Below are 102,874 nucleotides of genomic sequence, written 5' to 3'. Positions count from 1 at the left end.
CCCGCGATAGCGAATATTCAGACGTTACAGATCACGCACTCACCCCCGCATCCGCCTGCAAGCCCTGCGCCTCGATGGCGCTGATCGCGCATTGCTCGTCGATATCCGAGGTATCGCCGCTGATGCCGATCGCCCCCACCACCGCCCCCTGCTGATCACGAATCAACACCCCACCCGGTGCCGGCACCACGCTGCCCTGCCCCAGGCTGTTGAGCGCGGCAATGAAGGCCGGCCGCTGCTGCGCATCCAGCGCCAGCAGGCGCGAGCCCTTGCCCAGGGCGATCGCGCCCCAGGCCTTGCCGATGGCGATCTGTGGCCGCAGCAGGCTGGCCCCGTCTTCGCGCTGCAAGGTCACCAGGTGCCCGCCAGCATCGAGCACCGCAATGGTCAAGGGTGCCGCGCTGATCTGGCGGCCGAAGGCCAGGGCCTTGCCGGCCAGGCTGACTGCAACGTTCAAGGTTAAAGCGCTCATGGGTGCCGTCCTTATTTTGTTATTGGGAAAAATTGGGGTGTTCCGATAAGAAGATCGATACAACAAATAGAACACAACAAAATTTGTTTTTGTATACAATAATTTTCGCAAACCTCTGCTTCCGACGAAAAGCCGCCTGTTTATCGGCACCGGACGAACGCATCCAAGCGCGAGAGAAAATGGATTGACCTGCGACACTCGCCGTGAATACACTCTGCGCAAAGCCACTTGTATACAATTACAAAACGTAAGAGGCACAAAACCATGAGCAAAATGAGAGCAATCGAAGCCGCCGTTCTGGTGATGCGCCGTGAAGGGGTCGATACCGCTTTCGGCATCCCGGGTGCCGCCATCAACCCGCTGTACTCCGCCCTGCAAAAGGTCGGCGGCATCGATCACGTCCTCGCTCGCCACGTTGAAGGCGCCTCGCACATGGCCGAGGGTTACACCCGCACCAAAGCCGGCAACATCGGCGTGTGCATCGGTACCTCCGGCCCTGCCGGCACCGACATGGTCACCGGCCTGTACAGCGCCTCGGCCGACTCCATCCCGATTCTCTGCATCACCGGCCAGGCCCCGCGTGCCCGTCTGCACAAGGAAGACTTCCAGGCCGTCGACATCACCAGCATCGTCAAGCCGGTGACCAAGTGGGCGACCACCGTCCTCGAGCCGGGCCAGGTGCCCTACGCCTTCCAGAAAGCCTTCTATGAAATGCGCTCCGGCCGCCCCGGCCCGGTGCTGATCGACCTGCCGTTCGACGTGCAGATGGCCGAGATCGAATTCGACATCGACGCCTACCAACCGCTGCCGCTGGCCAAGCCTTCGGCAACCCGGGTCCAGGTCGAAAAGGCCCTGGCCCTGCTGGATCAGGCCGAGCGTCCGTTGCTGGTCGCCGGCGGTGGCATCATCAACGCCGATGCCAGCGAGCTGCTGGTGGAATTCGCCGAACTGACCGGCATCCCGGTCATCCCCACCCTGATGGGTTGGGGCAGCATTCCCGACGATCACCCGCAGATGGTCGGCATGGTCGGCCTGCAAACCTCCCACCGCTACGGCAACGCCACCCTGCTCAAGTCGGACCTGGTCCTGGGTATCGGCAACCGTTGGGCCAACCGCCACACCGGTTCGGTGGACGTCTACACTGAGGGCCGCAAATTCATCCACGTGGACATCGAGCCGACCCAGATCGGCCGGGTGTTCACCCCGGACCTGGGCATCGTCTCCGACGCCAGCTCGGCATTGACCGTGTTCCTCGAAGTCGCTCGCGAATGGCAGGCCGCCGGCAAGCTGAAGAACCGCAGCGCCTGGCTGCAGGATTGCCAGCAGCGCAAGGCGAGCCTGCAACGCAAGACCCACTTCGACAACGTGCCGGTCAAGCCGCAGCGGGTGTATGAAGAGATGAACCAGGTGTTCGGCAAGGACACCTGCTATGTCAGCACCATCGGCCTGTCGCAGATTGCCGGCGCGCAGTTCCTGCACGTGTACAAGCCCCGCCACTGGATCAACTGCGGCCAGGCCGGCCCGCTGGGCTGGACCATTCCGGCAGCGCTGGGGGTGGTCAAGGCCGACCCGAGTCGCAAGGTGGTGGCGCTGTCCGGCGACTATGACTTCCAGTTCATGATCGAAGAGCTGGCCGTGGGCGCGCAGTTCAAGCTGCCGTACATCCACGTGGTGGTGAACAACTCCTACCTGGGCCTGATCCGCCAGGCGCAGCGCGGTTTCGACATGGACTACTGCGTGCAGCTGTCCTTCGACAACCTCAATGCACCGGAACTCAACGGCTATGGCGTGGACCACGTCGCGGTCGCCGAGGGCCTGGGCTGCAAGGCGCTGCGGGTATTCGAGCCGTCGGGCATCCAGCCGGCCCTGCGCCAGGCCCAGGAAATGCTCGAGCAGTTCAAGGTGCCGGTGATCGTCGAGATCATCCTGGAGCGTGTCACCAACATTTCCATGGGCACCGAGATCAACGCGGTCAACGAATTCGAAGACCTGGCGCTGGTCGGCAACGACGCCCCCACCGCGATTTCCCTGCTCGACTGACACCACTGTGTAGCCGCTGCCGAAGGCTGCGATCGCATCCGCAGGATGCGCAAGATCTCAGGATCGTCGAAGGCCTTCAGCCTTATCGCAGCCTGCGGCAGCGGCTACAGGATTGAACCTCTACAGGAGACCACCATGCCGCGTTTTGCCGCCAACCTGTCCATGCTGTTCACCGAACAGGACTTCCTCGCCCGCTTCAAGGCCGCCGCCGAGGCTGGCTTCAGTGGTGTCGAATACCTGTTCCCCTACGAATTCAGCTCCGCCGAGATCAAGGCGCAACTCGACGCCCACGGCCTGACCCAGGTGCTGTTCAACCTTCCTGCGGGCGATTGGGCCAAGGGCGAGCGCGGTATCGCCTGCCTGCCAGACCGGGTCGAAGAGTTCCGTGCCGGGGTCGACCTGGCCATCGCCTACGCCCAGGTGCTGGGCAATACCCAGATCAACTGCCTGGCCGGCATCCGCCCGCAGGGCGTCGACGATGCGACGGTGGAAAAGACCTTTATCGCCAACCTCAAGTACGCCGCCGAAAAACTCCAGGCCGCGGGCATCAAGCTGGTGATGGAAGCGATCAACACCCGCGACATCCCGGGCTTCTACCTGAACAACACGGCCCAGGCCCTGTCGGTTCGCGAGCAGGTCGGCAGTAGCAACCTGTACCTGCAATACGACATCTACCACATGCAAATCATGGAGGGCGACCTGGCCCGGACCCTGTCCGGCCACCTGGACGCGATCAACCATGTCCAACTGGCGGACAACCCGGGGCGTAACGAACCAGGCACCGGCGAGATCAACTACCGCTTCCTGTTCGGACACCTGGACAAGATCGGCTACCAGGGCTGGGTCGGCTGCGAATACAAGCCGCTGACCACCACCGAGGCCGGCCTGGGCTGGCTCAAGAGCCACAACGCAATCTGATCGGCAACCGCGTCATCGTTCATCGCTGTAGGAGCGAGCTTGCTCGCGAAGGTCGTCAACGATGACGCAGGCATCCTGAATGAACACGGCGCCCTGCCATTTTTCGCGAGCAAGCTCGCTCCTACAGAGGGCGTGCTACCTAACAAAAAGAGGATTTTCTCATGGCTAAAATCGGATTCATCGGCACCGGCATCATGGGTCACCCAATGGCCTCCAACCTGCAAAAAGCCGGTCACAGCCTGTTCCTGTCCCAGCACCACGACGCGGCACCGGCCGACCTGGTCGCCGCCGGCGCGGTCGCCCTGGCCAGCCCCAAGGAAGTGGCCCAGGAAGCCGAATTCATCATCGTCATGGTCCCGGATACCCCCCAGGTCGACGACGTACTGTTCCGCGCCGACGGCGTGGCCGCGGGCGTCGGCCCGGGCAAGGTGGTGATCGACATGAGTTCGATCTCACCAACCGCAACCAAGGCCTTCGCCGCCAAAATCAACGAGAAAGGCGCGCAATACCTGGACGCCCCGGTGTCCGGCGGTGAAGTCGGCGCCAAGGCGGCGACCCTGAGCATCATGGTCGGCGGCGACAGCCAGGCCTTCGAGCGCGCCCTGCCGCTGTTCCAGGCCATGGGCAAGAACATCACCCTGGTCGGCGGCAACGGCGACGGCCAGACCGCCAAGGTGGCGAACCAGATCATCGTCGCCCTGAACATCCAGGCGGTGGCCGAGGCCCTGCTGTTCGCCGCGAAAAACGGCGCCGATCCGGCCAAGGTGCGCGAGGCGCTGATGGGCGGCTTCGCCTCCTCGAAGATCCTCGAAGTGCACGGCGAACGCATGATCAAGGGCACCTTCGACCCGGGCTTCCGCATCAGCCTGCACCAGAAGGACCTGAACCTGGCCCTGCAAGGCGCCAAGGAGCTGAACATCAACCTGCCCAACACCGCCAACGCCCAGCAAGTGTTCAGCACCTGCGCGGCCATCGGCGGTAGTAACTGGGACCACTCGGCGCTGATCAAGGGCCTGGAACACATGGCGAACTTCTCGATCCGCGACAAGTAAGAGAGCGCCAGGCAATCCCCTGTAGCCGCTGCCGCAGGCTGCGATAAGGCCGAAGGCCTTCAGCGATCTTGAGATCGTGCGCCCGCTTCGCGGCCGATCGCAGCCTTCGGCAGCGGCTACAGGTTGCGTTACAGCCACACCTCGAACAACAAGAAATCCGGGAGCCCGCCATGCCGGTCGATCCGCAACAATTCCTCCGTGAGCTGTTCGCCACAGCCATCGACGCCGCCCACCCGCAGCACGTCCTCGAAGCCCATTTGCCCAGCGACCGCAGCGGTCGGGTGATCGTCATCGGTGCCGGCAAGGCCGCCGCGGCCATGGCCCAGGTGGTCGAACGCTGCTGGTTGGGTGAAGTCAGCGGGCTGGTGGTCACCCGCTACGGCCACGGCGCCCCCTGCGAAAAAATCGAAGTGGTCGAAGCCGCTCATCCGGTACCCGATGCCGCCGGCCTGGCCGTGGCCAAGCGCGTGCTGGAGCTGGTCAGCGACCTGTCGGAACAGGACCGGGTGATCTTCCTCCTGTCCGGCGGCGGTTCCGCCCTGCTGGCCCTGCCCGCCGCGGGCATCAGCCTGGCGGACAAGCAATCGATCAACAAGGCCCTGCTCAAGTCCGGCGCCAGCATCGGCGAGATGAACTGCGTGCGCAAACACCTCTCGGCGATCAAGGGCGGCCGCCTGGCCAAGGCCTGCTGGCCGGCCACCCTCTACACCTACGCGATTTCCGATGTACCGGGCGACCTGGCCACGGTCATCGCCTCCGGCCCCACCGTGGCCGACCCCAGCACCTCGGCCGAGGCCCTGGCGATCCTCAAGCGTTACGCCATCGAGGTACCGGCGGCGGTACGCAGCTGGCTGCAAAGCCCGGAGTCGGAAACCGTCAAGCCCGGCGACCCGAGCCTGGCCCGCAGTCACTTCCAACTGATCGCCCGGCCGCAGCAGTCGCTGGAGGCCGCCGCGGTGAAAGCCCGCCAGGCCGGTTTCAGCCCGCTGATCCTCGGCGACCTGGAAGGCGAGTCCCGCGAGGTGGCCAAGGTCCATGCCGGCATCGCCCGCCAGGTGGTGCTGCATGGCCAGCCGCTGGCGGCGCCCTGCGTGATCCTGTCCGGTGGTGAAACCACGGTCACCGTGCGCGGCAATGGCCGCGGCGGGCGCAATGCCGAGTTCCTCCTGAGCCTCACCGAAAGCCTCAAGGGCCTGCCCGGCGTCTACGCCCTGGCCGGCGACACCGACGGCATCGACGGCTCCGAAGACAACGCCGGCGCCATCATGACCCCGGACAGCTACGCCCGCGCCGCCGCCCTGGGCCTGAATGCCAGCGACGAGCTGGACAACAACAACGGCTATGGCTACTTCGCGGCCCTGGATGGGTTGATCGTCACCGAACCGACCCGCACCAACGTCAACGACTTCCGCGCCATCCTGATCCTCGAGAGCCCCAAACATGACGCCTGACAAAAAGGTCAAAATCCTCGCCACCCTCGGCCCGGCCATCGACAGCATCGACGATATCCGCGAGCTGGTGCAGGCCGGGGTGAACATCTTTCGCCTCAACTTCAGCCATGGCGACCACGCCGATCACGCCCAGCGTTACCAGTGGATCCGCGAAGTCGAAAAGCAGCTGAACTACCCGCTGGGCATCCTGATGGACCTGCAGGGCCCGAAACTGCGGGTCGGCAAGTTCGCCGAAGGCAAGGTCCAGCTGCACCGCGGCCAGGCCCTGCGCCTGGACCTGGACAGCACCCCGGGCGACCAGCGCCGGGTCAACCTGCCCCACCCGGAAATCCTCAAAGCCCTGGAGCCGGGCATGGACCTGCTGCTGGACGATGGCAAGCTGCGCCTGCGGGTCACCGCCAAGCACGCCGATGCCATCGACACCACAGTGCTCAACGGTGGCGAGCTGTCGGACCGCAAGGGCGTCAACGTCCCGCAGGCGGTGCTCGACCTCAGCCCGCTGACCGCCAAGGACCGCCGCGACCTGGAGTTCGGCCTGGAACTGGGGGTGGACTGGGTCGCCCTGTCGTTCGTGCAGCGCCCCGAGGACATTCGCGAAGCCCGCGCGCTGATCGGCGACAAGGCGTTCCTGATGGCCAAGATCGAAAAACCCTCGGCAGTCACTCAACTGCGCGAGATCGCCGAATTGAGCGACGCGATCATGGTGGCCCGTGGCGACCTGGGGGTGGAAGTGCCCGCCGAAAGCGTGCCGCAGATCCAGAAGGACATCATCGGCACCTGCCGCCAGTTGGGTAAGCCGGTGGTGGTGGCCACGCAGATGCTCGAATCCATGCGCTTCTCCCCCGCCCCGACCCGGGCCGAGGTCACGGACGTGGCCAACGCGGTGGCCGAAGGCGCCGACGCGGTGATGCTCTCGGCGGAAACCGCCTCCGGCGAATACCCGCTGGAGGCGGTGCAGATGATGAGCAAGATCATCCGCCAGGTGGAAAGCGGCCCCGACTACCAGACCCAGCTCGACGTCAGCCGGCCCCAGGCCGAAGCCACGGTGTCCGATGCCATCAGCTGCGCGATCCGGCGCATCAGCAGCATCCTGCCGGTGGCGGTGCTGGTGAACTACAGCGAGTCCGGCAGCTCCAGCCTGCGCGCGGCCCGGGAACGGCCGAGGGTGCCGATCCTCAACCTGACGCCGAACCTGTCCACCGCGCGCCGCCTCACCGTGGCCTGGGGCGTGCATTCGGTGGTCAACGACCGCCTGCGCCAGGTCGACGAGGTCTGCTCCACCGCCCTGGAAATCGCCCAGGCGCAAGGCATGGCCAAACGCGGCGACACCCTGTTGATCACCGCTGGCGTGCCGTTCGGCCAGCCGGGCTCGACCAACTCGCTGCGCATCGAAACCCTGATCTGAGCCTGATCTTAACCCTGCCTGTAGCCGCTGCCGAAGGCTGCGATCGACCGCAAAGCGGGCGTGCACTTCGATATCGCGGAAGGTTCTTCGAACCTTTTCGCAGCCTGCGGCAGCGGCTACAGGAATCGACCTTCCATGCCTTCAGAACACTTCAACGCCCACTGCCCCGACTGGGCCACCGCCCTGCTCAACGGCTTCAGTCAGATCTTCCTCCAGCGCCATCCGTTGTGCGGCCTGCTGTGCATGCTGGCCATCCTGCTGACCGCTCCGGCACTGCTCGGCGGCGCGCTGCTGGGCGGCGTGGCCGGGCTGCTTACCGCGCAGCGCCGGGGCTATGCCAAGGCCGACCGGCAAGCCGGGCTGTTCAGCTACAACGGGGTCTTGCTCGGCCTGCTCCTGAGCCTGCGCTTCGACTGGTCGGTGCTGCTGCCACCGCTGATCATCGCCTGCGGCGGCGTCAGTGCGATCCTCACCCAGCAATGGCTCAAACGCGCCCGCACCCCATATTGCCTACCGGCCTACACCGCGCCCTTCGTCGGCCTCGGCTGGTTGCTGCTGGGCCTGGCCACACCGCTGCCCGCCAGTGTCGAAGCGCCCTGGGCCGAACCCGATGCGCCGGCGCTGCTGCTGGCACTGATCCAGGGGCTCGGCCAGGTGATGTTCCTCGAGCGTCCGCTGGCCGGGGCATTGATCGCCCTCGGGTTGTTACTGGCCGATCGCCGGGCGGCCGCCTGGGCGCTGTTCGGTTCGGCGGCGGGCCTGGGCTTCGCCCTGCTGCAACAGGAACAGGCCGGCGCCCTGCTGGGCCTTGGCGGCTACAACAGCGCCCTGGTGGCCCTGGCCCTGAGCCAGGACCGCCGCCGATCCTGGCTGGCGCTACCGGGAATGGCCATGGCGCTGCTGCTCGCCCCGGGCTTCGCCGCGTTGGGCCTGCCCGCCCTCACCGCGCCCTTTATCCTCGCCTGCTGGCTGGTCCGCGCGGCAACCCGAGTGCTGCGCCAGGCCGCCGTGGACAGCACGCCTTGCGTTACCAAGGCCAATCCCCCTAGGCTTCGCTGACCTCAGATTCAGGCGAACAACATGGACAGCACCACGGACACCGACAAGCACTGGCGCGAGCGCCTCTACGTCATGATTTTCCAGACCGACACCGTGGCCGGTCGGCGCTTCGACAGCATCCTGTTGCTGATCATCCTCGCCAGCCTGGTGATCGTGATCCTCGACAGCATCGACGAGGTGCATCAGAACTACGCCAATGTGCTGGCCTATATCGAATGGGGTTTTACCCTGATCTTCGCCATCGAATACGGCCTGCGCCTGTATTGCTCGCCCAAGCCGCTGCGTTACGCCTTCAGTTTCTACGGGCTGGTGGACCTGCTGGCCATAGTGCCGGGGATCCTCGCCCTGTATTACAGCGACGCCCAGTACCTGCTGATCATCCGGGTGATCCGCATGCTGCGCATCTTCCGCGTGCTCAAGCTCAGCCCCTACCTCAAGCAGGCCCACTACCTGCTCGACGCCTTGCGCGGCAGCAAGCAGAAAATCCTGGTGTTCCTGCTCAGCGTCTGCACCCTGGTGACGGTGTTCGGCACCCTGATGTATGTGGTCGAAGGCCCGGAACACGGCTTCACCAGCATTCCCAAGGGTATCTATTGGGCCATCGTCACCCTGACCACCGTCGGCTACGGCGACATAGTGCCCAAGACCGTGATCGGCCAGATCATTTCGTCGATGGTGATGATCACCGGTTACTCGATCATCGCCGTGCCCACCGGGATCTTCACCGCGGAACTGGCCAACGCCCTGCGCGGCGAACAGCTCAAGCACGACTGCCCGGTGTGCCGTAAAGACAACCATGAACACGGCGCCGCGTTCTGCTCGCGGTGCGGCAATGCGCTGTTCCTGAAAGTGGTCCAGGGAAACTGAATAAGCAAAGCACTTTTTAATCTTTAAAGAGATATACCGCCCCGGCTATAGTCGGCGGCAAATTGCCTTCACTCTCTAATAAAAGGAATGTGCAGTGAAAAAACTCGTTAGCGCCTCTCTCCTGGCCGCCGGCCTGGCACTGGGCAGCGTCGCCCAGGCCGCCCCGACCCTGCTCAACGTTTCCTACGACGTGATGCGAGACTTCTACAAGGACTACAACAGCGCCTTCCAGAAGCACTGGCAGGCCGAGCACAACGAGAACATCACCCTGCAGATGTCCTTCGGCGGCTCCAGCAAACAGGCGCGCTCGGTGATCGACGGCCTGCCGGCCGACGTCATCACCATGAACATGGCCACCGACATCAACGCCCTGGCGGACAACGGCAAGCTGGTGCCGGACAACTGGGTGACCCGCCTGCCGAACAACAGCGCGCCCTTCACCTCGGCCACTGTGTTCATCGTGCGCAAGGGCAACCCCAAGGCCCTGAAAGACTGGCCGGACCTGCTCAAGGATGGCGTGCAAGTGATTGTGCCGAACCCCAAGACTTCGGGTAACGGCCGCTACACCTACCTGTCGGCCTGGGGTTATGTGCTGAAGAACGGTGGCGACGAGAACAAGGCCAAGGACTTCGTCGGCAAGCTGTTCAAGCAGGCACCTGTGCTCGACACCGGCGGCCGCGCCGCGACCACCACCTTCATGACCAACCAGATCGGCGACGTACTGGTGACCTTCGAGAACGAAGCGGAAATGATCGCCCGCGAATTCGGCCGCGATCAGTTCGAAGTCATCTACCCGAGCGTTTCCGCCGAAGCCGAGCCGCCGGTGTCGGTGGTGGACAAGGTGGTCGACAAGAAAGGCTCGCGCGCCGCGGCCGAGGAATACCTGAAGTACCTGTGGTCGCCGGAAGGCCAGGAAATCGCCGCCAACAACTACCTGCGCCCACGGGACCCGAAAGTCCTGGCCAAGTACACCGATCGCTTCCCGAAAGTCGACTTCCTGTCGGTGGAAAAAACCTTCGGCGACTGGCGCACCGTGCAGAAGACCCACTTCAACGATGGCGGGATCTTCGACCAGATCTACGGCGGGAAATAATTACCCGGATATAAAAAACGACCTTCGGGTTAATGCCCGTCAATCGAGAAGCAGAAAATTGTAGGAGCGAGGCTTGCCCGCGATGGACTTGAGAGCACTGCGCTTACCCAGTAAGTGCGCGTTATCGTTAACCACCATCGCGAGCAAGCTTCGCTCCTACAGAACATCACCCTCGCTCGACTGAGGGGTATTGACTCTCGGGTCGCCTGGGATCTAAAGCCCGGCGGCGGCTTCGAACAGCACCGCCTTCCCCGCCTGCCGCAGCTCCGGCAACATCGCCTCCGCCTCGACCTCGATCAGCCACTCGGGCAGGGACAGGCCGCTGACGATGATCCACGAGGACGCTGGCGGCTGCTGGGGGAAACGCTGCAACAGCACCTGGCTGATCTGTTCCTGCTGCTCGCGAGCCGCTTCGGCGATGTAGATCCGCAGCATGACCACGTGGCTCAGGTCGCCGCCCGCCGCCGCCAGGACCCGGGTGATATTGTCGAAGCTCTGCTCGGTCTGCTCCCGCAACCCCGGGCCGACGCAGACCTCGCGCTCATCGACACCCACCTGGCCGGACAGCAGCAGGCGCCGCCCACCGCGCACCTCCACGGCCTGGCTGAAACCGTATTGCAGGGAATTGAAGACACTGGGCGGATTGAAGACTGATTTATGCATGGGAACTCCGCTGCGATAGACGACCGCAAACCCTAAACCAAGCCCCTGCCCAAGGCCATCCGAAACCAGGCCGTTGAAACACCTGGCAACGTAACAGCCGGCCAGCTACATCGGCGGCGTCACCCCATCCTTGCCGGCGGAAATCGACTGCGCGGTGAGGGTGCCATCCGCGCTCTGGGACACGAACATCACCACCTTGACCCCAGCCTTGAGCAGGCTGCGGTCGCCCGGCACCAGATTGACGATGGGCACGTCGTCCGGCACCAGGATCTTCTGCTGGCCGCCCTTGTAGTTGACGGTCAGGGTCCGGCCGTTGCTCACCACCAAGTCGCCGACGCTGCCGTTGGTCATGCTGCTGCCCTTGACCAGGTCGAAGGGCCGATGACCGTCGCCGGTGCCGGCCATCTGCGGTGGAAACACATGGACCTCCAGCGCCTTGAGGCTGCCATCGGCCTGGGGTACGGCGGCCGAACCTATGTAGCTGCCGGGCTTGATGTCCTCGATATTGGCCAGGGTCACGGCGCGGACCTGGGTCTGTGGCGTGAGGTTGATGGTGACGTTCTCGCCGCTGTTGACGTGCACTCGCACCGCGTCGCCGGCGATGCTGGTGATTTCCCCGCGCACGCCGATACGCATGCCCGGCGCGTCCTGGGCCTGGGCCGGGCCGGCCAGCAGCAGTGCGCCGAGGGTGATCGCTTGAGCGCCGCCGAGCAGGCGGCGAAGACACAGATTCATGGGACGGGCTTCCTGTGATGAAGGGTGGCACAGACGTCGAAACGAAAGCACTCCAGCGTCCGCGGAACAATAAGCGAGCTATCGAACTGAATGTAAGTAAATGTATCATCGCAGCGCGATGCCGGTCGTCATCTGCCGCTCTGCGCCGGTCTCGCCAGGCATTTATTCCTGCACGGCATGAATGCTATCGCTCGTCAGCTTCTACCGCGTCACGGGCCAGCCCCTTAGCCTCGCCCGCATCCCTTTCGCTGCCACGAGAATCGCCATGACTTCCACCCCCCAGGGGCTGCCTGCCGCCACCACGACCATGACCCGCGGCATGGTGCTGCTGTTCGCCTTCTGCTGCGGCGCCATAGTCGCCAACATCTACTACGCCCAGCCGATCATCGAGCTGATCGCCCCGGACATCGGCCTGAGCAGCACCATGGCCAGCCTGATCGTGTCCCTGACCCAGATCGGCTACGCCCTGGGCCTGTTCTTCCTGGTGCCCCTGGGCGACCTGCTGGAAAACCGCCGGCTGATGATTCTCACCAGCCTGGTGGCCATCGCCAGCCTGCTGGGCGCCGCGTTCACCGAGCAGCCCAACGCCTTTCTGCTGGTCTCGCTGCTGATCGGCTTCAGCTCGGTGTCGGTACAGATCCTGATTCCCCTGGCCGCGCACCTGACGCCGGAGGAGTCCCGTGGCCGGGTGGTCGGCGGCATCATGGGCGGCCTGCTGCTGGGCATCCTGCTGGCGCGTCCGGTGTCCAGCGTAGTAGCCGACCTCTTCGGCTGGCGCGCCATGTTCATTGCCGCCGCCGTGCTGATGGCCGCCATCAGTGTGGTCCTGCTGCTGACCGTGCCCAAGCGCCAGCCCGCCCACAGTGCTACCTACGGCCAGTTGCTGGGTTCGCTGGGCAGCCTGCTGCGCCAGCAACCGGTGCTGCGGCAGCGGGCGTTTTACCAGGCCTGCATGTTCGCCACCTTCAGCCTGTTCTGGACCGCGGTGCCACTGGAGCTGGCGCGCAACCACGGCCTGTCGCAAAGCCAGATCGCCCTGTTCGCCCTGGTCGGGGCCATCGGCGCCATCGCCGCGCCCATCAGCGGGCGCCTGGCGGATGCCGGCCACACACGCGTCGCCTCGTTGCTGGCCATGCTGTTCGCCGCCCTGAGCTTTCTGCCCGCCTTTATCCACCCGGCCTACAGCGTCATCGGCCTGGCGGTGACCGGCGTGGTCCTGGATTTCTGCGTGCAGATGAACATGGTTCTCGGCCAACGCGCGGTCTACGCCCTCGATGCCCATAGCCGCGGCCGCCTCAACGCGCTGTACATGACCAGCATCTTCATCGGCGGCGCCGTCGGCTCGTCGATCGCCAGCGCGGTGTACGAACACGCCGGCTGGCTGGGTATAGTCGGCGTCGGCAGCGCTTTGCCGCTGCTGGCCCTGCTGCGTTTCCTGAGCACCTCGCAGAAGGCCCTGCCCGTTACGGCCTGATGCATCCTGGTCCCCTCGGGTCGCAAAACCGGGGGCCATGCTCGATCGTTCACACACAAGGAGTCTCGATGGACCGACTGGCAGCCATGCAAACCTTCGTTCATGTGGTGGAAAGCGGCTCGTTCTCGGCCGCCGCCCGGCTTCTGGATATCGGCCAGCCGGCCGTATCGAAAACCATCGCCCAGCTGGAGGCGCGGCTGGCGGTACGGCTGTTGCTGCGCTCGACCCGCGGCCTGACGCCCACCGAAGCCGGCATGGCCTTTTTCGAGCGCGCCAGGCGGGCCCTCGAAGAGGCCGACGAAGCCGATCTCGCGGCGCGCGGGGCTGGTTCTGGGCTCAGCGGCACCTTGCGGATCTGCGCCGCGGTGACCTTCGCCCGCCTGCATATCGTGCCGCACCTGGGGACCTTTCTCGATCGCCATCCCGACCTCGATATCGACGTGGTGCTGGATGACCGCAATATCAATCTGGTGGAAGCCGGCATCGACGTCGCCCTGCGCATGGGGCCCTTGAGCGACTCCGGGCTGACCGCACGGCGGATCGGCGAATGCCGGCGCGTGGTGCTGGCCACCCCGGACTACTTCGCCCGCCACGGCGAACCCGCCTGCCCCACCGACCTGGGCAAGCACCAGGCGATCATCTACAGCCTCGGCGGCGGTGCCCACTGGCGCTTCGAACGGGGTGACGAACAGCAGTCGGTGACGGTCCGCGGGCGGATTCGCGTCAGTGCCGCGGAGGGGCTGCGCGAATCGGTGCTGGCCCACCAGGGACTGACCATGGCCTCGCAATGGATGTTCGCTCCCGAGCTGGCCAGCGGCGCGGTGCGCGAGGCGATGCCGGACTGGAGGCTGCCCCGGCAGGAGCTATGGGCGGTGTTTCCCACCGGGCGGCTGAGCAGCGCCAAGGCCCGGGCCTTCGTCGAGTTTGTCCAGCAGCAACTGGCCAGCCCCGGACCAGACGCCCGAGGCTGAGCCGGGGTCCGCAGCGGACTCAGATACGCTCGCGCACCAGCACTTCGACCTTGGCCGTCTCGCCCCACTGGCGCACCCGCTCGATCAGCGCCAGGTCGGTCTCGCCTACCAGGTAGAGGGTTTCGATCGACTGCCTGGCCGCCCACTCGACGAAGCCGCACTGCTCGAAGGTGCTGACAGACGCCAGCTGGAACTCGTTTTCATAGAACCCCGGCGCCACCGCGACCCGGGTGTCCTGGGCGCTGACCTCGGGCAGGAACGGACAGGCCAGGTGCACCACGTCCCACTTCGCCACGCGCCAGTTGCGCAGTGCTTCGTCGAAGCGGCTGCGGGCACCGCGGACAAACCCCAGGCCGTCGATCACCATGCGCCGGTTGACGATCATCCACACCTTGCGTTTGCGCGGGGCCTTGAGCAGCACTTCGCCGGTAACCTTCGAGGCCCGCAGCGCCAGGGCGAACACCAGCAATACCGGAACGAAGTAGCGATAGACCGTCTCGGCGTTGGTGGCGCGGGTCAGCTTGTACAACCTGCGGACCTCAGTGTCGGCCTGCTCAAGGTCGGCAAAACTTGCGTTGAGCCGGTCCTGCCACGCCACCACCGGTTTGCCCGAATAGCCGGAGCGAATCTCCTCCAGGGCCAGGCTCAGCTTGGCCACCGAGAGATCCGTCAGCCCACCCTCAGCGGTTCTACCGAGCGCGGCAAAACGCTGACAGAGCTCATTCACCTGCACCGCGTCAGCAACGCTGTAGAGCGTCGAGGCGGCGCGACAATGCTCCGGCCCCACCAGATCGTCGATCTCGGCCTTGATGCGCTGGCGGATCGAAGCCTCATGCCACTTGGCCAATCGATAGTCGCTCTGGAACCATTCGGTCCTGACGCTCTGGGTCTCGCTGATCAGCGCCAGCGACGCCAGCAGCAGCCAGCCGTAGTCCACCCGCTTCCAGCCGATCTCGCCCAGGGGAAAGACCGAGATGAAGCTCCAGCAGAAGAAGTAGTAGAGAAAGATAAACAGCACCAGCAGGTACACCGGCGCCAGGGACAGGTAGATCAGCTGCGGTACTTCGACGTTGGCGAAGCCATACAGGGCGAGCAGGACAGCGACAACACAGAGCCAGAAGGCCATGGGCGCGAAATAGGGTTTGTTCAGGCTTTTCTTCATCGGGCGCTCGGATGGCGATACTCAGGAACACCCCGGGGTATCGGCCATCCAACCGGCTGCTTGAACCGGACCTGCCCGCAGTCCGCTCAGTGGTAACCGTTTACTGGAACTGGCGCCCCAGCCCCGACGGCACGCCGTGGATATCGGTCTCTTCCCATGGCCCGTCGGGGCTGACGGAGCGGCTCCAGCCGTTGTTCCAGCGGTAGTAGGTGCGCTGGCGGTAGAAGGTGTTGGTCTGGTTATCCAGCACATAGACGCCCAGGCGCGGATCCCAGTGGCTGTTGCCACCCGGTGGCGGCGCGAAGCTCGCGGAAGTGCGCGGCAGCGGCTTGGCCGGCTTGATCGGCGTGGCAGGCTTGCTCGGAGTGCTTGGCGGCGTCGGCTTGGTGCTGGGCTGCGCAGGCGGAATCGGCGGCAGAGTCTCGGGCGGCGCCGGCTCCTGGACCGCACAGGCGCTCAACCCCAGGACCAGTGTTAACAGGGTGATGCGGGCAATGGCGGTCATGGCGGCGTCTCTTATTTATCCGGGCTGTCGATGGTCAGTTGTTGCGGCGCGGTGGTGCTGCTGGCCAAAGGCTTGCTGCGACCGACCCACTCGCCGGCCGTCGGTTGGCCGGCGCGGGAAATGCGCGCAACCAGTTGGACTTCCGGGAAGTTCGACAGTTTCAACTGCGGCATCATCGCGTCGGCATCCCCCAGCTCCACCGTCACCGGCAGGTCGGCCACGGTCAGGCGCTTGGCCGCCAGCGGCGCCGGCGGCCCGGAAGTGGCGCGGGCGAAGATGAACACGCTGTCGCCCGGCTGCACCTTGGCTTTCAGATCGGCGGCCAGGTCGACCCGCACCTTGAGCAGCGCGGCAGCCTTGGGCGCGGGCGCCTGGGCCACTTTGCCGCCGCTGGCCAGCAGCTTCTCGGTCGCCCGGTCGATGCCGCCCTGCAGCGCGGCGCGCGAGTTGTCGTCCGCCGGCAGTTGCGCCAGCAGGCGGTTCCAGTAATCGATGGCCTCTTGATAACGCTCGCCTTCGAAGGCGGCGATCCCCAGCAGGCCAAGGCTGGTGACTTCCTTCGGATCGGCCTTCAGCGCTTCGTCGGTCAGGGCCTGGACCTTGTCCGACCATTGCTTGCCGTCGGCGAAGTACTGCGCCTGCGCCCACTGGCCGAGCAGTTCCGGCTGGCGGCCGGCCAGGGCCACGGTGCGCTCGAAGATCTTCGCCGCGTCCGCCGGGCGGTCCTGGGCCATGTAGGTACGGCCGAGGAAGTACAGGCCCTCGGCGGAATCCGGCTGGGCGGCGACCGCGCGCTCGAGGCGGCGGGTCATCTCTTCCATGGATTGCGGGGCCTGGGCGAATTCACGGGTCAGCTCGACCTTGTCGCTGGCGCCGAAATGCAGGTACAGGCCCAGGCCCAATAGCGGCACCAGCAGCGCCGCCAGCAACGGCAGCGGCTTGCCCAGGCCGGACACCCGGGCCGGTTCCACGCCCTCGGTGTCGGCCAGCAATTCGCGCGCGGCTTCGGCGCGGCCGCTGTCCATCTGCTCGGCGCTGAGCACGCCTTCGGCCTGCTGGCCTTGCAGCTCGGCCACGCGTTCTTGATAAAGCGCCACGTTCAGCGCGGTACGATCCTCTTCACGCTGGGCGCGACGGCCGCGTAGAACCGGGATCAGCAGAAAACTCAGGGCTACCAGGAGCAGCAGGCCTGCGGCGAGCCAGAAATCAATCATTCGCGGTCTTTATCCAACAGTTGGTCGAGGCGCTGACGCTCCTCGGCGGAAAGTGTGCTCGGGCTGTCGCTGCGCTCTACGCGCCGACGCCGGACGATCACGGCGATGATCACCACACCACCCAGCAGCAGGCCGGCGGGGCCGAACCAGAGCAAGGCGGTCTTGCCGGTCAGGGCCGGCTTGTAGCGCACGAAGTCGCCATAGCGGTCGACCATGAAGTCGATGATCTGCTGGTTGTCCTTGCCTTCGCCGAGCATGCGGAAGATCTCCTTGCGCAAGTCCGCGGCGATCGGCGCATTGGAGTCGGCAATGTCCTGGTTCTGGCACTTGGGGCAACGCAGCTCTTTGGTCAGTTCGCGAAAGCGCTCGCGCTCGGCGTCGTTGGCGAACTCATAGGTATCGATCGCCGCGTGGGCCACGCCGGCGATGCAGAGGCCCAGGACGGCCGCGGCCAGCCAGCGCTTCATGGCTTGGCCTCATCGGCCAGGGCCTGATACTTGGCGGCCAGCTTCTCGCGCCACACCGTTTCGTCGATTACCCCGACGTATTTGTCGCGGATGATGCCCTTGGCGTCGATGAAGAAGGTTTCCGGCGCGCCGTACACTCCGAGGTTCAGGCCCAGGGTGCCCTCCTCGTCGCGGATATCCAGTTGGTAAGGGTTGTGGAACTCGGCCAGCCACTTCAGGGCGTCGGCGTTGACGTCCTTGTAGTTGACGCCATAGATGTTCACGCCCTGCTGCGCCAGCTTGTTCAGCACCGGGTGCTCGACCCGGCAGGAAATGCACCAGGTGCCCCAGACGTTGACCAGCGCCGGCTTGCCCAGCAGGTCGGCGCGGGTCAGGGTCTTGTCGCCCTGCACCGACGGCAGGGAGAACTCCGGGAACGGCTTGTCGATCATCGCCGACGGCAGCTCGGCCGGGTCCAGGTACAGCCCGCGGTACAGGAACACCGCCACCAGCAGGAACAGCGCCAGCGGCAACAACATTATCCAGCGTCTCATGCAGTGGCTCCTGTCATGCCCAGGGCTTCGCGCACCCGGGCCTTCACCTTGACCCGATAACGCCGGTCGAGGGCCGCCAGCAGGCCACCGAAACCGGTGAGCAGGCCGCCGAACCAGATCCAGCGCACGAAGGGTTTCACGTGCACCCGCACGGCCCAGGCGCCATTGCCCAGCGGCTCGCCGAGGGCGACGTAGAGGTCACGGGTGAAACCGGCGTCGATCCCGGCCTCGGTCATCACCGAGTTCTGTACCGTGTAGAGGCGTTTTTCCGGGTGCAGCACGGCAACTTCCTTGCCGTCGCGGACCACCCGCACCGTGCCCTTGTCGGAGGTGAAGTTGGGGCCTTCGAAATGCTTGGCGCCCTCGAACACGAAGTGATAACCGGCCAGGTCCATGGACTCGCCCGGCTCCAGGCGCAGGTCGCGCTCGGCGCTGTTCTGGCTCGACAGCACCACGCCCAGGGCGCAGACCGCGATGCCCAGGTGCGCCAGCTGCATCCCCCAGTAGCTGCGGGTCAGGCCCGGCAGGCCCTTGACCAGGCCTTTGTGGCGGGTCTTGTCGAAGATGTCGCGGACCCCGGCGAGCAATACCCAGGCGGCCAGCATGAAGGTCGCCAGCACCGCCCAGTTGAAATCGCCGTAGGCGATACCGGCCACCACCGCCAGTGCGGCGCTGCCCAGCAGCACCGGGGTCAGCATGCTCACCAGCCATTTGACCGGGGTGTCTTTCCAGCGCACCACCACGCCGATCGCCATCACTACCATCAGCAGCGCCATCAGCGGAATGAACAGCGCGTTGAAGTACGGCGGGCCGACCGACAGCTTGGCCCCGGTCAGGGCGTCCAGCACCAGCGGGTACAGGGTGCCCAGCAGGATCATCGAGGCCGCCACCACCAGCACCAGGTTGTTGCCCAGCAGCAGGGTTTCCCGCGACCACAGGTTGAAGCCGACCTGGCTCTTGACCACAGGCGCGCGCAAGGCGAACAGGGTCAGCGAACCGCCGACCACGAACAGCAGGAAAATCAGGATGAACACACCGCGCTCGGGGTCCGAGGCGAAGGCATGGACCGAGGTCAGCACCCCGGAACGCACCAGGAAGGTCCCCAGCAGGCTCAGGGAGAACGCGGCGATGGCCAGCAACACGGTCCAGCTCTTGAACACGCCACGCTTTTCGGTGACCGCCAGCGAGTGGATCAATGCGGTGCCCACCAGCCAGGGCATGAACGAGGCGTTTTCCACCGGATCCCAGAACCACCAGCCACCCCAGCCGAGTTCGTAGTAGGCCCACCAGGAGCCGAGGGTGATACCGATGCCGAGGAATGCCCAGGCGACTATGGTCCAGGGCCGCGACCAGCGCGCCCAGGCCGCGTCCAGGCGCCCACCGAGCAAGGCTGCGATGGCGAAGGCGAAGGCCACGGAGAAACCGACATAGCCCATGTAGAGCATCGGCGGGTGCACGATCAAGCCGATGTCCTGCAGCAGCGGGTTGAGGTCGCGGCCGTCACCAGGCACCTGCGGCAGAATCCGCGCGAAGGGGTTGGAGGTGACGATCAGGAACAGCAGGAAGCCGGTGCTGATCATGCCCATCACCGCCAGCACCCGCGCCAGCATCACTTGCGGCAACTGCCGGGAGAACACCGACACGGCGAAGGTCCAGCCACCGAGAATCAGCGCCCAGAGCAGCAACGAACCCTCGTGGGCGCCCCACACTGCGCTGAACTTGTAGTACCAGGGCAAGGCGCTGTTGGAGTTGCTGGCGACATAGGCCACCGAGAAATCATCGACCATGAAGGCGTAGGTCAGGCAGCCGAAGGCGAAGGTCAGAAAGGCGAACTGGCCCCAGGCCGCGGGCTGCGCCAGGCCCATCCACAGGCGGTCGCCGCGCCAGGCGCCGAGCAGCGGCACCACGGCCTGGACCAGGGCGAAACACAGGGCCAGGATCATCGCCAGATGACCCAGCTCGGGAATGAAGATTGCGGATGTCATCGATCAGCCCTCCTTGGCCGGAGCCGGCGCCATTTGCCCACTGTCTTTGAGGGCCTTGGTCACTTCCGGCGGCATGTACTTCTCGTCGTGCTTGGCCAGCACTTCGTCGGCCACCACCACGCCATCGGCGTTGAGCTTGCCCAGGGCGACGATGCCCTGCCCTTCGCGGAACAGGTCCGGGAGGATGCCGCGGTAGGTGATGGTCACGGCCTTGTTGAAGTCGGTGACCACGAAGCGCACGTCCAGCGAGTCCGCCGAGCGTTGCAGCGAGCCCATCTGCACCATGCCGCCGGCACGGATCCGGGTGTCATGGGGGGCTTCGCCGTTGGCGATCTGGGTCGGGGTGTAGAACAGGTTGATGTTCTGTTGCAGGGCGCTCAGCGCCAGGCCGACGGCAACGCCCACGCCCCCCAGCACGCCAAGGATGATCAACAGACGCTTTTTACGCAGCGGATTCACTGATTGTTCTCCCGGCGCAGACGACGCGCCTCTTGTTCCAGGTAACGCTTGCGGGCCAGCAACGGCACCGCCACGTTGAGGACCAGCACCACCAGGCAGATGCCGTAGGCTGACCAGACATACAGGCCGTGATGGCCCATGGCGAGAAAGTCGGCGAAGGAAGAAAAGCTCATGATGCCGCCTCCAGGCTGTTCTGCACTTCGGCCCTGACCCAGCTGGCGCGGGCTTCGCGCTTGAGCACTTCAAGACGCATGCGCAGCAACAGCACCGCGCCGAAGAAACAATAGAAGCCCAATACCGTCAGCAACAGCGGCAGCCACATCTCGACGGGCATCGCCGGTTTTTCGGTGAGGGTGAAGGTCGCGCCCTGGTGCAGGGTGTTCCACCACTCCACCGAGTATTTGATGATCGGGATGTTGATCACCCCGACGATGGCCAGCACCGCGCAGGCCTTGGCCGCGCTGTCGCGATTGCTGATGGCGTTGCCCAGGGCGATCAGGCCGAAATACAGGAACAGCAGGATCAGCATGGAGGTCAGGCGTGCGTCCCAGACCCACCACGAGCCCCAGGTCGGCTTGCCCCAGATGGCCCCGGTGACCAGCGCCACGGCGGTCATCCAGGCACCGATGGGCGCCGCGCATTGCAGGGCGACGTCGGCCAGTTTCATCTTCCACACCAGGCCCACCACCCCGCACACCGCCAGCATCACGTAGATGGACTGGGCCAGCATGGCGGCGGGAACGTGGATGTAGATGATGCGGAAGCTGTCGCCTTGCTGATAGTCCGGCGGCGCGAAGGCCAGGCCCCAAATGACGCCGAGGGTGATCAGCAGCAAGGCTGCGATGCTCAACCAGGGCAACAACCTGCTGCTGATGCCGTAAAACCACTTGGGTGAGCCGAGCTTATGAAACCAGGTCCAGTTCATACTGTTTCCATCACGGGTGCCGCGCGTTGTCACGCACGGCCAGGGTCTTTACTGATCAAAATTTGATCAGACCTCATTATTCGCCGACGCTGATCTTCAGGCCAGCTGCTATTGCAAAAGGTGTCAGAGTTACTGCCAGGGCGGTCAGGCTCCCAAGCCACAGCAGATAACCGGTCGCCGGCATACCCTGCAAGGCCGCCTGCAAGGCGCCGCTGCCGAGAATCAATACCGGGATGTACAGGGGCAGGATCAGTAGCGCCAGCAACAGGCCGCCACGCTTGAGTCCTACCGTCAACGCCGCGCCCACCGCTCCCAGCAGGCTGAGCACCGGAGTACCCAGCAACAGGGACAGCAACAGCACCGGCAGACAGGCTGTGGGCAGACCGAGCATCAGTGCCAACAGGGGCGCAAGCAATACCAGTGCCAGGCCGGAAAAGGCCCAGTGTGCCAGTACCTTGGCCAGAACCAGAAGAGGCAGGGGGTGCGACGAAAGGACCCACTGTTCCAAGGATCCGTCCTCGAAATCACTGCGAAAAAGCCCGTCCAGCGAGAGCAAAACCGATAATAAGGCCGCTACCCAGACTAGCCCTGGAGACAAGGTTTGCAACAATTGTGTCTCAGGTCCCACCGCCAATGGGAACAGTGAGACGACAATGGCGAAAAATACCAGCGGGTTGGCCAGTTCGGCGGGACGGCGGAACAGCAGCCGGGATTCGCGGGCAACCAGCAGTCCGAAAACACTCATACGGCCCAATGCCCCAGATCGATGTCGCGATAGCCGGTCGGCATGCGGCTCAGTGTGTGGTGGGTGGTGAGGATCACCATGCCGCCGCGTTCGCAATGGCCGGCCAGGTGCTCTTCCAGTTGTGCCACGCCCTGCTTGTCCAGGGCGGTGAAGGGTTCGTCGAGGATCCACAGCGGCGGGCTGTCCAGGTACAGCCGGGCCAGCGCCACCCGGCGCTGCTGGCCAGCGGACAGGGTGTGACAGGGCACATCCTCGAAGCCGCGCAGGCCGACCGCCGCCAGGGCCTGCCAGATCGCCTCGCGTTCGGCAGGCTGATGCAGGGCGCAGAGCCAACTGAGGTTTTCCTCGGGGGTCAGCAGGTCCTTGATCCCTGCCGCATGGCCGATCCACAACAGGTTGCGCGCCAGCTCCGCACGTTGGGCGTTGAGCGGCTGGCCATTGAGCAGCACCTGACCGCTGGTCGGCTGCATCAGCCCCGCCAGCAGGCGCAACAGGCTAGTCTTGCCGCTGCCGTTGGGACCGCTGATCTGCAACATGTCGCCGCTGGCCAGACGCAGTTCGAGCTTTTCGAAGAGCAGCCGCAGGTCGCGCTCACAGGCTAGTGCTACGGCTTCTAGAAGAGGACTGGTCAAATGATCGCGGGCCTTTAGGGTTCAAGTCGGCGGTGGAGCAGCCGTTAAAGAGATGCAGAATAAACGCATCGGCGGCCTGTTCCAGAGAGCTGCGTCAAACTTTTGCGATGTTTTCGCCATGCCCCCCGAAGACGGGCGGCATTATACATGCGATGCCCTACTCTCAAGAGGGCTTATTTCTCCACAGGTTGTGTCCAGATGACAGGCGAAATCACCCTTCCCCCGCTGCCGCAGCTGATGCCGGGAACCGCGCGCACGCTGCCGGTCAGTGGCGAGTTGCTCAAGCTGCTGCAACCGCTGGAAGGCCTGATCGCCGCAGGCCAGTCGGCCAAGGCCGAAGTGCTGTCGCTCAAGCAGGCGGACCAGACGTTTCAGCTGTTGCTCAAGCTGACCCTCGACAGCGGCCGGCAGACCACCGTCCAGGCCACCAGCAACCAGCCGCTGCCCCTGGGCACCAGTCTGGCGGTGACCCAGCCCTCGGCCGGCAACCTGGCCATTACCCTGCAGCAGGCGATTGCCGCCAGCGTCGCCACCCTGACCCGTATCGACACCGCACAGCTTCCCGTGGGCACCCTGCTGCAAGGCAAGGTGCTGACCAGCCAGCTGCAACCCCAGGCAGCCGGACAACCGGCGGTCTACCGCTCGCTGGTGAGCCTGCTCAACACCGCCCTGAGCGGCAGCACCCTGAGCATCGACAGCCCACAGCCCTTGCGTATTGGCAGCCTGCTGAGCGCCCTGGTGCAGGGCTCGCAGAGCTTGAGCTTCGTTCCGCTGAGCGGGCGCCAGGAGCAACTGGCGATCGCCCAGCAACTGGCCACCCAGCAAAGCCGCCAGGCCTCGCTGACCGGCCTGATCAATGCGCTGCAGAATCTGCCGCCTTCCGACAGCACGTCCAGCGAACTGCGCGTCGCGGTGGACAAGCTGCTCGCCGGCCTGCCCGACCTCCAGCAATTGAGCAACCCCAAGGCGCTGGCCCAGGCCCTGGGCAACAGCGGCGCCTTTCTCGAATCGCGACTGCTGGCCGGCGACAATCCCGCCCTGGCCGGCGACCTGAAAGGTAACCTGCTGCGCCTGATTGCCCAGATGACGCCGGGCCTGCCGGCCAGCACCAGTTTCAACGCGATCATTGCCGCCAACACCCTGGCCCAGGTGCTGCCGAGCTTTGTCCGCAGCGCCCTGGGCACCCTCGGCCAGGTCAGCGCCAAACCCCAACCGGGGGGCTTCCCCCTGCCCTCGCGGCTGCTGCAAAGCCTTGAGGAGGAAGGCGACCTAGAACATCTGCTGCGCCTGGCCGCGGCTGCTGTTTCACGCTTGCAGAGCCATCAGCTGGCGAGCCTGGAACAGAGCGGCCTGACCGATGACGGCCGGCTGCTGACCACCTGGCAGCTGGAAATCCCGATGCGCACGATGCAGGACGTGGTGCCCTTGCAGGTCAAGTTCCAGCGCGAGGACCCGGCGGAAAAACCGCCCGAGGAAAAACGTCAGGAACGCGAACCGAAACAGCAGCTGTGGCGCGTCGAACTGGCGTTCGACCTCGAACCCCTGGGCCCGCTGCAGGTGCAGGCGCAATTGCTCAAGGGCCGCCTGTCCAGCCAGCTCTGGGCCGAACGGCCATTTACCGCGAGCCTGATCGAAAGCCATCTGGGCAGCCTGCGTGAACGGCTGCTGGCGTCCGGCCTGGATGTCGGCGACCTGGACTGCCATCTCGGCACGCCACCGCAGGGCCAGAAAACCCGACTGGAACAACGCTGGGTCGATGAAACCGCATGAATAATCCCAACCCGCCACGCCAGGCCATCGCCCTCAAGTACGACGGCCAGCACGCCCCCACGCTGACCGCCAAGGGCGACGACGAACTGGCCGAAGCCATCCTGAAAATCGCCCGCGACTATGAAGTGCCGATCTATGAGAACGCCGAGCTGGTGAAGCTGCTGGCGCGCATGGAACTGGGCGACAGCATTCCCGAGGAGTTGTATCGGACCATCGCCGAAATCATCGCCTTCGCCTGGAACCTCAAGGGCAAGTTCCCGGCCGGGCATGAGCCGCAGGAAGCGGCACTGGAGAAGGATGTCACCGACTGCGGCTACGGGATTTCAGCTTTTGTGCAGCTTGCTCATCAACTCGGCCTCGGCCTGGGTCAAGCCGCAGGACTGAGTGAGTTCGTCGACGCTGGCGCCCATGCCCACCAGGCGCGCGGCCTGGGCGAAGGACAGGCTCGACGGATCGCGCTGTTCCAGCTGGGCCAGCTTGTCCGGCAACGGGCCGACCACCGCGCGCAGCTCATGCAGGTCCTCGCCCATGCGCACCGTACCGTTCTGGTAGTCGTCGACACGCTTGGCCAGGTCCTTGATGCGCTGATCGCGCAGCGCATCGCCCTGGGCCTGCTGGGCGGCGATCTGCCGCTGAGCGCGGATATAGGCCAGGAACATCGCCAGCGTGCCTGCCCAAAAGAGGAACAGGACAATTACCGCAACCTCGAGAATCAATCAGATACTCTCCAGTTCCGACCACTCTTCTTCGCTCATCATCTTGTCCAGCTCAACCAGAATCAGCAGCTCGCCGTTCTTGTTGCACACGCCCTGGATGAACTTGGCCGACTCTTCGTTACCGACGTTCGGTGCGGTCTCGACTTCCGACTGACGCAGGTAAACCACTTCCGCCACGCTGTCGACCATGATCCCGACCACTTGCTTGTCGGCTTCGATGATCACGATGCGGGTGTTGTCGTTGACCTCGGTCGGCACCAGACCGAAACGCTGGCGGGTATCGATCACGGTCACCACGTTGCCGCGCAGGTTGATGATGCCCAGCACATAGCTCGGGGCACCCGGTACCGGTGCGATCTCGGTGTAGCGCAGGACTTCCTGCACGCGCATCACGTTGATGCCGTAGGACTCGTTATCCAGCTTGAAAGTTACCCATTGCAGGATCGGATCTTCAGAACCCTGTGCAGACGACGACTTATTCATACCCCTGACCCCTCAAAAAACCGTTGGAAACGGTGTGTGTTCTGTGTGGCTGCACCGTCGGCGCAGCCTGTTGTTGGTCTATATCGGCTTCGGCGCCGGTTTGCTGATAGCCATGTGTTTCGCCCCGCCGCTGGCGATCAGCTCGGCCAGTTCGGAAACGTCCAGCAGCGCGCACATATGCTCGATGACCGTACCCGCCAGCCATGGCCGCTGGCCACGGTGGCTGCGCCATTTGATTTCGTTCGGGTCCAGGCGCAACGAGCGACTGACCTGATGCACCGCCAGCCCCCACTCGTAGCCCTGGACCGAGATCACGTATTGCAGGCCCTGGCGGAAGTCGTCGCGGTAGCGATCGGGCATCACCCAGCGCGCGGTATCCAGCACCTTCAGGTTGCCGGCCTGGCTCGGCAGGATCCCGAGAAACCATTCCGGCTGGCCGAACAACGGCGTCAGTTCGTGCCCCGCCAGGGAGTAGATCGACCCCAGGCAGACCAGCGGCACCGCCAGGGTCAACCCGGCGACATCGAACAGCAGGCACTCGAAGGGCTCCGCCGCCCAGCTCGGCCGGTCGTCGCCCGCCACCGGTGGTGGCGTACTGCTGGGCGGCCGATGCACTTCGACCACCGGCTCGACCAGGCCTTGCAGCAAGGGCGCAACGGTCGACAGGGTGGCCGGCAGTGGCGCGGGCGCCTCCAGTACCGGGGCGATCACAGGCTCCTCGACCCGGGCCAGCGGCGCGACTACAGCCGCGGCTGGCGGCGCACGCTGGACCAGGGCATCGCGAGCCTGTTCTTCGAGCACCGCGGCCTGGAACTCATCCAGGACCTCGCTCGAAACCGCCACTTCTTCTACGGCTGCCTGAACCTGCGGCAGTGCTTCGGGAACTGCGAACTCTTCTTCGGTGGCGTCCTGCAGCAATGCGTCCAGGTAGGACTGCAGCGCCAGCTGCGGCCGGGACGTAACGTCGACAGGACGGTTCATGAGGATGCCCACGGATAAAACCCAGCACAGTGACCTGTAGGCTTTATCGGCCAGACCGGCAGCAGACTTGAATGATCCGGCACGTCAGGCCACCTGCGGGACAAGTTGCTGGGCCAGCAGGTGCTTGAGCAAGGCGCGGTAGGCCAGTACACCGCGGCTCTTGCCGTCGAATTGCGAAGGCGTCAGCCCGGCCCGGCTGGCATCGCGCAGGCGCGTGTCGACCGGGATATAGCCCTGCCAGATCTCATCCGGGAACTTGTCGCGCAACACCCGCAGGGTGCCCAGGGACGCCTGGGTCCGACGGTCGAACAGGGTCGGCACGATGCTGAACGGCAACGCCTGTTTGCGCGAGCGGTTGATCATCGCCAAGGTATTGACCATGCGCTCCAGGCCTTTGACCGCCAGGTGCTCGGTCTGCACCGGGATCACCAGTTGCTGGCTCGCCGCCAAGGCGTTGACCATCAGCACGCCGAGCAACGGCGGGCTGTCGATCACTGCGTAGTCGAAATCCTGCCACAGCTGCGCCAGGCTCTTGGCGATCACCAGGCCCAGGCCGCTCTGCCCCGGCGACTGGCGCTCCAGGGTAGCCAGTGCGGTGCTCGATGGCAGCAGGGAAATACGTTCGTCGCTGGTCGACAGCAACAACTGCCCGGGCAAGCCCTCAGGCACGCTGCCCTTGTGCAGGAACAGGTCGTAGTTACTGTGTTCCAGGCTGTCGGGGTCATAGCCGAAATAGCTGGTCATGGAGCCGTGGGGGTCGAGATCGACCACGACCACGCGCTTGCCCGCCTCGGCCAGCAACCCGGCTAAAGCGATGGAACTGGTGGTCTTACCGACACCACCCTTTTGGTTGGCAACTGCCCAGACTCTCATTCAGATCGTTCCTCCCGGCAGGCACGGGCCGACCGAGAAATAGCACCCAGTTATAAAGCCGGTGACGGAGAATTGACGGCACTCTCGCGTCCCGGCGTCTTGACTGGCGTAGGTGCAGTTTGTGTGCCAGCCCGCTTCAATGCCGCATCCGGTGTTGCATGGGCGGTGCCGGTGCCTGTCAGGCTGCGGCGTACATCGAGATTGCGCGACACCACCAGCACCACCCGACGGTTGCGGGCACGGCCATCGGCCGTCGCGTTATTGGCTACCGGCTGGAACTCGCCGTAGCCGACCGACGCCAGGCGCTGCGGATTGACCCCCTGCATCGACAGCATCCGCACGATGCTCGCCGAACGGGCCGACGACAGCTCCCAGTTGGTCGGGTACTGCGCGGTCTGGATCGGCTGGTTGTCGGTAAAGCCCTCGACGTGAATCGGGTTGTCGAAGGGTTTGAGGATTGCCGCCACCTTGTCGATGATGTTGAACGCCAAGTCGCTGGGCATGGCATCGCCGCTGCCGAACAACAGGCTGGAGTTGAGTTCGATCTCGACCCACAGCTCGTTGCCGCGCACGGTCATCTGGTTGGAACTGATCAGGTCGCCAAAGGCCGCGCTGATATCGTCGGCGATGCTTTTCAGCGGGTCGCTGGCGCCGGCGATACCGGCATCGGTCTGCTCGCTGTCCTTGACCAGCGGCTTGGCCGGGGTCACGGTCTGGGGCCGCTCCTCACCGATGGGAATCGGCTTGAGGGCGCGATCCGAGTCGGTGAACACGCCGATCAGCGCTTCGGAAATGACCTTGTACTTGCCCTCGTTGATCGAGGAGATCGAGTACATGACCACGAAAAAAGCGAACAGCAAGGTGATGAAGTCCGCGTAGGACACCAGCCAACGCTCATGGTTGACATGCTCTTCATGCCGGCGACGACGGGACATAGTCCATTACCCCCATCAATCCATGAAGCCTTGCAGCTTCAACTCAATGGAACGAGGGTTTTCACCTTCGGCAATCGACAGGATTCCTTCAAGCAACATTTCGCGATAACGCGACTGCCGCAAGGCTATGGACTTGAGCTTGGCGGCGATCGGCAGCAACACCAGGTTGGCGCTGGCCACACCGTAGATGGTCGCGACGAAGGCCACGGCGATACCGCTGCCCAGCTGCGTCGGGTCGGCCAGGTTGCCCATGACATGGATCAGGCCCATGACCGCACCGATGATACCGATGGTCGGCGCGTAGCCGCCCATGCTTTCAAAGACTTTGGCCGCTTCGATGTCACGGCTTTCCTGGGTGTAGAAATCCACTTCCAGGATGCTGCGGATGGATTCCGGCTCGGCGCCGTCCACCAGCAGTTGCAGGCCCTTGCGCGAATAGGTGTCAGGCTCGGCATCCGCCACGCCTTCCAGGCCCAGCAGGCCTTCCTTGCGGGCGGTCAGGCTCCAGTTGACGACACGATCGATGCCACCGGCCAGGTCGACCCGCGGTGGAAACAGGATCCAGCCGAGGATCTGCATGGCCCGCTTGAAAGCGCTCAGCGGCGACTGCAGCAATGCCGCACCGATGGTCCCGCCGAGCACGATCAGCGCCGCCGGACCATTGGCCAGGGCCGACAGATGACCGCCTTCCAGGTAGTTGCCACCGATGATGGCGACGAACGCCATGATGATCCCGATGAGGCTTAGAACATCCATCAGAGACAAGCCTCGACCAGATGCTTGCCGATGTCGTCCAGGCCGTACACCGCATCCGCCAGCTCCGCCTTGACGATCGCCATCGGCATCCCGTAGATCACGCAGCTCGCCTCATCCTGGGCCCAGACCGCGCTGCCGCCCTGCTTGAGCAGGCGCGCGCCTTCGCGACCGTCGGCGCCCATGCCGGTGAGGACCACCGCCAGAACTTTGTCGCCGTAGGACTTGGCCGCCGAACCGAAGGTGATGTCCACGCACGGCTTGTAGTTCAGACGCTCGTCGCCCGGGAGGATTTTCACCGCGCCACGGCCGTCGACCATCATCTGCTTGCCACCCGGTGCCAGCAGCGCCAGGCCCGGACGCAGGATGTCGCCATCCTCGGCTTCCTTGACGCTGATCCGGCAGAGCTTGTCCAGGCGCTCGGCGAACGCCTTGGTGAAGGCCGCCGGCATGTGCTGGATCAGCACGATCGGCGCCGGGAAGTTGGCCGGCAGTTGGGTCAACACCCGCTGCAGCGCCACCGGACCACCGGTGGAGGTACCGATGGCCACCAGTTTGTAGGCCTTGCGCTTGGGTGCCGCCGACGAACCAGTGGCCGTCGTGCGGGCAGGAACCGGCGCCGGTGCCGGACGTGCCGGGACCGTGCTGCTGAAGCTGCTGGTGCTCGATGGCGCAGGCGTCGGTGCCGGTTGTGGCGCCGGGGCACTGTAGCTGCTGAAACGACGGTTACTGCGCGAGATGCTGTGGACCTTCTCGCACAGCAGTTGCTTGACCTTCTCGGGATTGCGCGAGATGTCTTCGAAATTCTTCGGCAGGAAATCCACCGCGCCGGCATCCAGCGCATCCAGGGTCACCCGGGCGCCTTCATGGGTCAGCGAGGAGAACATCAATACCGGCGTCGGGCAGCGCTGCATGATGTGCCGCACCGCCGTGATGCCATCCATCATCGGCATCTCGTAGTCCATGGTGATCACGTCCGGCTTGAGCGCCAGAGCCTGATCGATCGCCTCTTTACCGTTGGTCGCGGTACCGACGACCTGGATATTGATATCCGCTGAAAGAATTTCCGAGACGCGGCGGCGGAAGAACCCCGAATCGTCCACCACCAGGACCTTGACTGCCATAAACACTCCGTTAGGCGGGGCAAGGCAAATGGCCCCGCCCCTCCGGTATTCAAATACGCCGTGCGGCGTAACGCTTGAGCATGCTCGGAACATCGAGAATCAGGGCGATGCGGCCGTCACCGGTGATGGTGGCGCCGGACATCCCCGGAGTTCCCTGGAGCATCTTGCCCAATGGCTTGATGACGACTTCTTCCTGGCCGACCAGTTGATCGACGACGAAGCCGATGCGCTGGGTGCCAACCGAAAGGATCACCACGTGGCCTTCGCGCTGCTCTTCGTGAGCGGCGGAACTGACCAGCCAGCGCTTGAGGTAGAACAGTGGCAGCGCCTTGTCGCGAACGATCACCACCTCCTGGCCGTCGACCACGTTGGTGCGCGACAGGTCCAGGTGGAAGATCTCGTTGACGTTGACCAGCGGGAAGGCGAACGCCTGGTTGCCCAGCATCACCATCAGGGTCGGCATGATCGCCAGGGTCAACGGCACCTTGATGACGATCTTCGAACCCTGGCCCTTGGTCGAGTAGATGTTGATCGAACCGTTGAGCTGGGAAATCTTGGTCTTCACCACGTCCATGCCCACACCGCGGCCGGACACGTCGGAGATCTCGGTCTTGGTCGAGAAACCCGGGGCGAAGATCAGGTTGTAGCACTCGGTGTCGCTCAGGCGATCGGCGGCATCCTTGTCCATCACCCCACGCTTGACCGCAATGGCGCGCAGGACGTTCGGGTCCATGCCCTTGCCGTCATCGGAGATCGACAGCAGGATGTGGTCGCCTTCCTGCTCGGCCGCCAGCACCACCTTGCCGCCACGGGACTTGCCCGCTTCCTCGCGCTCTTCCGGCGACTCGATACCGTGGTCGACGGCGTTGCGCACCAAGTGCACCAGCGGGTCGGCCAGGGCCTCGACGAGGTTCTTGTCGAGGTCGGTCTCTTCGCCGACCAGCTCCAGGTTGATCTCTTTCTTGAGCTGGCGGGCCAGGTCGCGAACCAGGCGCGGGAAGCGTCCGAAGACCTTCTTGATCGGCTGCATCCGGGTCTTCATCACCGCGGTCTGCAAGTCGGCCGTGACCACGTCGAGGTTCGACACGGCCTTGGACATGGCTTCGTCGCCGCTGTTGAGCCCCAGGCGCACCAGGCGGTTACGCACCAGCACCAGCTCGCCGACCATGTTCATGATTTCGTCCAGCCGCGCGGTATCGACCCGCACGGTGGTTTCGGCTTCGCTGACCGGCTTTTCCGCCGGGGCGGCAGCCGGGGCACGAGCAGGTGCCGGAGCAGCCGCTGCAGCCGGTTTCGGCGCTTCGACCTTGGCTTCGGCTTTCTTCACCGCCGGCTTGGCGACGGCGGCAGGCGCCGAGGCCGTGACAGCCGTTGCGCTACCCACGGTCGCTGCGGCAGCGGGTACTTCAGAGAACTTGCCCTTGCCATGCAGCTCGTCGAGCAGGGATTCGAACTCCTGGTCGGTGATCAGGTCGCTACCGGCAGCGGCCGCGCTTGGCGCAGCCGGCGGCACCGCCGCGGCCACCGCGGAATCCAGTGCTTCTACCGCAAAGTTGCCTTTGCCGTGCAGCTGGTCCAGCAGTGCTTCGAATTCGTCATCGGTGATTTCGTCGCTGGCCGCGGCTTTTTCCGCAGCGGGCGCCGTGGCCGAAGGTGCCACCGCATCCGGTGCGAACTGGCCCTTGCCATGCAATTGATCGAGCAGCGACTCGAACTCGGCGTCGGTAATTTCGTCGCTGGCCGCTTCACCACCGGCCAAAGGCGCAGCAGGTGCAACAGCAGCCGGGGCTTCGGCCTCGGCCTTGGCGGCATTGAGCGAATCGAGCAGCTGCTCGAACTCGCTGTCGGTGATATCACCGGACTCGCTTTCGGTCGATTCGGCGACCGGCTCGGCAACGGCTTCAACCTCGGCCACCGGTGCGGCGACCTCCTCGGCCCCCGCAGACTCGGCCAGGCGGGCCAGGGCCGCCAGCAGTTCCGGAGTGGCGGCGGTGATCTCGGTACGCTCGCGAACCTGGCCGAACATGCCGTTCACCGCGTCCAGCGCTTCGAGCACGACGTCCATCAGTTCCGCGTCGACGCGGCGCTCACCCTTGCGCAGGATGTCGAACACGTTTTCGGCGATGTGGCAGCACTCCACCAGCTCGTTGAGCTGGAGGAAGCCGGCGCCCCCTTTTACAGTGTGAAAACCGCGAAAAATTGCGTTGAGCAGATCCGCATCGTCCGGTCGGCTTTCCAGCTCGACCAGTTGTTCGGACAGTTGCTCTAGAATCTCGCCGGCCTCAACCAGAAAATCCTGAAGGATTTCTTCATCGGCGCCGAAGCTCATGTATGGGTGCTCCTAGAATCCAAGGCTGGAAAGCAAATCGTCGACATCGTCCTGACCGGATACAACGTCTTCACGTTTATCGGCATGAATCTGCGGACCTTCACCCTTGGCCAGATGTTTTTGCGGATCTTTTTCAGCGAGGATCGATTCACGGTCATGTTCGATGCCGGCAAAACGATCGACCTGGCTGGCCATCAGGACCAGTTTGAGCAGGTTGCTCTCGACTTCGGTGACCAACTGGGTCACGCGCTTGATCACCTGACCGGTCAGGTCCTGGTAGTCCTGCGCCAGCAGAATGTCGTTGAGGTTGCTCGATACCGCGCGCGTCTCTTGCTCGCTGCGGGTCAGGAACCCGTCCACCCGGCGGGCCAGGTCGCGGAATTCTTCGGCGCCCAGTTCGCGACGCATGAAACGTCCCCAGTCGGCGCTCAGGGCCTGGGCTTCGCTGCTCAGGCCATTGACCAACGGGGTGGCGCTCTCGACCAGGTCCATGGTGCGGTTGGCCGCGGCCTCGGTCAGCCTGACCACATAGGACAGGCGCTCGGTGGCATCCGTGATCTGTGAAACTTCCTCGGCTTGCGGCATATGCGGGTCAATCTGGAAATTGACGATGGCGCTATGCAGCTCGCGGGTGAGCTTGCCGACTTCCTGGTACAGGCCGCGGTCACGGGTCTGGTTGAGCTCATGGATCAGTTGCACGGCTTCGCCGAACTTGCCTTTTTCAAGGCTGTCGACCAGTTCGAGTGCGTGTTTTTTCAGGGTCGATTCGAAATCGCCCAATGAAGATTCGTTGTGCTCCATAGCTCCCCCGTGGCGGAATGGTTCCACATCTCAACCGATGCGTTCGAAGATCTTCTCGATCTTCTCTTTCAACGCCTGGGCCGTGAAGGGCTTGACCACATAGCCGTTTACGCCGGCCTGGGCAGCTTCGATGATCTGTTCGCGCTTGGCTTCAGCGGTCACCATGAGTACCGGCAGGTGCTTGAGTTTTTCATCGGCGCGCACATGGCGCAGCAGATCGATACCGGTCATGCCAGGCATGTTCCAGTCCGTTACCAGAAAGTCGATGCTCCCGCTGTTGAGGACCGGAATGGCGGTGGTGCCATCGTCAGCCTCGACCGTGTTGGTGAACCCCAGGTCACGCAACAGGTTTTTTATGATCCGCCGCATCGTTGAGAAGTCATCAACGATGAGGATTTTCATGTTCTTGTCCAATTCGACCTCCAAGCAGTCTTAAACGCGTCCAGCACCTGAACGCGCCATTCAATCAATCAGGCAGAGCACTCAACGACTGCATGGAATACACACCGCAAGACCGGCAACGTCGTGCCAGTCTCGTCCGCAGTGTCCCCCACACTGCCTGTCAGCGCGCTCGCCACTCCCCCAAACGCCCCCGCAAACGGGCCGCGCACTGGCTGTGTAACTGGCTGACCCGCGATTCGCTGACCCCCAGGACCTCACCGATTTCCTTGAGGTTCAGCTCTTCGTCGTAGTACAGCGCCAAGACCAGTCGCTCACGCTCCGGCAAATTGGCAATCGCGTCCGCCAGCGCAGCCTGGAAACGTTCGTCCTCCAGGTCGCGCGACGGCTCGAGATGAGCACTCGCGCCATCCTCATGCAGCCCTTCATGCTCGCCGTCCTGCAACAGGTCGTCGAAGCTGAACAGGCGACTGCCCAAGGTGTCGTTCAAAATCCCGTAATAATCGTCGAGACTCAATTGAAGTTCGGCCGCAACTTCATGATCTTTAGCGTCACGACCGGTTTTAGCTTCAATTGCGCGAATGGCATCGCTCACCATCCGGGTATTGCGATGTACCGAACGCGGCGCCCAGTCACCTTTACGAACCTCATCGAGCATCGCGCCACGGATACGGATACCCGCGTACGTCTCGAAACTCGCGCCCTTGCTCGCGTCGTACTTGGTCGACACTTCGAGCAGACCGATCATCCCGGCCTGGATCAGGTCTTCGACCTGGACACTGGCCGGCAGGCGCGCCAGCAAGTGATAGGCAATACGCTTGACCAGTGGCGCATAACGCTCGATCAATTCGTACTGGCTGTCACGTGCCGACTTTTTGTAAAGGTTGTAGCCGCTGGCGCTCATAGCACCGGTCCCGCTGTCTGATGCACTAGCCGCTCGACGAAAAATTCCAGATGTCCACGTGGGTTGGCCGGCAACGGCCAGGTATCGACTTTCTGCGCAATGGCCTTGAACGCCAGCGCGCACTTCGAACGCGGAAACGCCTCATAGACCGCACGCTGCTTTTGCACGGCCTTGCGCACGCATTCGTCGTAAGGCACGGCGCCGACGTATTGTAGGGCTACGTCCAGGAAGCGGTCCGTGACCTTGGTCAACTTGGCGAACAGGTTGCGGCCTTCCTGCGGGCTCTGCGCCATGTTGGCGAGCACGCGGAAGCGGTTCATGCCGTAGTCGCGGTTGAGCAGCTTGATCAGCGCGTAGGCGTCGGTGATCGAGGTCGGTTCGTCGCAGACCACCAGCAAGACTTCCTGGGCGGCGCGGACGAAGCTGACCACCGAGTCGCCGATACCGGCAGCGGTGTCGATCACCAGTACATCGAGGTTGTCGCCGATGTCGCTGAATGCCTGGATCAGGCCGGCATGCTGCGCCGGGCTCAGATGAACCATGCTCTGGGTGCCGGACGCGGCCGGCACGATACGGATTCCACCCGGCCCCTGCAGCAGCACATCGCGCAGCTCGCAGCGGCCTTCGATCACGTCGGCGAGGGTCCGTTTGGGGGTCAGCCCCAACAGCACGTCAACGTTAGCCAGACCCAGGTCGGCGTCCAGCAGCATGACGCGCCGGCCGAGCTCCGCTAGGGCCAGGGACAAGTTCACTGACACGTTAGTCTTGCCGACGCCACCTTTGCCGCCGGTCACCGCGATCACCTGTACGGGATGCATGCTGCCCATGTTCTTTCTTTACCTTGTCTTACTTAGACGGGGCCACATAACTGGCTGCGCGTTCACCAACGGAACAATGCCTGGCAGACCATCGATGTAGGTACATTGCAATTTTTTCATGATTCCCTCAGCCAACCCGCTTGGTCGGGTTGTGGTAGAGGTCAGCGAACATGTCAGCCATGGCTTCTTCGCTGGGTTCTTCCTGCATCTGCACGCTCACCGCACGACTGACCAGCTGGTGACGGCGCGGCAAGTGCAGATCGTCCGGAATCCGCGGGCCATCGGTCAGATAGGCAACGGGGAGTTCGTGACTGATCGCCAGGCTCAGCACCTCACCAAGGCTGGCGGTTTCATCCAGTTTAGTCAGGATGCAGCCGGCCAGCCCGCAACGCTTGTAGCTGTGGTACGCGGCGGTTAGAACCTGTTTCTGGCTGGTGGTTGCCAAGACCAGATAATTTTTTGCCCGGATCCCACGTCCGGCCAGGCTTTCCAGCTGCATGCGCAGGGCCGGGTCGCTGGCTTGCAGGCCGGCGGTGTCGATCAGCACCACGCGCTTGCGCAGCAGCGGATCGAGGGCTTGCGCCAGGGACTGGCCCGGGTCGACATGAGTCACCGAGACGTTGAGGATCCGCCCCAGAGTCTTGAGCTGTTCCTGGGCGCCGATGCGGTAGCTGTCCATGCTCACCAGCGCGATGTTCTGCGCGCCGTACTTGAGTACGTAACGGGCAGCCAGCTTGGCCAGGGTGGTGGTCTTGCCCATGCCGGCGGGGCCGACCATGGCGATCACACCGCCCTCCTCCAATGGCTCGACTTCCGGGGTCACGATCATCCGCGCCAGGTGGGCCAGGAGCATGCGCCAGGCCTGGCGGGGTTCGTCGATTTCAGTGATCAGCGCCAGCAGGTCGCGGGCCAGCGGACCGGACAGGCCGATACGCTGCAGGCGCCGCCAGAGGTTGGCCTGCTCGGGCCGGCTGCCTTGCAACTGGCTCCAGGCCAGGGAGCCGAGCTGGACTTCCAGCAGCTCGCGCAGGCCGTTGAGTTCAAAACGCATCGAGTCGAATGCCCGCTGATCGACCGCTGGCGCGGCGGCCACCGGAGCCGGGCGCTGGGGCTCGCTGAACGTAGGTTCGATCAGCGGCTCGGCGGCGGTCAGCGGCAGGCCGGCGAACAGCTGGCGACTGGTGCTGGCATCGCCGTCGCCACGCAGGCTCAGTTCGGCCTGGGCGGTAACGATGCGCGACTGAGTCTTGCGCAGTTCGTCCTCAAGCTCCATGTTCGGCACCCGGGGCGCCAGCGCCGACAGCTTGTAATCCAGGGCAGCCGTCAGCTCGACACCGCCGGCGATGCGGCGATTGCCAATGATGGCGGCGTCGGCGCCCAGCTCATCACGAACCAGCTTCATGGCCTGACGCATATCGGCGGCGAAAAAACGCTTAACTTGCATAACCCACTACCTCAGCCGTTGGGCCCTACTGTCGCAACGATGGTCACTTGCTTGTTGTCAGGGATTTCCTGGTAAGCCAACACGTGCAAGCCCGGGACCGCCAGGCGCCCGAACCGCGAGAGCATCGCGCGGACCGGACCGGCTACCAGCAGAATCACCGGTTGACCTTGCATTTCCTGGCGCTGCGCGGCTTCGATCAACGAACGCTGCAGCTTCTCAGCCATGCTTGGCTCCAACAGAACACCCTCTTCCGAGCCTTGTCCTGCCTTTTGCAGACTATTGAGCAAAATCTGTTCCAACCTGGGCTCCAAGGTGATCACAGGCAGCTCAGACTCAGTCCCTACAATGCTTTGCACGATGGCGCGCGACAATCCGACGCGCACCGCGGCCACCAAAGCGGCAGTATCTTGACTCTTGGCGGCATTGTTCGCGATGGCTTCGGCAATGCTGCGGATATCGCGCACCGGCACCTGTTCGGCCAGCAGCGCCTGCAGCACCTTGAGCAACTGGGACAACGAGAGCACGCCCGGCACCAGTTCTTCCGCCAGCTTCGGCGAGCCCTTGGCCAGCAGTTGCAGGAGCTGCTGGACTTCTTCGTGACCGATCAGCTCGCTGGAGTGCTTGTACAGAATCTGGTTGAGGTGGGTGGCGACCACGGTGCTGGCATCGACCACGGTGTAGCCCAGCGATTGCGCCTGGGCGCGCTGGCTGATCTCGATCCACACCGCCTCCAGGCCGAAGGCCGGATCTTTGGCGGTGATACCGTTGAGACTGCCGTAGACCTGCCCCGGGTTGATCGCCAGCTCGCGGTCCGGATAGATCTCGGCCTCGGCCAGGATCACCCCCATCAGCGTCAGCCGGTAAGCGCTGGGCGCCAGGTCGAGGTTGTCGCGAATATGCACGGTGGGCATGAGGAAGCCCAGGTCCTGGGACAGCTTCTTGCGCACGCCCTTGATCCGCGCCAGCAGTTGCCCACCCTGGTTGCGGTCCACCAGGGGAATCAGGCGATAGCCGACCTCCAGGCCGATCATGTCGATCTGGGTCACGTCATCCCAGCCCAGTTCCTTGGTTTCCATGGCGCGGGCCGGCGAAGGCAGCAGCTCCTGCTGGCGCTTGACCTCTTCCAGCGCCTGGACCTTGACCACGTTCTGGCGCTTCCAGAACAGGTAGGCAGCGCCAGCCGCCAGGGCCGCCATGCTCAGGAAGGAAAAGTGCGGCATGCCCGGCACCAGCCCCATCACCGCCATCAGGCCGGCGGCGACGGCCAGGGCCCGGGGCGAGGCGAACATCTGCCGGTTGATCTGCTTGCCCATGTCTTCGGAACCGGAAGCACGGGTCACCATGATCGCGGCCGCGGTGGACAGCAGCAGCGATGGCAGTTGCGCCACCAAACCGTCACCGATGGTCAGCAAGGCGTAGACCCGGCCGGCATCGCCGAAGGACATGTTGTGCTGGAAGATACCGACCGCCATGCCGCCGATCAGGTTGATGAACAGGATCAGCAGGCCGGCGATGGCGTCACCGCGGACGAACTTGCTGGCACCGTCCATGGAGCCATAGAACTCGGCTTCCTGGGCCACTTCCTGGCGCCGCGCCTTGGCCTGGGACTGATCGATCAGGCCGGCGTTGAGGTCGGCGTCGATGGCCATCTGCTTGCCCGGCATCGCATCGAGGGTGAAGCGCGCGCTCACCTCGGAAATCCGCCCGGCACCCTTGGTCACCACCACGAAGTTGATGATCATCAGGATCGCGAACACCACGATACCGACCACGTAGTTACCGCCGATCACCACCTCGCCGAAGGCCTGGATCACTTTACCGGCGGCGGCGTGACCGTCCTGACCGTGAAGCATCACCACCCGCGTGGAGGCCACGTTCAGCGCCAGGCGCAACAGGGTCGCCACCAGCAGGATGGTCGGGAATACCGCGAAATCCAGCGGCCGCAGGGCATACACGCAGACCAGCAGGACGACGATCGACAGGGCGATGTTGAAGGTGAAGAACACGTCCAGCAGGAACGGCGGCACCGGCAGCATCATCATGGCCAGCATGACCAGCAGCAACAGCGGCACACCCAGATTCCCCCGACTGAGGTCAGTCAGGTTAGTGCGAGCCGTGCTGATTAACTGAGAGCGATCCACCGGTATTCCCCGTTCCCTAAAGCAAACTTTTGACGCCTGGAGGCGGCGCAGGGCGGGTATTGCAAGAAGCCTTCCAACTTTGGCCTGGAAGCCAAACTGATTTATGGCGTTGCGCCATCATCCACTATAAATGGCACTTTCGGCGCCATCGCGAGCAAGCTCGCTCCTACAGAATCCGCACTCAATCTATAGGAGCGAGCTAGCTCGCGATAACCTCGGCACAGCCAAGGCCGACCTCAGGAATCGCGCCGCAAATCCGGCGGAATCGGCAGGTCCTTGAGCGGATCGGGACGCTTGCCCTTGCCAGCCTGGTGCTGGCGAATCTGATAGACATACGCCAGCACCTGGGCCACCGCCAGATAGAGCCCGGCCGGGATCTCCTGCTCCAGCTCGGTGGAGTAGTAGATCGAACGCGCCAGCGCCGGCGACTCCAGCAACAGCACTTCGTTGGCCACGGCGATCTCGCGGATCTTCAGCGCCAGGAAATCGCTGCCCTTGGCCAGCAACACCGGCGCCCCGCCCTTCTCCGCGTCGTACTTGAGCGCCACGGCGTAGTGGGTCGGGTTGGTGATGACCACGTCCGCCTCGGGAATCGCCGCCATCATCCGCCGCTGCGACATCTCGCGCTGGGCCTGGCGAATCCGCTGCTTGACCTCCGGGCGCCCTTCCTGGTCCTTGTGCTCGTCCCGCACTTCCTGCTTGGTCATCAGCAGCTTCTTGTAGCTCTGGTACAGCTGCACCGGCACGTCCACCGCAGCGATCAGGATCAGCCCGCAGGCCATCCACAAGGTGCTCCAGGCCACCACCTGCACACTGTGGATAATCGCCTGCTCCAGCGGCTCGTGGGCGATCCGCAGCAGGTCGTCGATATCCGAGCGCAGCACCGACAAAGCCACGACCAGGATCACCACAAACTTGGCGAAGGCCTTGAGCAGCTCGATCAGCGAGGTCGGCGACACCATGCGCTTCATGCCGCTGAGCGGGTTCATGCGACTGAACTTGGGCGCCAGGCTCTTGGTTGAAAACAGCCAGCCGCCCAAGGAGATAGGACCGATGAGTGCCGCCAGCACCAGGGGCAGCAGGATCGGCATCGCGGCGATAATCGCGATCTTGCCCGAATGCAGCAGGTACAGGCCCATGGCGCCGGGGCTGAGCAGCACCTCGCGCGGCAGGGAGAAATTCAGGCGCATGATTTCCAGCAGGTCTTGCGCCACCCCCGCGCCATAGATCAGCAGGCCAGCGGCTCCGATCATGGTGATCGCCAGGGTGTTGAGCTCTTTGGAGCGGGCAATCTCGCCCTTTTCCCGGGAGTCCTTTTTACGTTTCTCCGTGGGGTCTTCTGTCTTGTCCTGACCGCTCTCGCTCTCAGCCATGGTTCAACGCGCCTGTGCCAGGTTGCGCAGCAACTGCAGGGCCTCGACGGCCAGCGGTTGGTACTGGTTGAGAATGTCGCCCAGGCTGATCCAGAAAATCACCAGGCCCAACACCAGGGTCAGCGGGAAACCGATGGAGAAAATGTTCAGTTGCGGCGCCGCGCGGGTCATCACGCCAAAAGCGATGTTCACCACCAGCAACGCGGTGATCGCCGGCAGTACCAGCAACAGTGCGGCGCCCAGCACCCAGCCAAGCTTGCCGGCGATGTCCCAGAAGTGGTTGACCAGCAGCGCACTACCCACCGGCAAGGTGGTGAAGCTTTCGGTCAGCACCTCGAAGACCACCAGATGACCGTTCATGCCGAGAAACAGCAAGGTCACCAGCATGGTCAGGAACTGCCCGATCACCGCCGCCGAAACGCCGTTGGTGGGGTCGACCATGGACGCGAAGCCCATGCCCATCTGCGTCGAAATGATCTGCCCGGCAATCACGAAAGCCTGGAAGAACAGCTGCAAGGAGAAGCCGAACAAGGCGCCGATGATGATCTGCTCGGCAATCAGCAGCAGCCCGCTGAGGTCCAGCGCATTGACCGCCGGCATGGGCGGCAGGCCCGGCACCACCACGACAGTGATGGCCAGGGTGAAATACAGGCGGATACGGGTCGGCACCAGGGTCGTACCGAAGACCGGCATGGTCATCAACACGGCGCCGATACGGAACAGCGGCAGCATGAAGGTCGCGACCCAGGTGCTGATCTGCGTATCGGTAAGCGCCAGCAGAGACATGGCTTAGCCGATCAACTGCGGAATACTGCCGTACAGCTGCAGGATGTATTCCATGAAGGTTTGTACCAGCCAGGGGCCGGCGACAATCAGCGTCACCAGCATCACCAGCAGGCGCGGCAGGAAGCTCAGGGTCTGTTCGTTGATCTGGGTGGCGGCCTGGAACATCGCCACCAGCAAGCCCACCAGCAGGCTGGGGATCACCAGGATGGCGACCATCATGGTGGTCAGCCAGAGCGCTTCGCGAAACAGGTCTACTGCGACTTCAGGCGTCATAGCGCGTCACCCGCCAACAAGGTTCTAAACACCACCGAAACTGCCCGCCAGGGTGCCGATGATCAGGGCCCAGCCATCCACCAGCACGAACAGCATGATCTTGAACGGCAAGGAAATGATCAGCGGCGACAGCATCATCATGCCCATGGCCATCAGCACACTGGCGACCACCAGGTCGATGATCAGGAACGGAATGAAGATCATGAAGCCGATCTGGAACGCGGTCTTCAGCTCCGAAGTGACAAAGGCCGGCACCAGGATCGTCAGCGGCGCCTGGTCCGGCGTCGCGATGTCGGTGCGCTTGGACAGGCGCATGAACAGCTCCAGATCGCTGCTGCGGGTCTGGGCCAGCATGAAGTCCTTGATCGGCACCTGGGCCTTGGCCACCGCGTCCTGGGCGTTGAGTTTCTCCGCCAGGTACGGCTGCAGGGCATCCTGGTTCACCCGGTCGAACACCGGGGCCATGATGAACATCGTCAGGAACAGCGCCATGCCGGTGAGGATCTGGTTCGACGGCGTCTGCTGCAGGCCCAGGGCCTGGCGCAGGATCGAGAACACAATGATGATCCGGGTGAAGCTGGTCATCAGAATGACGAACGCCGGAATGAAGCTCAGCGCGGTCATGATCAGCAGGATCTGCAGGCTGACCGAGTATTCCTGCTGGCCCTCGGCATTGGTGCCGAGGGTGATCGCCGGGATCGACAACGGGTCGGCCGCCAGCGCCAGCGGCGCCGCCAGCATCAGGGCCAACATCAAGAGGAGGCGCAACGGCATTACTTCTTATCCTTCTGATCCTTGCCCAGCAGCTCCATCAGACGCTGGGCAAACTCCGGAGTCGCCTGCTCGGTGCTCGGCACCTGCACCGGCTCCTTGAGCACATGCAACGCAGTGATGGTGCCCGGCGTCAGGCCGAGCAGAATCTGTTCGTTGCCGACCTGCACCAGCATCAGCCGGTCCCGCGGACCAAGCGCCCGCGAGCCGACCAGCTCGATGACCTGCCCCTTGCCGGCCGGTCCGGCCTGCTGCACCCGGCGCAACAGCCAGGCGAGGAAGAAGATCAGCCCCACCACCAGCAACAGGCCCAGCACCAGCTGGGCCAGCTGCCCGGCCACGCCGCTGCTGCCAACCACTGGCGCGGCGGTACTGGCCACCGGCTCGGCGGCCAGGGCCCAGAGCGGCCAGGCCAGGAACAGCGCGAGTAGCTTTCTCACTTAGCGCAGCTTCTTGATGCGTTCGCTCGGGCTGATCACGTCGGTCAGGCGGATGCCGAACTTCTCGTTGACCACCACCACTTCGCCATGGGCGATCAGCGTGCCGTTGACCAGCACGTCCAGTGGCTCGCCAGCCAGGCGATCGAGTTCGATCACCGAACCCTGGTTGAGCTGCAGCAGGTTGCGGATGTTGATGTCGGTGCTGCCGACCTCCATGGAGATCGATACCGGGATGTCCAGGATCACGTCCAGGTTCGGCCCGTCGAGGGTCACCGGCTCGTTGTTCTTCGGCACACTGCCGAACTCTTCCATCGGCAGGCGATTGGACGCCGGCGCGCTGGCCGCGTCGGCTGCCAGCAAGGCGTCGATATCGTTTTGTCCGGCATCGCCGGTTTCCTGCAGGGCGGCCGCCCACTCATCAGCCAGGGCCTGGTCTTCTGCGGAAGTCATTTCGTGTTCGTCAGCCATGTTGTCCTCGGCGGGCAAAAAATCATTAACAAAGCGAATTCATAACAGCGCCGCTCAACGGCGCTCGATCGGCTCGATCACTTGCAGGGCCAGGTTGCCCTTGTGCGAACCGAGCTTGACCTTGAACGCCGGTACGCCGTTGGCGCGCATGATCATGTCTTCAGGCAGCTCCACCGGGATCACATCCCCTGGCTGCATGTGCAGGATGTCGCGCAGGCGCAACTGCCGGCGGGCCACCGTGGCGCTCAAGGGCACATCCACGTCCAGCACGTCTTCGCGCAGGGCCTTGCTCCAGCGCTCGTCCTGGTCGTCCAGGTCCGACTGGAAGCCGGCGTCGAGCATTTCCCGCACCGGCTCGATCATCGAGTACGGCATGGTCACGTGCAGGTCGCCGCCACCGCCATCGAGTTCGATATGGAAGGTCGAGACCACGATCGCTTCGCTCGGGCCAACGATGTTGGCCATGGCCGGGTTCACTTCGGAGTTGATGTACTCGAAGTTGACTTCCATGATCGCCTGCCAGGCTTCCTTCAGGTCGACGAAGGCCTGCTCCAGCACCATGCGCACCACGCGCAATTCGGTCGGGGTGAACTCACGGCCTTCGATCTTGGCGTGACGACCGTCGCCGCCGAAGAAGTTGTCCACCAGCTTGAACACCAGCTTGGCGTCGAGGATGAACAGCGCGGTACCGCGCAGCGGCTTGATCTTCACCAGGTTGAGGCTGGTCGGCACGTACAGCGAGTGCACGTATTCGCCGAACTTCATCACCTGCACGCCGCCCACCGCCACGTCCGCCGAACGGCGCAGCATGTTGAACATGCTGATACGGGTGTAGCGGGCAAAACGCTCGTTGATCATCTCCAGGGTCGGCATGCGTCCGCGGACGATGCGATCCTGGCTGGTCAGGTCGTAGCTTTTGACGCTGCCGGGCTCGGCGGCGTGTTCGGTCTGTACCAGACCGTCATCGACGCCATGCAGCAGCGCGTCGATCTCATCCTGGGACAGCAGGTCCTGCACGGCCATGTCGTGTTCCTACTGCAGTACGAAGTTAGTAAAGAGCAACTGCTCGACCACCACTTTGCCGACCTCTTTCTGGGCCACTTCCTGCACGCTGGCGGTGGCCTTCTGGCGCAGCATTTCCTGGCCGACCGGAGTCGCCAGGGTGTCGAAGCTCTGGCCGGAGAACAGCATGACCAGGTTGTTGCGGATCACCGGCATATGCACTTTCAGCGCGTCCAGATCGGCCTGGTTGCGCGCCAGCAGGGTGATGCTCACCTGCATGTAGCGCTGGCGGCCGTTCTGCGTGTAGTTGGCCACGAAGGCCGGCGCCATGGGCTCATAGATGGCCGCCGGCTTGACGCTGCTGGTCGCCTCGGTCGTCTCGGCAGGCTTGCTCTGGGCACTGCTGTGCATGAAGTACCAGGTAGCCCCGACGGACAAACCGATCGCCAGCAACAAGGCCAGAACAATCAAGAGGATAAGCTTGAGTTTGCCTTTCCCGGCGGGGGTTTTCTCTGCTGCTTCGCTCTTCGCCATGCCAATAATCCGTCACTAATCGGGTTTTCACAGTCGCACGGCAAGGCAAGAGCAAGTGTTATGCCAGATTTGTCTGAACCGAAGGGATAGGGAAGCGCAAAGCAAAAGATCGCCAGCCGCGGTGTCACGCGACTGGCGATCTTCTGTTCAATGACGCCTGGAGCGGGTCAGGCGTAATAGTCGACGGCGCTGGTGCCGATGACCGTGCTGGTGCTGGCGGCGACTTCGGCGACGCTCGGCGGCAACTCCTCATCCCCGCCATCCAGGCGCCCGCCACTGGCGCTGGTGCCGTTGCTGCGGTGCTGCCCCTGCTGGGCCTGCTCCTGGCCACCCTGCCAGTTGCGCGACTGGTCGGAGACGTTGACGTCCACCTGCCCCATGCCTTGCTGGTGGAACATGTCGCGCAGGCGATGCATCTGCCCTTCGAGGGCCTCGCGCACGCCGACATGGGCACTCATGAAGGTCACCTGGGTCTGCTGGTCCGGCACCATGTTCACGCGAATGTCCAGGCGTCCCAGCTCGGCCGGTTGCAACTGGATCTCGGCCGACTTCAGATTGACGCTGGACAGGTACATGACCCGGTTGACCACTTCCTCGGTCCAGCCGCTCTGATGCATGGCCAGCGGCTGGTTCACCGGGACGGCGTTGGCGGTCTTGGGCGTGGCCGCCTGGGTCAGGGCCGCCAGGCGGTTGGCGAAATCATCGACGCGGGTGTCGCTGGCAGCGCCCTTGAGGTCCTTGAGACCGTCATCGAGCAGACCGCTGAAGGCCTTTTCGCCGCCCTGCTCGGTGCTGTCCTTGTCCACCTGCAGGTCCAGCATGTTGGCCATGCCGCTGGCGAAGGTCTGGGCCGAAGTCGGCCCGTCATCGGTCGTCACAGTCGGCGCCGCCTTGCTCGGCGCCTGGCTGGAAGCCGAGACATGGCCGCCCTGCTCCATGGCCAGACGCACTGCCGGCAGCGCATCCAGCGGATCGGCTTCGGGATCGAATTCGGGGTCGACCGGCACCGGCGCCACGGTACTGGCCACCAGCGGCGCAACCGGCTGCGTTTGCGGCTGCACTTGCGGCTGTGCCGGAACAGGCGTTGCCGCCACTTCCGGCTCGGGCGCCGGCAATGGCACCGGCTGGGCCGCCTGCATCAGCGCCGGATCCAGGGTGGGGTCGACCGGCGTGCCATCGGCCAGCGGCTGATCGCTGCTCGCGGCCTGGTCATCGGCGACATTGTCGTCACTGGCAGCGGCCTTGTCGGCAGGCAAGGTTTTGCCGCTATCGGCAACCGCCGGCTCGGGGACGGCAGTCTTGCCCTTGCCCGGATCCACCTTGGCAGCGGCTTCGACACCCTTGTCGCGAGCCGGTTTGATGGGGCCGTCGGCGGCCGCTACCGGCTTGCCGAGCGCTTCCTTGGCGAACACCCGGGCAAAGCTTGCGCCTTTATCCCCGGGCTCGGCGGCACTTGCCTGGGGGGTGGCGGAAGCCGCTTGAGTCTTGGCCTGGGAGGCAGCCTGAAGCAGCATGTTCGGGGTAAGGGGCATGAAAACGGTCTCCGCTGCACTGGGATCGTAGGTACAGTTGGGAGACTTGATTGCAAAGGTCGAGCCAGCTTTGCTGGCTCGAGGGGAAAAGCCTGGGTTGCGGCGGTTTTTCAGCAGTGAAAACGCTGGCGCTCCTGCTCGCACAACTGCCGGACAATGGCGAATTCGCCATCGATCTCGCCCACCAGCTGCTCGATACCGCGCAACGACGAGTCCTGGGCACGCTGCTCCAACTGATGACAGAGCTCGGCCAGGCGAATCGCTCCCATATTGCTGCTGCTGCCCTTGAAGCTGTGGGCAGTGGCGACAAGTTGACGGGGGTCGTCGACCTTGTGCAACTGGCGCAAACGCTCTTCGGAGTCGCAGAGGAAGGTGTCGAGCAACAACGGATACTCATCCTCCATGACTTCCTGCAATGCGTTCAGCACCTCGTGATCCAGATGAATTTCAGCCACTTGTTCACTCCTTGATCAAGAATCGGCGAATTATGCCAGAGGCTCCCAAGAAAACTCCACGCAGGCACTACGACCATCGTCAGACCAGCTGGCACGCTGGCTGAGCTGACGGATCAGGCTGACGCCGCGCCCGGACAGGCGGTCGCCATCGACGGGTCGCGCCATCACCCGCCCGACATCGAAACCACCGCCACTGTCCTCGACCCGGATCAGCAAACGACCGCCGGCGCCCTGGGGCTCCACCTGCAGGTGCACCCGTACAAAACCCTCCTGCAACGCTTCCAGGCGTACCGCGCGCTCCCGGTAATAACGGGAAAACCCCTGGGCATCGCGCTTGAGACTTGAGTCCAGGCGCAATACGCCGTGCTCCAGGGCATTGGAATACAACTCGGCCAGCACACTGTAGAGCGCCCCGCTCTGCGCCCGCAGGCCATGCACTTCGAGCAGCAGTTGCAGCAGGTAAGGCAGAGGGTTGAAGCGCTTGAGGGTGGCGGCGCGATACTCGAAACTCACCGACCAGTCCAGCGGACAGGACTGACCGCTGTCGGAGTACACCAGCGCCGGCGGCGTCAGCTGCCGGGCCTCGAACAGGCTGACCTCGACCATGCTCACATCGTCCCGCGCATCGCCACCAAACTCGCTCAGGGCCCGCTGGATCTCCTCGAACAACAGGTCCGGCTCACGGTTGGCAGCAAATACCTGCTGCAGGCGCTCGACACCGAACAACTGCTCGTTGACGTCGCAGGTGTCGATCACCCCATCGGACAACAGGAACACCCGGTCGCCCAGGGCCATGGGAAAGACTTCGGTGCGGTCGTCGAATGCCTCGGCACCCAGCACTCCCAGCGGCAAATGGTGGGCCACCAGCGGCACCCGCTCTCCGCTTGCCAGGCGATGCAGGTAGCCATCCGGCATGCCGCCGTTCCACACCTCCACCGCCCGCCGCTGGAAACTCAGGCACAGCAGCGTCGCACAACAGAACATGCCCACCGGCAGGATGCGCTTGAGCTTGGCATTCATCTCGCGCAGGGTTTCCGGCAGCCCGTAACCCTTGGCCGTCATGCCGTAAAACACCTCGGCCAGGGGCATCGCGCCCACGGCCGCCGGCAAGCCGTGGCCGGTGAAATCCCCCAACAGCACATGCATATCGCCCGTCGGGGTAAAGGCAGCCAGCAGCAAATCGCCGTTGAACAGCGCGTACGGCGACTGCAGGTAGCGGATATTCGGCGCGTTCAGACATCCGGAATGCGCCACCTTGTCGAACACCGCCTTGGCCACCCGCTGCTCGTTGAGCAGGTAGTCATGGTGCTGGGTGATCTGGTCGCGCTGCTGCAGCACGGTTTCCTGCAGGCGCCGCAAGCGATCCATGGCCTTGATCTTGGCGGCCAGGATCACCGGGCTGTAGGGTTTTGCCAGAAAATCGTCGCCGCCGGCTTCCAGACAGCGCGCCAGCGCCTCGCTCTGGGTGAGCGAGGTCAGGAAAATGATCGGCACCAGCGCCTCGCCAGCCAGGCGCTTGATCTGCCGGGCGGCCTCGAAACCGTCCATCACCGGCATCATCGCGTCCATCAACACCAGGTGCGGGCGCTGCTGGACGAACAGCTCCACCGCCTCGGCGCCGTTACTCGCCGTCAGCACCTCGTGCCCCTGGCGCCGGACGATGCTCGACAGCAACATGCGGTCGCTCGTGCCGTCCTCGGCGATCAGCACGCACAGAGGTGCCTCGATCGACTGCATGTCGATCAACTGATGTCGAACAGCTTGTCGAAATTGGAAATGGCGAGAATCTTGCGCACGTCCGAGTTGCTGTTGATCACTCGCACGTCGGATTCGTCGCCGCCGGCGTGATCGCGCAGCAACAGCAGCATGCCCAGGGCGGAACTGTCGAGGTAGGTGGCGTCTTTCAGGTCCACCACTATGGAGTCGGGTCTTCTGTTGAGGTGCTCGTAGGACTCGCGAAACTCTTGATGCCGGCCAAAATCGAAACGTCCCTTGATCGAAATCGTCAGTTTTTGCCCGTCCGGTGAAACTTCAGTAACGACTGACATGATACCGCTTCCTTGTGATTGGCAATCTGTACAAGGTTTAGCACCCCGTACAGACATGGGCAACCCGAACCGCCGAAGCGTCGCTGACGAGCGCCTGGCGGCGACGAACGGGATGGCGATTCAGTACGGATCCTGGCGCGGCAGGCGCTGGGACAGCTCATCGAGCAGCTTCTGCTCGCGCTTGTCTTCCAGTTGGCGGGCTTCATCGATGTAGCGCTGCACCAGTTTGCGCAAGCCCTCGACCCGGGCATAGGCCTGCTGCCAGGTTTCCCGGGCGCGGTTGAGGTTGTTCTGGTGCCAGGCCAGGCTTTGCCGCTGCTGCCCCACGGCGGTTTCCAGCTGATTGAGGAAGTGCTGGTAGTTCATCAGCCATTGGCCGGAAACCCCGCCGCTGCCCCGCTCGATCCACTGTTGCTGGTATTCGCCACGAAAGCGTTCCAGGTCGCCCAGCTTGCTTTCCGCCAGGCGCACCTGGCCCTGGAAATGCCCCAGGCGCTGGGCGGCGGTGCGCTCGGCGCTTTCGGCCATTTCGACCACGGGCGCCAGACGCGCGGCACGGCTGTTGGCCATGGCGAATTAACCGCCCGGCGCCGGAGCGAAAACCATCTCCAGATGGGCTTCGCTTTCACCCAGGCTGATGCTGTCGTTGAGCCCCTGGCGCAGGTAGGCGACCATCGACGGCTGCAGCGAGATGGCGGCGTCGGTTTCGCGATCGCCGCCCGGTACATAGGCACCGACGCTGATCAGGTCGCGCGCCTGCTGGTAACGCGACCACAGCTGCTTGAAATACTGGGCGCGGGTCATGTGCTCCGGGGTCACCACCGCCGGCATGACCCGGCTGATGGACGCCTCGATATCGATGGCCGGGTAATGCCCCTCTTCCGCCAGGCGCCGCGACAGCACGATGTGCCCGTCGAGCACACCACGGGCCGAGTCGGCGATCGGGTCCTGCTGGTCGTCGCCTTCGGACAGCACGGTGTAGAACGCAGTGATCGAGCCGCCACCGGCCTCGGCGTTGCCCGCGCGCTCCACCAGCTTCGGCAGCTTGGCGAATACCGACGGCGGATAACCCTTGGTCGCGGGCGGCTCGCCGATGGCCAGGGCGATTTCCCGCTGGGCCTGGGCGAAACGGGTCAGGGAATCCATCAGCAACAGGACGTTCTTGCCCTTGTCGCGAAAATATTCGGCGATACGCGTGCAATACATGGCCGCACGCATGCGCATCAGCGGCGCATCGTCCGCCGGCGACGCCACCACCACGGAGCGCTTGAGCCCCTCTTCACCGAGGATGTGCTCGATGAATTCTTTAACTTCACGGCCCCGCTCACCGATCAGCCCGACCACGATGATGTCGGCCTCGGTAAAGCGGGTCATCATGCCCAGCAGCACACTCTTGCCCACGCCGGTACCGGCGAACAGGCCGAGACGCTGACCGCGACCCACCGTCAATAATCCGTTGATGCAGCGAATGCCCACGTCCAGCGGCCGGCTGATGGGGTCGCGCTTGAGCGGGTTGATGGTCGGCCCGTCCATCGGCACCCAGTCCTCGGCCTTCATTCCACCCTTGCCGTCCAGCGCACGGCCAGCGCCGTCGAGGACCCGGCCGAGCATGCTCATGCCCATCGGCAGGCGACCGGTATGGGCCAGCGGCACGACCCGAGCGCCGGGCGCGATGCCAGCGACGCTGCCGACCGGCATCAGGAACACCTTGCTGCCGGAAAAGCCCATCACCTCGGCCTCGACCTGCACCGGGTGATAGCTGTCGTCGTTGATCACCATGCAGCGCGTGCCCATGGCCGCCCGCAGGCCTTCGGCCTCCAGGGTCAGGCCGACCATGCGCAGCAGGCGGCCTTCGAGAATCGGCTGGTTCGGCAGTTCGGTGGCTTCGGCGTAGCTGCTCAGGCGCTTGCCGAAGCTGGTGCGGTCAAGGCGCATCGGCGGGGTCCTGGGCGAGGTCGACAGGGTCGACATCCGCGGCGGGCTTGCCCGTGGCAGCCCCCAGCTCGACGCTCAGGTCCGATTCGGCGGGATGCAAAGCCTGTTCGTGAAGCTGGTCGGACAGTTTGTCCATGATCTTGGCGATCCGGGTTTCCATGGTCGCGTCGATACGGCTGTGCTCGGTCTCGACCCGGCAACCGCCCGGCAGCATGGCTTCGTCCTCGACGATGCGCCAGCTTTCCTCATGGCGCTCGCGCAGGCTTTTGACCTGGGCGAAGTCCTGCGGATTGATGTACAGGCGCACATTGCCCACGCCCAGCGGCAACAGCTTGAGGGCTTCGCGCATGACATGCTCGATCTGGCTGGAGTCGATGGCCAGCTCGCGCTGGATCACCTGGCGCGTCATGTGCTGCACCAGGTTGACCAGGGCTTTTTCAATCTGCGTGTCCTGCTCGGCGATCGGCTCGAACAGATTGCCCATCAGCGTTTCCAGGGCTGCCAGCTTGGCGCTCAGGGCCACTTCGGCTTCCTGGCGGACCTTCAGCGTGGTGCTGTGGAAACCTTCCTTTTCGCCCGTGGCGAAGCCTTCGTTATAGGCTTCCTGGCGAATGCTCTCGAGCTCTTCGAGGGTCAGTGGCTGGACTTCTTCCAGCGGCACTTCCTCGATCTCCGCCGGCGGTTCTTCAACCGGTTCCGGCTCGGGCTCGGGGACATGGGGGTCGAAACTGGGCAGCGCCCAGACGTCGAAACCACCGACGTCCCGAGCGCGAATCAGGTCGCTGTGGGATTCATCACTGCTGGACGACATAACGCGACCTTAGATCATTTCTTCGCCGCCCTTCCCGCCGAGAACGATTTCTCCGGCTTCGGCCATACGGCGGGCAATGGTGAGGATTTCCTTCTGCGCGGTTTCCACATCGCTGACGCGCACCGGGCCCTTGGCCTCGAGGTCGTCGCGCAGCAGTTCGGCAGCCCGCTTGGACATGTTCTTGAAGATCTTTTCCTTGACGCCTTCGTCCGACCCCTTGAGGGCCAGCACCAGCACGTCGGAAGACACTTCGCGCAGCAACGCCTGGATGCCGCGGTCGTCGACATCGGCCAGGTTGTTGAACACGAACATGAGGTCTTCGATCTGACCGGACAGGTCTTCGTCGACTTCGCGGATCGAGTCCATCAACTGGCCTTCGATCGAGCTGTCGAGGAAGTTCATGATGTCGGCAGCGCGCTTGATACCGCCCAGGGTGGTACGCGAGGCATTGGAGTTGCCGGCGAACTGCTTCTCGAGAATCTGGTTGAGTTCTTTCAGGGCCGCCGGCTGCACGGTATTGAGCGAGGAGACCCGCAGAATGATGTCCAGGCGCGCCTTGTGGTCGAAGTTGCCGAGCACTTCGCCCGCCTGGTCCGGATCGAGGTAGGCCACTACGATCGCCTGGATCTGCGGGTGCTCGTAACGGATCACGTCCGCCACGGCGCGCGGCTCCATCCACTTCAGACTGTCCAGACCACTGGTGTTGCCGCCCAGCAGGATACGGTCGATCAGACCGTTGGCCTTGTCCTCGCCCAGGGCCTGGGTGAGCATCTTGCGCACATAGTCGTCGGAGCCCACGCCAAGGCTGGTCTGGTCGCCGACGATGTCGACGAACTCGCTCATCACCTGCTCGACCTGCTCGCGATGCACGTTGCCCATCTGCGCCATGGCCACGCCCACTCGCTGGACCTCTTTGGGGCCCATGTGACGCAGCACCTGCGCGGCATCGGTGGAACCCAGGGACAGCAGCAGAATCGCGGCCTTGTCGACCCGGGTCAGTTTGGCGGTAGCGGCTCGGTTATCACTCATCTGCGTTAATCCACTCTTTCACGACCTGGGCCACGCGACCCGGATCTTCTGCCACCAGACTCTTGATTGCGTTCAACTGTGCGTCATAGCCTTCGCTCGGGCTAGGCAGCAGAATGCTTTGCGGGCCGCCGAGGCTGACGCGATCGTTGGCCAGTTCGCCATCCAGGCCGCCCATGCCGCCGAGTTCGACATCGCTGCCGAGCCCTGCCAGTTGCTTGCCCTTGCCGCCACCGGTGATGTTGTTGAGCACCGGACGCAGTACGCCGAACACCAGGACCAGGATGAAGAGCACGCCCAGGACCTGCTTCACGATGTCCCAGAACCAAGGCTGCGAGTAGAACGGAATGTCGGCGATCACTTCACCGCGATCGGTCGAGAACGGCACGTTGATCACGCTGACGCTGTCGCCACGGCTGGCGTCGAAGCCCACGGCGTCCTGCACCAGGCGGGTAAAGCGCGCCAATTCGTCGGCGCTCCAGGGTGCGCGGGTGGTTTCGCCATTGGCCGCATTGACCTTGACCTGATCGTCCACTACCACCGCCACCGACAGCCGGTTCAGACGACCCTGCTGTTGCTTGGTGTGGCTGATGGAGCGATCCAGCTCGAAGTTCTTGGTGGATTGTTGACGCTTGTCGTTAGGGTACGGCGCCAGCATCGGCTGGCCGGTGGCCGGGTCCATGATCTGCTGGCCGTTGGCGTCCAGCAGCGGCTGGCCTGGCTGCACCATGCCGGCGGCAGCGGTAGAGCCACCGGTGGTCTGCGGCGCGCTGGCCGGCGCCGGCGGCTGGTTGCTCAGGGCGCCAGGAACGCCTTGTGGGCCCAGGCTGCTGGAGCGTTGTTCGTTGACCGACTGCTCGCTGCGCAGGGCCGGCTGGTCGGGGTTGAACTGTTCGGAAGTCGACTCGACGGCACTGAAGTCCACATCGGCGGACACTTCAGCCTTGTAGCGGTCGTTGCCCAGGATCGGCTGCAGGATGTTGTGCACACGCTGGGTCAGCATGCTTTCCATGCGGCGGCTGTAGTCGAATTGCTTGCCGGCCATGGTCAGTTCGGAGTTTTCCGCCTGGTCGGAGAGCAGGTTGCCCTTCTGGTCGACCACGGTGATCTGCGACTTGCTCAGTTCGGGAACGCTGGTCGCCACCAGATTGACGATGGCCACCACCTGGCCCGGCTCCAGCGAACGACCGGAATACAGCTCGACCAGTACCGAAGCGCTGGGCTTGCGCTCGTCGCGCACGAACACCGAGCTTTTCGGGATCGCCAGGTGCACGCGTGCGCCCTTGACGTTGTTCAGGCTGGAAATGGTCCGCGCCAGCTCGCCTTCCAGGCCGCGACGGTAACGGGTCGCTTCCATGAACTGGCTGGTGCCCAGGCCCTGCTCTTTATCGAGAATCTCGAAACCGATATTGCCGTCGCCCGGGGCCACACCGGCAGCAGCCAGCTTGAGGCGCGCGCGCGGCAGGTCGTCGGCCTTGACCAGCAAGGCACCGGAGTTGGGTTCGACGGTGTAGGGAATGTCGGCGGTGGCCAGGGTGTCCATGACCTGCTTGGCGTCCATGCCGGCAAGGCTGCCGTACAACGGACGGTAATCGGGTTGCTGGGACCACAACACCACGGCAAAACCAATCGCCACGCTGGCAGCCAGACCGACCATGAGGCCAACCTGACGCAACATGGTCATCTCGGAGAGGTTTTCCAGAAAAGACAGCCCGAACAGCGGCGGTTTGCCTTCTGTCGGAGTGGCCTTGGCCGGTACGTTATCGGCGACTGCTTCTGCCATGACTCAATCTCGTCCTTAAACCGGCATCTGCATGATGTCTTGGTACGCCTGAACCAGCTTGTTGCGCACCTGGGTCAACGCCTGGAAGGACACACTGGCCTTCTGCGAGGAAATCATCACGTCGGTCAGGTCGACACCGCTCTTGCCGATCTCGAAGGCACTGGCCAGCTGGCTGGACGCCTGCTGAGTGTCGTTGACCTTGTTCACCGCCTGCCCAAGCATGTCGGAAAAACTGCTGCCGCTCACCTGCGGCACCGCGGCCGATTTTGGCTGGGCCATGGCGTCCATTTGCATGGCCCGCATGTCCAACATCAACCGATTAAATTCAATACCTTGGCTCATGGTCTACTCTCTCCGACGACCCGCAATTTTTTGACACTCACGCAGCGGTTAGTGAGGTGTTAGCAACAAGGGTGCCAGCTCCACGGAGACACCGAACAAAAGCCTGCACGGCTTCAGTCTTAAACGACTCATGTTGCAAACAGATACGCCTCGACATCCATTCCGGCATCGCGCATTTGCGCCAACTTGTAACGCAAGGTACGCGGGCTGATACCCAGGCGCTCGGCCGCCTCCTTGCGCCGGCCGCGCTCGGACCGCAAGGTGTCGATGATCATCTGGAACTCCCGACGCCGCAGATCGTCGCCCAAGGCCCCCGCCGACTCGGCCGGCGGCACCTCGGCCTCCACCGGCGCACTGCGCACCGCCGCTACCACGGCGGGCGCCAGGGCTGGCAACGGCGCACAGGCCAGCGGTCCGCCAAGGCAGAAATCTTCCGGCTGGATCAGGCCGCCCTGTTGCAGGATCAGCGCACGCTGGATGGCGTTATCCAGTTCGCGCACATTGCCCGGCCATGGATAACCGAGCAGGCACGCCTGCGCCTCGGCGGACAGCCGGGCGGCAGCGTGTTTCATTTTATTGACGTGTTTGGCCAGCAGGCGCTCGGCCAGCGGCAGGATATCGGCGGTGCGCTCGCGCAGCGGACGCCAGGCCAGCGGGAATACCGACAGCCGATAGTAAAGGTCTTCCCGGAACCGCCCCGCCGCCACTTCGCCGGCCAGGTCGCGATTGGTGGTGGCCACCACCCGGATATCCAGGGCAATGGGCTTGCGCGCCCCGACCCGCTCGACTTCGCGCTCCTGCAGCACCCGCAGCAGTTTGGCCTGCAAAGCCAGGGGCATTTCGGAAATCTCGTCCAGCAGCAGGGTACCGCCATCGGCCTGTTCGAACTTGCCGGGCTGGGCAGCGATGGCGCCGGTAAAGGAGCCCTTCTCGTGACCGAACAGTGTGGCCTCGAGCATGTTGTCCGGAATCGCTGCGCAGTTGATGGCGATAAAGGGCTGGCTGGAGCGATGGGACTGCTGGTGAATGTAGCGCGCCAGCACCTCTTTACCGGTGCCGGACTCGCCCGAGATCAGCACTGTGGAATCGCTGCGAGCGACCCGCGCCGCCAGTTCGAGCAGTTGCGCACTGGCCGGCTCGAATGCCACCGGCCCTTCACCCTCGGCCGCCCCCAGGCAACCCAAGGCATGTCGCGCCACCAGATCCAGCAGGGCCTTGGGCTCGAAGGGCTTGACCAGGTAGTCGGCGGCTCCTTGACGCATGGCCTCGACCGCACGTTCGACCGCGCCATGGGCGGTCATCAGCAAGACCGGCAATTGCGGTTGGCGCGCACGCAGCAGCCCCAGCAACTGATGACCGTCCATGCCCGGCATGTTGACGTCGCTGACCACCAGGCTGAACGACTCGCCAGACACCGCCTCCAGCGCTTCTTCCGCGCTGCCGACCGCCTTGTAGTCATGACCGGCCAACAGCAGCGTATCCGCCAGGGCCTCGCGCAGGGCGCGATCGTCTTCAACCAGTAAAACCTTGATTGCCATTACCTTCACTCCACTCCTTGAGCGCCGGAGAACAGCGGCAGAACCACCAGCGCACATGTACCGCGCCCAGGACGCGAGCGCAGCAGCAATTCTCCCTGATGGGCACGCGCCACCGCCTTGACGACTGTCAGCCCCAGGCCGGTTCCCGTGGCTTTGGTGGTGAAAAACGGTTCACCCAGGCGCGCCAGCACCGCAGCATCGATACCGCTGCCGCTATCGCTGACACACAGCCGCAAGCTGTTGCCACGGGTATAGATATGGACTTTCAGGCGCACCTGGCCGGCACTCGCCTGGATCGCGTTCTCGATCAGGTTGAGCACCGCCCCCACCAGCGTGTCGCGGTTGCACAGCAACTCGCCGGCATGGCTGTCGCACTGCCAGCGCACGGGCACGTCCTGCACATGGGTCAGGGCCGCCGCCTGCAGCGACTGCAACAGCGCCTTAGGCGTCACGCGATCGGTCAGCGGCAGCTCGCCCCGGGCGAACACCAGCATGTCGCGGACCTGATGCTCCAGCTCATGCAGCCGCTCCTTCAGCCGCCCGGCAAAGCGCTGCTGGGTGGCGACGGGCAACTCTTGCTCGGTGAGGTGGCTGGCGTACAGCAGCGCGGCGGACAATGGCGTACGAATCTGATGCGCCAGGGATGCCACCATGCGCCCAAGGGACGACAGACGCTCATGACGAGCCAGCTGATCTTGCAGGTGACGGGTTTCAGTCAGGTCGTTGAGCAGCACCAACTGGCCTGGCTCGGCATCCAGCGAACGGGTGGCGATCGACAGCCGCCGTCCATCCTTCAGGGAAATTTCATGGCCGTCGTCTTCCCGTGGCGCGAAGCAACGGGCGATGACATGCCGCCACAGCTCGCCCTCGAGAGGCAAGCCCAGCAGGTCACAGGCGGCAGGGTTGGCTTCGCGGACAATGCCCTGGGCGTCGATGACGATGACGCCGCCAGGCAACAGATCGAGGAGGTTTTGCAGACGGTTGGCCAGACGCTCTTTTTCCGCCAGCTCCTGCATGCGCTGGGCGCTGACCACGGCCAGTTCGCCCTTGAGCTCGGTCACCCGAGCCTCAAGCATGCTGTAGGAGTCGGTAAGCTGGCTCGACATCTGGTTGAACAAGGCGAACGCCTGCTCAAGGCCAAGCCGGCTTGCCTGCTCTACGGACGACGATTGCCCCTGGGTTTCAGGAACAGGAGACATCTGGGCGGCTTGGGGCATCGTGCTCTCTCGCGTGGCTGACCGTCAGTTAAACGGAACGTTGAGAGAGACTTAGCAATACCCGTGCCGGAAAAAAACCGCCCGGTTTTCAACAGGTTAAAAAACAGGCGTCAATCATCCGCCTGTTCATCACCCTCGCGACGGCTCATGCCGTACTTGCGCATTTTTTCCACCAGTGTGGTGCGGCGGATACGCAGACGCTCCGCAGCCCGCGCGACAATACCGTTGGCATCATCGAGCGCCTGCTGGATCAGGCCCTGTTCCAGACCACCGAGGTAGTCCTTCAGGTCCAGGCCTTCCGGCGGCAGCATGGCGGTGGCGGCGAAGTCCGGGGTGTGGCCATTGATCGCCACCCGCTCTTCCAGGTCGCTGCGCAGGCTGTCCACCAGTTGCTCGTCTTCGTCGTCGACATAGCGGAATTTCTTCGGCAGCTCGACCACGCCGATAACGCCGTAGGGATGCATGATCGCCATGCGCTCCACCAGGTTGGCCAGCTCGCGAACGTTGCCCGGCCAGCCATGGCGGCAGAGCGACATGATCGCCGCGGAGTTGAAGCGGATCGAACCGCGCTTCTCATGCTCCATGCGCGAGATCAGCTCGTTCATCAGCAGCGGAATGTCTTCCACCCGCTCACGCAGCGGCGCCATTTCGATCGGGAACACGTTCAGGCGGTAGTACAGGTCTTCGCGGAAACTGCCGACCTCGATCATGCTTTCGAGGTTCTTGTGAGTCGCGGCGATGATCCGCACGTCGACGCTCTGGGTCTTGTTGCTGCCCACGCGCTCGAAGGTACGCTCCTGCAACACGCGCAACAGCTTGACCTGCATCGGCAACGGCATGTCGCCGATTTCGTCGAGGAACAGGGTGCCGCCGTTGGCCAGCTCGAAACGCCCGGCACGGCTGGTGATGGCCCCGGTGAAGGCTCCCTTCTCGTGGCCGAACAGTTCGCTCTCCAGCAACTCGGCCGGAATCGCGCCACAGTTGACCGGCACGAACGGCGCTTCGCGACGCTTGGAGTGATAGTGCAGGTTACGCGCGACCACTTCCTTGCCAGTTCCGGACTCGCCGAGGATCAGCACGCTGGCGTCGGTATCGGCCACTTGCTGCATCATCTGCCGGACATGCTGAATCGCCCGGCTGGTGCCGACCAGACTGCGAAAGAGGTTGGGCTCGCGATGGCGACCGCGCTCGCGGGCCTGATCGTACATTTCACGATAGACCTGGGCGCGGTGCAAAGAATCGAGCAATTTGCTGTAGCTGGGTGGCATTTCCAGGGTGGAAAGCACTCGACGACGCTGGTCTTCCGGCAGGTCAATGGAAGAATTATCGCCCATTAACAAAACTGGAAGGAACTCATCCCAGGTTGAGAGTGTCTTTAACAGGCCCAGGAGTGCACCAGGAGCACTTACAGTCCCGATGAGGACACAGATTACTTCACGACTTGATGACAGTGAGCCGACAGCCTGCTGCCAGTCATGGCTACCGCAGGGTAAATTTTCTTCGCCAAGAAAATTTAAAATCACCGCCAGGTCGCGGCGGCGGACGCTATCGTCATCAATCAGCAGAATTTTGGTTTCACGCCACATGCAATAGCAACTTCCCTAGTCAACTCAATGCCCGGAATCAGGGCAAGCTAGACGCTTGTAGGCATTTTGAGCCTGATAGACGTCTGAAATCTGAAAACAGCCACTAGTTAAGTCAAAAAAGCGTGCACAGTCAAATTTATGGCGCACTGGATTCGGATTAACTTAGGGGTTAATTAACCGAACAGATGGTAAACCTTTGCCGCGTTCTGTGCTTGATGGATCTGTGACATCTCGTCGACTATTGCCTGACGCTCCCCTGTCGTCACCTCAAGAAGCTGCCGATAAACCCCCAACAGCTCCTGCAGATTCTCGCGCAACGCGGCTTCATCTTCCGGAGCTTCACTCAAGATGTCTTCCATGCAGGAACGGCAGGCCAGATCCAACTGACCGATCGCTTCCCAGTTACGCTCGGCCAGGGCGGCAACCAGTGCTTCACGGGTTTCTTCGATGCGCTGCAATACAAGACTCATGGTGATCTCCTTAGAACTGCGGACCCGGCGCAGCGATGGCGTCCCAGCCTTCCTTGACGGTGCGCAGCAGATCGGCGACCTCGTCGAGAATCTTTGGATCGGTCTTGATGTTCGCCTCGGTGAGGCGCGTCATCATGTAGGTGTACAAGCCGTCCAGATCACCCAGGGTGTCGAGTGAGTTTTCCAGATCGAGCCCTTCGCGCAAGCCGCCGATAATGCCGATGGCCTTGCTGATGAACACACCCTTGCCGGGAATATCCTTGCGCTCCATCGCCCCCTTGGCCTGGGCGATACGATCCAGACCGCCTTCCATCAGCATCTGCACCAGACGATGGGGGCTGGCTTCGGAAGTCTGCGCTTGGGCACCAATCTTCTGGTATTGCCGAAGGGCTAACATCGGATTCATGTTCTACCTCATCAAAACTCAAGGGTTCGTATAACCAGCGTATCGACCTGGCGTCAAAAAACTTTAGATCAAAAGCCAAAAGCCCGGAACGCTACAAACGTTGCCGGGCTTTTGGCGCCTGGTATCAATCAGCCTTTCTGTTGCGCAGCCAACGCCTCGAACATCGAGGTGATGTTGCTGGCGGTGGCTTTCAACTTGCCCACCAGGGTGTCCATGTCGTTGTACTTCTTGGTCAGTACCGCCGTCAGGGTCTCGATACGACGGTCCAGAGCCTCCTGATCCAAGGTCAGCTTGGCCTTGGCCTTGTCCAGCTCAGTCTTGCGCTGATCGAGAACGCCACCGGTCTGGGCAAAAGGCTTGATGGCCTCGTCCATGCGGCTCAGCAGGCCGTTTTCACCGGTGAACAGGGTCTGCACCTCGCCACCGAGCTTTTTGTCGTTCATCGCCGCGGTGAACTTGGTGGAGTCGAAGTCCAGGGCACCGGTCTTCTGGTTGGTGGTTATCCCCAACTGCGACAGAACGGTCAGTTTGTCGCCAGATCCGACTTCCGACAGCGGCGCACGAATAGCCGCCAGAATCGAGCGCGGCAACGAGTCGCCGGTCAGCTGTGCCGGGATGGTCAGCTTGCCATTGTCATCCAGGGACGGCTTGGTCAGCGCGGTAACGCTGTTGGCCACCGCGTTGTAGGCATCGACGAACTTCTGGATCGAAGCCTTCAAGCCGTCGGTGTTGGCCGCGACGGTAATGGTCGAAGTGCCCTTGGCGACCAGGTTGAAGGTCATCCCGGAAACCGCCTTGTCCACCGAGTTGCTCTTGCTGGTCAGCGCCATGCCGTCGACGGTGAACTTGGCATCCACCGCCAGGGCTCCAATGGAGCCCGCAGAAGTGGCGGTCATTGGCGAACCGGAAGTGCCAACGACATTGCTGCCGTCGATTTCCAGACCGGCAATACCACTAAGAGAAATATCGGAGCCCGCACCAGTAGTGGTCGACCCCACCACCAGACGCGATCCAAAGGAGTCGGTCACGATGTTTGCGCTGATACCCGCGCCCTTGAGCGATGCATCGGCGTTGATCGAGTCACGCACCGACTGCAGGGTAGCGCCAGCTTTTATATCGAGATTGTAGTTAGCGCCGTTTTGACTGATTTTGAGGGTACCAGTCGGAATAGCACTTGTAGTACCGCCAGCAAAGGCAGCACTGGCGACTTTCGAGGAAGTCGCGAGATTCTGTACATCGACAACATAGTTGCCATTGACCGCGGTATTGCCAGCGACCGCCGTTACATACTTGCTGTCGGAAGTAGTGGCAGCATAGCCGGGAAATTGCGGATTGGTCTTGCTGCTGAGTTCGGTAATGGTGGTCCGAAAGGTCGACAACAAGGACTTCAAGGTGCCGATGCCGGAGATGCTTGCGGTGTTGGTCGCAGTTCCCCGGTCGATCTGACCTTGCTTGGGTGCTTTATCAGCGTTCACCAAGGCTTTGACGATAGCACCGGTATCGAGGCCGGAGCCTAGACCGGTACCCGGTAGAATTGGACTTGCCATGGAGATCTCCCTTCAGTGTGTCGCCGGTCTTTTGACCATTACAACGCCCAAAAGAACATAGCAACAAATTTCATGCCAGCTGTCAGACTTTAGCGCTGAACAACAGGCTGCTCGCATCATTCAAACTATTGGCCAACTTCAGGACTTCTTCGTTGGGGATCTGACGGATCACCTCACCGGAGTCACTGGCAATGACCTTGACGACGACCTTGCCAGAAGGCTCGTCGATCGAGAATTCCAGGTTACGCTTGACCGATTGCACAAACTTTTCAATTTCCTGAATGGCCATTTTCAGTTTGTCCTGCTCGGTTTGCGCACTCTTACTCTCTTCCTTGACAGTCGGCAGCGCCACAACGTCCGCTTGAGGCTTCTCCACAGGCTTGTCAGCAACAGGCGTTGCCGGCTTGGCCGCTGGATAAGACAAGTTCAGCTTCACGCTCATATCCATGTCCATCACCTCTTAAAGTAAAAAGCGAGAGAGCACGACCAGCGCACTCCCCCGCCAAAGCTTAGCCAGCTATTACTGAAGCAGTTTCAGTACAGCGGACGGCAGTTGGTTGGCCTGAGCCAGAACTGCGGTGGAAGCTTGTTGCAGAGTCTGCTGCTTGGTCATCTGTGCAGTTTCAGCAGCGAAGTCGGTATCTTGTACGCGACCCAGTGCAGCACTGGCGTTTTCGTTGATGTTCTGCAGGTTGGAGATGGTGCTGGTCAGACGGTTTTGTGCAGCACCGAGGTCAGCACGGCTGGAGTTGATGGTTGCCAGAGCCTTTTCGATTGCGTCGATCGAAGCCTTGGTGCTGGCTTCAGCGGTGGCGCTGCTGTTACCGGTGATGGCGATGGTTGCAGAACCTACGCTCAGGGTTGCAGCGTCGAAGCCGCTGGCCAGAGTGATGGTGATCTGGTTGGTAGCACCGGTGTTGGAACCGACCTGGAAGGTCATGGTGCCAGCGCTGCCGTCGATCAGGTTCTTGCCGTTCAGGTTGGTCGACTTGGCGATACGAGTCAGCTCGTCCGACATCGAAGCGAATTCTTTGTTCAGTGCAACACGGTCAGCAGTACCGTTGGAGTCGTTTCGCGATTGAAGAGCCAGTTCGCGCATACGTTGCAGGATGTTGGTGGATTCCTGCATCGCGCCTTCAGCGGTCTGAGCGATGGAGATACCGTCGTTGGCGTTTTTGATCGCCATGGTCTGACCACGGATCTGCGAAGTCATACGGGTAGCGATTTGCAGGCCGGCGGCGTCGTCTTTTGCACTGTTGATTTTCAGGCCGGAAGACAGGCGAGTCATCGAAGTCGACAGAGCGTCGGAAGCACGGTTCAGGTTCTTCTGAACGTTCAACGATGTGACGTTAGTGTTTACTGTTAAAGCCATGACGAATTCCTCGTTGGTTGGGTACTGCGGCTTCCGGCCCTGGCAACCGCCGGGTATGGCCTAGAGAACCTTCGTAATAGTTATCGTCGGCAATGCAAGTTGCTTTAGGGGATTTTCAAAAAATTTTGCCATCAGCGTGCCACCCCTCGTAAATCAAGGGCTTGACGATTTCCAAGGGTAGAAAAATGGCGCCAGGAAAATGCCGGAGAGGACCCGGGCGCGGAGATCGCCCGGGCAGGCAGGGAATGTTTCAGCTGGCAGACAGAGAACGCAGCACTTCAACGCATTCGTATTGCAGGTAGTCGGCCAGGGCCAGCCAGTTTTGCCCTTGCTGACATTCGAACATCAGGCCAAGCAAGGCCTCCCAGTCCTGGCGCTGCTCTTGCGGCGCGGTATCGATCACCGGCTGGATCGACCCCATCAACTGGACCATGGTCATGGCCGTCTCGACATCGTGCCCCAGGCGAAAGCCCTCGGCGCATTGCTGCAAGCGGGCGATCAGCCCCTCGATCGCGCTCATTGGCTGAACTCCGGATGGTAGGTCGTCCCGGCAATCATCGCCCCGTCCCGACTGCTGTTATAGAAGCGCACCTGTGGATGGCCGGCGATAAAACGCTCCAGCTCGCACAGGTAACTGCGGAAATTGAGCTGGGTCCTGACCCGCTGGCCATGGCCGTCCAGCACCCAGTGCCTGGCCGCGCCCAGCTGCGGCCCCAGCTCACCGTCGAGCCAGCCGGCATGGGTCTTGTTCATCGGGAAGGCAAAGTCGGCACCGAACAAGGTGACCTGCTCGGCGCCCATTTTCACCGCCAGGTCCACCGCCGGATGAATCACGCTGCCACCGACATAAAGCTGCGCCTTGGGCAGTTGCTCGCGCATCCGCGTGTAAATCGGGCTGGCGGAATACCCGACATACCGCGATCCCTGCCAGAGCCTCAGAATCTGCGGATCGACCATCGGCAGATAGACCAGGGTGATGGCTGCCGATTTTTCTGGCGGCAGGTGCAGGCCGGAAATCCGGTGATCGATGCTGACCACGATGTCCGGCTCGATCCCCTGCTTGAGTAGCGGCCGGTAAGCGGTATCGACACAGATAAGCAGAGGGCGCTGGACCTGGGCGCGAATCTCGCGCAAGCGCTCGAAATGCCGTTCCAGGCTCGGCCCGGTGGCAATCACGAAGATCTCGCGCCCCGGTTGGCTGCCGAACAACTGCGCCACGTCACTGTCACTGGCCACCAGCTCGGCACTCGATTGCAGGCGTTGGGCAACCTCCGGGGAATCGACCACGAAGTCACGGTTATTGAAGGCCAGGTGCACCTCGCTGACCAGGCGATCGCGGATCTTGGCGTTGTAGTCATCCGCCAGCACCAGCTCGGAGGGCAAGGCAAAGAACGGCAACTGGATTTCCGCCAGATCGCCGGCATACCCCAGCTCGACTCGAGGATCGTTCAACCAGGCCCGCTGATCGAGCAATTGCAGCACCAGCGCAAACACCGCGCCGTTCAGGATGTGCACCTGCAAACGTTGCAGCGCCGGGTTTTCCAGCAGTATCTGCTGCAAGTCGCCCAAGCCAGTGCCGTACAGATGGATCACCGGGCTATCGGCCGGCAGGCTCGCCGCCTGGGTTCGGGCTTCCGCCGTACGATCGTGGCGGCTGGTGAGCTGAATGCCGGAAATACTCAAGGTCGACCCCAGCCCTTCGACCAGATCCGCCTGCAATGCAGCACTGTCCTCCGCCAGCAACCGCTCGAGCAGTCGTGGCCAGCGAGCCTGTATTGCCTGGGCATTGCCCTCGAAGCTTTCGCTCATGCTGTCTCGCCTATCTTCATGCAAAAAAAATAGCGCTCAGGGTACACCCTGGGCGCTATTTTTGGATGCCGCGGGATCAACTCATGGGCGATAGATAATCGCCGAACCCCAGGACAGCCCTACACCGAAGCCACTCAGGGCCACACGTTGCCACTTCGACTCGAGCACGTGCTTTTCCAGCAGCAGTGGAATGCTCGACGACACGGTGTTGCCGGTCTCGACCATGTCCTTGATGAACTTCTCCGGATCGCCTTCGAAACGGCGCGCCACGGCGTCGACGATCGCCGCACTGCCCTGGTGGATGCAGAACGCATCGATCTGCTCCGCCTTCAGGCCCGACTCATCCAGCAACTCGTTCAAGTGCGCCGGGACTTTCAGCAGGGCAAAGTTGAACACCTGGCGGCCATTCATGAAAAACACCCCATCGCTGACTTTCAGGTGCGGAGCGCCGGAACCGTCGGTGCCGAACTTGGCCTTGCCCAGCTGCCAGGGAGCGTCTTCGCCCATCCAGGTAGCGGTCGCCGCATCGCCGAACAGCATGGTGGTGTTGCGGTCTTCCGGATCGACGATCTTCGAGTAAGGGTCGGCGGTGACCAGCAGGCCGTTCTTCAGGCCCGCGGCTTCCATGAAGCCCTTGAGCGCGTAGATGCCATAGACATAACCGGAGCAGCCCAGGGAAATATCGAAGGCCGCGACGTTAGTCGGCAGGCCCAGCTTGTCCTGGACGATGGCGGCGGTGTGCGGCAGGCCTTCTTCGTCGCCGTTCTGGGTGACGACGATCAGCGCGTCGATCGACTCGCGCGACAGTTGCGGGTTGTTGGCGAACAGCGCATTGACTGCTTCGACACACAGGTCCGAGGTTTCCTGCGTGGCGTCTTTGCGCGGCAGGAAGGCCGAACCGATCTTGCCCAGGATGAACTCTTCATCCTTCTCGAATTTTGCACCTTGTGCGTAATTGTCTACGCCGGCTACAGGCACGTAGCTCGCAATGCTCTTTATGCCAATCATTACGGCTTCCCAATAATAAACAGCTGAATACCCCGACCACCGGGACCGGGGCTGCCGACAAACAGACATCCTGGCGCCCCTGACGGGCGACAGCGGGAAGAAATAGAAGGCTATCACTGCACCGTTTACCGGCCAGGCGCCATCTCCCCGGTCAATACAATACAGTGAAGATGCGCGTTATGACTCGCAGGTCACGCTATTTTGCCGAATCAGCCATACAAACGGTTATTCGACAAATGCCCAATCCAGTGCGGTACCGCGCTTGAGGGCCTGGCGCGCGCAACGCCCGAGGACCGCGTCGATGTGCTTGGGGGCCAGCCCCAGGCCCGGACGGATGGCCCTGAGGTTATCGCGGCTGAACACCTCCCCCGCCGCCATATCGCGGATGACATAGAGGGATCGGCGGTACAGCACCGATTGCCGCTCGGCTTCGGTCGCGCCGTAACGCACCTGGCCCAGGGCCTGCCAGGCCCGTTCGGTTTCCACCACCAGGCTGCGCAGCTCCGCCGGCTCCAGGGAAAAACTCGCATCCACCCCGCCGGCGGCGCGGTCGAGGGTGAAGTGTTTCTCCACCACAGTGGCGCCCAGCGCCACGGCAGCCACCGAAACCCCGACGCCCATGGAATGGTCGGACAAACCGACTTCGCAGCCGAACAGTTCACGCAAATGGGGAATGGTCAGGATGTTGCTGTTTTCCGGCGAAGCCGGGTAGGTACTGGTGCACTTGAGCAGCACCAGATCCTTGCAGCCGACCTCCCGGGCGGCGCGCACGCTTTCGTCCAGCTCGGCGATGCTGGCCATGCCGGTGGAAATGATCAGCGGCTTGCCGGTGGCCGCGACCCGGCGAATCAGCGGCAGGTCGGTGTTTTCGAAACTGGCGATCTTGTAGGCCGGCACGTCGAGGCTTTCGAGGAAGTCCACCGCACTCTCATCGAACGGCGTGGAGAACGCCAGCATCCCCAGCTCCCTGGCGCGGGCGAAGATCGGCGCGTGCCACTGCCAGGGTGTGTGGGCCTTTTCATACAGGGCGTACAGCGAGGAACCGGCCCAGAGACTGGCCGGATCCTTGATGAAGAACTCGCCATGCTCCAGGTCCAGGGTCATGGTGTCGGCGGTGTAGGTTTGCAACTTCAGGGCGTGGGCGCCGGCCTTGGCCGCCGCCTCGACGATCTGCAGGGCAACGTCCAGCGACTGGTTATGGTTGCCGCTCATCTCGGCAATGATGAACGGCGGCGAGCCGGCGCCAATCGAGCGCGAGCCGATCTTGAAACTAGTCATTGGGGTTTTCCTTCGATTCACGCATAAGTTCGCCGGTGGCCGGATTATCCCCGGCACGGCGCAATGGGTTCCGGGTCATCTCCAACAGGGCCGCCGCCACCCGCGATGCGCCCTGCCCGTCCACCAGTTGCCGGGAGCGCTGCGCCAGGCTCTGGCGCTGTGGGTAATCGTCGACGAGCGCCGCGACCGCCTGGCGGATCTGCTCGGCACTCACCTGCTCGCTGGGCCCCAGGTACACATGCATGCCCGCCTCGGCCAACAGCCGGGCATTGACCTCTTGATTGCCGGCCACGCTGATGCACAGGGTCGGCAGGCCCAGGGCGGCGCGCTCCCAGCTGGTGCCGCCGCCGGCACCGATAAACAGGTCCGCCTCGGCCATCAGACGGGAAAAGTCGCTGACATAGGCGTGCAAACGCCAATGCCCACGACCGGCCGCCAGTTCCTGCATCTGCGCCCAGGCCGGGTTACCGGTCCCGGCGACAAAATCCACTTCCAGGCCGTCGAACGCACTCAAGGCCAGCATCGCCTTGTATGTCTGGCTGGCCGCATCGAAACCGCCGAAATTCACCAGCACCCGGCTCGCCCGCTCGCGGATGGCGATCGGCGGGCAACGAAACTCCTCGCGCAGCAAGGCGAAATGCGGCCCCAACAGCGCCCGGCACTCAGCGTCGATCAGGCCGGCGTAGGCCTGGGGCGTGCCGCTGAAGTTCTGGTCGAGCAACAGATCGACCGCATGCCGTCGATTGGCCAGGTCATCGATGGCGGCAATCCGCGGTGCCCATTGCCGCGCCGCCTGCTGCCACTGCCAGTCCAGGCCGTAGTGATCGACCAGCACCCAATCGAATCGCGGCTGATCCTGCAACGCTGCCTGCAAGGCGGCGATATCCGCCTGCCAGGGCAACGGCGCTTCGATGTCCTGCACGCATTCACCTGGATAACTCGCCGGCAGGGCGAACGTCTGGAAACCCAGTTCGGCCAGACGGTCCAGCTGCTGTCCGGGCAAGCTTCGGCAAGCGAACGCCACTGTGGCGCCCTGCTCGCGCAACGCCCTGGCCAGAGTCAGGCAGCGGGCGATATGGCCACTGCCAATGGCCGACGAAGCATCGGCACGGATCAGCACCCTCACTCCAGTTCTCCACCGGCCTTCAGTGCCGCGTACAGATACTCCGCGCGCAGCCAGTCTTCCTCGGTGTCGATGTCCTGCACCAGATGGCGCGGCAAAATCACCGGCAGGCTGAGCGGGGAAAACACCAGGTCGCCGCGCAGCCAGGCCTCGCTGCGCCCCCAATAGAACTGCCCGGCATCCTGATAGGCCGGCGGCAGGTCCTGGGAGCGGGTGTTGCGAAACTCCGGATAAAGCGAGGTCAACGCGCCCTGGTCGTCGAGGGTCAGGGCTCGCTGCACCGGGAAAGCGAAGCTGCACACGGAAAAGGCGAAGGATTTTTCAGGATGAGCCTCCAGCGCCGCCAAGCCCTGGCGCAGGTAGCGCAGTTGCAACAAGGGCGCGGTGGCGTAAATGCAGCAGGCGTAATCGAAGGTCTCGCCACGCTCGCGCAACGCATTCAAGGCATGCACGATCACCGGCCCGGTGCCGGTGAAATCATCCGCCAGCTCCATCGGCCGCATGAAGGGCACGCTGGCGCCGCAGGCCCTGGCCAGCTCGGCGATCTCCGGGTCTTCGGTACTGACCAGCACCTGGTCGAACAATCCGGAGTCGAGTGCCGTGGCAATCGAACGAGCGATCATCGGCACGCCATCGAACGGCTTGAGGTTCTTGCGTGGGATACGCTTGCTGCCGCCCCTGGCGGGAATCAACGCCATACAACTCACACACAGTGCTCCACGTTGCAGGCCCCGACCTCAGGCAGACCACCAGGAATGGTCGCGACAGCCTGGGCGCGACGCGTCCCAGACCAGGCAAAAACTTTCATGAACATCTCTCAATCCAGAATCCGTTGCAGGTGCGCCACCACTTCATCTTGCAGCTCGTCGGTCAGCTCTGGAAAAAGGGGCAGACTGAGGGCTTCCAGGAAGTAGCGTTCGGCCTCGGGAAAATCCCCCTCAGCAAAACCCTGCCCTTGGTAATACGGCTGCAAATGCACGGGAATGTAATGCAGATTCACGCCCAGGCCCGCCGCACGCAATTCGTCGAAGACTTGTTTCTGGGTTAGTCGGATACGGGTCAGGTCCAGGCGTACCACATACAGATGCCAAGCCGAGCTGGCACCGTTCTGCATGACCGGCAAGGTCAAAGGCAGATCAGCCAGCAGCACCTGGTAGCGCGCCGCCAACTCCCGGCGCCGGGCCACGAACTCATTAAGCCTAGCCATCTGCGAAAGTCCGAGCGCCGCATGCAGATCGGTCATCCGATAGTTGAAACCCAGCTCCAACTGCTGGTAGTACCACAAGCCTGCGTCCGAGACCTGCATCAGTGCCGGATCACTGGTAATGCCATGACTGCGTAAACGTCGCAGGCGCTCGGCGAGCTCCGGACGATTGGTGAGCACCATCCCGCCTTCGGCACTGGTAATGATCTTCACTGGATGAAAGCTGAAGACCGTCATCACCGCATGGGCCCCACAACCCACTGGACGCCCCAGATAGGACGCCCCTACCGCATGCGCGGCGTCTTCGATCAAGACAAAACCGTAGCGCTCGGCAAGCTCGGCGATAACCTGCAGGTCGGCACTCTGCCCGGCGAATGCGACAACCACCACCACCTTAGGCAAGGTGCCATTGCGTTCCGCGGCTTCGAGCTTCGAAGCCAGCAACCCTGCATCCATGTTCCAGGTGTGCGGATCGATGTCAACAAAATCCACTTGTGCGCCACAGTAGCGTGCACAGTTGGCCGAGGCGACAAAGGTATTAGGACTGGTCCACAGGAAGTCCCCCGGCCCCAGCCCCGCCGCCAGGCAGGCAATATGCAGCGCTGCCGTTGCATTACATACCGCAACGGCATGCCCAGCCTGGCAGTACTTGGCCAGGGCCTGTTCAAAACGCTCAATGGTCGGCCCCTGGGTCAGCCAGGGAGACGTCAACACCTGCACCACCGCATCGATGTCCGCCTGATTAATGCTTTGGCGCCCGTAGGGAATCCGGTATGGAGTCATGATGGCCATCCATTACAGGCAAAGCTGTTCAAGTGTCGATGTGCAAGGCAGACAATCAAAAGACGGCTGAACATACGTCGGCTCCTTGAGACAGTGATCAATTGGAGAGCATCTGCAGCCAATCCACGCCATGGATCGCAGAGAGCACAAAGCCCTTGCCGGTCCGGCTCAGGTTCTGGTTGTAGGCCACATCGTGTTCGAAGCGGGCCTGCCATTTGTCACGCAGCGCCGCCGCGGCCTGGGTATCGTCCGCCAGGAGGCCCGGATGGAGGATCTGCACCTGCGGGGTCCAGACCGTCAACAGCCCGGCATCGGCCACCTTCAGGCACAGGTCGACATCAGCGAATGCCTCGGCGAAATGCTCTTCGTCCAGGCCACCGACGGCGTTGTAGAGGTCCTTGCGAATCATCAGGCAGGCGCCGGAGACCGCCGAATAGTTCTGCTCGGCGAGCAAGCCGTTCAGGTAGCCGCTGGCGCCTTTCGGCTCACCGGCGAACGCCGCCCCCAGATGCTCGTTCAGCCCGAGAACCAGGCCAGCCGAGGTGGTCGCACCCTTGGCGTCCACCAGGCGCGCGCCGACGATTCCCACTTCCGGACGTTGCGCCTGATTGAGCAGGCTCTCCATCCAGTCGGCATTGACCACTTCGCCGTCGGCCGCCAGCAGCACCAGGTAGTCGCCCCGGGCCTCCTGGCTCGCCGCGTTGTACAGCGCCGCGACGCTCAGGCGCTGCGGGCTGCGCAGCACGCGGATACGATCGCCCTTCTGTTCCAGGCTGGCGAGCCAGTCGGCCAGTTCTGCGGACTGGCTATGGTTGTCGGCGATGACCACTTCGTAGCGCTGGTAGCGCGTGCGTTGCAGCACGCTGACCAGGCAAGGCTGCAGCTGCTCCAGGTTGTCTTCGCTGCGCAGGATGATCGACACCAGCGGACGTTCGCCATGGCCGTAGTTGATCTGATAGACCCCGGGCTGCGCCGCGCTGACCTGGGCCCGGTAGCCACGGTTGCCCAGATGACGGGTCAACGCCTGGCTGTACTGGGTATTCTCCTGCGCCTCTGCAGCCTGGCCGAGCAACAGCGGCTCGGCCAGATGGGCCAGGCCAGCCAGCCCGCCGTCTTCGATCAGGCGCAGCAGCAGGTCGTATTCCATGGCCTGTGGAAAAGCCGTCGAATAACCACCGGCGGCCACCAGCACATCCCGGCGAATCAGCCAGTGGCCGGCCATCATCTCCGGCACGCTTTGCAGCAGGTCGAGGTTGACGCCCGGGCGGAACACATCCTTCAGCGCGCCATCGGCGCCGTAGTGGATTTCGTCCATGGCCACCGCGCGGCACCCTTCGGCGCCGAGCAGTTCCAGGCTGGCGCGCAGCAGGCCGCTGGCGGTGAAACGCTCGCCGGCACGGGCCAGGAGCAACCAGTCACGGGAAGATTGCACCGCGACCTGGTTGATCCGCTCCACATAGTTGCTGGTGCTGACCTTGACGAAATGCACGGTGTCCTGGGCGGTGGTGGTCGCCGGCAGGTCGCCCGTGGTGAAGACCACCACCTGGAACGACCGGCAATGGCCGTTGACCAGGCTGTCGAAGGTCGTCTGCAACTTGACCATGTCCGCGTCGAGGTCGAGCAGCAGGATGCCGAAGCTCGGCCCGCCGTTGTGCCGGGCCAGGTGCTCGTTGATCGACTTGAGCTGCTGTGCCTCGGGGTTGCGCGCCTCCAGCCACTTCAGCAAGCGCCCCGAAGGCATGTTCTCCAGCAGCCCCGGGCCGTCCTGGAAAGGCACCGACGCCAGGCGCTCGGCCCAGGCCTGCAGCTTGCGGGCATCCTCCTGTTCCTCAGAGCCTTGCAATGAAGACGCCAGACGCTGGACCACCTCAAGGTTGAACAGGTTGCACGACAGCGCCTCCCACAAGCGGCTGCGCAGGGTACGGTCGGTGTCGTTGGGTTGCACCTGCATCAGTTGCTGCTGCTTGAGCAGCACGCCTTCCAGTTCCTGGAGTTGCAAGCGGCCAGCCGGCATCGCATGCATGAGGAATTCGAACTCGGTCAACAGGTCGAACATCGGCTTGTTGTAGAACGGCATCTCGACGAACTGTTCCGGGCCGAACGAACGCACCGGCTCGGCCCCGGGCTCGACCCAGGCCGAACGGAAAATCATCTTGCCATTGAGCGAGCGCCCGGTGAGCAGGCACTCGGCCATGGCCCTGAAGCTGTCCAGGGCAAGCTGCTTGACCTGCTGCGGCCCCTGGGCGCTCAAGCCGGTGGGCAACGACGCCAGGAAGCCGGCGAACGCCTCGCGCTGGGCCACCGACTTGGCGTCGCCGTAGGTCAGCACCGTCAACACATCGGTGTTGTGCTCCGAGGCGTTGTAGTTGACTTCCCGCACGGCGAACGGGATCGGCAGGATCCGCGCCTTGGCCGAGGCCAGCAGGAAGAAGGTATGGCCGATTTCCTGCCATTCGAAACTGGTCCCCGGCGGCAGCAGGCTGTACCACTGTTGCAGCAGGTCGGTGCGGGTCACCGCGTAGAACGGCGGCAGGAAATGGCTCATGAACGCCATGACCCGCTCGCCGGCATCGTCCGAGGCGTAGTCCTCGATCACCCGGCAATCGCGCCGGTAGTAGTTCACCTCGGCGGCGCGGGCCAGGTACATCATCCCGTAGCCATGGCACAGGCCGTAGTCGGGGTTGGCTTCGAGAAACTCCACCGACTCGGTGAGCGCGCCATGCAGCAGGAAGTCGTCGTCGGCGGCAAACACCATGTACGGCGTCGTCACCTGCCCGACACCGTAGGTGAGCTTGTCCTGCAGACCCTTGTAGGTGAACTGCGGCAGGTGCCGATAGTCGACCTGGGGGAACTGCGCGGCCAGGCTTTCGTCGGCGTGCAACGAGGAGTCCAGCACCAGGATCTTGCAGGGGTAGGTGCTGTAGTACTGCAAGGTGCGGCGCAAGAACGCCTTGCGATTGTGGGACATCACCACCAGCGTGAAACGCTCGCTCAACGGTGCGCTAGTGTTTTGAGCCTTGTCTTGAACCTGCATCAGTGTTTCCCCACAACCGGCAAAGTGCTGTTACCTGCAAACCATTGAATTCAACGAACGCGACGCAGATAGCCATCCGGCGCCACGGTGATCAGCAGCTTGTTCTGCATCTGGTAGTCGATCTCGAAGTCGCGGTTCTCTTCCAGGTAGGCCCAGACCGCGGTTTTCGGGTTGTCGCCCGGGCCCCATGGACGGTCCGGGAAGAAGTCCGCCGGCATGTCCTCGACCACGGTGTCCATCACCACGCAGTAGCTGTCCACCGACACCAGCGGCGCGTACAGGCGCAGCTCTTCGAGCACGTGCTCGTGGGTGTGGTTGGAGTCCAGGACCAGGATGACTTTCTTGCCCGCGGCCGCGGCCCGCACCTGCTCGGCAATCGCCGGATCGATGCTCGAACCTTCGATCATCTTGATGCGCTTGCTCATCGGATGGCTTTCGATGGCTTCGCGGTTATGGGCGCGGATATCCAGGTCGATGCCCAGCACTTCGCCGTGGCCCTGCAGTTCGAGCAGCGAGGCGTAGTAGATGATCGAGCCGCCGTGGGCGATGCCGCATTCGATCACCAGGTCCGGCTTGACCCGCCAGATGATCTCCTGCATGGCCATCATGTCCTGGGGCAGCTGGATGATCGGGCGGCCCATCCAGGAGAAGTGATAGCTGTACTTGTGGCCGGCGGACTGGTTGAAGAAGTCGCGCGCCAGGCCCTTGAGTTTCTGGTCTTCGCCCTGGGTGCGGATCTGTTCCTGGCACTCGGCTTCGAAGGCTTGGATGATGCTGTTGTCGGTCATGGTCGGGTCTCAATAAACGTCATTTGAACGAAGCGCTGTCGACCGCGTGATAGACATAACGCCCATCGGTCATGCGCTTGATTTCGTCGAGATAGTTGGAATTCATCACGAACAGGTTGGCGCCCTCGGGCAAGGTCGCCATGACCTCTTCGGGGGACGACACACGGGCGCCGCTCAGGGGCAGATAACGGCCCTGCTTGGCCGGATTGATATCCACCACCTGGTCCACCGAAACGCCCGCGCGCTGCAGGAACAGCGAATAGATCACGCCCTTGGACGAGGCGCCCCAGATCGCCGAGCCCGCCTCGGGCTGCGCCTGGATGATCTGCTTGGCGCGCTCGATGCTGGCGGTGAAATCCAGCGGCATTTCCAGGCGCGCAACCGGTGTCTCGCCCGGCTCGCGCAAGGTGCCAAGGTCGGCTACCACGTACAGGTACTGGCCGCCGAACAGGTGGCCGGCTTCGTGCACGGTGCCGAACATCCGCCGCAGGTCATCCAGGCGGAAGTAGTTCACATGCTCGTAGAACACATCGAACCAGGCGCGATGCTCGACGATCCAGTCGAAGCACGGCACTTCGATGTAGATCTGCCCACCCTGGTTGGCCTCGGCCATCTCCGCCAGGAACGCCCGCGGGTCGGCGATATGTTCCAGCACATGGCGCAATACCACGGCATCGGCCGACAGGCCCAGGCCACGGGTAAAAGGCGCCTTGATCACATCGGCGTTATCGCCCTCGTAGGCCGGGTCGATGCCGGTGATGCGGTAGCCCCGCTCGCGCAGCAGTTCGAGGAAATAGCCCTTGCCGCATCCGACCTCGATCAGCTCCCGGCCCTTGAAATGCCGGGCGATGATGCCCTCGACATCCTCCAGGTGACGCTGGAACTGCGCCGAGTGGGCCTGCTCGTTCTGGTAGTCGCTGTCGTAGCTCAGCTTGTCGGGGTCGAAAGCCTGGTTGAAGATCAGGCCGCTCTCCTCGTCCTGCACCAGCACCATGTCGGCACAGGCCGAGGCCCTGGCGCTGTGCGCATCGGCGAAGGTGCGGTTCTGCAGCACCGGCAGGTCCATGACCCGATACAACTCATGCCCCATGTTCTGCTCCCAATAGTTGTTGCAGGCGCTGGTTCGCCCCCCAGAACGCCATGGGTTCATGGGCGGGATAGGGGTAATGCCCCAGGTTCAGGCGGATCATCGAGCCGCGCTCGCGCACCCGCTGCTCGACCAGCGCCCGAACCGATATCGGCTGGCCGCTGGAACAGTTGACCACCCCGGAAAACTCTCGCCGTTGCAGCAGCGCCGCAAGGCTGGCGGCAGCGTCCTCGATGGCCAGGTAATCGCGCAGCTGTTCGCCGGCGGACATGTCGAACACCGCATCGCCGGCATCGATCGCCCGGTCCAGGGCGGCCAGCAGGCTGTTGGGGTTCTGCCCGGCGCCGTGCAGGTAGAACAGCCGCGCCCATTGCAGGGTGAAAGGCACCTGCTGCTGCAGGCTCTCCAGGAACAGCCGCAGGCTGTGCTTGGCCAGCCCGTAGGGATTGCTCGGCTGCGCCGGCGTCTGCTCGTCGAGCGGACCGCTCTGCATACCGTATTCGAAACAGGTGCCGGTGATCATGACCTGGGGCACGCCCGCCTCGACCGCGGCCTTGATGAACCGGTAGTCGGCCATCAGGTTGTGCTCGAAATGGAACAGCGCCTTGTAGTTCGGCAGCCCCGGCCAGGCCAGGTGCGCCAGGGCACCGACGCCCTCGACCAGGGAGGCGATATCGCTGTCGGCGGCATGCACGTCCGCGACCACCTGCTCCACCGCTCCGGCCCAGGGCATGGCGGCGAGTTTTTGCCGGTCACGGGCCAGCGCCCGCACCTGGCAGCCACGGGCCAGCAAGGCGGCGACCAGATGCCGACCGACAAACCCGCTGGCCCCGGTGACCAGTACCTTCAAGCCACTCACAGCAGCTTCAACTCGGGCACGGCGATCACGAAGCGCCCGCCCCACTGGCGAACGTGAGCCAGCTGCTCGCTGACTTCCGACAGCAGGTTCCACGGCAGCACCAGCACATAGTCCGGGCGCTCGCTGTCGATACGCTCCGGCGCGACCACCGGAATCCGGCTGCCAGGCAGGAACTTGCCCTGCTTGTGCGGGTTGGCGTCGGCGACCCAGGCCAGCAGGTCCGGCTTGACCCCGGCGTAATTGAGCAAGGTGTTGCCCTTGGCCGCCGCGCCGTAGCCCACCACCCGCTTGCCTTCGGCCTTGGCCTGGAGCAGGAAACGCAGCAGGTCATGCTTGATGCGTTCCGCAGCGGGTGCCAGCGTGGCGTAGAACTCGGGGGTCTTCACGCCCGCGTCGAACTCGGCTTGCAACTGCTGCTGCACCGCCGGTTGCACGGCGCGGCGTTCGCCGTCCTTGCGCTGGACGAAAACCCGCAGCGAACCGCCATGGGTGGTCAGCTGGCTGACGTCGAAGACTTCCAGACCGTTGCGCTCGCACAGTGCCTGCACCGCGGTCAGCGACAGATAGGAATAGTGTTCGTGATAGAGCGTGTCGAACTGCGCGCCGGCCATCAGCGTCAGCAGTTGCGGGAATTCGAAGGTGGCCACGCCGGTCGGCTTGAGCAGCGTCGCGAAACCGCCGAGGAAATCGTTGATGTCCGGCACATGGGCCAGCACATTGTTGGCGGCCATCAGGTCCGCCGCCCAGCCCTCTTCACGCAGCTGCCGCGCGGTCTCACGACCGAAGAACAGCTCGCGAATCTCCAGACCTTTTTCCCGCGCGGCTTGTGCGGTGCTGTGGGTCGGTTCGACGCCCAGGCATTTGATCCCGCGGGCGGCCACGTACTGCAACAGGTAACCGTCGTTGGCCGCGACTTCCACCACCCGGCTGTCGGCCGTCAAGCCAAAGCGCTCGACCATCTCGGCCACATAGCGCTCGGCGTGGGCCAGCCAAGTGCTGGAAAACGAACTGAAGTAGGCGTACTCGGCGTCGAACAGGCTTTCGGCGCTGGTGTAATCCTCGGTCTGTACCAGCCAGCATTGCTGGCACACGGCGACCTTCAGCGGCACCCATTGCTCGGCCTGCTCAAGACGCTCGGCATGCACATAGGCGTTGGACGGTGGCGAGGTGCCGAGGTCGATCAGCGGCAGGCTCAGCGGTGCGGCGCACCCACGGCAGTTCATAGACGCACTCCAGCAAAGTGTTGATCGAGCGCGGGATGGCTGGAATCCCGGGCCGACAGATTATTGACAGGCAACGGCCAGGCAATCGCCAGCCGTGGATCCTTCACCGACAGACCACCCTCGTGCTCCGGTGCGTAATCGGCGCTGTGCAGGTAGAGCAGCTCGGCGTCGTCGGTGAGGGTCTGAAAACCGTGGGCGAATCCGGCCGGGATCAGCAGGCTGCGGCCATCGCCGGCCTTCAAGTGCTCGGCGTGCCAGTGCAGAAAGGTCGCGGAGTCCGGACGCAGATCCACCGCCACATCCCACACCTCGCCGCGCAGGCAGGTAATCAGCTTGGCTTCCGGCGCATTGGCGTTCTGGTAATGCAGACCGCGCACGCTGCCCTTCTCGCGGGTACAGGAATGGTTGATCTGGCGGATATGAAACTCGCTGCCGAATGCACTCAGGCTGCCTTCGCAGAACAGCCGGGCGAAGTGTCCGCGCTGATCTTCGAAGCGCTTGTGCTGGACGCTGAACAGCCCGGCCAGCGGCAGTTGTTTCAAGGAAAACTCGCTCACAGCGCGCCCCGGTACAGGTTCAGTTGAGCAAGGGTCACCGCGCGCATGTCGTCGCCACGCTGCCAGGCCAGGTGCCAGTCCAGGGTCTGCGCCAGGCATTGCTGCAGCGACCAGCGCGGTTGCCAGGCCAGCAGCTGGCGTGCGCGGCTGCTGTCCAGGCGCAACAGGCCGGCTTCGTGCAGCTCGCTCGGTTCGATGCGCAGCCCGGGGGCTGCCGGCCAGCGCGCGGCCAGCAGCTCGACCACTTCGCCGACGCTGCACATGTCCGCTTCGCTTGGCCCGAAGTTCCAGGCCCCGGAGAACTGCGGCCCCTGTTCATAGAGCCCGGCGGCCAGTTGCAGGTAGCCGGCCAGTGGCTCCAGGGCGTGCTGCCATGGACGCACCGCCTGTGGGTAACGCAGGGTCACCGGCTCGTCGGCCGACCAGGCCTTGAGCACATCGGGAATCAGCCGCTCAGGGGCGAAATCGCCGCCGCCCAGCACGTTACCGGCGCGCGCCGTGGCCAGGGCCAGGCCGTGCTCGGCGTACTTGTCGGCCGGGAAGAACGACGCGGCATAGGACTGCGCCAGCAACTCGCAGCATGCCTTGCTGCTGCTGTAGGGGTCATGCCCGCCCAGGGCTTCGTTTTCACGGTAGGGCCACAGCCATTCCTGGTTGGCGTAGACCTTGTCCGTGGTCACCAGCACACAGGCACGCACGCCGCCGACCTGACGGATTGCTTCCAGCAGGTTCAGGGTGCCCATCACGTTGCTGGAGTAAGTGCCCAGCGGGTCGCGATAGCCCTCGCGCACCAGCGGTTGCGCCGCCAGGTGCAGGACGATTTCCGGCTGCGTCTCGGTGATCAATTCCAGCAAGGCGCCAAGGTCGCGCAGGTCGCCACGCTGGTCGTTGATACCCTCGGCGACCCGCGCCAGCTCGAACAGGCTCGGCTCGGTCGCAGGGTCCAGGGAGAAACCGCTGACTTCGGCGCCCAGGCTTTGCAGCCACAGGGTCAGCCAGCTGCCCTTGAAGCCGGTGTGGCCGGTCAACAGGACCCGCTTGCCGCGCCAGAATTGCGGGCTCAGTCCCATTGCTTCCATGGGGCCTCCCCGCTCTGCCAGAGCTGCTCCAGGTGGTTCTTGTCACGCAGGGTGTCCATCGGGTGCCAGAAGCCGTCGTGCTGGAAGGCATGCAGCTGGCCTTGCCGGGCCAGGGTGGTCAGCGGCTCGGCTTCCCACACCGTGTCGTCGGTGGTCAGCAGCGGCAACACCTTGGGCGACAGCACGAAGAACCCGCCATTGATCCAGCCACCGTCACCGCGAGGCTTTTCGGTAAAGCCCAGGACGCTGTCGCCGTCGCGCTCCAGGGCGCCGTAACGGCCGGGCGGCTGCACCGCGGTGACGGTCGCGTGCTTGCCGTGGGCCCGGTGGAAGTCCACCAGGGCGCCGATATTCAGGTCGGACACGCCGTCGCCGTAGGTGAAGCAGAAGGCTTCTTCGTCCTGCAGATAGCGGCCGGCCCGGCGCAGACGGCCGCCGGTCATGGTTTCCTCACCGGTGTCGATCAGGGTCACGCGCCACGGCTCGCTGTAGTTCTGGTGAACGTCCATGCGGTTTTCCCGCATGTCGAAGGTGACGTCGGAGGTGTGCAGGAAGTAGTTGGCGAAGAAGTCCTTGATCGCGTACCCCTTGTAGCCCAGGCAGATCACGAAGTCGTGAATGCCGTGGGCGGAATACTGCTTCATGATGTGCCAGAGAATTGGCTTGCCGCCAATCTCGATCATCGGCTTGGGCTTGAGATGGGACTCCTCGCTGATGCGTGTGCCCAGGCCACCCGCCAAAATAACTGCCTTCATCGTCTCCCCTCTTGTTCGTCACAGGGCTCTGCCAAGCTGTACCGAGCTTTTGCGGGCCTTCTGGATAAAACCTTGTGCCGTTGACGGCGCCTCGCTGGTCTGCGGAAACGCTCATTTTATGGCGATATCGAGGGGGGCTTGCAGGAAACGCGCCAGCTCCTGGGTCCCGGACCCATGGCCTTGGGGCAGTGGAACAGCACGACGAGGGTCGCCTTGAGCGGCGAAACCTGCCCCTGAATCGCCGCCATAAAAAAGCCAGGCGTCCAGGCCTGGCTTGTTGTATTCCCGCGCCCTATCAATCCGGCAACCACCCCTGCATCCACAGATTCAGGTTGTTGCCTCGCAGCATGTAGTCGCGCAGGACTTCCTCGCGCAGCGCATCGCCCATGCGGTAGCTGGCCTCGGGATCGGCCAGGTGCATGCGGATCGCCTCGATCCATTCCTGGGTGCTGTTGCTCACGACCTTGGTACAGGGCAGGTAACCGCGGTAGGCCTCGGTATCGGTGCAGATCACCGGGTAACCGCAGGCGCCGTACTCCAGCAGGCGCAGGTTGCTCTTGCAGTCGTTGAAGATGTGGAACTCCAGAGGCGCCAGGGCCAGGTCGAGGTTGAGGCTGGCCAGCTTGAACGGATACGCCTGCAGGCTGATGGTGGAATGGAACTCGTGCACGTAGGGCCGCAGTTCGTCCGGGCACATGCCGAAGAACACCCATTCGACTTCATGGGCCAGCTCGCGCACCACGTCGGCGATGATCTCCAGGTCGCCAGTGTGGCTGGTGCCGCCGCCCCAGCCCACCCGTGGCTTGCTCGAAGTACCGCGCCGGCTGGTCAGGCTGCCCCAGGGATCGACCGGCAGCATGTTCGGCACGATCCGGATGTCGCTGTGCATGCTCGACAGCGCATCGGCCAAGGGCTGCGTGGTGACCACCACCCGGTCGCACAGGGCGATGCCCTGGCGCAGCATTTCTTCGGTATTGAGCGGCTGATTGCGCGCATGGGTATTTTTCTTCGGCGCACTGACCACATAGTCGTCGAGCTCGAAGACCCGCAGCGCACTGGAATACTTCTTCATGCGCAGGATGTCGCTCACCGCGCCGTCGCTGTAGCGGCACTGGAGGATGATCGAATCGGGGGACAGGCGCTCGATTTCCACGCTCGAAGGGGACTCGTAGGCGAATCGGCCGATCAGCCGCCCCTCCTCTTCCAGCGCCGTCATAGGCGCGGTCACCCGGTAATGGCCCACCGCCGAGCTGTTCACCGGCAAGCCGAGCACCAGCGGCAAGGCGCGGGTCGAGAAGGGGTTCCAGTTATTGCGCAGCCCCACTTCCAGGCTGAAGCTGGAATATCCCAGGCTCAGGGCCGGGTTGTAGGCCGGATCGCGGGCGACCTGGGGCATCCAGCTGCGGTAGAAAGTATCGTGTTCACGCTCCCGTACTGCCAGCTCCTCAGGCTCCTGCGCGACCTTTTCGGCAGGCACAAGCACCACACTGGCATAGGGCGTCCAGACCACCAGGTAACCGTCGCGCTTGATCCGCAGGCACAGGTCGACATCACTCAGCCCCTGGGAATAGTTGACCTCATCCAGCTGGCCGGCACTGTCGAAGACTTCCTTGCGCACCATCAGGCAATCGCCGCTGACTGCGCTCCAGCTCTGCGGCACCTGCAAGCGCTGCATGTAACCGCGGGCACTGGTGGCCTCGCCATAGAACGGCGAGCTGGCGGCGCCGGCCAGGCCGAGGATCAGTCCGGCATGCACGATCGAGCCATCCAGGCCGAGCATGCGCGCGCCGACCACGCCCACTTCAGGCCGCTGGGCGTGATTGAGCAGTTCATCCAGCCAGTCGCCGGAGCAGATCAGGGCATTGGCGCTGAGCAACAGCAAGTATTCGCCGCGCGCCTGTCGCGCCGCGTAATTGCGCAGTGCCGCATCGCTAGCGCTGCCGGTAAAGGGCAACACCCGCAACATATCGGCACCCAACTGCGCCATGGCCTCCAGCCAGCCGGCCATGGCCGGGTCGCGGCTGCCACTGTCGACGATCAGGATCTCGTAATGGCTGTAGGCGGTCTTTTCGATCAGGCTCTCGGTGCAGCGCTGCAAGGCCGCCAGCGAATCACCCGCCGGGATGACGATCGACACCAGCGGCCGCTGCGGGAACAGGTAATCGATGTGGTTGAGCAGCGGCAATTCGTCGTGGCTGATGCGATGCTCGACACCGATCCGCTCCAGATGCGCACTGGTCAGCCCGGCGTTGCCCTCGATCACCTCGGGCAGCGACAACCAGTCGGCGAAATTGAACGGGCTCTCGACCTGGATCTCGGCAATGTGTTCGATGGTCTGCGGCCCCGCTTCTTCCACCAGGCGCCACAGCACGTCATGGGGGGCCAGCTCGCCGAAAGCCGGATCGAATCCGCCCAGGCCCAGAAAGCGCTGGCGCTCGAATGCCAGCGTCCGGCCGACATAGGGGTAACCGCGCATCAGGTCCAGGTTGAAGTCGGGCTTGAACACCGGGTCGATGGACTCGCCCTCGACCCGCGCGCCTTCGTCGCTGTAGACGCACAGCGCGCCCGGCGTCGCGGCAATGCGCTCGGCAAGGATCAGCAGCGCCGATTCCTTGAGGAGGTCGCCGGCGCGCAGCAGGTAAAACCAGTGGCAACCTTCCAGCTGTGGCACCAGGGCATTGAGCTGCTGCGGCCACTGAGCTTCCAGCGGCAACTGCAGCACGCGCTCGTGCTCCGCGCACTCGGCATTGGACAGGACCAGGATCGCCTGCGGCGCATACAACTGCTGCGCCAGGCTCTGCAAGGTCGACTCCAGGGCCACGGCATCGGCCTCCACATCGATCACTATGGGTACGATCTGCGGCCGCACCGGCCAGCTGGCGATGCGCTGTGGCAGATGACGTTTCTCGGTCTCGGTAAAACAGCGGATCGCCAGCCACTCCCGGTAGAAGTCGGCGTAACTTTCACTCTCGCCACCGACCCGGCCACTGACCACGGTGTTGCGGTTGCCGAGCACCCGGGTCACGCACAGCTCGTCCCACTGCCAGCCCGGCTCCGTCATTTTCGCCAGGTCCACGCAACGCACCCAGCCCGAGGCCGGGGCCGATTCGCCGCTGCGGGCGGCGAGCATCTGCGCCAGCCAGTCCCACTCGAGCTTCGCCGCCCGCTGCATTTCCGGCTGCTTGCTCAAGCGTTCCGGATACAGCCGTTCGGTGCTCAGCACGGTATTGATCAGCGCCAGGTTGCCACGCCGCATCAGGCACACGAACAACGCCAGATCCAGCAACGCGAGGAAGCCCGCACCCTCCTGGGTCAGGGCCGGCAACAGCTCCAGCACGTCGGCGCGACGCATCAGGGTCGAACTGAAGTTGCCGAGGAAGTTGCGTGGCGTGCTCTCGAGGATCGCCAGCATGTCGTCGCCCTTGAGCATCGCGTCGTTCGGCGACAGCCGGGCGTTCTCGACCCGCGGCGGCAGAATGAAGTTACCGGCATCGCTCATCATGCGCAGCGCGCAAACCAGATTGATCTCGGGGTGGTCGACCAGCACCTGTGCCTGCATGGCAATGCTCGGGGCGAACAGGCGGTCGTCGTCGCAGAGGATCTTGATCAGCTCGCCCCGCGCCTCTTCGACACAGCGCAGCAGGTTCTTCTGCAGGCCCAGGCGTTGCGGATTGCGCAGATAACGCACCGGATGGGGCGGCTCGACGATGGCGTCCACCGCCTGCCGGATCTCGTCGCCGGCCGAGTCGTCGCAGATGACGATTTCGATCCGCTCCCAGGTCTGGGCCAGCGCACTCTCGAAGGCCTGGCTGAAGAAGCGCGGATTGAAGGCAGGGATGACGATGCTGACTAGAGGGTGTTGATTCACGGCGGGAAACTCTCGAGCGGTGGGCCCGCCTGATCAGGCGGGCCGCGGAACCGCTTAATGAAGACGGCTGACGGCTCGGCGGTGCGGCCGCGCTCACAGGAGCGCGACCGGCTCAGGCTCAGACCTTGTTGAACAGGCCCAGCTGGGCAATCTTGCTGAAGGCCAGTTGCGAGGCTTGCAGCATGGTCTGTTGCAGGGTCAGGCGGGTCATCACCTCGGCCGGGTCGGAATCGCGGATCGCCGACTGGGTCTGGGTGTTGGCCGAGCTCAGGCTCATGTTGGTTTCGTTCTGGATAGCCAGCGCCGAACCCCGACCACCGATGTCGCTGACCGCGCTCGCCACCTGGTTGGCGCCGCTGGCCAGGTTGGCCATCCCCGCCTGCAACCCGGCGTTGAGTTTCTGGATGGCGATCGGATCACCGTTGGTCGGTGTATTCAGCACCGAACGCAGTTGGCTGATGGTGTCGAGGACGTTCTGGGTCTGGTGATTGTTCACCGCTACCACATACTGGTCGCCCGCCGCCGGTGCACCGCTGAAGGTGAAGTTCACGCCAGATGCGGTGGCGGTGGAGCCGGCCATGGTGCCGGTGGAAACCGGCTTGCTGTCGGCGGTCAACGGCGACGCGTACAGCTCGTAGTTGGTGGCGCTGGTGAACTTGATGATCGCACCGCCGCTCGGGAAGCTGGCGTTGTAGGCGTTGGTGTTGCTGACGCTGGCACCGGTCACCACCGCGGTCGACGGGTTGCCCGGGCTGCGCGAGACGTTGAAGGAATCGGGCTTGGCCGCCAGGGTGAAGCTGTGACCGGCAATCTCCGTGTTCGGGGGGGTGGCATCGCCGGGTTTCAGGTTGATGCTCAGGCGCAGATCGACGCCACGGAAACTGACGGTCTGTGCTTCTGCGCCCTTGCTGGAGCTGAAGGAGCCATTCTGGCTGGCCTCGGACGTCACGTCGTTGCCGGCGCTGTCGGTGATCTTGAACTGAGTGCTGCTGAGGAAGCTGATGGTGTACGGCTCGCCGCTGCGGAACTCACTGTTGTACTTCGGATTCGAAGACACCTGGCCGTTGGACAGCGTCACCCGGCCGTCATCCACTGCCGGGGCGGTCATGCTGACCTGGCTGCGGCTGGTGTTGATGGCTTGCTGGAAGGCGGCCCAGCCGGTGGTGTTGGTGGCCATGGACATGGTGTCGCCCACCGGCAGGTTCAGTGTGGTCTGGTCGCCGTTGTAGCTGTAGGTGCCGTCGGAGTTGCGGGTGAACGGCACGGTGTCGCCCTGGGAACCGGCAAAGATGTACTTGCCGTTTTCGTCCTGGGTGTTCATCAGGCTCAACAGCTGCTCTTCGATCTGCGCCAGTTCGGCGGCGTTGGCCTTGCGGTCGTCGTCGGTGAAACCAGCGTTGCCGGCCCCGCTCGCCAGTTCCTGGGCACGCGCCAGAACGTTGGTGATGCTGGTCAGGACCGATTCGGCCTGGCCCAGGGACGCCTTGATCGAGGTGGTATTGGCCGAGTACTGGCTCAACAGCGAAGCTTGCTGGCCCAGCTGCAGCAGGCGCGAGGCGCCTACCGGATCGTCGGCCGCGGTGTTGACGCGAACCAGGCTGCTGGCCTCTTCGCTGCTCTTGATCGCATTGGCGAAGTTCTTCTGGTAGTTGGCAGCCGAGGATTCGTAAAACTGGGCGGTGGAAATACGCATGGACTACGACTCCTTAAAGGCTGTTGATCAGGGTGGCGAAGGTTTCCTGCGCCGCCTTGATGATCTGCGAGGACGCGGTGTAGTACTGCTGGTACTTGACCAGGTTGCCGGTCTCTTCATCCAGGTCGACCCCGGACAACGAATCCCGCGAGCTCTTGGCATTGGCCAGGATCGCCTCGGTGGCCGCGCCGTCGAGCTTGCCCTGGTTGGCCTTGGCACCGACGTTCTCCACCAGCTTGCCGTAAGCGTCGACCAGGGTGATGCCCTTGCTGGCCGAACCGGTATCCACGGTCTGCTTGGTCTGCAGCCCCGCCAGCGCAGTGCCGTTGCGGTTGTCGGTGGAACCGGCGCCGTTGAACTTGACGTTCAGCCCTTCGCCTTCCTTCGGCGAACCGGCGACGCTCATTTCCACGGTGAAGGTTTTCTGCACCGGCGGTGTAGCGCCGTCGGTGATCGGGTTGCCGCTGGCATCGACCATCTTGATCTGCAGGTTCAGGGTGTTGTTCTGCCCCGGAACGATCGAACCGGTGCCCATCAACGTGCCCTTGGCATCGTAGTACTTGTAGCCCTGGCTACCTCCCGCGGGAGCGTCGAAGACCAGCTTGACCGGCACCGAGTTCTTGATCGCGGTCTGCATCTCGGCGTTGGCGGCCGAGTTGTAGATGTCCAGCGCCGGCTTGACTGTCGGCAGGCCCGGAATGCTCAGCGAACCGGTCGCCCCTGGCAGCACTTCGGCATTCAGCGGCGCGGCGATGGCCAGGCGCTTGGCGTCGGTCAGTTCGGTCTTGATACTGGTGGCCGCATTGCGGGTCGGGGTGATCTTGAAGCTGTCGCCGGCGCTCATCGCCCCGCCATTGAGGCTCAGGGAGAAACCGTCGATCACCGGTGGCGGCGTGGTGGTGGTGCTGAACGCGCCCAGGCTGGTGCCATCGGAGCGCTTGACGGTGTAGTCGGTGGCGCTGGTGAAGGTCACCTGGTAGTCGCTGATGGTCAGCTTGCCGGTGTCCTTGATGGTCACATCGAGGTTGCCCGAGCCTGCGCTGTTGTTGCCGTTGGCAATGCTGCGCTGGCTGATCAGGGCCGCACTGTTGATGTTGTTGAACAGCGCCGCGCCGAACTCGCCGTTCTTGTCGATACCCTGGCCGAGCTGGCTGTTGACCTGATCGGCGATCACCAGGGCCACGCGCCCCAGTTCATTCATCGCCGGGTCCAGCACCTCGCTGCGATAGCGCAGCAGGCCGCCGATCTCGCCTCCGGTGACTACCGAGGTCACATCGATGGTGCTCGAGCCGCGATTGAGTTGCAGCGAGGAACGGGTCGGGTCGGTCTTGCCAGCGACCACTTCCAGGGTGCTGGAGGTGTTACCCACGACCAGCGGCTGGCCGCTGCCCAGGTACAGGTCGACGCTCGAGCCGCGCGTCGAGACATCCACCTTGACGAACTCCGACAGCTGGCGCAGCGTCTCGTTGCGCGCGTCGAGCAGGTCGTTGGGCATGCCGCCGCCACTGGAGACTTCGGAAATCCTCTGGTTCAGCTGGGCGATGGTGGCCGCCAGCTTGGTGACATGGTCAGCCATGCTGCTCAGGTTGCCGTTGATGTTGGCGTTCTGCTCGTTCAACTGGCTGGAAACGGAATTGAAGCGGTTGCTCAGGGCTTGCGCATCGCTGAGCAGCAACTGGCGCGAGGCATCGTCGGCCGGCTTGGCGTTGACGTTCTGCATCGAGGCAAAGAACTTGGTCAGCGCGCCGGTGATGCCGGTGCCGCTGTCCGACAACAGCTTGTCCACCGGGGTGATCTGCCCCAGGTAGGCGGCGGCGTCGCTGTTCAGCGAGGTCTTGGTCTGCAGCTGGGCGTCCAGGTAGCTGTTGTACACCCGGCGCACGTCGGCCAGGGTGGTACCGCTGCCGATGAAGACATTGCCGTACTGGTTCGAAGCCTTGGTGCCCTGCACGGTCTGCTGGCGCGAGTACCCGGCGGTATCGGCGTTGGCGATGTTGTTACCCGTGGTCATCAACGACGTTTGGCTGGCTGACAGCCCCGACATCCCGATATTGAGCAAACTCATGATTCAGACCTTATAAATTCGTGGAAGCGCCCGCCGCAGCGTAGTTCTCGTAGCTCTTCATCTGCTTGGCAATCTGCGAAATCTTGCTTGCGTAGTCCGGGTCGGTTGCATACCCGGCCTTTTGCAATTCGCGTACAAACTGTTCGGGGTTATCGGCCGCCTTCAGCACTTCTTGATAGCGATTGTTGCTCTGCAACAAGGTCACCAGGTCGTGGAAGCTGTCCTGATACGAGGCATAGGAACGGAACTCGGCCGTCTCCTTGACCATCTGCCCATTTCTGAATTCGCTGGTGATCGCCCGCGCCTGGTCGCCCTTCCAACTGCTGCCGGCCTTGATGCCGAACAGGTTGTGGCTGCTGCTGCCGTCCTGCTGGCGCATCACCGATTTGCCCCAGCCGGTTTCCAGCGCGGCCTGGGCGACCAGGTAGCGCGGATCGACACCGATGCGATCGGCGGCCTGCTGCGCCATCGGCAGCATGGTGGCGACGAATTCGTCCGCCGAACCGAAGGCTTTCTTCGCCGGCGCCAAGGGTGGCTGGGCCACGGCGCGACCATAGATCTGCATGCGTCCGTGGGGCACCGCGGCAAAGCTGCGCGAGCTGTTCTTGACCAGCGCGTCGGTAGCGGCCGTGGTGCGCTCCGGCAAGGCCGTCCGGTTGCTGGCGGCACTGTCGGCCGACGGCACGATGCCCGCCAGCAAACGATCGGTCAGCTTGCTCGGCAGGGAAATGCGCCGCTGGTTGAGCAGCGCCATATCGTTGTGGGTACCACTGCCTTCCGCGCGCTGCGGTTCCAGTGCACGGGAAGCCCACAACGGGCGCTGGCCGTTGACCCGCGACAACGGGCCGCCCAGGGCGGTGGTGCCGGCAGCGATGGCGGTTGGCGTCGCGACCTTTTCAGTCAGCGCGGCCTTTTCAGCCTGGGCGCCAGGCAAGGTCGCCGCCGCGGCCGGGTTGGTGGATTTATTCTTCGACATCTGCCGCATCAGCACATCGGCCAGGCCGATACCACCGCCCTCGCGGGACATGGAAACCGCCAGCTGCTGGTCGTACATTTCCTGGTACTGCTTGGCCGCCGGGGTGTTGAGCGGGTTGTCCTGGCCCAGCGCTTCGGTGGCCGAGCGCATGGACTTGAGCATTTCATTGAGGAACAGCGACTCGAACTCCTGCGCCACCTTGCGCATGTTGGCGTCGCTGTTCTTGTCGCCGACCTTGAGCTGGTTAAGCCGGTTGAGGTCCGAGTAGGAACCCGAATCGCCGCTGCTGACCAGACCGCTCTTGCGAATATCCATGGCCCCTACCTCAAATCACGATCAGGTCGGCTTGCAGCGCGCCGGCCTGTTTCAAGGCTTCGAGGATCGCCATCAGGTCGCCCGGTGCCGCGCCGACCTGGTTCACCGCACGCACGATCTCGTCGAGGGTGGTGCCCGGGCCGAACTTGAACATCGGCTTGGCTTCCTGCTCGGCGTTGACCCGCGAACGCGGCACGACCGCGGTTTCGCCATTGGACAACGGGCCTGGCTGGCTGACGATCGGGTCTTCGGTGATGGTCACGGTGAGGCTGCCGTGGGTCACGGCGGCTGGCGACACCTTGACGTTCTGGCCGATGACGATGGTGCCGGTACGCGAGTTGATGATGACCTTGGCCACCGCCTGCCCCGGATCGATTTCCAGGTTCTCGAGGATCGACAGGTAGTCGACGCGCTGGCTCGGATCGAGCGGCGCGGTGACGCGAATCGAACCGCCGTCGATGGCCTGGGCCACACCCGGGCCAAGCATGTCGTTGATCTTGTCGACGATGCGCTTGGCCGTGGTGAAGTCGGACCGGTTGAGGTTCAGGGTCAGGCTGTTGCCCTGGTTGAAACCGCTCGGCACCGCGCGCTCCACCGACGCACCGCCAGGGATGCGACCGGCCGACGGAACGTTGACCGTGATCTTCGAACCGTCACGGCCCTCGGCATCGAAACCGCCCACCACCAGGTTGCCCTGGGCGATGGCGTAGACGTTGCCGTCGATACCCTTGAGCGGCGTCAGCAGCAAGGTGCCGCCACGCAGGCTCTTGGAGTTACCGATGGAGGACACTGTGACATCGACCTGCTGCCCCGGCTTGGCGAATGCTGGCAGATCGGCGCTGATCGACACTGCCGCGACGTTCTTCAGCTGCACGTTGCCGGAACCAGGCGGCACCTTGATGCCGAACTGCGACAGCATGTTGTTGAAGGTCTGCAGGGTAAACGGGGTCTGGGTCGTCTGGTCGCCGGTGCCGTTAAGCCCGACCACCAGGCCGTAGCCGATCAACTGGTTGGAACGCACGCCGGAAATGCTGGCGATGTCCTTCAGCCGTTCGGCTTGAACGTTGCAGGCCGCCGAGAGCAACAGCGCGGCCAGCATGAGGCGTTTGAAATTCAACGTAGCCACCTAGAAAGGGAACAGCGGGCTGAGGAAGAAACGGTCGAACCAGCCCGGCTGGCTCGCATCGGCAAAGGCACCAGTGCCCGAATAGGTGATGCGTGCGTCGGCGACGCGGGTCGAGGAAACCGTGTTGTCGGTGGCGATATCGTCGGCGCGCACCAGGCCGGCAATCCGCACCAGCTCGTCGCCGGTGTTGAGGGTCAGCCACTTCTCGCCGCGCACGGCGATGATGCCGTTGGGCAGTACATCGGCCACCGTCACGGTGATCGAGCCGGTCAGGCTGTTGCTCTGGCCGGACTTGCTGTCGCCCTTGGTGGCCCGGTCGCCGCTGTAGCCGACATCGAGGCTCAGGTCACCGCTGCCTATCGGGTCATTGGTGCTCAGGCCGCCACCGAAAAACGAAGTCAGGCCGATGCCGGTCTTGCTGTTCTTGTCGATCTGCGAGTTGGCGTTCTTGCTCGCCTGGGTCCGCTCGTTGAGGGTGATGGTGATGATGTCGCCCACGCGGAACGCCTTGCGGTCGCTGTACAGGTTCTGCTCGAAGCCGGCCTGGTAGATCGAGCCGTTGTTGGCCGCGGCCGGCAACGGAGTACGCGGCAACACCGGAGCGTAATACGGGTCATTGGGCTTCGGTGGCGGGGCCACGCAGCCCGCGAGCACGACGAACCCACTCAGTGCGAGAACAGATACAAAGCGATTCATGACCCTACCTCATGGTGCTGCAGGCGGCCGCTGGGCCGCCCCTAGGACTTGATTACAGATTCTGCGTGACGAACGAGAGCATCTGGTCGGCGGTGGAGATCACCTTGGAGTTCATCTCGTAGGCGCGCTGAGTGGTGATCATGTTGACCATCTCCTCAACGGTGCTGACGTTGGAGGTTTCCAGGGTGTTCTGCAGGGTGGTGCCGAAGCCGTTGAGGCCCGGGGTGCCGACTTGCGGCGCGCCGCTGGCGGCGGTTTCCAGGAACAGGTTGTTGCCCGTCGCTTGCAGGCCGGCCGGGTTGATGAAGTCGGCGGTCTGCAGGTTGCCGATCACTTGCGAGGCCGGGTTGCCGGCGGTGGTGATCGAGACGGTGCCGTCCTGGCCCACGGTGAAGGTCTGGGCATCGTTCGGTACGACGATCGCCGGCTCCAGGGTGAAGCCGTTGGCGGTGACGATCTGGCCGTTGGAGTCCAGGTGGAAGGTGCCGTCACGGGTGTAGGACGTGGTGCCGTCCGGTTGCAGGATCTGGAAGAAACCGCGGCCGTTGATGGCCATGTCCAGCGGCTGCTCGGTGGTCTGCAAGCTGCCGGCGGTGAAGTTCTTCTGGGTGCCGACGATGCGCACACCGGTACCCAGTTGCAGGCCCGATGGCAGCTCGCTGTCCTGGGTCGACTGGGCGCCAGGCTGACGCTTGATCTGATACAGCAGGTCCTGGAACTCGGCGCGATCACGTTTGAAACCCGTGGTCGAAACGTTCGCCAGGTTGTTGGAAATGGTGGTCAGGTTAGTGTCCTGGGCGGACAGACCTGTTTTGGCAACCCATAGAGCCGGAAGCATTCGATTCTCCTCGTGCGCCTGTTTTACGGCGCGACGTACTGGTAATTAGCTGATCTGCAAGACCCGAGCCATGGCCTGGTCGTCTTCTTTGGCGGAATTCATCATCTTGATGTGCAGTTCGAACTGCTTGGAGAGCGCCAGCACCGAGGTCATTTCCTCGACCGCATTGACGTTGCTCGACTCGAGGAAACCCGAGACCAGTTGCACATTGGCGTCAGCCGCTGCCGGCTTGCCGTCCTTGGTATGGATCGAACCGTCCAGACCCTTGGTCATGTTCTTCAGGTCCGGGTTGACCAGCTTGATGCGGTCGACCTCGGCCATCACGCGCGGGCCTTCGCCCATGGCGCGGATGCTGATGGTGCCGTCCTGGCCGACTTCCACCTGCTGCTCCGGCGGCACGGCGATCGGGCCGCCGTTGCCGATCACCGGCATGCCGTTGCCGGCGCGCAACACACCCAGGGCGTCGATATTCAGGCTGCCGGTGCGCACGTAGCTTTCGCCACCATCCGGAGTCTGCACGGCGATCCAGCCATTGCCGCTGACCGCCACGTCGAGGTCGCGACCGGTTTCCACCAGCGAGCCCGGGCTGAAATCGGTAGCCGGACGCTCGGACATGGCAAAGGCCCGCGCCGGAAAGCTGTCACCAAACACCGGCATCGAACGCGCCTGCTCCAGGTCGCGCTGAAAACCGTTGGTGGAGATGTTCGCCAGGTTGTTGGCATGCGCCTTTTGCGCCAGCGCATTCTGGCTGGCACCGGTCATGGCCACATAAAGGTACTTGTCCACAGTCTTTCCTCTGCCTGTCGGGCGTTTGCCGCCCACCGCTGTACTGCTGAGCCATAAGCAATAAGCGCACCAACTTGTTTTTCGGGCGGCCGAAGGCAGGAAATCCGGGAACTTGAGGGCGGTCGAAGGGAATCGGGCGATTGTGTCAAAGACGAAAAACCGGCGCAGATATGCCGCTTACGGCAAGGCTCCGCCTCTGCAGCGCAACAAAGCTCTGTAGCCGCTGCCGCAGGCTGCGATCGACTGCGAAGCAGACGCCAACCCCATCCCCGCGATCTGATCGAGGTAATACGCTGCCAGCCTTGCGAGTCCTTCGGCCTCGATCGCAGCCTGCGGCAGCGGCTACAAGAGCTCAGCTCTCACCAGCACCCTTGCCCACTTCGTATTCGCGCAACTTGTTGGCGATGGTGGTGTGCGACACGCCCAGGCGCTTGCCCAGTTGGCGACTGCTGGGGTGTTCGGAATACAGGCGTTCGAGCACCGCTTTTTCAAAGCGCCCGACAATCTCGTCGAGGCCGCCCTCCAGGGAGAAGTCGCCAAGGGGTTGGCGCACGCCGTAGTCCGGCAGGCGGATGTGTTCGGCCTTGACCGTGCCGCCGTCGCACAGGGACACCGCCTGGAACAGCACGTTTTCCAGCTGCCGCACGTTGCCCGGCCAGTGGTAATGGCTGAGGCGCTCCATGGCTGCCGGCGCCAGCCTGGGCAAGGCACAGCCGATCTGCCGGCTGGCCTGGTCGAGGAAGTGCTCCACCAGCGGCGTCAGGCCATCGAGGCATTCGCGCAGCGGCGGGATGTGCAGGGACAGGACGTTGAGGCGGTGATACAGGTCCTGTCGGAACTCGCCGCGGGCACAGAGTTCCGACAGGTCGACCTGGGTCGCGCAGATCACCCGCACGTCCAGGTACACCTCTTCGTCGCTGCCGACCCGACGGAAGCAGCCATCCTGCAGAAAGCGCAGGAGCTTGACCTGCAAGCGCGGGCTCATCTCGCCCACGCCGTCGAGAAACAGCGTGCCGCCAGCGGTCAGCTCCAGCAGCCCGAGCTTGCCTTCGGCCCGCGCGCCCTCGAAGGCCCCCGGGCCGTAGCCGAACAGCTCGGTCTCGGCCATGGACTCCGGCAGGCCGGCGCAGTTGAGCGCCATCAGCGGCGATTGCCCGCGCGGGCTGGCCAGGTGACAGGCGCGCGCCAGTAGTTCCTTGCCGGTGCCGGTCTCGCCCTCGATCAATAGCGGCGCGTCCAGGGGCGCCATGCGCCGCGCTTCGCGCACCACCGCGGCCATGACTTTCGAGCTCTGGAAGATGCTGTCGAAGCCGCGCAGCTCCTGCTTGCGCACGTTATAGATGCGCTCGCCGACCCGGTCCGCGCGATGCAAGGTCAACACCGCTCCGGCCATCGCCTCGCTGTCGTCGTGCTCCGATTGCAGCGGCGCGATGTCCGCCAGAAACACGTCACCCTTGACCTTGACCCGCAGGCCGTTGATCCGCGACTTGTTGGCCCGCACCAGTTCCGGCAGATCGAAATCCTCGGCATAGCGCGACAGCGGAATCCCCGGCACCTCGTCCACCCGCACCCCCAACAGCTGCGCCGCCGCGCGGTTGGCGGCGACGATGGAGCCGCCCATGTCGATGGACAACACCGGGAACTCCAACGCCCCGAGCAGGGCATTGAGCTCCATGTGCCGCCGCTCACTGGGCATCAGCCCGACCCGCTTGACCCCGAACACCCCGGCGATCGACTCGAACTTCGGCCGCAGCGCCTGGAACTGCAGATTGATCAGGTTCGGGCAATGCAGGTAGATGGCATTGCCATGCTCGCCGCCCACCTCGCCCCGGGCGACGTTGATGCCGTACTCCACCAGCAGGTTGAGAATGTCGCGCAGGATGCCGATGCGATTCTGGCAGTGGACTTTGATACGCATAAAAGGAAGGCCCGAAACAGGTAATGGAGGGCGTTAACGCCAGAAAGCGGCGCTTTTGGCACCCTCTGGCACGAACTTTCTGCGGTGTGGCGCAGATAATCGTCAAGATTATGTGACAGTCACCGGTCTTTTCAAATCGACTATTCTCAGTAATAGCGGCCTTGCGGCGCTTTCGTAACGAAAACTTTACGAAACAACCCCAAATCCGCCCATTACGTTCACGTCAACCTGCTGCATGGGCTGCAACCTTGGGTTATCTCTAGCGTCAACTGATAACAAGAACGCAGCCCCTGACAGGAGAGCAGCATGAAACAGACGCAGTACGTGGCCCGCGAGCCCGACGCGCAAGGTTTTATCCACTACCCCGATGAAGAACACGCGGTGTGGAACACCCTGATCACTCGTCAGCTGAAAGTGATCGAGGGTCGTGCGTGCCAGGAATACCTGGACGGCATCGAGAAACTCGGCCTGCCCCACGACCGCATTCCGCAGCTGGGCGAAATCAACAAGGTGCTGGGCGCAACCACCGGCTGGCAGGTCGCCCGGGTGCCGGCGCTGATCCCCTTCCAGACCTTCTTCGAATTGCTCGCCAGCAAACAGTTTCCGGTCGCGACCTTTATTCGTACCCGCGAAGAACTGGACTACCTGCAAGAGCCGGACATCTTTCATGAGATCTTTGGCCACTGCCCACTGCTGACCAACCCCTGGTTCGCCGAATTCACCCACACCTACGGCAAGCTCGGCCTGCAGGCCACCAAGGAAGAACGGGTGTACCTGGCGCGCCTGTACTGGATGACCATCGAATTCGGCCTGCTGGACACCCCGCAAGGCCAGCGCATCTACGGCGGCGGCATCCTCTCCTCGCCGAAGGAAACCGTCTACTGCCTGTCGGACGTGCCCGAACACCAGGCCTTCGACCCGCTGGAAGCGATGCGTACCCCGTACCGCATCGACATCCTGCAACCCATCTACTTTGTGCTGCCCAACCTCAAGCGCCTGTTCGACCTGGCCCATGAAGACATCATGGCCCTGGTGCACCAGGGCATGCAGATGGGCCTGCACGCACCCAAGTTTCCGCCCAAACCCAAGGCGGCCTGAGCGCCCTGCCCTCGCGCGGCGCTCATAAAACCCGTAATTTCCAACAAGAATCGATTTCAGGAACCCACCATGACCGCTCTCAACCAAGCCCATTGCGAAGCCTGCCGTGCCGATGCTCCACAAGTCAGCGACGAAGAACTGCCGGTACTGATCAAGCAGATCCCCGACTGGAACATCGAAGTGCGCGATGGCGTCATGCAACTGGAAAAAGTCTTCCTGTTCAAAAACTTCAAATTCGCCCTGGCCTTTACCAACGCAATGGGTGAAATTTCCGAGGCAGAAGGTCATCATCCTGGCCTGCTCACCGAATGGGGCAAGGTCACCGTGACCTGGTGGAGCCACTCCATCAAGGGCCTGCACCGCAACGACTTCATCATGGCCGCTCGCACCGACGAAGTGGCCAAGACCGCAGAAGGACGCAAGTAATGCATTTCGACGCCATAGGCCGAGTACCCGGCGACCCGATTCTTGGCCTGATGGAGGCCTATGCGTCGGACAGCAACCCACGCAAGTTCGACCTCGGCGTCGGTGTCTACAAGGATTCCCAGGGCCTGACGCCGATCCCCCGGTCGGTCAAGCTGGCCGAGCAGCGCCTGGTCGACCGGCAGACCACCAAGATCTACATCGGCGGCCACGGCGACGCGGCCTTTGGCAAGGTGATCAATGAACTGGTGCTGGGCGCCGATTCGCAGCTGATCGCCGAACGACGCGCCGGCGCCACCCAGACCCCGGGCGGCACCGGTGCCCTGCGCCTGAGCGCTGATTTCATCGCCCACTGCCTGCCAGGCCGTGGCGTGTGGTTGAGCAACCCGACCTGGCCGATCCACGAAACCATCTTTGCCGCCGCCGGCATCCAGGTCAGCCACTACCCTTACGTCGGCAGCGACAACCGCCTCGACGTCGAGGCCATGCTGGCGACCCTGAACCAGGTGCCCAAGGGCGATGTGGTGCTGCTGCATGCCTGCTGCCACAACCCCACCGGTTTCGACCTGAACCACGATGACTGGCATCGGGTGCTGGACGTGGTGCGCAGCCGCAACCTGCTGCCGCTGATCGACTTCGCCTACCAGGGCTTCGGCGACGGCCTGGAGCAGGATGCCTGGGCGGTGCGCCTGTTCGCGGCCGAACTGCCCGAGCTGCTGATCACCAGTTCCTGCTCGAAGAACTTCGGCCTGTACCGCGACCGCACCGGCGCGCTGATCGTCTGCACCCGGGACGCCGAAAAGCTGGTGGACGTGCGCAGCCAGCTGGCCCACATCGCCCGCAACCTGTGGTCCACCCCGCCGGATCACGGCGCCGCGGTGGTCGCCACCATCCTCGGCGACCCGGAGCTGAAAAGCCTCTGGGCCGACGAAGTGGAAGCCATGCGCCTGCGCATCGCCCAGTTGCGTTCGGGCCTGGTGGAAGCGCTGCAACCCTTCGGCCTGGCCGAACGCTTCGCCCACATCGGCGTGCAACGCGGGATGTTCTCCTACACCGGCCTGACGCCGGAGCAGGTCGGCAAACTGCGTAGCCAGCACAGTGTGTACATGGTCAGCTCCGGCCGGGCCAACGTCGCCGGTATCGACGCCACCCGCCTGGACCTGCTGGCCGAAGCCATAGCCGAAGTCTGCAAGTGACACCCTGATCGCGAGCAAATTCGCTCCTACAAAAGCACCTGCCTGTAGGAGCGAGCTTGCTCGCGATGCTCTTCAACGATCCCCCGCCCGATGAAACACCTTTCATCCCAAAACCCCAGATAAAAATCTTTTTGTCATTTCCAGTGCTGTATCCTGCCCAGGCTTTTTAAAAGCGCGGATCTACCCAGCGATTTAAAAAACAGACCTTGCGAGGAGCAACGAACATGCACGAGATTCCTAATCTCCCCTTCCCAAGCCTGCACGAAACTGAGCAGACAACCCCGCAACAAGCCGGCGCCCAACAGCCCGAGCCGAAAGAAGCCGCCTGCGGCCACAAGGCCGACAGCGAAGACTGACCGCAACACCCAGACAGTGTGGAAAGCGCTCTTTGATGCGCTTTCCACACCGCCTGAAACCCGCTCTCGAGAACCGCCTCCATGACCGACACCTTCAGCGAAACCCAAGCCAGCGTGCTGATCGGCACCGCCGAAAAGATGATCGAGATCTGGAACCGCCTGACGCCGGAAAAACAGGCCGCCCTGCTGGCGCGCTTCGGCACCCAGGAAAACGCCCTGGCCGCCCTGGTCACCACCCAATTGCTGGCCCCCACCCAGGCCTGAACCCGCGACGCGCAAAAAACTTGCGCCAGCCCATCGATTTCTCCACCTGAATCGTTTCAACCCTCGGTATCATAAGCAGCCTATCTATTTCTGCCGCGCCCGTGGACCTTTCCCATGCCAGATACCCAGCGCCCCTTGGCGGTCACGCTGCAAGTCGTCTCTATCGTCCTTTTCACCTTTATCGGCTACCTGAACATCGGCATTCCCCTGGCCGTGCTGCCGGGCTACGTGCACAGCGAACTGGGCTTCGGCGCGGTGATCGCCGGGCTGGTGATCAGCGTGCAATACCTGGCCACCCTGCTCAGCCGCCCTTATGCCGGGAAGATCATCGACAACCTGGGCAGCAAGCGCGCGGTGATGTACGGCCTGGCCGGCTGCGGCCTGAGTGGCGTGTTCATGCTGCTGTCGGCATGGCTGAGCAGCTTGCCGGTGCTGAGCCTGGCCAGCCTGCTGATCGGCCGCCTGGTGCTGGGCAGCGCCGAGAGCCTGGTGGGCTCGGGCTCCATCGGCTGGGGCATCGGCCGCGTCGGCGCGCAGAACACCGCCAAGGTGATTTCCTGGAACGGCATCGCCAGCTATGGCGCGCTGGCCGTCGGCGCGCCGCTGGGGGTGTTGCTGGTGGATCGCCTGGGGCTGTGGAGCATGGGCGTGAGCATCATCCTGCTGGCGCTCCTCGGCCTGGCGCTGGCCTGGCCGAAACTGGCGGCGCCCATCGTCGCCGGTGAGCGCCTGCCATTCATCCATGTCCTGGGCCGAGTGTTCCCCCACGGTTGCGGCCTGGCCCTGGGCTCGATCGGTTTTGGCACCATCGCCACCTTCATCACCCTGTATTACGCCACCCAGAACTGGTCCAACGCGGTGCTGTGCCTGAGCCTGTTCGGCGCCAGCTTTATCGGCGCGCGCCTGCTGTTCGGCAACCTGATCAACCGCCTCGGCGGCTTTCGCGTGGCGATCGCCTGCCTGTCGGTGGAAACCCTGGGGCTTTTGCTGTTGTGGCTGGCGCCGGATGCGCATTGGGCCCTGGCCGGCGCGGCGTTGAGCGGCTTCGGCTTCTCCCTGGTGTTCCCGGCGCTGGGGGTGGAAGCGGTCAACCTGGTCCCCGCTTCCAGCCGTGGCGCGGCTGTGGGCGCCTATTCGCTGTTCATCGACCTGTCGCTGGGGATCACCGGACCGCTGGCCGGAGCGATCGCCGCCGGTTTCGGTTTTGCCTCGATCTTCCTGTTCGCCGCCCTCGCCGCCTGCAGCGGTTTGCTGCTGAGCCTCTACCTGTACCGCCAGGCGCCGAAGTACCGCGAGGAGCGCGGCGAGCGCTAGGTCCGTACTGGTCGTACAGAGCCTAGTAGTCGACCTTGCCGCGGCCGGCCTTGATAGTGCCGCGCTTGCTCTTGGACTCCAGGCGCCGGGTCTTCGAGCCCAGGGTCGGCTTGGTCGGCCGGCGCTTCTTCTCCACCTTGATGGCGCCGAGGATCAACTCCACCAGACGCTCCAGGGCATCGGCGCGATTCTGTTCCTGGGTCCGGTATTGCTGGGCCTTGATGACGATCACCCCATCGCTGGTAATGCGACTGTCGCGCAGCGCCAGCAGCCGCTCCTTGTAGAACGGCGGCAGGGACGAGGCCGGAATGTCGAAGCGCAGGTGCACCGCGCTGGAGACCTTGTTGACGTTCTGCCCACCCGCGCCTTGCGCGCGAATGGCGGTCAACTCGATCTCGGCATCCGGCAGATGCACGTTGTTGGAAATCACCAGCATGGAAAAGGAATCCGCTTTCAGGGCGTTCAGGATACCGCGAATCGCTCTATTCCCCGTAGGAGCGAGCGGGCGGCGATCCGACTTGCCCGCGATGGCGCCCGTGTTGGCAACCCGCTGGATGGCCGCTTCGCGGATCGCGGGCAAGCCTCGCTCCTACAAGCTTGCAGCGCCCACAAAAAACCCGGCCGGAGCCGGGTTTTCCGTTATTGCGCGGACCTCACTTCAACGAAGCGTTGGCCGCCTGCAGGCTGTGCTGCGCGCTGCGCTTGTTCTTGATGCCGTAGCAGACCCACATGAAGACGACCCAGACAGGAATCGCGTACACCGAGATCTGGATGCCCGGAATCATCAGCATGATGCCGAGGATGAACACCACGAACGCCAGGCAGATGTAGTTGCCGTAGGGGTACCACAGCGCCTTGAACAGCGGCGATTGCTTGGTGCGGTTCATGTGCTGGCGGAACTTGAAGTGCGAGTAGCTGATCATCGCCCAGTTGATCACCAGGGTCGCGACCACCAGCGACATCAGCAGCTCCAGGGCGTGCTGCGGGATCAGGTAGTTGAGCACCACGGCGACGAAGGTCACCACCGCCGAGGCCAGGATCGACATCACCGGCACGCCGCGCTTGTCGATCTTCGCCAGGACTTTCGGCGCGTCGCCCTGCTCGGCCATGCCCAGCAGCATGCGGCTGTTGCAATAGGTGCCGCTGTTGTACACCGACAGCGCCGCGGTCAGGACCACGAAGTTGAGGATGTGTGCCGCGGTGTCGCTGCCCAGCATCGAGAACACCTGGACGAACGGGCTGCCGCTGTAGGCATCGCCGGAGGCATTCAGGGTCTCCAGCAGGCTGTTCCATGGGGTCAGGGACAACAGCACGACCAGGGCACCGATGTAGAAAATCAGGATGCGGTAGATCACCTGGTTGATGGCCTTGGGAATCACGGTCTTCGGCTTGTCGGCCTCGGCCGCGGTAAACCCGAGCATCTCCAGGCCGCCGAAGGAGAACATGATGATCGCCATGGCCATCACCAGGCCGCTGACGCCATTGGGGAAGAACCCGCCGTGTTCCCACAGGTTGCTCACCGAAGCCTGCGGGCCGCCGTGACCGCTGACCAGCAGGTAGCTGCCCAGGGCGATCATGCCGACGATGGCCACCACCTTGATGATCGCGAACCAGAACTCGGCTTCACCGAAGACTTTGACGTTGGCCAGGTTGATCAGGTTGATCAGCACGAAAAACGCCGCGGCCGAGGCCCAGGTCGGCACGTCCGGCCACCAGTAGTGCACGTACTTGCCGACCGCGGTCAGCTCCGACATGCCCACCAGGATGTACAGGATCCAGCAGTTCCAGCCCGAGAGGAAACCGGCGAAACCGCCCCAGTACTTGTGCGCGAAATGGCTGAAGGAGCCGGCCACCGGCTCTTCGACGATCATCTCGCCGAGCTGGCGCATGATCATGAAGGCGATGAAGCCGCAGATGGCGTAGCCGAGGATCATCGACGGGCCGGCCGACTTGAGCACGCCGGCGGAGCCCAGGAACAGTCCGGTACCGATCGCGCCGCCCAGGGCGATCAGTTGAATATGGCGATTTTTCAGGCCGCGTTTCAGCTCGCCTGAATGCGGGTTTTGTCCACTCATGAAAAGGGTCTCACGCAAGGTTTGATGATGTTCGATAGACGTTGCAGCCGACAGCAGGCTTAAGCAGCGCGGATCAAACCCCAGCGCAGGCACCAGGAGTTCAGCCTTTGTTTAACAGTCATGCGTCACCTGTTTGTTTTTATCTGTGACGAAATCGAACCCACCACGCTTGTGACGCGGCGGAGTGAACAAGGCGGATAGCCTTGAGATTATTGGCCTTGGGAGCGTGTTTCGAGCATTCGAGCCAGGGCTCGCCATGCGTTGAAACCAGTCGTTGGGGCGCAAAATGCGCGGATACGCAGTTGGGTCACAGTTAAAACGCCGCGCATTGTACACCCCTGACTCCCTGCCGCCAGACGCGGCTTATCAGCGCGTCGGGTGCCGGAATCGCACGGGGCCTGCTCGATGCTTGGCATCGGCGGCAAGGTTCGGGACAGACCCATCGGGGTCGTCGACGAAGGTACGACAGCAATCGCCCTTCGGAGGGAATCGGTTGAGGTGAGCCACGGCGTTCATTGCGCCTCCTTCTTGTTATGCACCTGCACACAGGCATGGGCTGCATCACACCTGCCTTGAGGCCGCGGAACAAGCGGCTTGGAGCCCGGCGGCGGGCAATATCCAGGCAGCGCCGGAAGGTTTTTCTTACAGCCCTGGACACGGCTCGATTCCATGACTCGATAACGGGTTTTTCGTAAGCATTTCTTTACAAGGCGGAACGTATTTTTTCCACTTCAGATCGGCATCGGCGGCGACTGCAAATTGACGGCCAGCGGTTTTTTATCTGTCTATTCGCTCAGCTTTTTGTTTTTTCTTGATAATTTTCCAGCGCAAAAACAGAAAAAAAAGTTCAATAAAAATAATTCAATTATTTTTTTGCATTTCAAAAAACCCTGGACTAGGTTTCCAGCCACTTGTCGGACCACACCCCCGGCAAGCCGAGCGGCCACGTTGAGCAGCCAGGGCTTTCACGCACTCCCCCGTAGAACCCGAGCCGTCTCACCGACTGCTTTTATCCGAAAAGTCATCTAGGAGATTCACGATGCAAGCACTGGAAAAAGACTTGGACACTGAACTGCAACTGGACGATTGGTTTGAAGCAGCGACCCACGAGGCCGCGGTGGAAATGATGCAGGCCGACGCGGTAGTGCCGTTCGGCACGGCGATGTGGCCTTTGTAAAAACGGCCATCAGGCAGGAGCGGCCCGGCGGTCGCCCCTGCCTCCACTCGCTGTCCGTCAGGGAGGATCCATGGACAACACCGCTGCCATCCGGCATTTCCTGTACTACCTCGAACACCATCCGGCCCTGGCCGACCGCCAGAGCGCCAGGGTCCTGATCGGCCACACCGCCGAATACGCCGCCACCAGCGCCGCCATCATCGAGCAGGCCGGTGAGCCCTTTTGCTTCACCGCCCTGCGCCTCGACCTCGAGCCCAGCTCGGTGCTGACCCAGGCCATCGCCGACTGCGATCTGTATATTTTCTTCTACGACTCCTCCACCCTCTCGCCGCCCCGTCCGCAAGGCCCGGAATTCATCCAGGCGCTGCAGGGCGTGATGGCCGAGAACTGGAAGAAGTCGCTGCTGTTCAAGGACTACGGCGACTACTTCTACGACACCTTCAGCGTCGAGCCGCAACGCATCGCCGAGCTCAACGCAACCCTGATCCAGCATATGTCCGAGGCCACCACCCTGAGCTTTCGCGACGACCACGGCTCGTACTTCGAAGCGCCGCTGGGCAGCATCAAGAAGTGGACCAACATCAACGGCGTGGGCAACTACGACCTGGCCCCCGGAGAAATCGCCAGCCATAGCGAGGCCATCAATGGCCGGGTGAAATTCGTCGGCACCTTCCTCGGCACCATCCCCTTCGCGCGCAAGTACGGCGTGCTGCAATCGCCGCTGGAACTGTGGATCGAGAACTCCACCATCAGCCACATCGCCAGCGACGTGCCGGGGCTGGCGGACGACTTCAACAAGTACCTGGATGCCAACCCGTCCAACCGGCGCATCGAGGAGCTGGGCATCGGCACCAACGAAGGGGTGAAAGACCTCTACGCGCGCAACTCGGGATTCGAGGAGCGCCATTGCGGCCTGCACCTGGGGCTGGGCGGCGGCGCCAAGGGCAGCCACCACCTGGACCTGATCTTTGCCAGCGGGGTGCTGGCGCTGGACGACAAGCCGGTGTTCGATGGCAGGTTTGTGTTCTGAGCCTGTAGCCCTGTAGCCGCTGGCGCAGCCTGCGATCGGTCGCGCAGCGACCGCAAGATG

98 protein-coding genes and 2 pseudogenes are annotated in these 102,874 nt (G+C 63.4%); 20 read left to right on the top strand and 80 right to left on the bottom strand.

The features are described 5' to 3' along the window. Positions 1–31 precede the first annotated feature (31 nt). The gene (locus tag ACTJKT_RS07375) at positions 32–472 is read right to left on the bottom strand and encodes a GlcG/HbpS family heme-binding protein (protein ID WP_106696806.1); all 441 of its coding nucleotides are present in this window, start codon (positions 470–472) and stop codon (positions 32–34) included. A 264-nt stretch (positions 473–736) separates the two neighbouring features. Here ACTJKT_RS07375 and gcl point away from each other — a divergent pair, with 264 nt between their 5' ends. The 8 genes from gcl to ACTJKT_RS07335 all read left to right on the top strand — a co-directional run bounded on the left by gcl (position 737) and on the right by ACTJKT_RS07335 (position 10,357). Then, complete coding sequence (gcl, locus tag ACTJKT_RS07370) at positions 737–2,512, top strand: glyoxylate carboligase (protein ID WP_440786647.1); 1,776 nt, start codon at positions 737–739, stop codon at positions 2,510–2,512. Between the two features lie 135 nt (positions 2,513–2,647). Continuing rightward, positions 2,648–3,430, top strand: a complete 783-nt coding sequence (gene hyi, locus ACTJKT_RS07365; protein WP_440786646.1) for a hydroxypyruvate isomerase — start codon at positions 2,648–2,650, stop codon at positions 3,428–3,430. Between the two features lie 161 nt (positions 3,431–3,591). Further along, the gene (locus ACTJKT_RS07360; RefSeq protein ID WP_025805240.1) at positions 3,592–4,482 is read left to right on the top strand and encodes a 2-hydroxy-3-oxopropionate reductase; all 891 of its coding nucleotides are present in this window, start codon (positions 3,592–3,594) and stop codon (positions 4,480–4,482) included. Between the two features lie 170 nt (positions 4,483–4,652). After that, positions 4,653–5,933, top strand: a complete 1,281-nt coding sequence (locus ACTJKT_RS07355) for a glycerate kinase type-2 family protein (RefSeq protein WP_440786645.1) — start codon at positions 4,653–4,655, stop codon at positions 5,931–5,933. Then, complete coding sequence (pyk, locus tag ACTJKT_RS07350) at positions 5,923–7,338, top strand: pyruvate kinase (protein ID WP_440786644.1); 1,416 nt, start codon at positions 5,923–5,925, stop codon at positions 7,336–7,338. The genes ACTJKT_RS07355 and pyk overlap by 11 nt, the downstream gene beginning before the upstream one ends. A 135-nt stretch (positions 7,339–7,473) precedes the next feature. Next, on the top strand, positions 7,474–8,397 hold the full coding sequence (locus tag ACTJKT_RS07345) for an urea transporter (protein WP_440786643.1): 924 nt from the start codon (positions 7,474–7,476) through the stop codon (positions 8,395–8,397). A gap of 21 nt (positions 8,398–8,418) precedes the next feature. After that, positions 8,419–9,264, top strand: coding sequence for an ion transporter (locus tag ACTJKT_RS07340; RefSeq protein ID WP_440786642.1), 846 nt, complete (start codon positions 8,419–8,421; stop codon positions 9,262–9,264). Between the two features lie 94 nt (positions 9,265–9,358). Then, positions 9,359–10,357, top strand: a complete 999-nt coding sequence (locus ACTJKT_RS07335) for a sulfate ABC transporter substrate-binding protein (protein ID WP_053277987.1) — start codon at positions 9,359–9,361, stop codon at positions 10,355–10,357. 213 nt (positions 10,358–10,570) lie between these two features. On the opposite strand, the gene ACTJKT_RS07330 is transcribed toward ACTJKT_RS07335, so the two are convergent. Continuing rightward, positions 10,571–11,020, bottom strand: coding sequence for a RidA family protein (locus tag ACTJKT_RS07330; RefSeq protein WP_440786641.1), 450 nt, complete (start codon positions 11,018–11,020; stop codon positions 10,571–10,573). A gap of 105 nt (positions 11,021–11,125) precedes the next feature. Further along, the gene (locus tag ACTJKT_RS07325; protein ID WP_025805232.1) at positions 11,126–11,755 is read right to left on the bottom strand and encodes a DUF5666 domain-containing protein; all 630 of its coding nucleotides are present in this window, start codon (positions 11,753–11,755) and stop codon (positions 11,126–11,128) included. A 265-nt stretch (positions 11,756–12,020) separates the two neighbouring features. Here ACTJKT_RS07325 and ACTJKT_RS07320 point away from each other — a divergent pair, with 265 nt between their 5' ends. Both ACTJKT_RS07320 and ACTJKT_RS07315 read left to right on the top strand, forming a co-directional pair. Beyond that, positions 12,021–13,229 (top strand): MFS transporter, encoded by a 1,209-nt coding sequence (locus ACTJKT_RS07320; protein ID WP_440786640.1) that lies wholly within the window; start codon positions 12,021–12,023, stop codon positions 13,227–13,229. A gap of 68 nt (positions 13,230–13,297) precedes the next feature. Then, positions 13,298–14,200 (top strand): LysR family transcriptional regulator, encoded by a 903-nt coding sequence (locus ACTJKT_RS07315; protein WP_440786639.1) that lies wholly within the window; start codon positions 13,298–13,300, stop codon positions 14,198–14,200. 19 nt (positions 14,201–14,219) lie between these two features. Here the strand turns inward: ACTJKT_RS07315 and ACTJKT_RS07310 are convergent, their stop codons facing one another. The 11 genes from ACTJKT_RS07310 to ccmA all read right to left on the bottom strand — a co-directional run bounded on the left by ACTJKT_RS07310 (position 14,220) and on the right by ccmA (position 22,827). Beyond that, complete coding sequence (locus ACTJKT_RS07310; RefSeq protein WP_440786638.1) at positions 14,220–15,362, bottom strand: hypothetical protein; 1,143 nt, start codon at positions 15,360–15,362, stop codon at positions 14,220–14,222. Between the two features lie 100 nt (positions 15,363–15,462). Continuing rightward, complete coding sequence (locus tag ACTJKT_RS07305; RefSeq protein WP_440786637.1) at positions 15,463–15,867, bottom strand: hypothetical protein; 405 nt, start codon at positions 15,865–15,867, stop codon at positions 15,463–15,465. 11 nt (positions 15,868–15,878) lie between these two features. After that, positions 15,879–17,081, bottom strand: a complete 1,203-nt coding sequence (ccmI, locus tag ACTJKT_RS07300) for a c-type cytochrome biogenesis protein CcmI (protein ID WP_307950339.1) — start codon at positions 17,079–17,081, stop codon at positions 15,879–15,881. Then, positions 17,078–17,548: a cytochrome c-type biogenesis protein gene (locus ACTJKT_RS07295; protein WP_124319825.1), complete on the bottom strand. Its 471-nt coding sequence runs from the start codon at positions 17,546–17,548 to the stop codon at positions 17,078–17,080. The genes ccmI and ACTJKT_RS07295 overlap by 4 nt, the downstream gene beginning before the upstream one ends. Beyond that, positions 17,545–18,081: a DsbE family thiol:disulfide interchange protein gene (locus ACTJKT_RS07290; protein ID WP_009047730.1), complete on the bottom strand. Its 537-nt coding sequence runs from the start codon at positions 18,079–18,081 to the stop codon at positions 17,545–17,547. The genes ACTJKT_RS07295 and ACTJKT_RS07290 overlap by 4 nt, the downstream gene beginning before the upstream one ends. Continuing rightward, the gene (locus ACTJKT_RS07285; protein WP_440786636.1) at positions 18,078–20,066 is read right to left on the bottom strand and encodes a heme lyase CcmF/NrfE family subunit; all 1,989 of its coding nucleotides are present in this window, start codon (positions 20,064–20,066) and stop codon (positions 18,078–18,080) included. The genes ACTJKT_RS07290 and ACTJKT_RS07285 overlap by 4 nt, the downstream gene beginning before the upstream one ends. A 3-nt stretch (positions 20,067–20,069) precedes the next feature. After that, entirely contained in the window at positions 20,070–20,525 is a 456-nt protein-coding gene (ccmE, locus tag ACTJKT_RS07280) for a cytochrome c maturation protein CcmE (protein WP_009047728.1), read from the bottom strand. Beyond that, positions 20,522–20,698, bottom strand: a complete 177-nt coding sequence (gene ccmD / locus ACTJKT_RS07275) for a heme exporter protein CcmD (protein ID WP_025805225.1) — start codon at positions 20,696–20,698, stop codon at positions 20,522–20,524. The genes ccmE and ccmD overlap by 4 nt, the downstream gene beginning before the upstream one ends. Further along, positions 20,695–21,450: a heme ABC transporter permease gene (locus ACTJKT_RS07270; RefSeq protein WP_440786635.1), complete on the bottom strand. Its 756-nt coding sequence runs from the start codon at positions 21,448–21,450 to the stop codon at positions 20,695–20,697. Before ACTJKT_RS07270 ends, ccmD begins: the two co-directional genes overlap by 4 nt. Before the next feature lie 76 nt (positions 21,451–21,526). Beyond that, complete coding sequence (gene ccmB, locus ACTJKT_RS07265; RefSeq protein WP_009047725.1) at positions 21,527–22,195, bottom strand: heme exporter protein CcmB; 669 nt, start codon at positions 22,193–22,195, stop codon at positions 21,527–21,529. After that, positions 22,192–22,827 (bottom strand): cytochrome c biogenesis heme-transporting ATPase CcmA, encoded by a 636-nt coding sequence (gene ccmA, locus ACTJKT_RS07260; RefSeq protein WP_440786634.1) that lies wholly within the window; start codon positions 22,825–22,827, stop codon positions 22,192–22,194. The genes ccmB and ccmA overlap by 4 nt, the downstream gene beginning before the upstream one ends. A gap of 198 nt (positions 22,828–23,025) precedes the next feature. Between ccmA and fliK the strand changes: the two genes are divergently transcribed. Then, a complete protein-coding gene (gene fliK, locus ACTJKT_RS07255; protein ID WP_440786633.1) occupies positions 23,026–24,597 on the top strand; it encodes a flagellar hook-length control protein FliK in 1,572 nt (523 codons plus the stop codon). Then, positions 24,594–24,881: pseudogene (locus ACTJKT_RS07250) on the top strand (EscU/YscU/HrcU family type III secretion system export apparatus switch protein); the annotation flags it as partial. The gene fliK and the pseudogene ACTJKT_RS07250, both read left to right, overlap by 4 nt. Before the next feature lie 39 nt (positions 24,882–24,920). Here ACTJKT_RS07250 and ACTJKT_RS07245 read toward each other — a convergent pair. The 64 genes and pseudogenes from ACTJKT_RS07245 to ACTJKT_RS06930 form a co-directional block, all read right to left on the bottom strand. After that, the gene (locus ACTJKT_RS07245; protein ID WP_037033950.1) at positions 24,921–25,313 is read right to left on the bottom strand and encodes a DUF2802 domain-containing protein; all 393 of its coding nucleotides are present in this window, start codon (positions 25,311–25,313) and stop codon (positions 24,921–24,923) included. Beyond that, positions 25,314–25,796: a chemotaxis protein CheW gene (locus ACTJKT_RS07240; RefSeq protein ID WP_011060011.1), complete on the bottom strand. Its 483-nt coding sequence runs from the start codon at positions 25,794–25,796 to the stop codon at positions 25,314–25,316. Between the two features lie 78 nt (positions 25,797–25,874). Beyond that, on the bottom strand, positions 25,875–26,777 hold the full coding sequence (locus ACTJKT_RS07235; protein ID WP_440786632.1) for a chemotaxis protein CheW: 903 nt from the start codon (positions 26,775–26,777) through the stop codon (positions 25,875–25,877). Positions 26,778–26,861: 84 nt separating this feature from the next. Then, positions 26,862–27,650 (bottom strand): ParA family protein, encoded by a 789-nt coding sequence (locus ACTJKT_RS07230; RefSeq protein WP_007922498.1) that lies wholly within the window; start codon positions 27,648–27,650, stop codon positions 26,862–26,864. A 50-nt stretch (positions 27,651–27,700) separates the two neighbouring features. Then, positions 27,701–28,585 (bottom strand): flagellar motor protein MotD, encoded by an 885-nt coding sequence (gene motD / locus ACTJKT_RS07225; RefSeq protein WP_025805218.1) that lies wholly within the window; start codon positions 28,583–28,585, stop codon positions 27,701–27,703. Between the two features lie 15 nt (positions 28,586–28,600). Continuing rightward, on the bottom strand, positions 28,601–29,341 hold the full coding sequence (locus ACTJKT_RS07220) for a flagellar motor protein (RefSeq protein WP_440786631.1): 741 nt from the start codon (positions 29,339–29,341) through the stop codon (positions 28,601–28,603). Next, on the bottom strand, positions 29,341–30,462 hold the full coding sequence (locus ACTJKT_RS07215) for a protein-glutamate methylesterase/protein-glutamine glutaminase (protein WP_440786630.1): 1,122 nt from the start codon (positions 30,460–30,462) through the stop codon (positions 29,341–29,343). Before ACTJKT_RS07215 ends, ACTJKT_RS07220 begins: the two co-directional genes overlap by 1 nt. A gap of 49 nt (positions 30,463–30,511) precedes the next feature. Next, positions 30,512–32,791, bottom strand: coding sequence for a chemotaxis protein CheA (locus ACTJKT_RS07210; protein WP_440786629.1), 2,280 nt, complete (start codon positions 32,789–32,791; stop codon positions 30,512–30,514). Positions 32,792–32,803: 12 nt separating this feature from the next. Continuing rightward, positions 32,804–33,592 carry a protein phosphatase CheZ gene (locus ACTJKT_RS07205; RefSeq protein ID WP_009042749.1) on the bottom strand — a complete coding sequence of 263 codons (789 nt, stop codon included), beginning with the start codon at positions 33,590–33,592 and terminating at the stop codon, positions 32,804–32,806. Between the two features lie 30 nt (positions 33,593–33,622). After that, complete coding sequence (locus tag ACTJKT_RS07200; protein WP_003183998.1) at positions 33,623–33,994, bottom strand: chemotaxis response regulator CheY; 372 nt, start codon at positions 33,992–33,994, stop codon at positions 33,623–33,625. A 160-nt stretch (positions 33,995–34,154) separates the two neighbouring features. Next, positions 34,155–34,895, bottom strand: a complete 741-nt coding sequence (fliA, locus tag ACTJKT_RS07195) for an RNA polymerase sigma factor FliA (protein ID WP_007922505.1) — start codon at positions 34,893–34,895, stop codon at positions 34,155–34,157. After that, positions 34,892–35,722 (bottom strand): flagellar synthesis regulator FleN, encoded by an 831-nt coding sequence (gene fleN, locus ACTJKT_RS07190; protein WP_007922506.1) that lies wholly within the window; start codon positions 35,720–35,722, stop codon positions 34,892–34,894. The genes fliA and fleN overlap by 4 nt, the downstream gene beginning before the upstream one ends. A 118-nt stretch (positions 35,723–35,840) precedes the next feature. Beyond that, positions 35,841–37,157, bottom strand: a complete 1,317-nt coding sequence (flhF, locus tag ACTJKT_RS07185; RefSeq protein WP_025805212.1) for a flagellar biosynthesis protein FlhF — start codon at positions 37,155–37,157, stop codon at positions 35,841–35,843. Between the two features lie 11 nt (positions 37,158–37,168). Then, entirely contained in the window at positions 37,169–39,298 is a 2,130-nt protein-coding gene (flhA, locus tag ACTJKT_RS07180) for a flagellar biosynthesis protein FlhA (protein WP_440786628.1), read from the bottom strand. Between the two features lie 236 nt (positions 39,299–39,534). Next, the gene (flhB, locus tag ACTJKT_RS07175; protein WP_106696793.1) at positions 39,535–40,671 is read right to left on the bottom strand and encodes a flagellar biosynthesis protein FlhB; all 1,137 of its coding nucleotides are present in this window, start codon (positions 40,669–40,671) and stop codon (positions 39,535–39,537) included. A gap of 3 nt (positions 40,672–40,674) precedes the next feature. Further along, positions 40,675–41,457: a flagellar biosynthetic protein FliR gene (gene fliR / locus ACTJKT_RS07170; RefSeq protein ID WP_025805208.1), complete on the bottom strand. Its 783-nt coding sequence runs from the start codon at positions 41,455–41,457 to the stop codon at positions 40,675–40,677. Positions 41,458–41,460: 3 nt separating this feature from the next. Next, positions 41,461–41,730 carry a flagellar biosynthesis protein FliQ gene (fliQ, locus tag ACTJKT_RS07165; protein ID WP_003184009.1) on the bottom strand — a complete coding sequence of 90 codons (270 nt, stop codon included), beginning with the start codon at positions 41,728–41,730 and terminating at the stop codon, positions 41,461–41,463. Positions 41,731–41,754: 24 nt separating this feature from the next. Next, entirely contained in the window at positions 41,755–42,504 is a 750-nt protein-coding gene (gene fliP, locus ACTJKT_RS07160) for a flagellar type III secretion system pore protein FliP (protein WP_025805207.1), read from the bottom strand. Continuing rightward, positions 42,504–42,941 (bottom strand): flagellar biosynthetic protein FliO, encoded by a 438-nt coding sequence (fliO, locus tag ACTJKT_RS07155; RefSeq protein WP_440786627.1) that lies wholly within the window; start codon positions 42,939–42,941, stop codon positions 42,504–42,506. The genes fliP and fliO overlap by 1 nt, the downstream gene beginning before the upstream one ends. After that, entirely contained in the window at positions 42,942–43,409 is a 468-nt protein-coding gene (fliN, locus tag ACTJKT_RS07150) for a flagellar motor switch protein FliN (RefSeq protein WP_023968318.1), read from the bottom strand. It lies immediately after the preceding gene. Positions 43,410–43,463: 54 nt separating this feature from the next. Next, positions 43,464–44,432, bottom strand: coding sequence for a flagellar motor switch protein FliM (gene fliM, locus ACTJKT_RS07145; protein WP_009042741.1), 969 nt, complete (start codon positions 44,430–44,432; stop codon positions 43,464–43,466). Positions 44,433–44,441: 9 nt separating this feature from the next. Further along, a complete protein-coding gene (gene fliL / locus ACTJKT_RS07140) occupies positions 44,442–44,945 on the bottom strand; it encodes a flagellar basal body-associated protein FliL (protein ID WP_007922529.1) in 504 nt (167 codons plus the stop codon). A 167-nt stretch (positions 44,946–45,112) separates the two neighbouring features. Then, on the bottom strand, positions 45,113–46,477 hold the full coding sequence (locus ACTJKT_RS07135; RefSeq protein WP_440786626.1) for a flagellar hook-length control protein FliK: 1,365 nt from the start codon (positions 46,475–46,477) through the stop codon (positions 45,113–45,115). A gap of 110 nt (positions 46,478–46,587) precedes the next feature. Continuing rightward, positions 46,588–46,932: an Hpt domain-containing protein gene (locus tag ACTJKT_RS07130; RefSeq protein ID WP_025805201.1), complete on the bottom strand. Its 345-nt coding sequence runs from the start codon at positions 46,930–46,932 to the stop codon at positions 46,588–46,590. Between the two features lie 30 nt (positions 46,933–46,962). Beyond that, positions 46,963–48,669, bottom strand: coding sequence for an ATP-binding SpoIIE family protein phosphatase (locus ACTJKT_RS07125; protein WP_440786625.1), 1,707 nt, complete (start codon positions 48,667–48,669; stop codon positions 46,963–46,965). Between the two features lie 5 nt (positions 48,670–48,674). Further along, on the bottom strand, positions 48,675–48,980 hold the full coding sequence (locus ACTJKT_RS07120; RefSeq protein ID WP_440786624.1) for an STAS domain-containing protein: 306 nt from the start codon (positions 48,978–48,980) through the stop codon (positions 48,675–48,677). A 120-nt stretch (positions 48,981–49,100) separates the two neighbouring features. After that, positions 49,101–49,550, bottom strand: a complete 450-nt coding sequence (gene fliJ / locus ACTJKT_RS07115) for a flagellar export protein FliJ (protein ID WP_025805197.1) — start codon at positions 49,548–49,550, stop codon at positions 49,101–49,103. A gap of 6 nt (positions 49,551–49,556) precedes the next feature. Next, positions 49,557–50,915 (bottom strand): flagellar protein export ATPase FliI, encoded by a 1,359-nt coding sequence (gene fliI, locus ACTJKT_RS07110; protein ID WP_440786623.1) that lies wholly within the window; start codon positions 50,913–50,915, stop codon positions 49,557–49,559. Then, a complete protein-coding gene (gene fliH / locus ACTJKT_RS07105; RefSeq protein WP_226305037.1) occupies positions 50,905–51,726 on the bottom strand; it encodes a flagellar assembly protein FliH in 822 nt (273 codons plus the stop codon). Before fliH ends, fliI begins: the two co-directional genes overlap by 11 nt. Before the next feature lie 9 nt (positions 51,727–51,735). Further along, entirely contained in the window at positions 51,736–52,755 is a 1,020-nt protein-coding gene (fliG, locus tag ACTJKT_RS07100; protein WP_007922630.1) for a flagellar motor switch protein FliG, read from the bottom strand. Beyond that, a complete protein-coding gene (gene fliF / locus ACTJKT_RS07095; RefSeq protein WP_440786622.1) occupies positions 52,748–54,535 on the bottom strand; it encodes a flagellar basal-body MS-ring/collar protein FliF in 1,788 nt (595 codons plus the stop codon). Before fliF ends, fliG begins: the two co-directional genes overlap by 8 nt. 15 nt (positions 54,536–54,550) lie before the next feature. Next, entirely contained in the window at positions 54,551–54,877 is a 327-nt protein-coding gene (fliE, locus tag ACTJKT_RS07090) for a flagellar hook-basal body complex protein FliE (protein ID WP_007922633.1), read from the bottom strand. Between the two features lie 128 nt (positions 54,878–55,005). Continuing rightward, on the bottom strand, positions 55,006–56,415 hold the full coding sequence (gene fleR / locus ACTJKT_RS07085) for a sigma-54-dependent response regulator transcription factor FleR (RefSeq protein ID WP_440786621.1): 1,410 nt from the start codon (positions 56,413–56,415) through the stop codon (positions 55,006–55,008). A gap of 5 nt (positions 56,416–56,420) precedes the next feature. After that, the gene (locus ACTJKT_RS07080) at positions 56,421–57,614 is read right to left on the bottom strand and encodes a sensor histidine kinase (RefSeq protein WP_164485796.1); all 1,194 of its coding nucleotides are present in this window, start codon (positions 57,612–57,614) and stop codon (positions 56,421–56,423) included. 128 nt (positions 57,615–57,742) lie between these two features. Continuing rightward, positions 57,743–59,218 (bottom strand): sigma-54 dependent transcriptional regulator, encoded by a 1,476-nt coding sequence (locus ACTJKT_RS07075; RefSeq protein ID WP_440786620.1) that lies wholly within the window; start codon positions 59,216–59,218, stop codon positions 57,743–57,745. 173 nt (positions 59,219–59,391) lie between these two features. Then, positions 59,392–59,688, bottom strand: coding sequence for a flagellar protein FliT (fliT, locus tag ACTJKT_RS07070; protein WP_007922640.1), 297 nt, complete (start codon positions 59,686–59,688; stop codon positions 59,392–59,394). A gap of 10 nt (positions 59,689–59,698) precedes the next feature. Further along, the gene (gene fliS, locus ACTJKT_RS07065) at positions 59,699–60,094 is read right to left on the bottom strand and encodes a flagellar export chaperone FliS (protein WP_007922642.1); all 396 of its coding nucleotides are present in this window, start codon (positions 60,092–60,094) and stop codon (positions 59,699–59,701) included. A 128-nt stretch (positions 60,095–60,222) separates the two neighbouring features. Next, a complete protein-coding gene (fliD, locus tag ACTJKT_RS07060) occupies positions 60,223–61,641 on the bottom strand; it encodes a flagellar filament capping protein FliD (protein ID WP_440786619.1) in 1,419 nt (472 codons plus the stop codon). An 82-nt stretch (positions 61,642–61,723) separates the two neighbouring features. Next, a complete protein-coding gene (locus ACTJKT_RS07055) occupies positions 61,724–62,089 on the bottom strand; it encodes a flagellar protein FlaG (RefSeq protein ID WP_440786618.1) in 366 nt (121 codons plus the stop codon). Positions 62,090–62,161: 72 nt separating this feature from the next. Beyond that, on the bottom strand, positions 62,162–63,013 hold the full coding sequence (locus ACTJKT_RS07050) for a flagellin domain-containing protein (protein WP_025805189.1): 852 nt from the start codon (positions 63,011–63,013) through the stop codon (positions 62,162–62,164). A gap of 250 nt (positions 63,014–63,263) precedes the next feature. Then, positions 63,264–63,533, bottom strand: a complete 270-nt coding sequence (locus ACTJKT_RS07045; protein WP_440786617.1) for a hypothetical protein — start codon at positions 63,531–63,533, stop codon at positions 63,264–63,266. Continuing rightward, positions 63,530–64,822: a motility associated factor glycosyltransferase family protein gene (locus ACTJKT_RS07040; protein ID WP_440786616.1), complete on the bottom strand. Its 1,293-nt coding sequence runs from the start codon at positions 64,820–64,822 to the stop codon at positions 63,530–63,532. The genes ACTJKT_RS07045 and ACTJKT_RS07040 overlap by 4 nt, the downstream gene beginning before the upstream one ends. A gap of 81 nt (positions 64,823–64,903) precedes the next feature. Beyond that, positions 64,904–65,830: a ketoacyl-ACP synthase III gene (locus ACTJKT_RS07035; protein WP_440786615.1), complete on the bottom strand. Its 927-nt coding sequence runs from the start codon at positions 65,828–65,830 to the stop codon at positions 64,904–64,906. A 225-nt stretch (positions 65,831–66,055) separates the two neighbouring features. Then, a complete protein-coding gene (gene pseI / locus ACTJKT_RS07030) occupies positions 66,056–67,108 on the bottom strand; it encodes a pseudaminic acid synthase (protein ID WP_440786614.1) in 1,053 nt (350 codons plus the stop codon). An 85-nt stretch (positions 67,109–67,193) separates the two neighbouring features. Further along, positions 67,194–68,234 (bottom strand): annotated as a pseudogene (gene pseG / locus ACTJKT_RS07025) (UDP-2,4-diacetamido-2,4,6-trideoxy-beta-L-altropyranose hydrolase); the annotation flags it as partial. Further along, positions 68,231–68,938 carry a pseudaminic acid cytidylyltransferase gene (gene pseF, locus ACTJKT_RS07020; protein ID WP_440786613.1) on the bottom strand — a complete coding sequence of 236 codons (708 nt, stop codon included), beginning with the start codon at positions 68,936–68,938 and terminating at the stop codon, positions 68,231–68,233. The gene pseF and the pseudogene pseG, both read right to left, overlap by 4 nt. A gap of 110 nt (positions 68,939–69,048) precedes the next feature. Continuing rightward, positions 69,049–70,218 (bottom strand): UDP-4-amino-4,6-dideoxy-N-acetyl-beta-L-altrosamine transaminase, encoded by a 1,170-nt coding sequence (gene pseC / locus ACTJKT_RS07015; RefSeq protein ID WP_440786612.1) that lies wholly within the window; start codon positions 70,216–70,218, stop codon positions 69,049–69,051. Positions 70,219–70,315: 97 nt separating this feature from the next. Beyond that, on the bottom strand, positions 70,316–73,252 hold the full coding sequence (locus tag ACTJKT_RS07010) for a TIGR00180 family glycosyltransferase (RefSeq protein ID WP_440786611.1): 2,937 nt from the start codon (positions 73,250–73,252) through the stop codon (positions 70,316–70,318). Between the two features lie 50 nt (positions 73,253–73,302). Continuing rightward, on the bottom strand, positions 73,303–74,040 hold the full coding sequence (locus ACTJKT_RS07005) for a cephalosporin hydroxylase family protein (protein WP_440786610.1): 738 nt from the start codon (positions 74,038–74,040) through the stop codon (positions 73,303–73,305). Between the two features lie 19 nt (positions 74,041–74,059). Beyond that, positions 74,060–75,130 (bottom strand): class I SAM-dependent methyltransferase, encoded by a 1,071-nt coding sequence (locus ACTJKT_RS07000; protein ID WP_440786609.1) that lies wholly within the window; start codon positions 75,128–75,130, stop codon positions 74,060–74,062. After that, positions 75,120–75,977, bottom strand: coding sequence for an NAD-dependent epimerase/dehydratase family protein (locus ACTJKT_RS06995; protein ID WP_440786827.1), 858 nt, complete (start codon positions 75,975–75,977; stop codon positions 75,120–75,122). The genes ACTJKT_RS07000 and ACTJKT_RS06995 overlap by 11 nt, the downstream gene beginning before the upstream one ends. A gap of 5 nt (positions 75,978–75,982) precedes the next feature. Then, complete coding sequence (locus tag ACTJKT_RS06990) at positions 75,983–77,209, bottom strand: methyltransferase domain-containing protein (RefSeq protein ID WP_440786608.1); 1,227 nt, start codon at positions 77,207–77,209, stop codon at positions 75,983–75,985. After that, positions 77,206–77,766 carry a dTDP-4-dehydrorhamnose 3,5-epimerase family protein gene (locus ACTJKT_RS06985; RefSeq protein ID WP_440786607.1) on the bottom strand — a complete coding sequence of 187 codons (561 nt, stop codon included), beginning with the start codon at positions 77,764–77,766 and terminating at the stop codon, positions 77,206–77,208. Before ACTJKT_RS06985 ends, ACTJKT_RS06990 begins: the two co-directional genes overlap by 4 nt. Continuing rightward, entirely contained in the window at positions 77,763–78,845 is a 1,083-nt protein-coding gene (rfbG, locus tag ACTJKT_RS06980) for a CDP-glucose 4,6-dehydratase (RefSeq protein ID WP_440786606.1), read from the bottom strand. The genes ACTJKT_RS06985 and rfbG overlap by 4 nt, the downstream gene beginning before the upstream one ends. After that, positions 78,827–79,600 carry a glucose-1-phosphate cytidylyltransferase gene (gene rfbF, locus ACTJKT_RS06975; protein WP_025805173.1) on the bottom strand — a complete coding sequence of 258 codons (774 nt, stop codon included), beginning with the start codon at positions 79,598–79,600 and terminating at the stop codon, positions 78,827–78,829. The genes rfbG and rfbF overlap by 19 nt, the downstream gene beginning before the upstream one ends. Before the next feature lie 295 nt (positions 79,601–79,895). Continuing rightward, complete coding sequence (locus ACTJKT_RS06970) at positions 79,896–83,468, bottom strand: glycosyltransferase (protein ID WP_440786605.1); 3,573 nt, start codon at positions 83,466–83,468, stop codon at positions 79,896–79,898. A gap of 118 nt (positions 83,469–83,586) precedes the next feature. Continuing rightward, positions 83,587–85,161 (bottom strand): flagellar hook-associated protein 3, encoded by a 1,575-nt coding sequence (locus tag ACTJKT_RS06965; protein ID WP_440786604.1) that lies wholly within the window; start codon positions 85,159–85,161, stop codon positions 83,587–83,589. A 13-nt stretch (positions 85,162–85,174) separates the two neighbouring features. Further along, complete coding sequence (gene flgK / locus ACTJKT_RS06960) at positions 85,175–87,226, bottom strand: flagellar hook-associated protein FlgK (protein ID WP_063428975.1); 2,052 nt, start codon at positions 87,224–87,226, stop codon at positions 85,175–85,177. 10 nt (positions 87,227–87,236) lie between these two features. Next, entirely contained in the window at positions 87,237–88,517 is a 1,281-nt protein-coding gene (gene flgJ / locus ACTJKT_RS06955; protein WP_440786603.1) for a flagellar assembly peptidoglycan hydrolase FlgJ, read from the bottom strand. Positions 88,518–88,527: 10 nt separating this feature from the next. Next, on the bottom strand, positions 88,528–89,616 hold the full coding sequence (locus tag ACTJKT_RS06950; protein WP_036997829.1) for a flagellar basal body P-ring protein FlgI: 1,089 nt from the start codon (positions 89,614–89,616) through the stop codon (positions 88,528–88,530). Positions 89,617–89,643: 27 nt separating this feature from the next. Beyond that, the gene (gene flgH / locus ACTJKT_RS06945) at positions 89,644–90,339 is read right to left on the bottom strand and encodes a flagellar basal body L-ring protein FlgH (protein ID WP_009047673.1); all 696 of its coding nucleotides are present in this window, start codon (positions 90,337–90,339) and stop codon (positions 89,644–89,646) included. 52 nt (positions 90,340–90,391) lie between these two features. Continuing rightward, a complete protein-coding gene (flgG, locus tag ACTJKT_RS06940) occupies positions 90,392–91,177 on the bottom strand; it encodes a flagellar basal-body rod protein FlgG (RefSeq protein WP_025805167.1) in 786 nt (261 codons plus the stop codon). A gap of 45 nt (positions 91,178–91,222) precedes the next feature. Continuing rightward, positions 91,223–91,963, bottom strand: coding sequence for a flagellar basal body rod protein FlgF (locus ACTJKT_RS06935; protein WP_025805166.1), 741 nt, complete (start codon positions 91,961–91,963; stop codon positions 91,223–91,225). A gap of 352 nt (positions 91,964–92,315) precedes the next feature. Beyond that, positions 92,316–93,881 (bottom strand): sigma-54-dependent transcriptional regulator, encoded by a 1,566-nt coding sequence (locus tag ACTJKT_RS06930; RefSeq protein WP_162094620.1) that lies wholly within the window; start codon positions 93,879–93,881, stop codon positions 92,316–92,318. 306 nt (positions 93,882–94,187) lie between these two features. Here ACTJKT_RS06930 and phhA point away from each other — a divergent pair, with 306 nt between their 5' ends. From phhA to ACTJKT_RS06900, 6 genes are all read left to right on the top strand, one after another. Further along, positions 94,188–94,979, top strand: coding sequence for a phenylalanine 4-monooxygenase (phhA, locus tag ACTJKT_RS06925; protein WP_007930098.1), 792 nt, complete (start codon positions 94,188–94,190; stop codon positions 94,977–94,979). A gap of 69 nt (positions 94,980–95,048) precedes the next feature. Next, positions 95,049–95,405: a 4a-hydroxytetrahydrobiopterin dehydratase gene (locus tag ACTJKT_RS06920; RefSeq protein ID WP_007930096.1), complete on the top strand. Its 357-nt coding sequence runs from the start codon at positions 95,049–95,051 to the stop codon at positions 95,403–95,405. After that, on the top strand, positions 95,405–96,598 hold the full coding sequence (locus ACTJKT_RS06915) for an amino acid aminotransferase (RefSeq protein WP_440786602.1): 1,194 nt from the start codon (positions 95,405–95,407) through the stop codon (positions 96,596–96,598). Before ACTJKT_RS06920 ends, ACTJKT_RS06915 begins: the two co-directional genes overlap by 1 nt. 224 nt (positions 96,599–96,822) lie before the next feature. Continuing rightward, a complete protein-coding gene (locus ACTJKT_RS06910) occupies positions 96,823–96,954 on the top strand; it encodes a hypothetical protein (RefSeq protein WP_023968281.1) in 132 nt (43 codons plus the stop codon). 81 nt (positions 96,955–97,035) lie between these two features. Then, positions 97,036–97,218 carry a hypothetical protein gene (locus ACTJKT_RS06905; RefSeq protein WP_063428968.1) on the top strand — a complete coding sequence of 61 codons (183 nt, stop codon included), beginning with the start codon at positions 97,036–97,038 and terminating at the stop codon, positions 97,216–97,218. Between the two features lie 114 nt (positions 97,219–97,332). Next, positions 97,333–98,532 (top strand): MFS transporter, encoded by a 1,200-nt coding sequence (locus tag ACTJKT_RS06900; RefSeq protein WP_063428967.1) that lies wholly within the window; start codon positions 97,333–97,335, stop codon positions 98,530–98,532. 22 nt (positions 98,533–98,554) lie between these two features. Here ACTJKT_RS06900 and arfB read toward each other — a convergent pair whose 3' ends face one another. Beyond that, positions 98,555–98,968, bottom strand: a complete 414-nt coding sequence (gene arfB / locus ACTJKT_RS06895) for an alternative ribosome rescue aminoacyl-tRNA hydrolase ArfB (protein ID WP_440786826.1) — start codon at positions 98,966–98,968, stop codon at positions 98,555–98,557. Between the two features lie 217 nt (positions 98,969–99,185). Next, positions 99,186–100,607: an amino acid permease gene (locus ACTJKT_RS06890; RefSeq protein ID WP_440786601.1), complete on the bottom strand. Its 1,422-nt coding sequence runs from the start codon at positions 100,605–100,607 to the stop codon at positions 99,186–99,188. 1,039 nt (positions 100,608–101,646) lie between these two features. Here ACTJKT_RS06890 and ACTJKT_RS06885 point away from each other — a divergent pair. Together ACTJKT_RS06885 and ACTJKT_RS06880 are read left to right on the top strand one after the other, a co-directional pair. Continuing rightward, positions 101,647–101,784 carry a hypothetical protein gene (locus tag ACTJKT_RS06885; RefSeq protein ID WP_007930088.1) on the top strand — a complete coding sequence of 46 codons (138 nt, stop codon included), beginning with the start codon at positions 101,647–101,649 and terminating at the stop codon, positions 101,782–101,784. Between the two features lie 70 nt (positions 101,785–101,854). Then, complete coding sequence (locus ACTJKT_RS06880) at positions 101,855–102,814, top strand: leucyl aminopeptidase (RefSeq protein WP_440786600.1); 960 nt, start codon at positions 101,855–101,857, stop codon at positions 102,812–102,814. Positions 102,815–102,874: the final 60 nt, after the last annotated feature.

Source organism: Pseudomonas sp. 22526 (genome assembly GCF_052044735.1).
Classification (GTDB): Bacteria; Pseudomonadota; Gammaproteobacteria; order Pseudomonadales; family Pseudomonadaceae; genus Aquipseudomonas; species Aquipseudomonas piscium.
Note: the sequence above shows the minus strand (reverse complement) of the source record. Positions and strands in the feature narration are given on the sequence as shown.

What these genes read in the sequence shown, in the direction of transcription:
- ACTJKT_RS07375 (WP_106696806.1), bottom strand. Translation starts at nt 472, where the DNA reads ATGAGCGCTTTAACCTTGAACGTTGCAGTCAGCCTGGCCGGCAAGGCC.
- gcl (WP_440786647.1), top strand. Translation starts at nt 737, where the DNA reads ATGAGCAAAATGAGAGCAATCGAAGCCGCCGTTCTGGTGATGCGCCGT.
- hyi (WP_440786646.1), top strand. Translation starts at nt 2,648, where the DNA reads ATGCCGCGTTTTGCCGCCAACCTGTCCATGCTGTTCACCGAACAGGAC.
- ACTJKT_RS07360 (WP_025805240.1), top strand. Translation starts at nt 3,592, where the DNA reads ATGGCTAAAATCGGATTCATCGGCACCGGCATCATGGGTCACCCAATG.
- ACTJKT_RS07355 (WP_440786645.1), top strand. Translation starts at nt 4,653, where the DNA reads ATGCCGGTCGATCCGCAACAATTCCTCCGTGAGCTGTTCGCCACAGCC.
- pyk (WP_440786644.1), top strand. Translation starts at nt 5,923, where the DNA reads ATGACGCCTGACAAAAAGGTCAAAATCCTCGCCACCCTCGGCCCGGCC.
- ACTJKT_RS07345 (WP_440786643.1), top strand. Translation starts at nt 7,474, where the DNA reads ATGCCTTCAGAACACTTCAACGCCCACTGCCCCGACTGGGCCACCGCC.
- ACTJKT_RS07340 (WP_440786642.1), top strand. Translation starts at nt 8,419, where the DNA reads ATGGACAGCACCACGGACACCGACAAGCACTGGCGCGAGCGCCTCTAC.
- ACTJKT_RS07330 (WP_440786641.1), bottom strand. Translation starts at nt 11,020, where the DNA reads ATGCATAAATCAGTCTTCAATCCGCCCAGTGTCTTCAATTCCCTGCAA.
- ACTJKT_RS07325 (WP_025805232.1), bottom strand. Translation starts at nt 11,755, where the DNA reads ATGAATCTGTGTCTTCGCCGCCTGCTCGGCGGCGCTCAAGCGATCACC.
- ACTJKT_RS07320 (WP_440786640.1), top strand. Translation starts at nt 12,021, where the DNA reads ATGACTTCCACCCCCCAGGGGCTGCCTGCCGCCACCACGACCATGACC.
- ACTJKT_RS07315 (WP_440786639.1), top strand. Translation starts at nt 13,298, where the DNA reads ATGGACCGACTGGCAGCCATGCAAACCTTCGTTCATGTGGTGGAAAGC.
- ACTJKT_RS07310 (WP_440786638.1), bottom strand. Translation starts at nt 15,362, where the DNA reads ATGAAGAAAAGCCTGAACAAACCCTATTTCGCGCCCATGGCCTTCTGG.
- ACTJKT_RS07305 (WP_440786637.1), bottom strand. Translation starts at nt 15,867, where the DNA reads ATGACCGCCATTGCCCGCATCACCCTGTTAACACTGGTCCTGGGGTTG.
- ccmI (WP_307950339.1), bottom strand. Translation starts at nt 17,081, where the DNA reads ATGATTGATTTCTGGCTCGCCGCAGGCCTGCTGCTCCTGGTAGCCCTG.
- ACTJKT_RS07295 (WP_124319825.1), bottom strand. Translation starts at nt 17,548, where the DNA reads ATGAAGCGCTGGCTGGCCGCGGCCGTCCTGGGCCTCTGCATCGCCGGC.
- ACTJKT_RS07290 (WP_009047730.1), bottom strand. Translation starts at nt 18,081, where the DNA reads ATGAGACGCTGGATAATGTTGTTGCCGCTGGCGCTGTTCCTGCTGGTG.
- ACTJKT_RS07285 (WP_440786636.1), bottom strand. Translation starts at nt 20,066, where the DNA reads ATGACATCCGCAATCTTCATTCCCGAGCTGGGTCATCTGGCGATGATC.
- ccmD (WP_025805225.1), bottom strand. Translation starts at nt 20,698, where the DNA reads ATGAGCTTTTCTTCCTTCGCCGACTTTCTCGCCATGGGCCATCACGGC.
- ACTJKT_RS07270 (WP_440786635.1), bottom strand. Translation starts at nt 21,450, where the DNA reads ATGAACTGGACCTGGTTTCATAAGCTCGGCTCACCCAAGTGGTTTTAC.
- ccmB (WP_009047725.1), bottom strand. Translation starts at nt 22,195, where the DNA reads ATGAGTGTTTTCGGACTGCTGGTTGCCCGCGAATCCCGGCTGCTGTTC.
- fliK (WP_440786633.1), top strand. Translation starts at nt 23,026, where the DNA reads ATGACAGGCGAAATCACCCTTCCCCCGCTGCCGCAGCTGATGCCGGGA.
- ACTJKT_RS07240 (WP_011060011.1), bottom strand. Translation starts at nt 25,796, where the DNA reads ATGAATAAGTCGTCGTCTGCACAGGGTTCTGAAGATCCGATCCTGCAA.
- ACTJKT_RS07235 (WP_440786632.1), bottom strand. Translation starts at nt 26,777, where the DNA reads ATGAACCGTCCTGTCGACGTTACGTCCCGGCCGCAGCTGGCGCTGCAG.
- ACTJKT_RS07230 (WP_007922498.1), bottom strand. Translation starts at nt 27,650, where the DNA reads ATGAGAGTCTGGGCAGTTGCCAACCAAAAGGGTGGTGTCGGTAAGACC.
- motD (WP_025805218.1), bottom strand. Translation starts at nt 28,585, where the DNA reads ATGTCCCGTCGTCGCCGGCATGAAGAGCATGTCAACCATGAGCGTTGG.
- ACTJKT_RS07220 (WP_440786631.1), bottom strand. Translation starts at nt 29,341, where the DNA reads ATGGATGTTCTAAGCCTCATCGGGATCATCATGGCGTTCGTCGCCATC.
- ACTJKT_RS07215 (WP_440786630.1), bottom strand. Translation starts at nt 30,462, where the DNA reads ATGGCAGTCAAGGTCCTGGTGGTGGACGATTCGGGGTTCTTCCGCCGC.
- ACTJKT_RS07210 (WP_440786629.1), bottom strand. Translation starts at nt 32,791, where the DNA reads ATGAGCTTCGGCGCCGATGAAGAAATCCTTCAGGATTTTCTGGTTGAG.
- ACTJKT_RS07205 (WP_009042749.1), bottom strand. Translation starts at nt 33,592, where the DNA reads ATGGAGCACAACGAATCTTCATTGGGCGATTTCGAATCGACCCTGAAA.
- ACTJKT_RS07200 (WP_003183998.1), bottom strand. Translation starts at nt 33,994, where the DNA reads ATGAAAATCCTCATCGTTGATGACTTCTCAACGATGCGGCGGATCATA.
- fliA (WP_007922505.1), bottom strand. Translation starts at nt 34,895, where the DNA reads ATGAGCGCCAGCGGCTACAACCTTTACAAAAAGTCGGCACGTGACAGC.
- fleN (WP_007922506.1), bottom strand. Translation starts at nt 35,722, where the DNA reads ATGGGCAGCATGCATCCCGTACAGGTGATCGCGGTGACCGGCGGCAAA.
- flhF (WP_025805212.1), bottom strand. Translation starts at nt 37,157, where the DNA reads ATGCAAGTTAAGCGTTTTTTCGCCGCCGATATGCGTCAGGCCATGAAG.
- flhB (WP_106696793.1), bottom strand. Translation starts at nt 40,671, where the DNA reads ATGGCTGAGAGCGAGAGCGGTCAGGACAAGACAGAAGACCCCACGGAG.
- fliR (WP_025805208.1), bottom strand. Translation starts at nt 41,457, where the DNA reads ATGTCTCTGCTGGCGCTTACCGATACGCAGATCAGCACCTGGGTCGCG.
- fliQ (WP_003184009.1), bottom strand. Translation starts at nt 41,730, where the DNA reads ATGACGCCTGAAGTCGCAGTAGACCTGTTTCGCGAAGCGCTCTGGCTG.
- fliP (WP_025805207.1), bottom strand. Translation starts at nt 42,504, where the DNA reads ATGCCGTTGCGCCTCCTCTTGATGTTGGCCCTGATGCTGGCGGCGCCG.
- fliN (WP_023968318.1), bottom strand. Translation starts at nt 43,409, where the DNA reads ATGGCTGACGAACACGAAATGACTTCCGCAGAAGACCAGGCCCTGGCT.
- fliM (WP_009042741.1), bottom strand. Translation starts at nt 44,432, where the DNA reads ATGGCCGTGCAGGACCTGCTGTCCCAGGATGAGATCGACGCGCTGCTG.
- fliL (WP_007922529.1), bottom strand. Translation starts at nt 44,945, where the DNA reads ATGGCGAAGAGCGAAGCAGCAGAGAAAACCCCCGCCGGGAAAGGCAAA.
- ACTJKT_RS07135 (WP_440786626.1), bottom strand. Translation starts at nt 46,477, where the DNA reads ATGCCCCTTACCCCGAACATGCTGCTTCAGGCTGCCTCCCAGGCCAAG.
- ACTJKT_RS07125 (WP_440786625.1), bottom strand. Translation starts at nt 48,669, where the DNA reads ATGCAGTCGATCGAGGCACCTCTGTGCGTGCTGATCGCCGAGGACGGC.
- ACTJKT_RS07120 (WP_440786624.1), bottom strand. Translation starts at nt 48,980, where the DNA reads ATGTCAGTCGTTACTGAAGTTTCACCGGACGGGCAAAAACTGACGATT.
- fliJ (WP_025805197.1), bottom strand. Translation starts at nt 49,550, where the DNA reads ATGGCCAACAGCCGTGCCGCGCGTCTGGCGCCCGTGGTCGAAATGGCC.
- fliI (WP_440786623.1), bottom strand. Translation starts at nt 50,915, where the DNA reads ATGCGCCTTGACCGCACCAGCTTCGGCAAGCGCCTGAGCAGCTACGCC.
- fliH (WP_226305037.1), bottom strand. Translation starts at nt 51,726, where the DNA reads ATGTCGTCCAGCAGTGATGAATCCCACAGCGACCTGATTCGCGCTCGG.
- fliG (WP_007922630.1), bottom strand. Translation starts at nt 52,755, where the DNA reads ATGAGTGATAACCGAGCCGCTACCGCCAAACTGACCCGGGTCGACAAG.
- fliF (WP_440786622.1), bottom strand. Translation starts at nt 54,535, where the DNA reads ATGGCAGAAGCAGTCGCCGATAACGTACCGGCCAAGGCCACTCCGACA.
- fliE (WP_007922633.1), bottom strand. Translation starts at nt 54,877, where the DNA reads ATGAGCCAAGGTATTGAATTTAATCGGTTGATGTTGGACATGCGGGCC.
- fleR (WP_440786621.1), bottom strand. Translation starts at nt 56,415, where the DNA reads ATGGCAATCAAGGTTTTACTGGTTGAAGACGATCGCGCCCTGCGCGAG.
- ACTJKT_RS07080 (WP_164485796.1), bottom strand. Translation starts at nt 57,614, where the DNA reads ATGTCTCCTGTTCCTGAAACCCAGGGGCAATCGTCGTCCGTAGAGCAG.
- ACTJKT_RS07075 (WP_440786620.1), bottom strand. Translation starts at nt 59,218, where the DNA reads ATGTGGCGTGAAACCAAAATTCTGCTGATTGATGACGATAGCGTCCGC.
- fliT (WP_007922640.1), bottom strand. Translation starts at nt 59,688, where the DNA reads ATGAGTCTTGTATTGCAGCGCATCGAAGAAACCCGTGAAGCACTGGTT.
- fliS (WP_007922642.1), bottom strand. Translation starts at nt 60,094, where the DNA reads ATGAATCCGATGTTAGCCCTTCGGCAATACCAGAAGATTGGTGCCCAA.
- fliD (WP_440786619.1), bottom strand. Translation starts at nt 61,641, where the DNA reads ATGGCAAGTCCAATTCTACCGGGTACCGGTCTAGGCTCCGGCCTCGAT.
- ACTJKT_RS07055 (WP_440786618.1), bottom strand. Translation starts at nt 62,089, where the DNA reads ATGGATATGAGCGTGAAGCTGAACTTGTCTTATCCAGCGGCCAAGCCG.
- ACTJKT_RS07050 (WP_025805189.1), bottom strand. Translation starts at nt 63,013, where the DNA reads ATGGCTTTAACAGTAAACACTAACGTCACATCGTTGAACGTTCAGAAG.
- ACTJKT_RS07045 (WP_440786617.1), bottom strand. Translation starts at nt 63,533, where the DNA reads ATGAGCGCGATCGAGGGGCTGATCGCCCGCTTGCAGCAATGCGCCGAG.
- ACTJKT_RS07040 (WP_440786616.1), bottom strand. Translation starts at nt 64,822, where the DNA reads ATGAGCGAAAGCTTCGAGGGCAATGCCCAGGCAATACAGGCTCGCTGG.
- ACTJKT_RS07035 (WP_440786615.1), bottom strand. Translation starts at nt 65,830, where the DNA reads ATGATTGGCATAAAGAGCATTGCGAGCTACGTGCCTGTAGCCGGCGTA.
- pseI (WP_440786614.1), bottom strand. Translation starts at nt 67,108, where the DNA reads ATGACTAGTTTCAAGATCGGCTCGCGCTCGATTGGCGCCGGCTCGCCG.
- pseC (WP_440786612.1), bottom strand. Translation starts at nt 70,218, where the DNA reads ATGACTCCATACCGGATTCCCTACGGGCGCCAAAGCATTAATCAGGCG.
- ACTJKT_RS07010 (WP_440786611.1), bottom strand. Translation starts at nt 73,252, where the DNA reads ATGCAGGTTCAAGACAAGGCTCAAAACACTAGCGCACCGTTGAGCGAG.
- ACTJKT_RS07005 (WP_440786610.1), bottom strand. Translation starts at nt 74,040, where the DNA reads ATGACCGACAACAGCATCATCCAAGCCTTCGAAGCCGAGTGCCAGGAA.
- ACTJKT_RS07000 (WP_440786609.1), bottom strand. Translation starts at nt 75,130, where the DNA reads ATGGGGCATGAGTTGTATCGGGTCATGGACCTGCCGGTGCTGCAGAAC.
- ACTJKT_RS06990 (WP_440786608.1), bottom strand. Translation starts at nt 77,209, where the DNA reads ATGAACTGCCGTGGGTGCGCCGCACCGCTGAGCCTGCCGCTGATCGAC.
- rfbG (WP_440786606.1), bottom strand. Translation starts at nt 78,845, where the DNA reads ATGGAAGCAATGGGACTGAGCCCGCAATTCTGGCGCGGCAAGCGGGTC.
- rfbF (WP_025805173.1), bottom strand. Translation starts at nt 79,600, where the DNA reads ATGAAGGCAGTTATTTTGGCGGGTGGCCTGGGCACACGCATCAGCGAG.
- ACTJKT_RS06965 (WP_440786604.1), bottom strand. Translation starts at nt 85,161, where the DNA reads ATGCGTATTTCCACCGCCCAGTTTTACGAATCCTCGGCTGCCAACTAC.
- flgK (WP_063428975.1), bottom strand. Translation starts at nt 87,226, where the DNA reads ATGAGTTTGCTCAATATCGGGATGTCGGGGCTGTCAGCCAGCCAAACG.
- flgJ (WP_440786603.1), bottom strand. Translation starts at nt 88,517, where the DNA reads ATGGATATTCGCAAGAGCGGTCTGGTCAGCAGCGGCGATTCGGGTTCC.
- ACTJKT_RS06950 (WP_036997829.1), bottom strand. Translation starts at nt 89,616, where the DNA reads ATGCTGGCCGCGCTGTTGCTCTCGGCGGCCTGCAACGTTCAAGCCGAA.
- flgH (WP_009047673.1), bottom strand. Translation starts at nt 90,339, where the DNA reads ATGAATCGCTTTGTATCTGTTCTCGCACTGAGTGGGTTCGTCGTGCTC.
- flgG (WP_025805167.1), bottom strand. Translation starts at nt 91,177, where the DNA reads ATGCTTCCGGCTCTATGGGTTGCCAAAACAGGTCTGTCCGCCCAGGAC.
- ACTJKT_RS06930 (WP_162094620.1), bottom strand. Translation starts at nt 93,881, where the DNA reads ATGCGTATCAAAGTCCACTGCCAGAATCGCATCGGCATCCTGCGCGAC.
- phhA (WP_007930098.1), top strand. Translation starts at nt 94,188, where the DNA reads ATGAAACAGACGCAGTACGTGGCCCGCGAGCCCGACGCGCAAGGTTTT.
- ACTJKT_RS06920 (WP_007930096.1), top strand. Translation starts at nt 95,049, where the DNA reads ATGACCGCTCTCAACCAAGCCCATTGCGAAGCCTGCCGTGCCGATGCT.
- ACTJKT_RS06915 (WP_440786602.1), top strand. Translation starts at nt 95,405, where the DNA reads ATGCATTTCGACGCCATAGGCCGAGTACCCGGCGACCCGATTCTTGGC.
- ACTJKT_RS06910 (WP_023968281.1), top strand. Translation starts at nt 96,823, where the DNA reads ATGCACGAGATTCCTAATCTCCCCTTCCCAAGCCTGCACGAAACTGAG.
- ACTJKT_RS06905 (WP_063428968.1), top strand. Translation starts at nt 97,036, where the DNA reads ATGACCGACACCTTCAGCGAAACCCAAGCCAGCGTGCTGATCGGCACC.
- ACTJKT_RS06900 (WP_063428967.1), top strand. Translation starts at nt 97,333, where the DNA reads ATGCCAGATACCCAGCGCCCCTTGGCGGTCACGCTGCAAGTCGTCTCT.
- arfB (WP_440786826.1), bottom strand. Translation starts at nt 98,968, where the DNA reads ATGCTGGTGATTTCCAACAACGTGCATCTGCCGGATGCCGAGATCGAG.
- ACTJKT_RS06890 (WP_440786601.1), bottom strand. Translation starts at nt 100,607, where the DNA reads ATGAGTGGACAAAACCCGCATTCAGGCGAGCTGAAACGCGGCCTGAAA.
- ACTJKT_RS06885 (WP_007930088.1), top strand. Translation starts at nt 101,647, where the DNA reads ATGCAAGCACTGGAAAAAGACTTGGACACTGAACTGCAACTGGACGAT.
- ACTJKT_RS06880 (WP_440786600.1), top strand. Translation starts at nt 101,855, where the DNA reads ATGGACAACACCGCTGCCATCCGGCATTTCCTGTACTACCTCGAACAC.